We start from the raw sequence: 115343 nt of genomic DNA, 5'->3' as shown, positions 1-115343 counted from the left end.
GACCAGATCGACGAGCACGATCGGTATGCCATCCGGGCGGGGTTCTGGCGGGAGATCGACGCGCGGACCGCGGCGGAGCACGCTCCCGCTGGGGAGTAGGAGGGGGTTTGCTGTTGCCTGCGGGCCGGCGGGGGCCGGCCGCGCCCACGCGGCGGAGCCGCACATCGGCACAGCCCCGCGTCCCTGAGGGCACAGCCCCGCGCCCCTGACAGGGCTCTTACGGGGTCGATATCGGGTGTATGCCCGCCCCGGGGGGCGTTCGTGGGGTGGGACCCCGTAGTCTCGGGTCTCGTGAGTAAGCGCACCGCACAGGCAGTCCGGGACGGACACGGCGGGGATGTCGTGTGCGCCGTGCGGGATCTCACGAAGACGTATCCGGCGGTGCGTGGACGGCGCGGAGCACCCGGCACACCCGAGGTGCGGGCCACCGACGGGGTGCGGATCGACATCAGGCGGGGCGAGATCTACGGCCTGCTCGGCCCGAACGGCGCCGGCAAGACCACTCTCGTACGCCAGCTGACCGGGCTGATGCGCCCCGACCGCGGCAGTGTCGAGATCCTCGGGCACGACATCGTGCGCCATCCCGAGCGGGCGGCGCGGCTCCTCGCGTACCTCGGGCAGGAGTCCACCGCCCTCGACGAGCTGACCGTGTCGCTCGCCGCGGAGACCACCGGACGGCTGCGCGGGCTCGACGTGCGCACCGCACGGGCCGAGCGGGACGCGGTCCTGGAGGAACTGGGACTCACCGCTCTCGCCTCGCGGCCCCTCAAGAAGCTCTCCGGCGGGCAGCGGCGACTCGCCTGCTTCGCCACCGCACTCGTCGGCGAGCGGCCGTTCCTCGTCCTCGACGAGCCGACCACCGGCATGGACCCCGTCGCCCGCCGTGCCGTCTGGGGCGCCGTCGACCGGCGCAGGGCCGAGCACGCCACGACGGTCCTCCTGGTCACCCACAACGTCATCGAGGCGGAGACCGTCCTCGACCGGGTCGCCGTGCTCGACAAGGGCCGTGTCATCGCCTGCGACACCCCCTCCGGGCTGAAGGAGCAGGTCGCCGGCGAGGTGCGTCTCGAACTGGTCTGGCGCGAGCGCGCTCCGCTCGACGTGCCCGAGGTCGCGGCCCTGCACGACCGCGCCGTAGAGTCGGGCCGTCGCTGGTCGCTGCGGCTCTCCCCCGAGGAGGCCCGTGCGGCCGTCGCGGCGGTCACCGGCGGCGCCGCCTTCGCGGCCCTGGACGACTTCACGCTCGCCACGCCGAGCCTGGAGGACGTGTACTTGGCGCTGGGCGGCAGCGCCGGAAGCGTACGGGGGTTGGTCAAGGCATGAGCATGCGGGCCTCCGCAGCCGTACGGAACAGGAACAGGGACAGGTACACAGACAGCCGAAGCGAACAGGAGCCGCTCGACGTGAGTGTCGTACCCGCCGAGGTCCTGCCCGGCGCAGCCCGTGTGAACGGGAGCCGGACCGGTCACGGCACGGACACCGAGGACGGTACCCGTGCCGTGGCCGGGCTCGGGCCGCGCGCGCGGCTGTGGCCGGCCCTGGCCGCCGTCTACCGGGCGCAGCTCTCCCGGGCCAGGGTGGCGCGGATCCCGCTGCTGTTCGTGGCGACCTTCCAGTCGATCGGGATCATGGTCCTGATGCGCGGGGTCGTGGACGGCGGCAGCGAGGCGCGGGCCGTGGTCGCCGGTTCGTCGGTCCTCGTGGTCGCGTTCGTCGCGCTCAACCTGCTCGCCCAGTACTTCGGCCAGCTGCGCGCGAGCGGCGGCCTCGACCACTATGCGACGCTGCCCGTGCCGCCGGCCGCCGTCGTGCTCGGCGCGGCCGCCGCGTACGCCTCCTTCACCGTGCCCGGGACGTTCGTGACCGCCGTGGTGGGCAGCGTGCTCTTCCAGCTGCCGCTGACGCACCTGTGGATCCTCGTCGCCGTCGTCCCGCTCGTGGGCGCGGCGCTCGCCGGACTCGGAGCGGCGCTCGGGCTCCTCGCCCCCCGCCCCGAACTGGCCACGCTGCTCGGCCAGTTGGGCATGTCCGCCGCGCTGCTGCTCGGCGTGCTGCCGCCGGACCGGCTGCCCACGTATCTGCAGTGGGCACGCGATCTGATGCCCTCCACGTACGGGGTCGACGCTCTGAGCCTGACCTTCGGGGAGCACCCGGACTGGGGTGTCGTCCTGCTCGACCTCGCCGTGTGCGCGGGCGTGGGTGTCGCCTCACTGGCGGTCGCGACCTGGGCCTACCGCCGGGCGGCCGTCCGGTGACGCGGCCGACAGGCGGGCCTGGCACGATGTCAGTGTGACCGCACCGTTGACTCCGCCTCCGCAGCCGAACGACCAGCCGCCGCACGACGCCTGGCAGGCGCCGCCCGCCGGGTATGCGCTCGGTCATGAGGAGGACGGCCCCGGGATGAGGACAGAGCTGCGCGAGGCCGCGATCATCACCGTCGCGATGGCCCTCGGCGGGGTGCTGCTCGGTGTCCTGTGGTGGTGGCTGGCACCGCAGGTGCCGCTCGTCTCGGACAGCTCCGCCGTCTACATCAAGGACACGGAGGGGGAGCAGGCCATCGCGGTGGACGGCACGTTCACCCTGTTGGCACTCGCCTTGGGCCTGGTCACCGCGCTGGCGGTGTTCCTCGTGCGGCGCCGGGGCGGCATCGCGCTCGTCGTCGCGCTGACCGTCGGCGGCATCCTCGGCTCCCTGCTCGCCTGGCGGCTCGGCATATGGCTCGGACCCACCCAGGACGTGGCCGGGCACGCCGAGGAGGTGGGCAAGGGCGTCACGTTCGACGCCCCCCTGGAGCTCGGTGCCAAGGGCGCCATGCTCGCCTGGTCCTTCTCGGCCCTTCTGACCTATCTGGGTCTGACGGCTCTTTTCGCCCCGAGGGACCCGGATCCCTTCGAGTCCCCGTACCCGCCGGCTCCTCAAGCCTGACGGCCCGGACGGACCTGACGGCCTGACGCCCCGGGCGCGGGCCCTGAGGGCCATGGCGGCCCTGACGGCCAGGGCGGGGCCGCCCACTGACTCAGGTGACTCAGGCGGGCCTGCGGCCGTGGTTCGCCCGGCCTTTTCTGACCCGCCACTTCCGCTTGCGCGTCTTCTTCGACATGTCCTCGGTACTTAACCGAGAACCCCGCTCACGTCGAGGGGTCACGCACGCCCGACGGCGGCCGCCACCGCGTCCGTGAGCTTCGTGAGGTCGCCCGGAGCCAGCTCGACCTCCAGCCCCCGCCGGCCCGCCGACACACAGATGGTGGCGTGCCCGCTCGCGGACGCGTCCAGCACCGTACGGAGCTTCTTGCGCTGCCCGAGGGGCGAGATGCCCCCGCGGACGTATCCCGTGGTGCGCTCCGCGGCGGCCGGATCGGCCATCGTGGCCCGTTTTCCGCCCACCGCCGCCGCCAGTGCCTTCAGGTCGAGGGAGCCCGCCACGGGCACGACGGCGACCGTCAGCTCCCCGTCGACATCCGCGACCAGCGTCTTGAAGACCCGGTCCGGCGAAACACCCATCGCCTCGGCCGCCTCCTCCCCGTACGAGGGATGCGCCGGATCGTGTTCGTAGGCGTGGACCGTGAACTCGACGCCCGCCGCGGCGAGCGCCACGGTCGCCGGCGTCCCGCCCGGCTGCGGCTGCTGCTTCTTCGCGTTCTTCGCGTTCTTCGACTTCTTCGCCAAGAGATCCTTCTTCGCCGGGGGACCCGTGGTGCGGGCGCGGGTCAGTTGAGGTTCGTCGGCCCGCGGGTCAGCTCCGACGCGGGCAGCGACGGCAGATTGCGGATGATCGCGGTCTCCGCCCGCAGCAGCGTCAGCTCCTCCCGCAGCCGGGAGGCCGTGTCCGGAGCCTGCAGCAGCCGCTGCTTGGCCGGAACGTCGAGCATCGCCGCGGCCGCGACCAGGTAGGAGACGACGGCCGGCTCGTCCGGCAGATCGGCCCCGGTCGCCAGGGACCGCTCCCGCGCCCCCGCCAGCCGCTTCTGGTACTGCCGGAAGGCCCGCAGCACCCCCTCTGCCAGCGCCCCCGCCTCGTCGCCGGGCTCCTCGGTCAGTTCCTCCAGCTCGGCCGTCAGATAGGGCCCGGAGGCGTCCACGGAGAGCAGCCGTACCCGGGTCGTCCCGGTGGCCAGCGCCTCGAAGCTGCCGTCGGCCCGCTCCCGGACGGTCGCCGCGTCGGCGATGCACCCCACCGCGTGGAAGGCCTTCACCGGGTCGTTGCCGAAGCCTGCCGAGGGCCCGCGCCGCGGCACGGCCGTCTGGTCCGGCATGCCGGGCGAGGTCGCCGCGACCTCGTGGCCGTCGCGGATGGCGACGACGGCGAACCGGCGCGGTTCGTCCTCGGGGGTCTTCAGCAGATCGCGCATCATCGCGCGGTAACGCTCCTCGAAGATGTTCAGCGGCAGGACGAGCCCGGGAAACAGCACCGAGTTCAGGGGGAAGAGTGGGAGCCGGACGGTGGTCACGACGCAAAAGCCTAATGGTCAACGGAGGACGCACGTCCGCCGTGCTCACTCCGTGGATACGGAAGATCCCTTTTCCGTGCTCTCAGGGGTCTGTCCGAGGCCACCTGGAGCCGGATTCCGTCGCGCAGTTCGAGGAACTGGCCGAGCGGATCGTCCGAGACGCGGTCCCAGGGGAACGAGGTGGCGTACGGGCCGATCCCACGCAGCTGTTCCAGCGCCTCCTCCCAGCGGTCGAGCCGGATCAGCACATAGGTGAGCACATTGCGGACCTCCGCGGGCCACGGGTCGGCGTCCGGATACTCCCCGGAGAGGGCGATCGCCAGGTCGGCCGCCGAGTCGAGACGCTCGCGGTGCACGGCGGCCCCGCCGCCCTCGGTCAGATAGGCGAAGGCCGCGCGCACGGGCAGCGCCTGGACCAGGGAGCCGGGCAGCGCGTCCTGCGCGGCCCGCTCGGCGAAGTCGAAGCACTCGCGGTGCGAGCCGTACCAGGCGGCGGACAGGTACTGCAGAGCCGCCACATGGCAGCCGTAGTGGTGCGGGGAGCGGCGTACGGCCTGTGCCCACAGCTGCTCGAACTCGGTGTGCGACGCGTTCGTGCCCCTGGCGTGGTCCAGCGCGATCCGCCACGGCACCGGGTCACGCGGGTCGGCCTCGGCGGCGGCGGAGATCAGGGGCGCGACCTGGCGCAACAGCTCGGCGCGGGCCGGTGACCGCCAGCCCCGGCACACCGCGAGCTCGGCCTTGACCAGCAGCGCGTCAGGGTCGTGCGGGGCGGCGGAGCGCCAGTCGTCGAACCACTCGCCGCGGGAGAGGGCGAAGGTGGCGAGGCGGGTCGTGTACCGGTCCCGGTTCTCCCACTCGGCGGCCTCACGGGTGGTGGCCAGCAGTTTGCCGGCGGTGCCGTAGTCGCCCCGGCCCGCCGCGACCAGGGCCGGACCGAGCCGTTCGTCCGGGGCGTCGAGAAGTACCTCGTCGTCGTCGGGCAGGCCGGCGGCGAGACTCGAAGTGTTCTGTGCCATCCGGACCGTACGGAGGAGCGCGCGCAGCAGTGCCATGGTGTCGTCCATTGAAATCCGCAGGTCGGACGCTTACCAGGGGGTACGCGGTGACGCTTTTGTAACCGTGGTTTGGTTGCATCGAGAACGGTCAAGGACGGGTAAAAGGTGACTGTTCCTCAGGTGTTGGTCGGCTGCGCGACACCCATGCCGTGCGGCACCCAAGCTGAGCGGCACCCAAGCTGAGCGGCACCCAAGCTGAGCGGCACCCACGCGGCCGGGGAGGCCCAGAGGTCGTGCCGCAGCCTCTGCGGCTCAGCCCCTGCGACTCAGCCCCTGCTGAGCAGTCGGGTCGCGCCCGCCGCCACCGTCGTCGCCAGGATCCACCCCAGCAGGATCACCACCGCGGCCAGCCACTGCCAGCCGCCGCGCAGCTGCCAGTAGCCCGCCTGGCCGAGGTCGATGACCGGCAGCAGCAGGTCCAGAGCGAACAGCGACGGGTTCCACGGTGGATGCTCACCGGTCTTGAGCGGCGGATGGTCGGCGTGGGCGAAGGCGAAGGAGGTCGCCGCCCACAGCACGGCCATCCACACGGCCGCACGCCCCGGCCGGTATCCGTAGGCGACCGTCCAGTCCTGTACGTAACCCCACAGCCTGGCCGCGATCGGCAGGTTCTCGCGTCGGTGGCGCTGCTTGGCGAGCAGTACCGCGCGCGCGTCCTCGTCCTCGCCGCCGTTGCGCATCACCGTGGCCAGCCGCTCGTACGGCTCCGGGCTGTACTCCGGAGTGGCGGCGGCCACCCACTGCAGGCGCTTGGCCAGCGGGAACGGGCCGCGCGGCACCAAGTACTCGTACTGGAAGCCGCCCATCTGCAGCTGGCCCGCGCCCGGCCAGCTGGCCGCCTGGTCGATGAGGGTGACCACCCGCGCTCCGTTCAGCACGATCCGGCCGCGCTGCGGTCGCCGGCCGAGGAAGCGCAGCTCGGGCACCTGGACGCGGCGCAGCGAGATCTCCTGGTCGTCGCGCAGGGTGAGACGCGCCTGCTCGAAGTCCACCGCGTCCCCGAACCGGCCGTCGTCGAGCCGGATCCCGCCCTCGCACTCGAACCGCTGCACCCGGGTGCCCCGCGCGGGGGTCCGGCCGCTGGTCTGCACGGGGTCGAGGAGGCCCGCGGGGGTCAGATACATGGTGCGCTCGACGGTCAGCTGCGGTGCGTTCAGGGCCCGGCGCCCGTACGGATTGGCCAGCCGGCTGCCGCGCAGGCTGAGCGAGACACCCACCTTCGCGCCGCGCAGGCTCAGTTCGCCGTGCGACTCCATCATCTCCGCCTGAAGGTCCTGTCCGACGGTCAGCCCGTCGCCGATGAGGGAGTTGCCGCGCCGGTCCTGGTGGATCACCGTCTGGTTGAGCAGCAGGTCCGTGCCGATCTGCGCGTCGGTGAGGCGTATGCCGTTGTGGAAGCGGCAGCGCGGCAGGTGCAGATCGCCCTCGGTGTGCAGCCGGGCCGCCTCAAGACGCGGTATCGCGCAGTCCACCAGCCGCACGGTGGTGAACCGCGACTCCGGCAGCAGGATCTCCTTCTCGAAGCGGCAGCCCTTCATTTCGAGATAGGGCTCGACGGCGCCGCCCGCGAGGTCGAGCACGTCGACGATCTGCACCCCGGTCAGTTTGAGGGAGGCCACGCGGCCGTCGAGGGCGGGCGGCCCGTTCAGCAGCAGCCAGCACACGATCCGGGCCCGCACGGTGCGCTCCGGGCCCCACGGGTGGCCGCCGTGCGGATCGTCGACGACGGTGTCGCCGGCCCGCAGGTCGTACACGCTGCCGTTGCGGAACGCCTGCCACATGCCGGCCTCGGCGCTGTTCAGGTCGTCGGGCAGCTCTCCGGCGCGGAGGCCGGCCCCGTCTGTCACGGTTCTCTCTTTCTCCTCTGCTCGCGGGTTCCGTACCCCCGTCCCTGTGATGCCCGCTGGGTGACGGCCTGAACGCCAGGAGTGAAGGTGATCATCCGGTGTTCCGGCCAGGCATGAATTCGGGCCACACGCCGGCCGGTGCACCACGGCTCGTATCAGCGCTCGTATCAGCGATTGATACAGGCGTCCGACGCCGGAGCGCCGTCTGAGAGAATTGGCCATGTGATCTCTCGAATCGATCTGCGCGGCGACGCCCTCCCTGAGGGCTCCGCCCTGCGCGACCTGCTGCCCCGAGCCGACTTCGACGTCTCGGCCGCCCTGGAGAAGGTGCGTCCGATCTGCGAGGCCGTGCATCATCGGGGCGACGCGGCGCTGATCGACTACGCGGAGCGGTTCGACGGCGTACGCCTGGAGTCCGTACGGGTTCCCGCGCGGGCCCTCACCGACGCGCTCGACCAGCTCGACCCGGCCGTCCGCGCGGCCCTGGAGGAGTCGATCCGCCGCGCCCGCACCGTCCACCGCGAGCAGCGCCGCACCACGCACACCACCCAGGTGGCCCCCGGCGGCTCGGTCACCGAGAAGTGGGTGCCCGTCGACCGCGTCGGCCTGTACGCGCCCGGCGGCCGGTCCGTCTACCCCTCGTCCGTGATCATGAACGTGGTCCCGGCTCAGGAGGCCGGCGTCGAGTCGATCGCGCTCGCCTCGCCCGCCCAGTCCGACTTCGGAGGGCTGCCGCACCCGACGATCCTGGCCGCCTGCGCGCTGCTCGGGATCGACGAGGTCTACGCGGCCGGCGGCGCGACCGCCGTGGCGATGTTCGCGTACGGCACCGAGTCCTGCGCGTCCGCCGACATGGTCACCGGACCCGGCAACATCTGGGTCGCCGCCGCCAAGCGCTACTTCGCGGGCCGGATCGGCATCGACGCCGAGGCCGGTCCGACCGAGATCGCGATCCTCGCCGACGACACCGCCGACCCGGTGCACGTCGCCTCCGACCTGATCAGCCAGGCCGAGCACGACCCGCTCGCCGCCGCCGTCCTCGTCACCGACTCGGTCGCGCTGGCCGACGCGGTCGCCAAGGAGCTGGAGCCGCAGGTCGCCGCCACCAAGCACGTCGAGGACCGGATCGTCCCGGCGCTGAAGGGCAGGCAGTCCGCGATCGTGCTCGTCGACGGCGTCGAGGAGGGCCTGCGGGTCGTCAACGCGTACGGCGCCGAGCACCTGGAGATCCAGACCGCCGACGCGCTCGCGGTCGCCGACCGGGTCAGGAACGCCGGCGCGGTCTTCGTCGGCCCCTGGGCGCCCGTCTCGCTCGGCGACTACGCGGCCGGCTCCAACCACGTCCTGCCGACCGGCGGCTGCGCCTGCCACTCCTCGGGCCTGTCGGTCCAGTCCTTCCTGCGCGGCATCCACATCGTCGACTACACGCGCGAGGCGCTGGCCGAGGTCGCCCACCACGTGGTGACGCTGGCGGAGGCGGAGGACCTGCCGGCCCACGGCGCCGCGGTCAAGGCCCGGTTCGGCTGGAAGGTGCCCGGCAAGTGAGTACTTTCCGCAACCCCTCGGAGTCCCCCTGGGAGGCTCTCCCCATCCGCGACGAGCTGCGCGGCAAGTCCCCGTACGGCGCGCCCCAACTGGACGTCCCCGTACGGCTGAACACCAACGAGAACCCGTACCCGCTGCCCGAGCCGCTCGTCGAGCGGATCACCGAGCGGGTGCGCGAGGCCGCCCGCGGCCTCAACCGCTACCCCGACCGGGACGCGGTGGAGCTGCGCACCGAACTGGCCGCGTATCTGACGAAGACCGGCAAGCACGTGGTCGGCGTCGACAACATCTGGGCGGCCAACGGCTCGAACGAGGTCATCCAGCAGCTTCTGCAGACCTTCGGCGGGCCCGGTCGCACGGCGATCGGCTTCGAACCGTCGTACTCGATGCACGCCCTGATCTCCCGCGGCACCGGGACGGGATGGATCTCCGGCCCCCGCAACGAGGACTTCACGATCGACCTCACGGCGTCCGTCGAGGCGATCGCCGAGAACAGGCCCGACGTCGTGTTCATCACGACCCCCAACAACCCCACGGGCAACGCGGTTCCGCCCGAGACCGTCCTCGCGCTGTACGAGGCTGCGCAGGCGGCCAGGGCCGCGACCGGCGGGGCGATGGTCGTCGTCGACGAGGCGTACGTCGAGTTCAGTCACGGCGACTCGTTGCTGCCACTGCTCGAAGGACGGCCGAATCTCGTCGTCTCGCGCACCATGTCGAAGGCGTTCGGCGCGGCCGGGCTGCGCCTCGGCTACCTCGCCGCCCACCCGGCGGTCGTGGGCGCCGTCCAGCTCGTACGGCTGCCGTACCACCTGTCGGCCGTCACCCAGGCGACCGCGCTGGCCGCCCTGGAGCACACCGACACACTGCTGGGCTACGTCGAGCAGCTGAAGATCGAACGGGACCGGCTGGTCGCCGAACTGCGCAGGCTCGGCTTCGACGTGACCGAGTCCGACGCCAACTTCGTCCAGTTCGGGCGGTTCGACGGCGAGAACGGCTCGCACGAAGCCTGGCAGCAGATCCTCGACCGGGGCGTCCTGGTCCGGGACAACGGCGTACCGGGCTGGCTGCGGGTCTCCGCCGGCACCCCGGCCGAGAACGACGCGTTCCTCGACGCGGTCCGTGAGTTGCCGAAATCCGCGGGGGCCACCCCCGCACCCCCGAAGGAGCAGAGCGCATGAGCCGCGTAGGCCGTGTCGAACGGATCACCAAGGAGACCTCCGTCGTCGTCGAGATCGATCTCGACGGCAGCGGAAAGGTCGATGTGTCGACAGGCGTCGGCTTCTACGACCACATGCTCGACCAGCTCGGCCGGCACGGTCTGTTCGACCTGACCGTGAAGACCGAGGGCGACCTGCACATCGACTCGCACCACACCATCGAGGACACCGCCCTCGCGCTGGGCGGCGCCTTCAAGCAGGCACTCGGCGACAAGGTGGGCATCTACCGCTTCGGCAACTGCACCGTCCCGCTGGACGAGTCGCTCGCCCAGGTGACCGTCGACCTGTCCGGCCGCCCCTACCTCGTGCACACCGAGCCCGAGAAGATGGCGCCGATGATCGGCGAGTACGACACGACGATGACCCGGCACATCCTGGAGTCCTTCGTCGCACAGGCGCAGATCGCCCTGCACGTGCACGTGCCCTACGGACGCAACGCGCACCACATCGTGGAGTGCCAGTTCAAGGCGCTCGCCAGGGCCCTGCGGTACGCCTCCGAACGCGACCCGCGCGCGGCGGGCATCCTTCCCTCCACGAAGGGCGCGCTGTAAGCCATGAGCGGTCTCTCCACCATCCTGATCGTCGTCGGGCTCTTCCTGCTCGGCGGCATCTACTCCTTCGTCAAGCAGCAGATGCCCAAGAACCTCATCGTGCTGCTGTCCATCGCCGCGGGGATGTGTCTCGTGGCCGGTGTCGTCCGGCTGGAGGTGTGGAATTGAGTACCTCTTCGAAGCGAACCCCTTCGAAGCGAGTGGTCGTCTTCGACTACGGCTTCGGGAACGTCAGGTCCGCCGAACGCGCACTCGCGCGCGCGGGAGCCGAGGTCGAGATAACGCGGGACTTCGACAAAGCCATGAACGCGGACGGGCTGCTGGTGCCGGGCGTCGGCGCCTTCGCCGCCTGTATGCGGGGGCTGAAGGAGGCGCGCGGCGACTGGATCGTCGGCCGCCGTCTCGCCGGCGGCCGCCCGGTCATGGGCATCTGCGTCGGTATGCAGATCCTCTTCGAGCGCGGCATCGAGCACGGCGTCGAGACCGAGGGCCTCGACGAGTGGCCGGGATCGGTCGAGCCGCTCCAGGCTGACATCGTGCCCCACATGGGCTGGAACACCGTCGAGACACCGGCCGGCACCCAGCTCTTCGCCGGCCTCGACGCGGACGCGCGCTTCTACTTCGTCCACTCGTACGCCGTCCACGACTGGTCCCTGGAGACCGTGAACCCGGCGATGCGCTCACCGCTCGTCACCTGGTCCACGCACGGCAAGCCCTTCGTGGCGGCCGTCGAGAACGGCGCTCTGTGGGCCACCCAGTTCCACCCCGAGAAGTCCGGCGACGCCGGAGCGCAGCTGCTCACCAACTGGATCGGAACCCTGTAGACCATGGCCAAGCTCGAACTCCTCCCAGCCGTCGACGTCCGTGACGGCCAGGCCGTCCGGCTCGTGCACGGTGAGTCCGGTACGGAGACCTCGTACGGTTCTCCCCTGGACGCGGCCCTTGCCTGGCAGCGGTCGGGCGCCGAGTGGCTGCACCTGGTGGACTTGGACGCCGCGTTCGGCACGGGCGACAACCGCGCGCTGATCGCCGAGGTCGCCGGCGCCATGGACATCAAGGTGGAGCTGTCCGGCGGCATCCGCGACGACGACACGCTCGACGCGGCCCTCGCCACCGGCTGCACCCGGGTGAACCTCGGCACCGCCGCCCTGGAGACCCCCGAATGGGTCGCCAAGGTCATCGCCGAGCACGGCGACAAGATCGCGGTCGGCCTCGACGTACGCGGCACCACCCTGCGCGGCCGCGGCTGGACCCGTGACGGCGGCGACCTCTACGAGACGCTGGAGCGCCTCGACAAGGAGGGCTGCGCGCGGTACGTCGTCACGGACATCGCCAAGGACGGCACACTCCAGGGCCCGAACCTGGAGCTCCTGAAGAACGTCTGCGCGGCCACCGACCGACCCGTGATCGCCTCCGGAGGCGTGTCCTCGCTGGACGACCTCCGTGCCATCGCCGCGCTCGTGCCCCTCGGCGTCGAGGGCTCGATCGTCGGAAAGGCTCTGTACGCCAAGGCGTTCACCTTGGAAGAGGCGCTGGCGGCGGTGGCCGAATGAGCGCCGTACGACGCGTCACGACCGGCGCGCCCTGGGAGGAGGCCTTCGGCTGCTCCCGCGCGGTGGAGCTGCCGAACGGCCTGGTGCTGGTCTCCGGCTGCACCTCCGTGGTGGACGGCCAGATCGCCGGGGGCGACCCGTACGAGCAGGCGGTCAACTCGTTCAACGTCGCGCTGGCGGCCCTGAAGCAGCTGGGCCTCGGCCGCGAGCACGTCGTCCGTACGCGCATGTACGTCACGCACTCCAGGGACGTGGAGGACATCGGGCGCGCCCACAAGGAACTGTTCGAGTCGGTCCGCCCCGCGGCATCGATGATCATCGTCTCCGGTTTCGTGGACCCCGGTCTGGTGGTCGAGGTCGAGGTGGAGGCGTACCGAGAGGCGCCCGAGTCATGACGCTGGCCGTACGAGTCATCCCCTGCCTGGACGTCGACAACGGCCGGGTCGTCAAGGGCGTCAACTTCCAGAACCTGCGCGATGCGGGCGACCCCGTCGAGATGGCCAAGGTGTACGACGCCGAGGGCGCCGACGAGCTGACGTTCCTGGACATCACCGCGTCCTCCGGTAACCGCGAGACCACCTACGACGTGGTGCGCCGCACCGCCGAGCAGGTGTTCATCCCGCTCACGGTGGGCGGGGGCGTGCGCACCGCGGAGGACGTCGACAAGCTGCTGCGGGCCGGCGCGGACAAGGTCGGCGTGAACACCGCCGCCATCGCCCGCCCCGTCCTCATCCGGGAGATCGCGGAGCGGTTCGGACGGCAGGTACTGGTCCTGTCGGTGGACGCGCGCCGTACCTCCGACGGCTCCTTCGAGGTGACCACCCACGGCGGCCGCAAGGGCACCGGCATCGACGCCGTCGAGTGGGCGCACCGGGCCGCGGAACTGGGCGCGGGCGAGATCCTGCTCAACTCGATGGACGCCGACGGCACCAAGGACGGCTACGACCTGGAGATGATCCGGGCCGTACGGAAGCACGTCACGGTGCCGGTCATCGCCTCCGGCGGCGCGGGCCGGCTGGCCGACTTCGCACCGGCCGTCACCGCAGGCGCGGACGCCGTGCTCGCCGCCTCCGTCTTCCACTTCGGCGACCTGCGGATCGGCCAGGTGAAGCAGTCACTGCGCGAGGCGGGACACCCTGTGCGGTGACGTCCCGATGACGCCGTCCCGCTGAGACGCTGTACCGCCGAGGAGAACAAGTTGTGCAGTTTTTATTGCGCAACTTTTCCTTCGTATCTACGGTGTTGTCATGAGCGGCACGGAGAACCTCCCGATCACGGACCTGGGCACCCTCAAAGCCCTGGCCCACCCGCTGCGGATGCAGCTGTACCGGGGCCTGTGCGTGGCCCGCACCGCCACCGCTTCCCACCTCGCCGAGCAGGTCGACGAAGCGGTCTCACTGGTCAGCTACCACCTGCGCAAGCTCGCCGAGCACGGGCTGATCGAGGCGGCCGAGCCGCAGAGCGGGGACGCCCGTGAGCGCTGGTGGCAACCCTCCTCGCAGGGGGTGAGCATCAGGGACAAGGACTTCCGGGACGCACCGGAGAGGGCGGCCGCGCACCTGGCCGCCACCAGGCTCTTCCACCAGCAGCGGACCGACATGTACCGCCGCCACCTCGACGAGCGCCTCACCTGGGGCGCCGAGTGGAACTCCGCCGCGCCCGACAACGAGTCGCTGCTGCGGCTGACCGCCGGAGAACTGGCCGAGCTCAGCGCGGAGCTGCTCGCCCTCGCCAAGAAGTACGACGAGAAGGGGCGTGCCGCGGAGGCGGCCGGCGCCACCGAGGGGCGCGAGAACGTGGCGCTGCACGTGTACGGATTCCCGTTCCGCCCTTGAGATTCCGCCTTTGAGGGTTCGCGGGCCCGTGTCCGCGTGACCGAGTCCAGGTGCCCTGCCCCGCGCTCCGGAGAGGCCATCGACGTGACCGTCACCCCCGCGATCTCCGAACCCGCACCGCCGGCCGGGGAACGCCCCGCCCACCGTGACCCGAACGTCCTGCGCTGGCTCGGCGCGTACGCCTCCTCGGCGATGGGCGACAACGTCTACTACGTGGCGCTGTCCTGGGCCGCCGTGCAGTCCGGTACCCCCTCGCAGGCCGGCCTGGTGATGGCCCTGAGCGCGGCGCCGCGTGCCCTGCTCATGCTGGGAGGGGGAGTGATCGCCGACCGTTTCGGTCCGCGTCGCGTCCTGATCGCCAGCAACGGTGTGCGGTGCGCGGCGGTGGTCGCCGTCGCCCTCCTGCTGCTGGTGAGCAGCCCCGGCCTGTGGCTGCTCGGGCTGCTCGCCCTGGTCTTCGGTGTGGTCGACGCCGTGCTCATGCCGGCGCTGGGGGCGTTGCCGGCCCGGCTCACCGCCCGCGGTCAGCTCGCCCGTGTGCAGGGCATGCGCGGAATGGCGGGCCGTCTCGCCAACGTCGTGGGCGCCCCGCTCGGAGGCCTCGGCGTGGCCCTCGGCGGTGCGGCGGCCGCCTTCGGCGCGGCGGCACTGCTGTTCACGATCTCGCTGCCGCTGCTGACGGCCGTACGGATGGGACCGCGGCCGTCGCCGCAAGAGTGGCCCGCCGCCGGGGGAGAGGCCACGGGGCACGGGCCGCCCGCCGGACCGGAACTGCCCGCCGGACAGGAGCTGCCGGGTCGGCCGACGGCGGCGCGGGAACTGCGGGACGGGTTGCACCACATCCGGCGAAACCCTGTCCTCGCCCGTCTCATCGTGGTCATCGCGCTGACCGACCTGGGCTTCGTGGGACCGCTGAACGTCGGACTGACCCTGCTCGCGGACGAGCGCGGCTGGGGTGCCCCGGGGATGGGCTGGGTGCTGGCCGGCTTCGGGGCCGGCGCGGGGACGATGTCCCTGCTGCTGACCGTGCGGGGGCGGGTGCCACGGGCGGGGCTGGCGCTGTCCGTGGCGATCGCGGTCGGGGCCGGTGCGATCGGGGCGCTCGCGTACGTGCCGACGGTCGCCGCCGCCGTCGGCGTGGCGCTGGCCGTCGGGCTGCTCGCCGGGCTGAGCGGGGCGTTGTGCGGGGCGCTGCTGCAGACCGAGTCGGATCCCGCCTACATCGGCCGGGTCACCTCCGTGTCGAGCCTCTTCAGCCTCGGGCTCGCCCCCCTCACCTTCCCGGTGACCGGGGCGGCGATCGCGCTGTGGGGGACCGGGCCCGTCTTCGCCGCCAGTGCGGGTGTGTGCGCTCTCGGCGGGATACTCGGCCTGTGCTCCCGGCCGTTGCGGCGCGCGGAACTTCCCCGGTAGGGGACCGGGAGGCCACCCGCGCACTCAAGGGCTCAGGGGCGCGGGTTCTCGTGGCCGGTCTACAGCCCGAGCTGCTTCGCCTCCTGGAGCCTGGCGATCGCGTCCTTGTCGCCGTCCATCTCCACATCGGCCGCGTTCTGGCGGCCATGGGCGAAGAGGACCAGCTCGGCGGGCTCGCCGGTGACCGTCACCACGGGGGTGCCCCGGTGCGCGACGGCCGTCTGGCCGTCCGGGCGGCGCAGGACCAGGCCGGTCGGCGCGCCGCGGCCCATCAGACGGGCCGACCGTTCGAGACGGGACCACAGGGCGTCCTGGAAGACCGAGTCGAGTACGCGCGGAACCCAGTCGGGCCGGGCACGGCGGACGTCCTCGGTGTGGACGTAGAACTCGGTCGCGTTCGCCGCCTCGTCGATCTGCTTGAGGGAGAACGGCGAGAAGCGCGGCGGTCCCGTACGGATCAGCTGGATCAGCTCCTCGTACGGCTTCGCGGCGAACTCCGCGATCACCCGCTCCAGACGCGGCGCGAGCTGCTTGATCAGGAGACCGCCGGCGGCGTCCGGGCGGCGCTCGCGCACCACGACGTGGGCGGCGAGTTCACGGGTGTTCCAGCCCTCGCACAGAGTGGGGGCGTCCGGTCCCTCGGCCTCCAACAGATCGGCGAGGAGAAGTCGTTCACGCTTGGCATGGGTCGACATGTCTGCCAGCCTACGACCGTCTCCGCGGTCCGCCCACTTCTGCGGGCCACGGATCTCGCGTCAAGACGTTCCGGAGCCGAAAAGAACTACGTACGGCAAAGAACTACGTACGGCCGTGGACGACGCTCTCATCCAGTGGACGCCGTCCGGGTACGGGCGACCGGCGCGGCACAATGGTCGGCATGACCAGCACGCCCACGCCCAGCAGGCCCAGCGGCCTGGATCCCGAGATCGCCGCACGCCTCAGGCGCAGCGCCGACGGGCTCGTACCCGCCATCGCCCAGCAGTACGACACCGGTGAGGTGCTGATGCTGGGCTGGATGGACGACGAGGCGCTGCACCGCACCCTGACGACCGGCCGGTGCACCTACTGGTCGCGCAGCCGCCAGGAGTACTGGGTCAAGGGCGACACCTCCGGCCACTTCCAGTGGGTCAGGTCCGTCGCCCTCGACTGCGACGCCGACACCGTGCTGGTCAAGGTCGACCAGGTCGGTGCCGCCTGCCACACCGGCGACCGCACCTGCTTCGACGCCGACGTGCTGGTCACGGAAAAGGCCGGGGACGCCGATTCCGGCGTACCGGCCGTGGATCAGTAAGGTCAGCCGCCATGGACCTCGAGACCTTCCGCAAGCTGGCCACCGACCGGCGTGTCATCCCCGTCAGCCGCAAGCTCCTCGCGGACGGCGACACGCCCGTCGCGCTCTACCGCAAGCTCGCCGCCGAGCGCCCCGGCACCTTCCTCCTGGAGTCCGCGGAGAACGGCCGTACCTCCATCACCTGGTCCCGCTACTCCTTCGTGGGCGTCCGCTCGGCCGCCACCCTCACCGAGCGCGACGGCCAGGCGCACTGGCTGGGCACCCCGCCCGTCGGAGTCCCCGCCGACGGCGACCCCCTCGCGGCCCTGCGCGCCACCATCGAGACCCTCCACACCCCGCACGACCTCGCCCATGACCAGGCACTTCCCCCGTTCACGGGCGGCATGGTCGGCTACCTCGGCTACGACGTCGTGCGCCGCCTGGAGAAGATCGGCCCCGGCGAGCGCGACGACCTGAAACTGCCCGAACTGACCATGCTGCTCACCAGCGACCTCGCGGTCATGGACCACTGGGACGGCTCGGTCCTCCTGATCGCCAACGCGATCAACCACAACGACCTCGACACGGGCGTCGACGAGGCCTACAACGACGCCGTGGCCCGCCTCGACGCCATGGAGGCGGACCTCTCGCGGCCCGTCTCGCAGCCACCGGCGGCGCTCCCTCCGTCCGAACTCCCGGAGTACACCGCGCTGTGGGGCGGCCCCGACTACCAGGTCGCCGTCGAGGACATCAAGGAGCGCATCCGGGCCGGCGAGGCCTTCCAGGTCGTCCCCTCCCAGCGCTTCGAGACGCCCTGCACGGCGAGCGCCCTGGACGTGTACAGGGTCCTGCGGGCGACCAACCCCTCCCCGTACATGTACCTCTTCCGCTTCGACGACTTCGACGTCGTGGGATCCTCCCCGGAGGCCCTGGTCAAGGTCGAGGACGGGCAGGCGATGGTCCACCCCATCGCGGGCACCCGGCCGCGTGGCGCCACCGTCCAGGAGGACCAGGCCCTCGCCGACGAGCTGCTCGCCGACCCCAAGGAGCGCGCCGAGCACCTGATGCTCGTCGACCTGGGGCGCAACGACCTGGGGCGGGTCTGCGCACCCGGCTCCGTGGAGGTCGTCGACTTCATGTCCATCGAGCGCTACTCGCACGTCATGCACATCGTGTCGACGGTCACCGGCAACGTCGCCGAGGGGCGTACGGCCTTCGACGTACTGACCGCCTGTTTCCCCGCGGGCACCCTCTCCGGCGCCCCCAAGCCCCGCGCGATGCAGATCATCGACGAACTGGAGCCCTCACGGCGCGGCCTGTACGGCGGCTGCGTCGGCTACCTCGACTTCGCGGGCGACTCGGACACCGCCATCGCGATCCGGACGGCCCTGCTCCGGGACGGCACGGCGTACGTGCAGGCCGGCGCCGGAGTCGTCGCCGACTCGGACCCCGTCGCCGAGGACACCGAGTGCCGCAACAAGGCGGCGGCGGTCCTGCGCGCGGTCCACACGGCCAACCGGCTGGGATAGTGCCAACCGGCCGGGACCGGCCGGGACAGCGGGGCGCGCGCCGATTCGGAGGCTGCGAACCGGACATACGGGCCCAGTGCGACGCGGCTCACGTGTACCCGGGTGACGGTTCGCCCGGAGTTCAGGCGATAGTGGGGTACGTGACTGCTGTACCGCACCCCCGATCCGAAGCCCCCGGACCCGCCCGGTCCGGCCGCCGAAGCCTCGCCGTCGCCCTGCTGTCCGGCGCGCTCGGCGCGGCCGTCGTGCTGCTCGCCACCCGGCGTGGCTGGTCGGACGGCACCGCGACCGTCGCCGGTGGCGACTTCCCGCTGAGCGCCGTGGGCAACGACGTCACGGGCGTCCCCGCCTCCCTGGCGATAGTGGGACTCGCCTCACTCGTCGCCGTGTTCGCCGTCCGCCGCGCCGGCCGCTTCCTGGTCGCCGGGCTCCTCGCGCTCTCCGGCGCGGGCACCATCGCCTCGGCGCTCCTCGGTCTCTCCGACAGCTCCGCGCTCGACGAGAAGGCCGCCCAGGCCACCGGTGACACGTCCGCGACCGTAGACACCATGACCCACACCGCCTGGCCGTACGTGGCCGCCGTGGGCGGTCTGCTGCTCCTCGTCGCGGGCCTCCTCGCCCTGCGCTACGGCCGGCTCTGGCCGACCATGTCGGGGCGGTACGAGCGTGACGGCACGCCACGCCCGCGCAGGACCCGGGCCCCGGTGGACCCGGACCGCCCGGAGGAGATCTGGAAGGCTCTGGACCGGGGCGAGGACCCCACCGGCGCGTAGGCGTTCCGCGCGCCCCTGATGGGGCCACCCCCGGCTCTCGGCAGGTCCGCGGGTGCGGGACAATGGGCGGCGAGCGTCCGACTCAGCCACACACAGCACGTACTTACACACAGCAACGAGGAGCAAGTCATGGCGGGCAGCAGCCACGGTCACACCCCGGCCGCCTGGACCGGTGTCATCATCGCCGTCATCGGTTTCTGCGTCTCCGGTGCCTTCATGGTCATGGCCAGCCCGCTGGGCTTCTGGGCCGGCCTGGTCATCGTCGCCCTCGGTGGCGTGGTCGGTATGGTCATGAGCGCGGCGGGCCTCGGCCAGGCGAAGCGCACGAACCCGGCCCACCAGGCGGCGTCGGCCGAGAGCTGACCCGAACGGCACCACGGCACCACGGCTTCACCGGAGGCGGGTCCGGCTCTTCGCGCGCCGGGCGCGCCTCCAGCCGTGTGCGGCATTCACCGCGGCACGGCAGAATGCGACGGGTGAACGCCGAATCTCAGAGGGTGACGCCCGCTCCCGGGTCCCTGTCACGACGGCTCGTCGTACCCGGCGGGATCCTCGCGGCCGTCGTCGGCGCCTTCGCGTACGTGGGAAGCGTCGACCCCAATGAACCAGGGCACTACCCCGCCTGCCCGCTGCTCCGGTACACAGGCGTGTACTGCCCGGGCTGCGGCGGGCTGCGCAGCGCGTACGCCGTCGTGCACGGTGACCTGGGAACGGCCCTCGGGGCCAACGCGGTCGCCGTGCTCGGCTATCTGGTCTTCGCCGTGGTGTGGACCGTCTGGGTGGTCCGCTCGGTCCGGGGGCGGCCGGTGCGCGTCGATCCCGGGCCGCCCCTGCTGTGGACGACGGGCGCGCTGCTGCTGGTCTTCACCGTTGTCCGGAACCTGCCGTTCGGTGGCTGGCTCCACCCTTGATCAACAGGGGAAAGTCCAGGTAGTGGGACCGGCGTCAACCGGATGTGAGGCCTGAGCCTTCCTCCGGATATCATCGCAGTGACCACCGGTTTCATCCGATGCGACGGATCCCGGTCAACCGCAGAACTGCTTCAGCCGTTCACCGTCAGGAAGGGGGCCGCTCGCGTGAGTGTGCTCGACGAGATCATCGACGGAGTCCGTGCCGACCTCGCGGAGCGGCAGGCGCGCGTCAGCCTCGACGAGCTCAAGGAGCGCGCCGCGAAGGCCCGGCCTGCCAAGGACGGCGTCGCGGCCCTGCGCGGCGACGGCGTCAAGGTCATCTGCGAGGTCAAGCGCTCCAGCCCGTCCAAGGGCGCCCTCGCCGCGATCGCCGACCCCGCCGCCCTCGCCGCGGACTACGAGGCGGGCGGTGCGGCCGTCATCTCCGTACTCACCGAGCAGCGCCGCTTCGGCGGATCGCTGGCCGACCTGGAGACCGTGCGGGCCCGGGTCGACATCCCGGTGCTGCGCAAGGACTTCATCGTCACGTCGTACCAGCTGTGGGAGGCCCGGGCGTACGGCGCCGACCTCGCGCTGCTCATCGTGGCCGCCCTCGACCAGCCCGCCCTGGAGTCCCTCATCGAGCGGGCCGAGTCCATCGGACTCACGCCGATCGTCGAGGTGCACGACGAGGACGAGGTCGACCGGGCGGTGGAAGCCGGGGCGAAGGTCATCGGCGTCAACGCGCGCAACCTCAAGGACCTCAAGGTCGACCGCGGCACCTTCGAGCGCATCGCACCCGAGATTCCCGCCCACATCGTGAAGATCGCGGAGTCCGGTGTCCGTGGCCCGCACGACCTCATCGCGTACGCCAACGCGGGCGCCGACGCCGTACTGGTCGGTGAGTCCCTGGTGACCGGCCGGGACCCGAAGACCGCCGTCTCGGACCTGGTCGCGGCCGGCGCGCACCCCGCGCTGCGGCACGGACGGGGCTGACACCCCGGATGCACGCCGACCGTTCCCCAGTGCCGCGACAGGCCGCGGCACCGGCCGAGACCATCCGTCCGGGCTCCCGCCCCGACGGTGGTCCGGCGGGTGTGCGGTCCGCCGCCGCGCTGCCTTCGGTGGCCCGCGGCCCTTACGCCCGCCTCGCCCGTGGCTGCCGTCCGCGAGGCTGCCGCGCGCCCGCCCGGCGCGTACACGGGCGCAGGGTGCGGTACGTCATCGGGGACGAGCCCGGCCAGGTGAACGGCATGCGATGGCGCCGGCGCGAGTCACCCGCGGTGAACTGAGCCGCTTCTCGTGAACGCCGCTTCTCGTGAACACCGAGTGGGTTGTCGTCGCCCGGCCATGAGTGGGTCCGGGCCGGTTCGGCACCGCCGGTCCGCGCCGTTCGGCGTGTTCGCCGTCGCGACAGCGATGCTGTGCGGGCGGCGGGACGAGACCGACCGCCCGTCGAAGGTGACACGCAACCGTGACCCCATTCCGACCATCCCCGGGGCCGACGCCCCTGCGAGGTAGCCGTATGTCCAGCGAGTTCTTCATTCCTGACCCGGAGGGTCACGTTCCGAATGCCGAGGGGTACTTCGGCGCGTTCGGCGGCAAGTTCATCCCGGAGGCGCTGGTCGCCGCCGTGGACGAGGTCGCCGTCGAGTACGACAAGGCCAAGTCCGACCCCGGGTTCGCCCGGGAACTGGACGACCTGCTCGTCCACTACACCGGCCGGCCCAGCTCCCTCACCGAGGTCCCGCGCTTCGCCGAACACGCCGGTGGCGCCCGGGTGTTCCTGAAGAGGGAGGACCTCAACCACACCGGGTCCCACAAGATCAACAACGTGCTCGGTCAGGCCCTGCTCACCAGGCGCATGGGCAAGACCCGCGTCATCGCCGAGACCGGCGCGGGCCAGCACGGCGTCGCCACCGCCACCGCCTGCGCGCTGTTCGGCCTCGAATGCACCATCTACATGGGCGAGATCGACACCCAGCGCCAGGCTCTGAACGTGGCCCGGATGCGCATGCTCGGCGCCGAGGTCATCGCCGTGAAGTCCGGCAGCCGCACCCTGAAGGACGCCATCAACGAGGCGTTCCGCGACTGGGTCGCCAACGTCGACCGCACCCACTACCTGTTCGGCACGGTCGCGGGCCCGCACCCCTTCCCGGCGATGGTCCGCGACTTCCACCGCGTCATCGGCGTCGAGGCCCGGCGGCAGATCCTGGAGCGCGCCGGCCGCCTCCCCGACGCCGCCGTCGCCTGCGTGGGCGGCGGCTCCAACGCCATCGGCCTCTTCCACGCCTTCATCCCGGACGCGGACGTCCGCCTCATCGGCTGCGAGCCCGCCGGGCACGGCATCGAGACCGGCGAGCACGCGGCCACGCTGACGGCCGGCGAGCCCGGCATCCTGCACGGCTCCAGGTCGTACGTCCTCCAGGACGACGAGGGCCAGATCACCGAGCCGTACTCGATCTCGGCCGGCCTGGACTACCCGGGCATCGGCCCCGAGCACGCCTACCTCAAGGACAGCGGCCGCGGCGAGTACCGGGCCGTCACCGACGACGCGGCCATGCAGGCCCTGCTCCTGCTCTCCCGCACCGAGGGCATCATCCCGGCGATCGAGAGCGCCCACGCGCTCGCCGGAGCCCTGGAGGTCGGCAAGGAGCTCGGCCCGGACGGGCTGATCGTCGTCAACCTCTCCGGCCGCGGGGACAAGGACATGGACACGGCCGCCCGCTACTTCGGTCTGTACGACACCGAGGCGGACGCCGTCGTCGAGGCGGACGCCGACAGCGACCACGCCGAGATCGAAGGGGACGCCAAGTGAGCGGCAACGTCGGACTGCTGAACGACACTCTCGCCGGGGCGAAGGCGCAGGGGCGGTCCGCCCTCATCGCGTACCTCCCGGCCGGCTTCCCGACCGTCGACGGCGGGATCGCGGCCGTCAAGGCCGTCTTCGAGGGCGGCGCGGACGTCGTCGAGGTGGGGCTGCCGCACAGCGACCCCGTCCTCGACGGGCCGGTCATCCAGACCGCCGACGACATCGCCCTGCGCGGCGGCGTCAGGATCGCGGACGTGATGCGGACGGTCCGCGAGGCGTACGAGGCGACCGGCAAGCCCGTGCTCGTGATGACGTACTGGAACCCGATCGACCGCTACGGCGTCGAGCGCTTCACCGCGGAGCTGGCCGAGGCGGGCGGGGCCGGGTGCATCCTGCCCGACCTCCCAGTCCAGGAGTCGGCGCTGTGGAGGGAACACGCCGGGAAGCACGGCCTCGCGACCGTCTTCGTCGTCGCGCCCAGCAGCAAGGACGCCCGGCTCGCCGACATCACCGCGGCGGGTTCCGGTTTCGTGTACGCGGCCTCGCTGATGGGTGTCACCGGCACCCGCGAGTCCGTGGGCAACCAGGCGCAGGACCTCGTCCGGCGCACCAAGGCCACCACCGACCTCCCGGTCTGTGTCGGCCTCGGCGTCTCGAACGCCGTGCAGGCACGCGAGGTCGCCGGCTTCGCCGACGGCGTCATCGTCGGCTCGGCCTTCGTGAAGCTGATGCTGGACGCCCCCGACGAGGCCGCGGGCCTCGACGCGGTGCGCGCTCTCGCCGCGGACCTCGCGATCGGCGTGCGCACCACGGCGTAGTGGCCGGTTCGCTGATGCAGTGACCGGTTCGCTCACTCGAACGGGTGGACCTGGGGCCGGGGAGGCGCGGTGCGCCTCCCCGGTTCGTTCTGCGGGATGTGAGCGAGAAGAACCGTGACGGAAAGCGCACCGCCCGCGAGCGGCTGGCGGAAGAGCGAGACAAGCAGAGGACGGCGGAGAAGCGCCGCCGGGTGCTGGTCGTGGGCGGAGCAGTCGTCTGCGTGCTGGCCCTGGCCGGAGTGATCGGCGTGCTGGCCGCCAACTCCGGCAACGACGAAAAGGACAAAGCGGATACCGCGGGTCCGCTGACGACCCCCTCGGGGGCCAAGGGCGACGACAGCCTCGCCCTCCCGGTCGGCAAGGAGAGCACCGGATCGACCCTCACCGTATGGGAAGACTTCCGCTGCCCGGCCTGCAAGAGCTTCGAGGACGGCTACCGCTCGACGATCCATGAGCTGACGGACGCCGGACAGCTGAAGGTCGAGTACCACCTCGCGACCCTGATCGACGGGAACATGGGAGGCAGCGGCTCCCTGCACGCCGCCAACGCCGCGGCATGCGCCCAGGACGCCGGGAAGTTCCCCGCGTACCACGACGTCCTGTTCGAGAACCAGCCCGCCGAGACGGACGACTCGTACGCGAAGAACAGCAAGCTGATCGAGCTGGCCGGCAGGGTCGACGGGCTCACCACCGACACCTTCAGGAAGTGCGTCGACGACGGCACGCACAACAGCTGGGTCGCGAAGTCCCAGAAGGCCTTCCAGAGCGGCGGCTTCACCGGCACGCCGACGGTCCTGCTGAACGGGAAGAACATCTACCAGGACCGGACGATGACCCCGGCCAAGCTGAAGCAGATGGTGCGGCAGGCCGACAAGGCGTGAACCCGGTCTTGTTATGGACCCGTAGCCAGGGCGGGTTGCCGTACGTGCCGTCCGGCAGGGTAGCGTCGACTCCGCCATGGAAATTGCCTACATCCCCAGCCCGTCGCGCGGAGTATACGAACTATTCGGCGTCATTCCGCTGCGCGGCTACGCGTTCTGCATCATCATCGGCGTCTTCGTAGCCGTCTGGCTCGGCAACAAGCGGTGGATCGCGCGCGGGGGCCGACCAGGCACCGTGGCGGACATCGCCGTGTGGGCCGTGCCGTTCGGCCTCGTCGGCGGGCGGCTGTACCACGTCATCACCGACTACCAGCTGTACTTCAGCGAGGGTCAGGACTGGGTCGACGCCTTCAAGATCTGGGAGGGCGGCCTCGGTATCTGGGGGGCCATCGCGCTCGGCGGGGTGGGCGCCTGGATCGGCTGCCGCCGACGTGGCATCCCGCTCCCGGCGTGGGCCGACGCCCTCGCCCCCGGCATCGCCCTCGCGCAGGCCTGCGGCCGCTGGGGCAACTGGTTCAACCAGGAGCTGTACGGCCGCGAGACGGACCTGCCCTGGGCGCTGCACATCACGTCCGTGACGGACGGCCGCGAGCCCGGCTACTACCACCCGACGTTCCTGTACGAGTCGCTGTGGTGCATCGGTGTCGCGGCCCTCGTGATCTGGGCCGACCGCCGCTTCAAGCTCGGGCACGGGCGCGCCTTCGCGCTGTATGTCGCGGCGTACTGCGTAGGCCGCTTCTGGATCGAGTACATGCGTGTCGACGAGGCCCACCACTTCCTGGGCCTGCGTCTGAACGGCTGGACCTCGATCGTGGTCTTCGTCTTCGCCGTGCTCTACATCGTGCTGTCGGTCCGCCGCAGGCCGGGCCGCGAAGAGGTCGTCGAGCCGGGCGCCCCTGACGAGGACACCGACGGGAACGCCGACGGGGATATCGATGAGGACGGCGCCGCGGTGGCGCTGGACAAGAAGCCCGAGGACAAGAAGTCCGGAGACGAGAAGGCTGAGAAGTCCGGGGACAAGAAGTCCGGGGACAAGAAGTCCGAGGACAAGAAGCCCGTGAGCAGGAAGTCCGGGGACAAGAAGTCAGAGGACGAGAAGTCAGAGGCCGAGTCGGCCAAGAAGTCCTGATCTTCGCGGGTACGTGGAAGGGGGCGCCCCAAGCTCTTGGGGCGCCCCCTTCCACGTACCCGCCCCCCTAACCGCGGCGGGCCAGCGCCAGTGTGCGGTGGGCCCCTGCCACCACCGCCGTGTCGATGAAGCGGCCGTCGGGGAGGGCCTGAGCGCCGGAGTGGGCGGCTGCCGCCTCGATGACCGACTCGGCCGTTTCGATCTCCTCCGGGGTCGGGAGGTAGGCGGCCTCGATCACGGGAAGCTGACGGGGGTGGATGGCCGCGCGGCCGAAGAAGCCCAGGGCACGGCCGTGGGCGCAGGACGCGGCCAGTCCGGCGAGGTCGCGTACATCGGGGTGGACGGACTGGGGCGGTGGGGCGAGGCCCGCCGCCCGGGCGGCCAGGACCACTCGGGAGCGCGGCCAGTCGAGGCCCGCGTCGTCGCGTACTCCGAGGTCGGCGCGGAGGTCGGCCTCGCCGAGCGCGATGCCGAGCAGGGCGGGATGGGCCGTGGCGATGGCGTAGGCGTGCTCGACGGCCAGGGCCGATTCCAGCAGGGCGTACAGGGGGAGGTGCGGAGCGCTTTCCGCCGTGCGGCGAACCTGGGCGGGGGACGAGACCTTCGGCAGCCGCAGGCCCGCGAGGGCCGGGAGCGCGGCGAGGATGTGCAGATCGGCCGTGGACTCCGGGCTGTCGAGGGCGTTGACGCGGACGTGGACCGGGACCGGGGGCGGCTCGGAGAGGAGGTCCGCGGTGGCGGCGCGGGCGTACTCCTTGCGGTCGGGGGCGACCGCGTCCTCCAGGTCGACGACGACCACGTCGGCGCGGGCAGCCAGGGCCTTCGCCATCACCTCGGGGCGATCGCCGGGAACATACAGCCAGGTGAGCGGGACGGCTCTGGTGGCCGCGGTGGTCGCGGTGGCTGCCGTAACTCCCGTGGCTCCCGTGGTCACAGGGCGCCCTCCGCCCGGAGTTTGGCGATCTCGTCGTCCGTCAGGCCGAGTTCGCCCAGGACCGCGTCCGTGTCGGCGCCGTGCGGGCGGCCGGCCCAGCGGATCCCGCCGGGGGTGTCGGTGAGGCGGAACAGGACGTTCTGCATACGCAGCGGGCCCAGTTCGGGATCGTCGACGGTGGTGATCGAGTCGAGGGCCGCGTACTGCGGATCCTCCATGACATCGCGTACGTCCTGGACGGGAGCCACCGCGGCCTCCGCCTTCTCGAAGGCGTCGATGACGTCGGCGCGGCTGTGACGGGCGATCCAGGTGCCGACCGCCTCGTCGAGGACATCGGTGTGGCGGGCCCGGTCCGCGCCCGTGGCGAACCACGGTTCGGTGATCAGCTCGGGTCGGCCGACCAACCGCATCACGCGTTCGGCGACCGACTGGGCCGACGTCGAGACGGCGACCCAGGTGCCGTCGGCGGTGCGGTAGGTGTTGCGCGGCGCGTTGTTCTGGGAGCGGTTCCCGGTGCGGGGCTGGACATGGCCCAACTGGTCGTACCAGAGCGGCTGCGGGCCGAGGACCGTGAGGATCGGCTCGATGATCGCCATGTCCACGACCTGCCCGCGGCCCGTGCGGTCGCGGGCCGCCAGAGCCGTCATCACCGCGTACGCCGTGGCCAGGCCCGCGATGGAGTCGGCGAGGCCGAAGGGCGGCAGGGTCGGTGGGGCGTCCCGTTCACCGGTGATGGCGGCGAACCCGCTCATCGCCTCGGCGAGTGTGCCGAAGCCGGGGCGGCGCGAGTACGGCCCGAACTGGCCGAAGCCGGTGACCCGGGCGAGCACCAGGCGGGGGTTCGCGGCCGAGAGCTCCTCCCAGCCGAGGTCCCACTTCTCCAGGGTGCCCGGCCGGAAGTTCTCGATGATCACGTCGGCGGAGGCGGCGAGGCGCAGCAGGGTGCCGCGTCCGCCGAACGTGGAGAGGTCCAGGGTCATGGTGCGTTTGTTGCGGCCGAGGAGTTTCCACCAGAGGCCGATGCCGTCCTTCGACGGGCCGTGGCCGCGGGACGGGTCCGGTCTGCGGGGGTGCTCGACCTTGACGACCTCCGCGCCGAAGTCGCCGAGCATCGTCGCGGCGAGAGGGCCGGCGAAGAGGGTCGCGAGGTCGAGGACGCGGAGGCCGTCGAGGGGGGCCGGGGCGGTCGCGGCAGCGGTGGTGGGGGTCATGGGTGCGGGGCCTCCGAGTGGCTGGGGCGGGCCGCCCGCGCGGTGTCCGGCCAGATGTCCGGTCGGTCAGCCGGTCGGACGGTAAGCCGGACGGTCGGTCGGGCGTTCAGTTGGACGGTCGGTCGGGCGTTCAGCTGGGCTGTCAGGTGGGCGAGGGTGTCGAAGCCGGTTCCGTCGAAGTCGCCGACCGAGGTGGCCAGGCGGTTCTTCAGGGGGGTCGTCCAGCGGGACGGGAGCGCCTCCGGGCGGCCCGCGAGCAGGCCCGCGATCGAGCCGGCCGTCGCGCCGTTCGAGTCGGTGTCCCAGCCGCCCGACACGGCACGGCAGATGGAGGCCGTGAAGTCGCCGTCCGCGTGGGTGAGGGCGGCGGCGAGCAGGGCGGTGTTGGGGATGGCGTGCACCCAGTGGTACGAGGAGTGGGTGGCGTGCAGTTCGTCCACGACCCGGTCGAAGTCACGCTCTTCGGCGGCCAGTTGAACGGCATGGCGGACGGCCCCGGCGAGGCGGGAGCCGGGGGGTACGACGGCGAGACCCGTACGGAGACAGGTGTGGATGTCGCCGGTGCCGGTGGCCGCCTCGGCGATGACGGCCGCCGTGAACATCGCCGCGTAGACGCCGTTGGCGGTGTGGGTGAGGGTGGCGTCCCGGTGTACCTGTTCCGCGGCGGTCGCGGGGCAGCCGGGGTTGGTCCAGCCGTGGACGTCCGCGCGGATCAGCGCGCCGATCCATTCGCGGAACGGGTTGCGGTGACGGGCCGTGTGCGGGGGTTCGACTCCGTCGAGCAGGTTGCGGTACGCGACGCGTTCCGCGGTGAACGTACGGCCTGCGGGGAGTTCGTCCAGCCAGAGACGGGCCACGTCCGTGGTGGTGAAGTGCCGGCCGTGGCGCTGCATCAGCAGAAGGTTCAGCAGGGGGTAGTTGAGGTCGTCGTCCTCCGGCATGCCGTCGATGTTCTCGGCGAGGGAGGTGAGGGCGGAGCGGCGGTTCCAGGGGAACTCGGCCTTGAGTCCGGGCGGCAGGCCCTGCTCCGTGAACCAGGTGGTGAGGGGCCAGTTGCCGGTGGCCCGGGCGAGTCGGCGGATGCCGTCGAGGGGGAGTTTCTCCACCGGCTTGCCCAGGAGACAGCCCGCTGCCCTGCCCAGCCAGGCGGCCTCCAGGCGGCGGCGGAGGACGGCGGCCGGTGTCGTGGGTCGGCCGCCGGGGCCGCCCCGCGCGGGCCAGTCGGGACACAGAGCCCGGATCCCGGACAGGTCCGTCGGTTCCTTGTCCGCCAACCCGCTCGGCAGATCCGCCAGTTCGTCCAGGAGGTCCTGGGCCAGGGCGCGCAGATAGGGGGAGGCCGGGGTCTGCGACGCGCCCGCTCGAAGCGGGGCGTCCGGGCCGCCGGCCGTCCGCCAGCGGGTCGCGACGGCCGACGGCTCGCGGCCGTCCTGCCTCGCCTGGCGCAGTTCGTGGCCGAGCAGGTCCTCCGGCTGGACCCAGGTCAGACGCAGAGGGGTCATGACAGCTCCGCGTACGCCGTCTCGTGGGCGCGGCGGCGGGTGACGTCGCGCGCGAAGATCTCACGGGTCACCTCCGTGAGCGTCCTCGCGGGAGCCCGCAGGTCCAGGCGGCTGGACTCGGCGACCGTCTTGGCCCAGCCCGCCGGGACCGGCGAACCCAGGGCGCCCGCGAGGGCGCCGGACATCGTGGCGATGGAGTCGCAGTCACGGCCGTAGTTCACCGACCCGAGCACCGTGTGCCGGTAGTCGCCGCGGGCGACCAGCAACATGGCGAGGGCCACCGGCAGTTCCTCGATGGAGTGGATGCGCGAGGGGCGCCGGGCGCCCAGGGACGGGCTCCGGTAGTCGGGGCCGACCGTGTCGTACGGGGCGACCGCCTCGCGCAGGGGGCGCAGCGCCGACTCGAAGTCCGAGTACCGCGTGGCCGTGTCGCAGACCGTCTCGATGGCGGCCCGCGTGCCGTCCTTCGCCACGGCGAGGCAGGCCCCGACCACCGAGTCCGGGGTGGCGCCCGGGGCGCAGGCCGCCGCCACGGCCGCCGCGAAGACACCCGCCGCCTCGCGCCCGTACGACGACTGGTGGGCGCCCGCGATGTCGAGGGCCTCGGCGTACGCGCCCGCCGGGTTCGCCACGTTGACCAGGCCGACCGGGGTCATGTACATCGCGGCACCGCAGTTGACGATGTTGCCGGTGCCGGCCTCGCGGGGGTCCACGTGACCGTAGTGGATGCGGGCCACCAGCCACTTCTCGGCGAGGAAGATCCGTTGGAGGGGGAGGGCTTCCGCCTCCAGTTCCGGGATCCAGCGGGGCGTCGTCATCAGGTCGGGCACCAGGTGCCCGGCGACGGCGTACGCGTCGAGATGGTCGCGGACCGTCGCGTACACCCGTACCAGCGCGTGGGTCATCAGGGTGTCGTCGGTGACGTGTCCGTCGCCTTTGTGGAAGGGGGCGAGGGGGCGTGCGGTGCGCCAGTCGTCGCCGTGCCAGGGGCCGACGACGCCATGAACGCGTCCGCCGTGACGTTCGATGATCTGGTCGGGGGAGTAGCCCTCCACGGGGCCGCCGAGTGCGTCGCCGACGGCGGCTCCGACGAGGGCTCCGGTGATCCGTTCGTCGAGGGTTCCCGTTTCTTCGTTTTTGGGCGTCATGCCCGGATCATCCCTCCGGGAGGGCCAGTTCTGTCGCTTCCAGCAACTCGGCGAGTCCGATGAGGTCCGTGCCGGTCAGCCGCGGCAGTGCGCAGCCCGAGAGGGTGCGGCAGGCGTCGCGCCAGGCGGCGGGGATCGCCGCGCCCCCGCCGAGTGCGCCGGTCAGCGCGCCGGCGAGGGCCGGGGCCGAGTCCGCGACCCGGGACAGACACGCGGCAGCGGGCACCGCCTCCGCGATCCGGCCGTGCGCCGCGACGGCGAGTGCGAGGGCGACCGGAACGGTCTCGGCGGCGGCGATGCCGTAGCTGTAGACGTGGTCGACGATCTGGTGTTCCAGGAGGGGGACGAGGCCGAAGGCGCCGCCCCCCTCCGCCAGGGAGCCGCGGGCGAGCGCGAGGGCGTGGCGCGCGTTGCGGCCGATCTCCGTGGCCGCCGGGAGTTCGGCGAGGGCCGCCGCCGCGCAGGAGTCCACGTCGGCGCCGCTCAGCGCGAGTGCGACGGCCGCGGCCATCGCGCGGGCGCCGTGCACGCCGTCGCCGTCCTGTGTGTAGCGGGCGTCGAACTCGGCCAGTTCCGCGGCGGACCGGGGGTCTCCCGCGTGCGCGACGGCCAGTACGCAGGCCCGTACGCAGGCCGCGTCGTCGAAGTAGTGGGGGTTGTCGTGGCCGGAGGCGGGCGGGCGCAGACCGGTGGCGAGGTTGCCGAGGCCTGCCCGTACGGAGATGCGGGCGCGCAGGGGGAGTACGGCCGACTCGACCTCGGGTGCGCGGTCCGCCGCGGCGGCGACCTCACTGGCGATCGCGTTCCAGGACAGGTCGATCGCGGCGCGCATCCGGCGTTCTCGGCTCAGGTCGCCGAGGGCGCCGGCGTCGGCGGCCCGCAGGACCGCCTCCGCTGCGAACGCCGCCCACTCGGCGTCGTCCGAGGGGCCGAGCCTGAGGGGTTCCGGGGGTTGGTTCAGGGCGATGGGGACGGGGAGGGTGGTGGTCGCGTTCTGTTCCGCGAAGGTGTCCAGTTCGCGGGTCAGGCGTCTTGTCCATTCGGGCATGCGGGCGGCTCGGTGCCTTGCCGCGGGCCAGCCGGCGGCGTCGCCTGCGGCTAGGCCCAGCAGGAGTGCCTCGATGCGCCGTTCCTTCCTGGGGCCGGGTGAGGGCTGCGGGTGCGCTGTGGCTTGTCGCGCAGTTCCCCGCGCCCCTGTCAGGGCCCCTGACGGGGCCGCTGACGGGGCGCCTGATGGTGGCTCGTCGCGTACGGGGTCGATCAGTTCGGTTGTCACTGGGAGTCCTCGTCCGGAGTCAGTAGGTCTGCTACGTCCTGGATGTGGTGGCCCTTTATCGAGGGGAGGCAGGATCCTCTGGCGGGGCCGATGGCCGCCGACCAGGCGGGTGGGATCGATGCGGCGCCCCTGGTCGCGCCGGCCAGGGCGCCGGCCACCGCGGCCGTGGTGTCGGCGTCGCGGCCCATGTTGACCGCTGTGAGGACCGCCTCCTCGAAGTCGCCGTCGGCGGCCGCGTACGCGCCGAAGGCCAGGGCCACGGCCTCGGGAGCCAGGTCCGTCCAGGGGTAGCCGCCGATGACGACCGCCGAGCGGACCGCGCGTTCGCCGCGGTGCGCGCAGGCCACGGCCCGGCGCAGGGAGCGGGCCGTCCAGGAGTCGTCGGGGATGACCGCCAGGGCGGAGGCGACGACCACGATCGTGGGGGCGCCGGCCATCGCCGCGGCGACGCCCGCCGCGACGGCCTGGCCGCCGTAGATGCCCTCGCCGTCGTGGCTCACCGAGCCGTCGATCGCCACCAGCCGGGCCGCTTCCGCGGGTCGGCCCGCCGCGAATACCCCGAAGGGGGCCGCGCGCATGGCGAGGCCGTCGCTCCAGGCGTGCCGGTGCTGGGCGGAGATCGGAGCCGCGAGCCCCCGGCGCAGGTTCTCCAGCGTGCCGCGCTCGCTGAAGCCCGCGCCCCGGAACGGTCCCTCGTCCCGGTCCGCGATCCACTGGTGCCAGGCCGCCTCCACATGCCGGGCCGTGAGCGCCGAACCGTGCCGGGCCAGCAGCAGCCCCGAGAAGATCGCGTACTCCGTGTCGTCCGTGCCGGCCGGTTCCTCGGCCACGTATCCCGTGATGCGTCCCCAGCGTGCGCGGATCTCGGACGGCTTCATGTTCTCGGCCGGCGCCCCCAGAGCGTCTCCCACGGCGAGCCCCAGCAACGCGCCGCGCGCGCGGTCGCGGAGAGCGGTGGTGTCCCCGGGCGCCGGTACCGGCGGGACGCAGGCGATCGAAGCCATGGTGGTGCCTCTCCCTCGCGGGGTCCCAGACGATCGGAAGCCCCTTTGCGCATGTGTCCCCACGGAGCGGTGCACCGGAGCCTCGCGCACCTCAGCGTCACCCGGTCGACATCTGTGCGCTGGTCACCACGGATGAGCGGAGGGGAGGCGTAAGCGCAGGTAAGTACGGCCTTCCTTGCTGGATGGCACGGAATTCGAGGCGTAACTTGGATGTTGTCCAAAAGTAGAAATACTTCAATCGAGTACTTCAATCGATGCTTCGCTCGAACATCCTTGAACACCCTGGGGGATCCCGGCATGGCCATCATCGAGACCGAGGCGACGCTGCACGAGGCGCACCGCGACAACCACACCCACCGGGACGTGAACGGGGGGTGGCTGCGCCCGGCCGTCTTCGGCGCGATGGACGGCCTCGTCTCCAACCTGGCGCTGATGACCGGCGTGGCGGGCGGAGACGTCTCGCACCGGACCGTCGTCATCACCGGACTCGCGGGCCTGGCCGCCGGCGCCTTCTCCATGGCCGCCGGTGAGTACACTTCCGTCGCCTCGCAGCGTGAACTCGTCGAAGCCGAACTCGACGTCGAGCGACGGGAGTTGAGAAAGCACCCGCAGGACGAGGAGCGCGAGCTCGCCGAGCTGTACGAGGCTCGCGGCGTCGAGAGCGCCCTCGCCGGTGAAGTCGCCCGGCAGCTGTCGAGGGATCCGGAGCAGGCGCTCGAAATACACGCGCGGGAAGAGCTGGGCATCGACCCCGGTGACCTGCCCTCGCCGGCCGTGGCCGCCGTGTCGAGCTTCGGCGCGTTCGCCCTGGGCGCCCTGCTCCCCGTCCTCCCGTACCTGCTGGGCGCGACCACCCTCTGGCCCGCCCTGCTGCTCGCGCTGGTCGGGCTGTTCGCCTGCGGCGCGATCGTGGCCAAGGTGACCGCCAGGTCCTGGTGGTTCAGCGGGGTCCGGCAGCTCGCGCTGGGCGGGGCCGCCGCCGGTGTGACATACGCCCTGGGCGGTTTGTTCGGAACGGCCGTAGGATGACGCGCACCGCCTGATCGAGCGCCTATGCAAGGGACTGCATAAGTAGCCGTTACTCGGCGGTTTCGAACGCTTAACCATTGGGCATGAGCCGTAAGCGCCGTAGGCAATGACGCCCGCGCCGCACACCACGAGCAGCAGGTGACGTTGCCTGCCGCGATCGGGCCGCCGGTCATCGATCTGACCGAAAAGGCCCCTTTTTTCAGCCGCCACGAGCGGCACCCCGCCGAGACCCACGGCGTCCGCATGGTGGAACGCGGTGTCCGGTTCACGAGAACCGCTCCATCATGTAACCTGCACGAAATTTTGCACTCCAGCTAAGGGCCAACGTCGTCCCTCGGCACTTGCTCCCCCAGAGCCCCGCAGCCTGGGAGGTGCCCCCAGCCACGACGACGACGGGAGAGCCGATGCGTACGCCGCGCCAGCCGTCCCAGCACTCCACACATGGCCAGAACTGGTCCTTCATGGATGCTCGCCCTGCCGCGCAGGGAATGTACGACCCGCGCAACGAGCACGACGCCTGCGGCGTCGGCTTCGTGGCGACCCTCACCGGTGAGGCGAGCCACGCGCTGGTCGAACAGGCGCTGACCGTGCTCCGCAACCTTGAGCACCGCGGCGCGACCGGCTCCGAACCCGACTCCGGTGACGGTGCGGGCATCCTGTCCCAGGTCCCCGACGCCTTCTTCCGCGAGGTGGCCGAATTCGAGCTGCCCGAGGCCGGCTCGTACGCGGTCGGTATCGCCTTCATGCCGGAGGACACCGCCGCCGACGCCGTCTCACGGATCGAGACGATCGCCGCCGAAGAGAACCTCACGGTCCTCGGCTGGCGCGAGGTCCCGGTCGCCCCCGGACTCCTCGGCGCCACCGCCCGCTCCACGATGCCCCACTTCCGCCAGGTGTTCGTGTCGGACGGGTCGAGCCAGGGCATCGACCTCGACCGCAAGGCGTTCGTGCTGCGCAAGCGCGCCGAGCGCGAGGCCGGCGTGTACTTCCCGTCGCTCTCCGCCCGCACCATCGTCTACAAGGGCATGCTGACCACCGGCCAGCTGGAGCCCTTCTTCCCGGACCTGTCCGACCGCCGCTTCGCCTCCGCGATCGCGCTCGTGCACTCCCGGTTCTCGACGAACACCTTCCCGAGCTGGCCGCTCGCCCACCCGTACCGCTTCGTCGCGCACAACGGCGAGATCAACACGGTCAAGGGCAACCGCAACTGGATGGTCGCCCGCGAGTCCCAGCTCGTCTCGAACCTCTTCGGCGCCGACAAGGACCTCGACCGGATCTTCCCGGTCTGTACGCCCGACGCGTCCGACTCCGCCTCCTTCGACGAGGTCCTGGAGCTGCTGCACCTCGGCGGCCGGTCCCTCCCGCACTCCGTGCTGATGATGATCCCGGAGGCGTGGGAGAACCACGCCTCCATGGAGCCGGCCCGCCGCGCCTTCTACCAGTTCCACTCCACGATGATGGAGCCCTGGGACGGCCCGGCCTGTGTCACCTTCACCGACGGCACCCAGGTCGGCGCGGTCCTCGACCGCAACGGCCTGCGCCCCGGCCGCTACTGGGTCACCGACGAGGGCCTCGTCGTCCTCGGCTCCGAGGTCGGCGTCCTCGACATCGACCCCGCGAAGGTCGTCCGCAAGGGCCGCCTGCAGCCCGGCCGGATGTTCCTCGTCGACACCGCCGAGCACCGGATCATCGAGGACGACGAGATCAAGGCCGGCCTCGCCGCCGAGAACCCGTACGCGGAGTGGCTGGAAGCCGGCGAGATCGAACTCTCCGACCTGCCCGAGCGCGAGCACATCGTGCACACGCACGCCTCGGTCACCCGCCGCCAGCAGACCTTCGGCTACACCGAGGAAGAGCTGCGCATCATCCTCGCCCCGATGGCCAAGACCGCCGGTGAACCGCTCGGCTCCATGGGCACGGACTCGCCGATCGCGGCCCTGTCCGAGCGCCCGCGGCTGCTCTTCGACTACTTCACCCAGCTGTTCGCGCAGGTCACCAACCCGCCGCTGGACGCCATCCGCGAGGAGCTCGTCACCTCGCTGCGCTCCTCGCTGGGCCCCGCGGGCAACCTCCTGGAGCCGACCGCCGCGTCCTGTCGCAGCGTCCTCCTGCCCTTCCCGGTGATCGACAACGACGAGCTGGCCAAGCTCATCCACATCAACGCCGACGGCGACATGCCGGGCATGAAGGCCGCGACCCTGTCCGGCCTGTACCGCGTCTCCGGCGGCGGCGACTCCCTCGCCGCCCGCATCGAGGAGATCTGCGCCGAGGCCGACGCCGCCATCGAGAACGGCGCACGGCTGATCGTCCTCTCCGACCGGCACTCCGACGCCGAGCACGCGCCGATCCCCTCGCTGCTCCTCACCGCGGCCGTCCACCACCACCTCATCGGCACCAAGCAGCGCACCCAGGTGGGCCTGCTGGTCGAGGCGGGCGACGTCCGCGAGGTCCACCACGTGGCCCTCCTCATCGGTTTCGGCGCCGCCGCCGTCAACCCGTACCTGGCGATGGAGTCCGTCGAGGACCTGGTCAGGGCGGGGACGTTCCTCCCGGGCATCGAGTCCGAGCAGGCCATCCGCAACCTGATCTACGCCCTCGGCAAGGGCGTCCTCAAGGTCATGTCCAAGATGGGCATCTCGACCGTCGCCTCCTACCGCGGCGCCCAGGTCTTCGAGGCCGTCGGCCTCGACACGGCCTTCGTCCAGAAGTACTTCAAGGGCACCGCCACCAAGATCGGTGGCGTCGGCATCGACGTCGTCGCCAAGGAGGTCGCCGCCCGCCACGCGAAGGCGTACCCGGCCAGCGGCATCGCGCCCGCGCACCGTGCCCTCGACATAGGCGGCGAGTACCAGTGGCGCCGCGAGGGCGAGCCGCACCTGTTCGACCCGGAGACGGTCTTCCGCCTCCAGCACTCGGCGCGCAGCAACCGCTACGACATCTTCAAGAAGTACACGGACCGCGTGAACGAGCAGTCCGAGCGCCTCATGACCCTGCGCGGCCTCTTCGGCTTCGAGTCGGGGCGTGAGCCGATCTCCATCGACGAGGTCGAGCCGGTCAGCGAGATCGTCAAACGCTTCTCCACCGGCGCCATGTCGTACGGCTCCATCTCGAAGGAAGCCCACGAGACGCTCGCCATCGCCATGAACCAGCTGGGCGCCAAGTCCAACACCGGTGAGGGTGGCGAGGACGCGGACCGCCTCTACGACCCGGCGCGCCGCTCGTCGATCAAGCAGGTCGCCTCCGGCCGCTTCGGCGTCACCTCCGAGTACCTGGTCAACGCGGACGACATCCAGATCAAGATGGCCCAGGGCGCCAAGCCCGGCGAGGGCGGCCAGCTGCCCGGCCACAAGGTGTACCCGTGGGTCGCCAAGACGCGGCACAGCACCCCCGGCGTGGGCCTCATCTCCCCGCCCCCGCACCACGACATCTACTCCATCGAAGACCTCGCCCAGCTGATCCACGACCTGAAGAACGCGAACCCGCAGGCGCGGATCCACGTGAAGCTGGTCTCCGAGGTCGGCGTCGGCACGGTCGCCGCAGGTGTCTCCAAGGCGCACGCGGACGTCGTTCTGATCTCCGGCCACGACGGCGGCACGGGCGCCTCCCCGCTCACCTCGCTCAAGCACGCCGGCGGCCCCTGGGAGCTCGGCCTCGCCGAGACCCAGCAGACGCTGCTCCTGAACGGCCTGCGCGACCGCATCGTCGTACAGACCGACGGGCAGCTGAAGACCGGCCGTGACGTCGTCATCGCCGCGCTGCTCGGCGCCGAGGAGTTCGGTTTCGCGACCGCGCCGCTCGTCGTCTCCGGCTGCGTCATGATGCGCGTCTGCCACCTGGACACCTGCCCGGTCGGCATCGCCACCCAGAACCCGGTCCTGCGGGACCGGTTCACCGGCAAGGCCGAGTACATCGTGAACTTCTTCAAGTTCATCGCCGAGGAGGTCCGCGAGATCCTCGCCGAGCTGGGCTTCCGCACCATCGAGGAGGCCGTCGGCCACGCCGAGGCGCTCGACGTCACCCGTGCCGTCGACCACTGGAAGGCGCAGGGCCTGGACCTGACCCCGCTCTTCTACGTGCCCGAGCTGCCCGAGGGCACCCCGCTCCACCAGGTCATCGAGCAGGACCACGGCCTGGAGAAGGCGCTCGACAACGAGCTGATCAAGCTCGCCGCCGACGCCCTCAACGCGACCGGCGCCACCGACGCCCAGCCGGTCCGCGCCCAGGTCGCGATCCGCAACATCAACCGCACGGTCGGCACCATGCTCGGCCACGAGGTGACGAAGAAGTTCGGCGGCGCGGGACTGCCCGACGACACGATCGACATCACCTTCACCGGTTCCGCGGGCCAGTCCTTCGGCGCTTTCCTGCCGCGCGGCGTGACGCTGCGCCTGGAGGGCGATGCCAACGACTACGTCGGCAAGGGCCTCTCCGGCGGCCGCGTGGTCGTCCGTCCCGACCGGGGCGCCGACCACCTCGCCGAGTTCTCCACGATCGCGGGCAACACCATCGCGTACGGCGCGACGGGCGGCGAGCTCTTCCTGCGCGGCCGCTCCGGCGAGCGCTTCTGCGTCCGCAACTCCGGTGCGACCGTGGTCTCCGAGGGCGTGGGCGACCACGGGTGCGAGTACATGACCGGCGGTCACGCCGTCGTGCTCGGCGAGACGGGCCGCAACTTCGCGGCCGGTATGTCGGGCGGCATCGCGTACGTCATCGACCTGAACCGCGACAACGTCAACGCAGGCAACCTCGGCGCGGTCGAGCCCCTCGACGACACCGACAAGCAGTGGCTGCACGACGTCGTGCGCCGCCACCAGGAGGAGACGGCCTCCACCGTCGCCGGGAAGCTCCTGGCCGAGTGGGACACAGCCGTGGACCGCTTCAGCAAGATCATCCCCAGTACGTACAAGGCAGTGCTCGCCGCCAAGGACGCCGCCGAGCGAGCCGGACTCGACGAGTCCGGGATCACCGAGAAGATGATGGAGGCGGCGACCAATGGCTGATCCCAAGGGCTTTCTGAACCACGGACGCGAGGTCGCCAGGACCCGCCCCGTCGAGGAGCGCGTCAAGGACTGGAACGAGGTCTACGTCCCGGGTTCTCTCCTCCCCATCATCCCCACGCAGGCCTCACGCTGCATGGACTGCGGCATCCCCTTCTGCCACCAGGGCTGTCCGCTCGGCAACCTCATCCCCGAGTGGAACGACTTCGCGTACCGCGAGGACTGGTCCGCCGCCTCCGAGCGGCTGCACGCCACGAACAACTTCCCGGAGTTCACCGGCCGGCTGTGCCCCGCCCCCTGCGAGTCGGCGTGCGTGCTGGGCATCAACCAGCCCGCCGTGACCATCAAGAACGTCGAGGTCTCGATCATCGACAAGGCGTGGGACAGCGGCGACGTCGCTCCCCGGGCCCCCGAGCGCCTCTCCGGCAAGACGGTAGCCGTCATCGGCTCAGGCCCCGCCGGTCTGGCCGCCGCACAGCAGCTCACCCGCGCGGGCCACACGGTCGCCGTCTACGAGCGCGCCGACCGAGTCGGCGGCCTCCTGCGCTACGGCATCCCCGAGTTCAAGATGGAGAAGCGGCACATCAACCGCCGCATCGAGCAGATGCGCGCGGAGGGCACCCGCTTCCGTACGGGCATCGAGATCGGCCGCGACCTCAAGGCCACCGACCTGCGCAAGCGGTACGACGCCGTGGTCATCGCGGCAGGCGCGACCGTCTCCCGCGACCTGCCGGTCCCCGGGCGCGAGCTGAACGGCATCCACTTCGCGATGGAGTACCTGCCGCTCGCCAACAAGGTGCAGGAGGGCGACTTCGTGGCGCCCCCCATCTCCGCCGAGGGCAAACATGTCGTCGTCATCGGTGGCGGCGACACCGGCGCCGACTGCGTGGGCACCGCCCACCGCCAGGGCGCGGCCAGCGTCACCCAGCTGGAGATCATGCCCCAGCCGGGCGCGGACCGTGCTCCGCACCAGCCCTGGCCGACGTTCCCCATGCTCTACAAGGTGACCTCCGCGCACGAGGAGGGCGGCGAGCGGGTCTACGCCGTCTCCACCACCCACTTCGAGGGCGACGAGGACGGCAACGTGCAGTGGCTGCACCTCGGCGAGGTCGAGTTCATCGACGGCAAGCTGACGCCCAAGCCGGGCACGGAGCGCAAGATCCCCGCCCAGCTGGTCACCCTCGCCATGGGCTTCACCGGCACCGACCAGGAGAACGGGCTGGTCTCCCAGTTCGCTCTCGAACTCGACGCGCGCGGCAACATCGCACGCGACGACGACTACGCGACCAACGTTCCCGGCGTGTACGTCGCCGGTGACGCCGGGCGCGGCCAGTCCCTCATCGTCTGGGCCATCGCGGAGGGCCGTTCGGCCGCCCGCGGGGTCGACCGCTTCCTGACCGGGGTCAGCGAACTGCCGGCTCCGGTCCGCCCCACGGACCGTTCCCTCATGGTCTGACGCCCCACCCCCAAGACGTCCCGTACAACGGCGTACGGAACTGAGCACGGCGCCTGCCCTCGTCCCCGACCGGACCTGGTGGGCGCCGTGGTGCGTCCGGAGGCCTCCGGTGACCGGGGGCTGTGAAGGCGGAGCTACTTCACCTCGTACGGCTGGCCGTAGACCTGCCACTTCAGCGGGGTCTCAAGGTCCAGGTTCCCGTTGTAGAGGAACCTCCGCTGGGCCGTGTCCAGCCGCGAGGTGTCACGCCCCTCGGCCTTCATCGTCTTGCGCCGGGCATCCAGGAAGATGTCGAGGTAGGCCTCCTCGTCCCCGCCCTCCGCCGGGGTGTCCGCCTGCTTCATGGCCTGCTCCCGGATGCCGTAGAAGCCGGGATCCTTACCGGGCCCGTGCATGACGATGGCGTCGTAGTAGATGAACTGGCCGAGCGCTCCCAGGCCGTCGCGTTTCGCGAGGCGGACCGCCGGGTTGTAGTAGTTGCGGTCCCGTGCGGAGTCCTGGGCACGCTTGAACGCCGGCTTCCGCGCTTCCGTCTTCCAGGCCGTGACGAACTCTGGGCCCAGCCCCTCGTGCGAGTCGGAGCCGTTGACCTCCCTCAGCGCGGGGAGGTAGCGGGCCAGGGCGTTGTCCGGGTCGGACTCCGTGTACCGCTCGACCAGGGCGAGCAGGTCGTGCGTACCGGAGGTGAAGCCGATGATGCCGGCGGTGTACCCGCGGCCGTCGCCTATGTCCTCGATGTAGTCGTACTGCCGGCGCCAGTCGAGGCTGGAGTTCTCGGCGCTGGACACGATCCGCTGGGCCAACTCCTTCTTCTCCGGCGAATCAAGGCCTGCCGACGCGGCAGGAGCGGCGACCCCGCCATCCGACCCCGAACCGTCACCGCTCTGCTCGGCCACGACGAAACACGCCGCCACCGCGACGAGAGGGACGGTGACGAACAGCAGACGGCCAGCGCGTTTCATGCGCAAAGAGTACGATCGGCGCAGGGTGCCGCGCCGCATCGGGTGGAAGTTCTGTGAGCATCGGGGGAGGACTGTGAGCGCGGAAGAACTGGCATTACTGCGAGCAGCGTTGGGCGTGCCACTGCCGGCGGGCTTCACCTCGCTGGACAGCACACAAACCCTGCTGCTCTCCCAGGCACTGCGCCGGGCACGGGAACGCCGGGCCTCCGGACTGAACGAGGCGGTCGAGGACGCCCTCACCGTCGTACCGGCCCTGACCAGGAAACCCGTCCGCCGGATGCTCTTCCGTCAGGGGTGATCCGCATGGACACATTGCGCGGCAGAGCCGAGACCCTGAAGCTCGCGAGGCTGCTGGACGTCGAACCACAGCAACTGGCGTTCCTCGGAAAGCTGCCCGCCGACGACATACGCCTGTTCCGTGAACGGGCCGTCGCCGCCCTCTTCGACAACGACCCCGCACTGCTCGACCGCATCGCCGCCATGACGAGACTGCTGCCCGCCGGGGTCGCCGCGATCATCGCGCAGAAGGCACTGGGCCCGCGCCTGGCCGCCGCGCTCGCCGGGCGCCTCGAACCGGCCCGCGCGGCCGACATCATCGACCGGCTCCCGGTCGACTTCACGGCCCGCTGCTGCCACCACGTCGACCCGCGCCGGATCGCCGGGATCATGGGCAGGCTGGATGACGACATCGTCGTACGCATCGCCCTCGTCCTCGCCGAACGCGGCGACCACCTCACGATGGGCCGCTTCGTCGGCCACCTGCGGGACTCGGCGCTGAAGGGCATCCTGCCGCAGCTCGACGAAACGACTCTGCTGCGCACGGGCTTCGTCATCGACCACCCCGAACGGCTCGGACACATCGTCGGCCTGCTGGACGACGAACGAATCCGTTCGGTCATCGCGGCCGCCGGCGACCACGGCCTGTGGCCGGAGGCCATGGCCGTCGCGGGCATGGCCTCCGGCGAGCAGGGAGCGCGGATCGCCTCGCTGACCGCCGCCCAGCCGGAGCCCCGGCTCGACTCCCTCATACGCGCCACCGCCGAGCAGGACCTGTGGGAGTCGCTGCTGCCGATCGTGTCCCTGCTGAGCGAGGACGAGCTGCGGGCCGTCGCCGCACTGCCCGCGCTGCGCGACCCCGCGATACTCCACGGGCTCGTCCGAGGGGCGGTGGCGACCGGCCTCTGGGCGGATTTCCTGCCCATGGTGAGGGCGCTGCCGCCGACCGCCCGGCGAACCGTGGCGAAGATCGCCGGGACGCTCGACGACACCGACCTCGACACCCTGGCCCGCGGCCTCGACAAGGAGGGCCTCATCGAGCTGATGGACGACACAACCAAACGACGCCTCTCCGAACTCCCGTCGTTCCAGGAACGAGCGGCCGGCTAAGCACCCCCGGAACGCACGCCCCCCGGCGCCCGCCACCACACACCCAGGGGCGCGGGGAACTGCGCGAACAACCCCCGCCGGCAGTCAGCCAAAATCAGGGACCTGAACAACCCCTTTGGCTTCGCAGCACCCCGTGACACTCTGAACTGAGCCTATGGGGAGGGCCACCTATGGACGCACGGAGCAACGGACGCCCGGCGCAGACAGGCAACGGCGAAAAGCTGGCGGACTGGGCCGACGGACGCCTCGGCGTCTACACACTGGCCAAGACCCAGATGCGCAAGGTGTTCCCGGACCACTGGTCCTTCATGCTGGGCGAGATCTGCCTCTACAGCTTCCTCATCCTGATCCTCACCGGCGTCTACCTCACCCTCTTCTTCGAGCCGAGCGGCGTGGAAGTCGTCTACAACGGCTCGTACGAGCCCCTCAACGGCATCGTCATGACCAGGGCGTACGAGTCCACCATCGACATCAGCTTCGACGTACGGGGCGGACTCCTCATCCGCCAGATCCACCACTGGGCGGCACTGGTCTTCGTCGCCGGAATGCTCGTGCACATGATGCGCGTGTTCTTCACCGGCGCGTTCCGCAAGCCGCGCGAGCTGAACTGGGCGTTCGGCTGGACCCTGTTGTTCCTCGGCATCATCACCGGCCTGACCGGCTACTCGCTCCCCGACGACCTGCTCTCCGGTACCGGTATCCGCTTCTCGCAGGGCGCGATCCTGTCCGTGCCGATCGTGGGCACGTACCTCTCCTTCTTCCTCTTCGGCGGAGAGTTCCCAGGACACGACATCATCTCAAGGCTCTTCCCGGTCCACGTCCTCCTCCTCCCCGGCATCATGCTCGGCCTGGTCGTCGCCCACCTGATCCTGGTCTTCTACCACAAGCACACGCAGTACCCAGGCCCCGGCCGAGACCAGAAGTCAGTCGTCGGCATGCCGTTCATGCCGGTCTACATGGCCAAGGCGGGCGGCTTCTTCTTCCTGGTCTTCGGCGTGCTGTCGATGATGGGCGCGATCGCCACCATCAACCCCGTGTGGGCGTTCGGCCCCTACCGGGCGGACCTGGTCACCACCGGCGCCCAGCCCGACTGGTATCTGGGCTTCTCCGAGGGGCTGATCCGGGTGATGCCGGGATGGGAGATCAACGCCTGGGGCCACACCCTGCAACTGGGTGTCTTCATCCCCTTCACCCTCTTCCCGCTGATCCTGCTGGCGATCGGCGTCTACCCGTTCATAGAAGCGTGGCTCACCGGCGACAAACGCGAGCACCACATCCTCGACCGCCCCCGCAACGTCCCCACCCGCACCGCACTCGGCGTCTCCTGGCTGAGCCTGTACGCCGTACTCCTCATCGGCGGCGGCAACGACATCGTCGCCACCCACCTCCACCTGTCGATCAACTCGATCACCTGGTTCGTACGGATCGCCTTCTTCGTCGTACCGGTGATCGCCTTCATCGTCACGAAGCGCGTCTGCCTCGGCCTCCAGCGCCTCGACCGGGACAAGGTGCTGCACGGCAGGGAGTCCGGCACCATCAGGCGGCTGCCGCACGGCGAGTACGTCGAGGTGCACGAACCCCTCACCCAGGCCCAGCGGTTCACTCTCACCCAGCACGAACAGGATCCGCCCTACGACGTGGGCCCGCTCGTGGACGAGAACGGAGTCGAACGCAAGGCCGGGCCCTCCCAACGGCTGCGGGCGCGCCTGGCCCACGCCATGTACGGGCAGAACGCGCACATCCCCAAGCCGACCGCCGAGGAGTACCGCGAACTCACGAACAGCGACGAGCATCACTGAGACCGTCCGTGTCGAGCACCAGCGCCCGGCACTCGCCCGGGCTGCCCCAGGCGGAACGCAGCGCCCGCGCCTTGGTCAGCCACAGGGACAGGTCGTACTCCGCGGTGTAGCCGATCGCGCCGTGCAGTTGCAGGGCCGTACGGGCGGTGGCGTACGCCGCCTCGCAGGCCGCGACCTTGGCGGCGGCGAGGTCGGCCGGGTCCATCGACAGCGCGGCGCCGAAGAGCAGCGGGCGTGCGAACTCCAGGGCGATCTTCGCGTCGGCCAGCCGGTGCCTGACCGCCTGGAACGAGCCGACGGGTACGCCGAACTGGCTGCGCTGCTTGACGTACGCCACGGTCCTGTCGAGCAGGGCGAGACCCACCCCGAGGGCCTGTGCGGCGGTCGCGAGACGCGCCCAGCGGAGGGCGGCGGCGGCGCCCGCGGCTGTCTCGGGGCCGACAGCCAGGAGTTCACCCCCGGGGCGGGGGAGACAGAGCCGCCGGGCGGGATCGAGGGAACGACACGGAACAACTCCCCGGGACACACCAACCCGCGCCGCCCAAAGCTCCCCAGCCCCAGCCCCAGCTCCTGCCCGAGCCCTAGTTCCTACCCCAGCGCCGGCCGCCGTCCCAGCCCCCGTCCCAGCCCCAGCTTCAGCCCCACCCCCCAGCTCAACCCCGCTCCCGCCCCCGGACACCTCCCGCACCGCGAATTCCACATCCGCCACGTCCCCGTCCAGGACGTACGGCCCCCCGCCCGGCAGGGTCACCGTCGCGACCGTCTCCCCGGAGGCCATCCCCGGCAGGAACCTCTTCGCGAGGTTCGCGAGCCCCGGCTCGGTGAGCAGCGCGGCCGCCGCCACCGTCTCCACCAGCGGCCCCGGCACCGCATGCCTCCCCAACTCCACGAAGGCGACAGCCAGTTCGACGGAGCGCGGCCCGAGCCCGTCGTACGCCTCGGGCACCGCCAGCGCGAACACCCCCGCGTCGGCGACACGCGACCACAGCGCACGCCCGGCCGCAGGGTCCCCCGCACTCCAGGCCCGTACGGCCGCGGGCGTGTCCGCCGCCGTCAGCATGGCGTCCAGCGAACGGGCGAAGGCGGTCTGTTCGCCGTCGAGGAGGAAACGCATCAGCGGCGTCCCTTCGGCAGGCCGAGAAGCCGCTCGGCGATGATGTCGCGCTGGATCTCGTTCGTACCCGCGTAGATGGGCCCCGCGAGTGAGAAGACGTACCCCTCGGCCCAGCCGCCCTCGCCCTCGCCCGCGTCCGCCAACTCCCCGTCGGCGCCGAGGAGATCGAGCGCGGTCTCGTGCAGGGCGATGTCGTACTCGGACCAGAAGACCTTGTTCAGGCTGGACTCCGCTCCGAGCGGCTCGCCGTCGAGGAAGCGGGACGCCGCCGCGTACGTGAACAACTGGTACGCGCGGGCGCCGATCACCGCGTCGGCCACCCGGTCACGGGTGTACGGGTCCCGGCCGCGCTCGTGCCAGAGCGCGGCCAGCCGCCCCGCCGACGCCAGGAAGCGGCCGGGGGAGCGGAGCGTCAGACCGCGCTCGTTGCCCGCCGTCGACATCGCCACCCGCCAGCCCCGGCCGGGCTCGCCGATCACGTCCTCGTCCGGCACGAACACCTCGTCCAGGAAGAGTTCGGCGAAGGCTGGCTTCCCGTCCAGCCGGCCTATCGGGCGGACGGTCACGCCCGGCGCCCGCAGGTCGAACATCAGGTAGGTGAGACCCTGATGGGGTTTCGGGGTGTCCGGCTCACTGCGGAACAGGCCGAACGCACGGTCGGCGAACGCGGCCCGCGACGACCACGTCTTCTGCCCGCTCACGAGCCAGCCGCCGTCCGTACGCACCGCCCGGGACCTGAGCGAGGCGAGGTCGGAACCGGCCTCCGGCTCGGACCAGGCCTGCGCCCAGACGACCTCGCCGCAGGACATCGGTGGCAGGATCCGCGCGCGCTGCTCCTCGGTGCCGTGGTCGAAGAGGGTCGGCGCGAGGAGGCTGACGCCGTTCTGGCCGACCCGGCCCGGGGCGCCCGCCGCGTAGTACTCCTCCTCGAAGACCAGCCACCGGACGAGCCCGGAGTCCCGCCCGCCGTACGCGGCGGGCCAGGACACCACCGACCAGCGGTCCGCGGCGAGTTCGGCCTCCCAGACGCGGTGCGCCGCGAAGCCCTCCTCGGTCTCCAGGGAGGGCAGCGGCTCGGCCGGTACGTGCGCGTCGAGCCACGCACGGGCCTCGGCGCGGAACGCCGCGTCGGCGGGGGAGTGCGTGAGGTCCACGGGCACCTTCCTGGAAGTGAACGGATCTGATCTCGGGCCAGTGCCGCGGCACTGGCTGCCTTCCCTGGCACATACTTCCCTAACAAGTGTTTGGTAGGTTAGCGTGGGGCCATGACAGACGTCGAGGGTCCGGTGTACGTGCCCGGGCACGGGCTGCTGAAGGGACGTACCGCCGTCATCACGGCCGCCGCGGGCGCGGGCATCGGCGGCGCGACGGCCCGCCGCTTCCTGGAGGAGGGCGCGCGCGTGCTGATCAGCGACGCGCACGAGCGGCGGCTGAAGGAGTACGAGGCGGAGCTGGCCGGGGAGTTCGAGGGGGTCGCGGCGCTCGCCTGCGACGTCACCGACGAAACTCAGGTGCAGGCACTCTTCGGCGCGGCCCTGCGGCTGCACGGCCGGCTCGACATCATGGTCAACAACGCGGGCCTCGGCGGGACGTCGGACCTTGTCGACATGACCGACGAGCAGTGGACGAGAGTCCTCGACGTGACACTGAACGGCACCTTCCGGTGCACCCGCGCGGCGCTGCGGGCATTTCGCGAGGGCGGCCACGGCGGAGTGATCGTCAACAACGCGTCCGTCGTCGGCTGGCGCGCCCAGGCCGGGCAGGCGCACTACGCGGCGGCGAAAGCGGGCGTGATGGCGCTGACCCGGTGCGCGGCGATGGAGGCGGCCGGATTCGGAGTGCGGGTCAACGCCGTCGCACCGAGCCTCGCCATGCATCCGCACCTGGTGAAGGTGACGACCCCCGAACTGCTGGAGCAGCTGACGGCCCGCGAGGCCTTCGGGCGGTACGCCGAGCCGTGGGAGGTGGCCAACGTGATCGTGTTCCTGGCGTCCGGCTACTCCTCGTACCTGACCGGCGAGGTCGTCTCCGTCAGCAGCCAGCATGCGTGAGCGCTCCGCCGGGCCGGGTGGGGTGTCGGTGTGGTGATGAGGACCACAATGGTGCCGTGCCTACCAAGAAGAAGCCCCAGGTGACCGCCTCGCCCGAGCGCCGCCGTGAACTCCTCGGCACCGCCGCCGAGGTCTTCGCCGAGCAGGGCTACAACGCCACCACCGTGCGCAAGATCGCGGACCACGCGGGCATGCTCGCGGGCAGCCTCTACTACCACTTCGACTCCAAGGAATCGATGCTGGAGGAGATCCTGCGGACGTTCCTCGACGAGCTCTGGGACGGCTACGACACCGTCCTGGACGCCGAACTCGGCCCGCGCGAGACGCTGGAGGCTCTGGTCACCGAGTCGTTCCGGGAGATCGACCGGCACCGCGCGGCCGTCGCGATCTACCAGAAGGAGTCCAAGCAGCTCGTCGCACAGGAGCGCTTCACGTTCCTCGCCGAGTCGCAGCGCAAGTTCGAGAAGACGTGGCTGACCACGCTGGAGCGGGGCGTGGCCGGCGAGGTCTTCCGGGACGACCTCGACATCCGGCTCACCTACCGGTTCGTGCGCGACACCGTGTGGGTCGCCGCGTCCTGGTACCGGCCCGGCGGACAGCACAGCCCGGACGAGATCGCCCGGCAGTACCTGTCGATGGTGCTGGACGGAATCGCCGTACGAGAACAGCGGACAGAGCAGCGAGCAGGACAGCGAGCAGAGCAGCGGACACCGGGCAAACAGCCGTAGAGCGCAGTTGATCCAGGGGAGTTGGCATGGCCGAGGCCTACATCGTCGAAGCGGTCCGTACACCCGTGGGGCGTCGCAAGGGCGGCCTGAGCGGGGCCCATCCGGCCGACCTGGGCGCACATGTCCTCAAAGCCCTGGTCGCGCGCTCCGGAGTCGACCCGGCCGCCGTCGAGGACGTCGTCTTCGGATGCCTGGACACCGTGGGACCGCAGGCCGGTGACATCGCACGGACGTCCTGGCTGGCGGCCGGGCTGCCCGAGGAGGTGCCGGGGGTCACGATCGACCGGCAGTGCGGCTCCTCGCAGCAGGCCGTGCACTTCGCCGCACAGGGCGTGCTCTCGGGCACCCAGGACCTCGTGGTCGCGGGCGGCGTCCAGAACATGACACAGATCCCCATCGCCTTCGCCTCCCGGCAGGCGGCCGAGCCGCTGGGGCTCACCCAGGGGCCGTTCGCGGGCAGTGAGGGATGGCGGGCACGGTACGGCGACCGGCCCGTCAACCAGTTCCACGGCGCCGAGCTGATCGCGGCCAAGTGGGGGATCAGCCGGCGGGACCAGGAGGAGTTCGCCCTGCGGTCCCATCAGCGGGCGCTGCGCGCGATCGACGAGGGACGCTTCGAGCGGGAGACCGTGCCGTTCGGGGACGTCACGGTCGACGAGGGCCCCCGGCGGGACACCTCGCTGGAGAAGATGGCGGGTCTGCGACCGGTGGTCGAGGGCGGCACCATCACCGCCGCCTGTTCCTCGCAGGTGTCCGACGGGGCGGCCGCGATGCTGCTCGCCTCGGAGCGGGCCGTCCGCGAGCACGGGCTCACCCCCCGGGCACGCGTGCACCAGCTCTCCGTCCGCGGGGAGGATCCGATACGGATGCTGTCGGCTCCCATACCGGCCACCGCGTACGCCCTGAAGAAGGCCGGGATGTCCATCGAGGAGATCGACCTCGTGGAGATCAACGAGGCGTTCGCGCCCGTCGTCCTCGCCTGGCTGAAGGAGACCGGCGCGGATCCTGAGCGGGTCAACGTCAACGGCGGTGCGATCGCGCTGGGACATCCGCTGGGGGCGACCGGAGTGAAGTTGATGACCACACTTCTGCACGAACTGGAGCGGACCGGGGGGCGGTTCGGGCTGCAGACGATGTGCGAGGGCGGGGGACAGGCCAACGTGACCATTGTCGAGCGGCTTTAGAGCCTGTGTCACGTCCCCGGATCGGGAAGGGTGCGCAGTGTTTCCCAGGCCTGCGTCATTATTCGGTCCACCAGGTCCGCGCACGACGGCAGGTCGTCGATCACACCCGCCACCTGACCCGACGCCATCACCCCCAGATCCGCGCGCCCCTCCACCATCGACGCGCGCAGCAGCATCGGGGTGTTCGCGGCCAGGAGTACCTGGCTCCAGGTCAGGTCCTTGCCGTGCTTCATCGTCATACCGTCGCGGATCATCCGGGACCAGGTGAGGCCCGAGAGCTTCCTGAACCCGGCGGCCCGGCGCACCGCCCGGGTCAGGGTCCTCGTACGGCCCGCTCCCTCAAGGGAGTCGACCAGAGCCGTACGGAGCATGCGGTGCGGCAGTCCGTCCACGGCCGTCGTCACCGTGACGTCCTTCACCGTGGCCGCGAGATACCGGGCCTTCACCGCGTCAGGCACCGTCGAGTCCGAGGTGAGCAGGAACCGGGTGCCCATGGCGACTCCCGCGGCGCCGTACGCGAGCGCCGCGACCAGGCCCCGGCCGTCGAAGAAGCCACCCGCCGCGACGACGGGTATGCCGACGGCGTCCACGACCTGGGGGAGGAGCACGCTGGTCGCCACCTCTCCGGTGTGGCCGCCGCCCTCGCCGCCCTGCACGATCACCGCGTCCGCTCCCCAGGCCGCGACCTTCTCGGCATGGCGGCGGGCCCCGATCGAGGGCACGACGACCACGCCCGCGTCCTTCAGCTCGGCGATCAGCTCGCGGGAGGGCGCGAGCGCGAAGGAGGCCACCCGCACGCCCTCCTCCACGATGATCCGTACGCGGTCGCGGGCATCCCCCGCGTCTGCGCGCAGGTTCACCCCGAACGGCGCCTCCGTACGGGACGCGACCTCGCGAACCGCCGCCCGCAGCTGGTCGGGGGTCATCGTCGCGGAGGCCAGGATGCCCAGCGCGCCCGCGTTCGCCGCGGCGGAGACCAGACGCGGGCCCGCCACCCAGCCCATCCCGGTCTGCACGATCGGGTGCCGGACGCCGACGAGCCTGGTGAACGCGGTCTCCATCAGCCCTTGACCTCACGATCGCGCAGGCCCCGCGGATCGATGATCTCGCGGACCGACTCCAGCTCCGCCGTAGACGGTTCACGGGTGTACGGGACGTCGTCCGGGACGGTCAGCTCGAAGGCCGTCGCCGCGGCGACCTCCTCGACCGTCACCCCCGGATGCAGCGAGGCCAGCCGCATCGAGTGGTCCGGGGTCGCGAAGTCGAACACCCCGAGGTTCGAGACCACCCGCGGGATGCGGTGGAAACGTGTCGCCGTGGGACCGGCCGCCGCGGCACTGTCGTACCCCACCCCGCCGATCATGTCGACCTTCTCGACGAAGACCCGCGCCGAGTGCCTGGGCACCCAGTAACTGACCGGGTTGTTCACCGTGTTGACGGGGCCGCCCCGCACTCCGAGCAGCTGCCGGGTGGGACGCTCCCAGTCGCCCACGCACGAGATGTTCTGGTTGCCGAAACGGTCGATCTGGCTCGCGCCCATCATCACGTGCCGACGCCCGCCGGTCACCAGGGCCAGATGCTGCCGGTACGGCAGCCAGCCCTCCGGGGTGCCGTCGAGCCCCACCAGCATCGCCTCGCCGTCGGTCAGCAGCAGGTCGGGCGAGAAGGTGCGCCTGGCGAGGCGGGCGCCGATCGACGGGATCAGGCCCATCGGGCTGGCCAGCACCTCGCCGTCGCCCCGCCACGCCTCGGCGCAGGCGATCACGCAGTACTCGGCGCGGGTGACGCCGGTCAGCGATGTGCTCCGTGATGCGCTCGGGGACGTGTCCGGTGATGTGTCCGGTGATGCGTTCGACGCCGTGCTCATCGCTGCTCCTCGTGCCATGCTTCGACGGCGGTCCGGTAGGTCTGCTCGTCACCCGCGAGGAACCTCTCGGCGAACTCGGGCCAGGGCATGGACGCGTACAGCCGCTGGAAGGCCTCGTCCCGGTCGTGGTCCGGCGCGCACGACGTGAAGTGCGCCCCGCTCGGCGCCTCCACCACACCACTCACGTGGAGCCGCTTGATCAGCAGCGTCTGCGGGGGCGCCGCCTTGGTCAGCTCCGCCGTGTCGACGATCCGCTCACAGGACACGTACGCCGCCCCGGCCGCCTCGCAGAACAGGTCGTCGAAGTACGGGTCGGGGCCCAGATACTGCCCGTTGCCCGCCCGGTCGGCGCGGTTCACATGGACCAGCGCCGCGTCCAGCCGCAGGGCCGGCATGGCGACGAAGGTCTCGCACACGCCCGTCGACTCGTCCGCGTACGGCGAAGTGACCGTACGCAGGCCCGGATTGACCCGCATGACGTCCGAGCCGATGCCGGCCCGCACCGGCAGGAACGGGAGGCGGTTGGCGGCTGCCCGCAGCCCCCACATGAACATCGACTCGTCGATCTCCATCAGTTCGAGGGCGCCGCTCTCGCGGGCCGCCCGGTAGTGCGGTTCGAGCGGGATCGAGTCCAGCGTCGCGAACGGGGCGACCAGTTTCCGTATCCGCCCGGCGGCCGCGAGCATGCCGACGTCCGGGCCGCCGTACGAGACGACCGTGAGATCGGTGATCGCTGAGCGGAGCAGCGCCCGCACGAGGGCCATCGGTTTACGGCGCGAGCCCCAGCCCCCGATACCGAGGGTCATCCCGCTCTCCAGCCGGGCGACGGCCTCGTCGGCGGTCATCGTCTTGTCACCCATCTACCCGCCCTCCTTTCCGGCCTCTCGGGCCTCTCGGACCTCTCCGGCATCTCCGGCCTCTCGGACCTCTCCGGCCTTTCCGAAGGTGTCGCGGACCCGGTCGCCCGTGCCACCGAGGCCCGCCTCGAACGTGAAGCCCTGCTCGAAGCGGTAGCTGCGGCGCACGTCGACAGGGTCGATGCCGTTGATCGCGGCCTTGGCGAGCCGGATCAGCTGTCCGTCCTTGCCCGCGATCTCGCGCGCCAGCTCCAGCACGGCCGCGCGCAGCCGGTCGCGCGCCACGACCCGCCACACCGACCCGTGCCCGTGCAGTTCGGCCGCGGTCGCCGTGCGTGATGTGTAGTAGAGCGCGCGCATCAGATGCTGGGGCACCAGACGGGACAGGTGTGTGGCCGCGCCCAGCGCACCCCGGTCCAGCTCGGGCAGACCGAAGGTGGCGTCGTCGCTCGCCACGATCACGTCCGCGTTGCCCACCAGGCCTATCCCGCCGCCCAGACAGAAGCCGTGCACCTCCGCCACCACCGGCACCTCGCACTCGTACACCGCGGCGAAAGCCTCGGCGCAACCGCGGTTGGCGCCGAGCAGGGCTCTGTCGCTCTTCGCCCTGTCGCCCTTCGCCTGTATCTCCTTGATGTCCACGCCCGCGTTGAACCCCCGCCCCTCGGCGGCCAGCACCACACAGCGGATCCCGCTGTCGCGGCCTGCCGCGCGCACGGTGTCGGCCAGCTCGAACCAGCCCTGCACCGGCAGCGCGTTCACCGGCGGGAAGTCGACCGTGACAACGGAAATCCCCTTTTCCGGGGACGAGGTGGAGACACCCATGGACGCATCAGCTACCTTTCCACCAAACGTTTGTTAGGTTCGGTCCGATGTGAAGGTAACAGCGAATACCGACGAGCGGGAGGCCCTGTGGACAAGCGGCTCGTTGTGGTCACGGGCGGGACCAGGGGGGTCGGCGCCGGGATCGCCCGAGCATTCGCCGAAACGGGTGACGAGGTCGTGGTCTGCGCACGCAGACCACCACAAGTACCGCTCGACGGCGCCGAGTTCGTTCCCCTCGATGTACGCGACCCACCGGCTGTCCGCGCCTTCTTCGGACGGCTGCCCCGGCTCGACGTCCTGGTCAACAACGCGGGCGGCGCCCCCTACCGGCTGCTCACCGAGACGGAGGCCGAGCGGCACGCACGCGTGATCGACCTCAACCTCACCGCGCCCCTGACGGCCTCCCTGGCGGCGTACGACCGGCTGAAACGAACCCGGGGCTCCATCGTGATGATCGGCAGCGTCAGCGGGACCCGGCCCTCGCCCGGCACAGCCGCCTACGGGGCGGCGAAAGCGGGACTGGAGAACCTGGCGCGCTCGATGGCCGTGGAGTGGGCGCCGGACGTACGGGTCAACACGCTCGTGGTCGGGATGGTCCGCACCGAGCTGTCCCACCTCCACTACGGGGGCGAGGACGGCATCGAAGCAGTCTCCCGCACCGTCCCGCTGGGGCGGCTCGCCGCGCCCACGGACATCGGCAGGGCGGCCGTCTTCCTCGCGTCGGACGCCGCCGCGTACATCACCGGGGCCGGCCTCCTCGTCCATGGCGGCGGCGAGCGGCCCGCCTTCCTGGACGCGGCGACCGCCAACAAGTCCGCGCAGAACAGCGCGAAAAACTCCGCGCAAAACACCGTCGACCAAGGAGGAGTGACGTGACCTCAGGCACCGGCGCAGGGAGAGGAGCACGGAAAGGAGCAGGGCAAGTCGCAGGCACAGGGAGAGGGACAGGCGTCGGCATCTGTGACGGGCGGGTGGTGATCGTCACGGGGGCGGGACGCGGGCTCGGACGGGCCCACGCGCTCGCCTTCGCGGCCGAGGGGGCGCGGGTCGTCGTGAACGACCTGGGCGTCGGACTCGACGGTTCGCCCGGGGCCGACAGCCCGGCCCGACAGGTCGTCGACGAGATCGCGGCGGCCGGCGGCGAGGCCGTCGCACACGCCGGGGACATCGCGACGACCGAGGGCGCCGCCTCCCTCGTACACACGGCGGTGGACACCTTCGGACGGCTCGACACGCTGGTGAACAACGCGGGCTTCCTGCGCGACCGCATGCTGGTGAACCTCGACGAGGACGACTGGGACGCCGTCATGCGCGTCCACCTGAAGGGCCACTTCCTGCCACTGAAGCACGCCGCCGCGCACTGGCGGGCCCAGGCGAAGGCGGGGCACATGCCGCAGGCCCGGATAGTCAACACCAGCTCCGGAGCAGGCCTTTCGGGGTCTGTCGGGCAGGGCAACTACAGCGCCGCCAAAGCCGGCATCATCGGGCTCACCCTGGTGGCCGCCGCCGAGATGGGACGCTACGGAGTGCAGGTCAACGCCATCGCGCCGGCCGCGCGGACCCGGATGACCGAGGACGCCTTCGCCCAGGCCATGGCGGCGCCGGACAGCGACTTCGACGCGATGGCCCCCGAGAACGTGTCACCGCTCGTCGTCTGGCTCGGCTCCGACGCGAGCGCCGGGACAACCGGCCGGGTCTTCGAGACCGAGGGCGGCCGGATCACCGTCATGGACGGCTGGCGGCCCGGCCCCAGCGCCGACAAGGGGGCCCGATGGACCCCCTCCGAGGCGGGCGACACGGCCCTGCGACTCCTCGCCGAGGCACAACCACCGGCCGCGGTCCACGGGGCGGACCCGCGCCCCTAGGGCCCCCTTACGTGTCGCACTCCAACACCGAGCGACAAAGCCCGCAACGCGCCCGTACACGCCCCCGAACCGGCACCCGGATCCGCTGATGGCAGGTCGGACAGGGAAACGAGACCCGCAGCGGGCCGCGTCCGTCCGGCGTGAAGGTGTACGGGGCGACGGCGGCCGGAGCCGCAGCGGCCGGGCTCGGGGCGGGATGCTCCTGAGCGTGACGGCGGTCCTTCGCATAGCGGCGGCGGCCCGCCCAGCCGGCCGCGGTCAGCGGCGGCTGTCGCTCGTCCCGGCGGGCCTGCGCCGCGCCCCGCGTGTACGCGGAGTACGCCTGCGCACTGGTGAACCAGGTGGCCGGATCCTCACCGAAGACCAGCGAACGCTTGGCCAGCACGTACCCGAACTCCTCCGGCGTCAGATAGCCGAGCTTCTGCGAGGACGACGCGTCTTCCCGGTACGCGTCGAGCAGCAGCCAGCCCGCACCGAGATACGTCGTCGCCGTGTCCGTGAGGATCTCGTTGGCGCGGGTGCCGGGGAAGGACAGGTCGAGGCGGTGCAGATAGACGTGCATCACCTCGTGTGCCAGCGCGGCGCCGATGTCCTTCCGGTGCGTACGGAAGCGGTCGTTCAGCTCGATGAAGTACTCCGGACCCGCGGCGAGTTCGACATTCGCCGCGTGCCGCATCTCGCGGAAACTCACGATCATGCGGGCGTCCGGCAGCCGGAAGTGACGCACCAGCTCGCGGGCCACCCGCTGGGCCCCCAGATACAGATCGTCCGTGTCGCAGAACGCCACGTCGGCGGGGGCCACACTGGTGGCGAACGCGTGGATGGTGTCGTAGGAGAGCCGCTTGTACAGCGCGGTGACGGCCGCCCGCACCGTCTCCAGGTGCGGGTAGCCGTGCTCGACCGGACCGCCGTTCGCCACGCCCGTACCCCCCGAGAGGCCCAGAACCTCATTCCACCCTAAGGGGACGCGAGCGGATTCTCCCGGGTTGGGTTCCCTGAGGGGCGCGTGACATCCACCCTTGCCTTCTGCTCCACATGATCTTCATACTTCTGTGCACTCTTCTGCGCACTTTTCTGTGCGCTCCGCTGCGGGCTGACGTGGGCTCTGCTGTGCGTTTTCCCGCGCCCGACTCCCACGCTCATCCCCTCACGAAAGGGAACCTGTTGACCAACAGAACGCTCGGCCTCCTCAAGAGATCCGCCTTCGGGCGGGCCGCGGCCATCGGCGCCGTCACCCTCGCGGCCGTCAGCCTCCAGCCCGTCGCCGCGCACGCCGCGCCCGTCCCGATCGTCGGCGGCACGCCCGCCGGGCAGGGCGAGTTCCCGTTCATGGTCAGCCTGTCCATGGGCTGCGGCGGCTCGCTCTACAAGAAGGACGTGGTCCTGACCGCCGCGCACTGCGTGAACGGCTCGGGCAACACCACCGGCATCACCGCGACCGCCGGGGTCGCCGATCTCGGTGCCGCCGGCGCGATCAAGGTCAAGTCCACCAAGGTCATCCAGGCCCCGGGCTACAACGGCGCCGGCAAGGACTGGGCGCTCATCAAGCTCGCCCGGCCCATCGACCTGCCCACGCTGAAGATCGCGACGAACACCCGCTACAACCGGGGCACGTTCACCATCGCCGGGTGGGGCGACACCGCGGAGGACGCGGGCACCGGCACCACGAAGCTGCTCAAGGCCAAGGTGCCGTTCGTCGCCGACGCGAAGTGCAAGCGGGCCTACGGCAGCGACCTGATCGCCGGGCAGGAGATCTGCGCCGGCCTTCCGCGCGGCGGGGTCGACACCTGCCAGGGCGACTCCGGCGGGCCCATGTTCCGCAAGGACGACAGCGCCAAGTGGATCCAGGTCGGGATCGTCAGCTGGGGCGCCGGGTGCGCGCGGCCGATGACGCCCGGTGTGTACACCGAGGTGTCCACGTTCGCGAGCGCGATATCCCGAGCGGCGGCGACGCTCTAGGACAGGTCCTGGCCGTCCGGCGGCGACTCTTCAGCCGTCCGGCGGGACAGGGGGACAGGGGCGGGTGTTCGCGGTGTGTTTGTGCCGCGGGCGCCCGCCTTCTCGCTCTCCCTCACCCCCACCAGCACCGGAGGCGCCGCGGACCACTCGAATTCCAGCACCCACACGTCGTTGGCCCCCTCCCGCAGTACCGGACCGGGCACGTACAGGGACGACTGCGGGCCCACGGACCAGTAACGGCCCAGGTTGAAGCCGTTCACCCAGACGAAGCCCCTGGTCCAGCCGGGCAGTTCGATACGGGCGTCCCCGACGCCGCGCACCATGACCGTGCCGCGGTACAGGCCGGGGGCACCCACCGCGGGCAGCGCCCCGAACGGCACCGCCTCCACACCGGCGTCGAACGCGTCCAGCCGCAGCGCCCGCGCCCGCACCCCGTGCAGATACTGCCGTTCGTGCAGCACACCCCCCGTGACACCCTTCGGCTCCCCGGTCCGTGGCCCGTAGTTGACCCGCCCCAGCGACTCCACCCACAGCTCCACGCGCGCGGGACCGGCCACCGGCTCCTTGAGTTCCGGCTCCTGCTCGGTGACCACTCCGGCCGGCACCCCGTCCACGTACACGACCGCCAGATCCCGCAGCCCGCGCACGGTCAGCGGATACGGCTGCCGCGGCCCCGGCACACCGACGCTGTAGCGCACGAGCCCACGGTCCACGTCCAGTTCCTCGAACGTGGGCGGCACAGGGGTCTCGGTCTCGGGCCCGCCGAGCGCGTCGAGCACCGCGGACAGGGCCGCCCAGCCCGTGAGATCCACGGTGGCGGGGGAACGCAAAGCGGGCGGCGTGGGCGGCAACTCGGGCAGCGGCCCGTCCGCGCAGGCCGCCAGAAGGGACCGGAACCGCCAGAACTTCTCGGTCGGGCACCCGAGTTCGTCGATCGGCGCGTCATAGTCGTACGACGTCACGTCCGGCTCCAGAACACCGTCGTGCAGCGCCCCACCGCCCCGGTTGGCGCCCGCCCAGCCGGCGAAGTTCGTGCCACCGTGCGCCATATAGAGGTTGACCGACGCCCCGCACTCCAGGATCTCCCGCAGCGCGTCCGCCGCGTCCTTCGGGTCACGCACGGCATGCTCGCCACCCCAGTGGTCGAACCACCCGCACCAGAACTCCATACACATCAGCGGCCCCGAAGGCCGGTGCCGGCGCAGCACCTCGAAGGCCTCACGCGCCTGCGAGCCGAAGTTCACCGTGGCCAGCACACCCTCCACGGAACCAGCGGTGAGCATATGGTCCTCGGGCCCGTCCGAGGTGAAGAGCGGCACACCCACGCCCCCCGCGCGCACCACCTCGGTGAGACGACGCAGATACACCTGATCCGAACCGTAACTGCCGTACTCGTTCTCCACCTGCACCATGACCACCGGACCCCCACGGTCCACCTGCCGGGCCACGACCTGCGGCAACAGGTGTGCGAACCACCGCTCCACAGGACCCAGGAACCCCTCGTCCCGGGTACGGACCCGCGCACCCAGCCCGCCGGTCAGCCAGTGCGGCAGCCCGCCGTTCTCCCACTCGGCGCAGATGTACGGACCCGGCCGCACGATCGCCCACAACCCGGCCGCGCGCACCGCGTCCAGGAACCGGCCGACAGCCCCCACATCCCGGAACACGCCCGGCCGGGGCTCGTGCAGATTCCACGGAACGTACGTCTCCACACAGTTGAGCCCCATCGCCCGCAGCATCGCCAGCCGGTGCCCCCACTGCCCCTCGTGCACCCGGAAGTAGTGCAACGCCCCCGACAACAGCCGCACCGGCCGCCCGTCCACCAGAAAATCGGTGTCCCCCACCGTGAACTCGCTCATACCCGCCACCCTGACCCCTGGCGGCGACCCGGTCCATGGACAAAGATCGGCATCGATTGGACGCAGCTGCCGGCCCCGGCCGACAGGAGGAAGCCGACCCCGGCCGACGGGAGGAAACGGATGTACCACACCTGGATGCGGTTCTTCACCCCCGGACCCGCCCATCACAGGCTCGGCCTCGTCTGCCTCGGCGTCGGCCTCCAGCACGGCACACTGCCCACCGTCGGACCCCGCACCCTCGACCACCACGTCGCCGTCGTCGTCAGCACCGGCCGCGGCTGGTTCCGTACCCCCGACGGACACCGCACCACGGTCACCGCACCCGCACTGCTGTGGCTCACCCCCGGAATACCCCACCACTACGCACCCGACCCCGACACCGGCTGGGACGAGGCCTTCGTCGACTTCACCGGACCCACCGCCGACACCTACACCGAACTCGGCTACATCGAACCGGACCGGCCCGTCGTCGCCCTCTCCGACGCCGCCGCCCCCCGCGCCACCGTGGGCCGCATCGTCCGCGCCGCCCGCCGCGGCAACCCCCTCCTCGAAGTCGAGACCAGCGCCGCCGTCCACGAACTCCTCGTCACCCTGCGCCGCGCCCGCGCCGACACCGCCCCCGACGGCGAACAGCTCCTCCAGGCCCTCGCCCGCGACGCCTGCAAAGCCCTGACCGTCGCTGACCACGCCGCCCGGCACGGCATGACCCCCGCCGAACTGCGCACCGCCGTCCGCCGCGGCGCCGGCTGCAGCCCCAAGGACTACCTCCTCGGCATCCGCCTCGGCCGCGCCAAGGAACTCCTCGCCACCACCGAACTCCCCGTCGCCGCAGTCGCCAGACGCGTCGGCTACGACGACCCGGCCTACTTCTCCCGCCTGTTCACCCGACGCGCCGGCCTGGCACCCGTGCGCTTTCGGGAACAACAGGGCCGTACCGTCCCCGGCGGCTGGAGCAACCAGGTCCCCGACCCCGACCACCCACCGACGATCGAGCGGTTGCACACCACCTGAGAAGCGCGCGTGCCAGGCGTCGCGCGCCCGGCCGGGGAGGTGACACAGACTCTCAGGCACGCCCCGTAGGGTTGGCCTCCATGACCACCAGCAACACGGGCGACGTCGCCCCGGCAGTCCGCACCGAACTCGCCCGACTGCGCGAGAGCATCGACAACATCGACGCCGCCGTCGTCCACATGCTCGCCGAGCGCTTCAAATGCACCCAGCAGGTCGGCCACCTCAAAGCCGCCCACCAACTGCCGCCCGCCGACCCGTCCCGCGAGGCCCAGCAGATCGCCAGGCTCCGCCGACTGGCCGAGAACGCCAACCTCGACCCGGCGTTCGCGGAAAAGCTGCTGACATTCATCATCGCCGAGGTCATCCGCCATCACGAGCGCATCGCGGAGGACACCAACCCCCGGGAATGACCACCCCCGGCCCCCCGGCGCGCCCCGGCCCCCAGCCTTACATCAGCCCCACCCCCTCGGCGCGCAGGCCGAAATGAGGCATCCTGCGCTGAGCACCCCCTGTCAGTCGGTTCGGACATAAGCTGTTGGTCCAAGCGAGGGGACTCGCACCATGTCGCCGGATGCCAAGATCCTCATAGTCGACGACCATGAGGACACCGTGTACGCCCTGGAAAGCGCCCTGGCCCCGCTCGGCTACCAGCTGTCGCGGGCGACCAGCGGCGACGAAGCGCTGAAGGAAGTCCTGCGCGGCCAGATCGGTCTGCTCCTGCTCGACGTACGCATGCCCGGCGTCGGCGGCCTCGACGTCGTCCGCTACATGCGGGGCGTGGAACAGACCCACCTCATCCCGATCATCCTCGTCACCGGGTTCGGCACGGACACCGAACTCACCTCCGCGGCCTTCCAGCTCGGCGCCTCCGACCTCGTCACGAAACCCATCGACCCCTGGATACTGCGCACCAAAGTCCGCTACCTGTACGACTCCCACCAGCGATACGAGTCCCTGGAACGAGAAGTCCGCGAACTACGGGCCCTGGTCAAGGGCCAGGAACCCCCCGATCGCTACACCCCTCCGATCACCACCCAACGGCCCGCCCCCCGCAAACAGGAACAGGGCCGCACCGCATAGACGCAGGCACAGGCGCAGGCGCACAACCGCGAAGAACCAGACGGCACAGACACACAACCGCGAAGAACCAGGCGCACGGGACCGCCCACAGGGCACGAAGCCGGCAGACCAGGCCGCCCCTGTGCCACGCCCCGCCCATCAGGCAGCATGGCACCCATGTCCGTACTGACGCGCGACGAAGCGCAGACCCGTGCCGCACTCCTCGACGTCCACCGCTACCGGATCGAACTCGACCTGACGCGCGGCGACGACACCTTCGACTCCCTCACCACCATCACCTTCACGGTACGCGGGGACCTCGACGGCGACGGAGACACCTTCGTCGAGCTCAAGCCCGCCGAACTGCGCTCCGCCACCCTCGACGGACACCACCTCGACCTGGACACCCTCCACGAGAACCGGCTGCCCCTCACCGGCCTCACCCCGGGCCCCCACGAACTGCGCGTCGACACCGTCATGCGCTACTCCCGCACCGGCGAAGGCATGCACCGCTTCACCGACCCCACCGACGGCGAGACCTACCTCTACACCCAGCTGTGCATGAACGACGCCCAACGCGTCTACGCGGCCTTCGACCAGCCCGACCTCAAGGCGGTCTTCGAACTCTCCGTCACGGCCCCCGACAACTGGACCGTCCTCACCAACAGCGTCACCACCCCCACCGGCGACGGCGTCTGGCAGGCGGCACCCACCCCACCCGTCTCCACCTACCTCGTCGCCGTCGCCGCCGGCCCCTGGCACTCCGTACACACCGAACACCGTGGCCTGCCCTTCGGCCTCCACTGCCGCCGCTCCCTGGCCCCCCACCTCGACACCGACGCCGACGAACTCCTCGACATCACCCGCGCCTGCTTCGACCGCTACCACGAGAAGTTCGAGGAGCCGTACCCCTTCGACTCCTACGACCAGGCGTTCGTACCCGAATTCAACGCCGGCGCCATGGAGAACCCCGGACTCGTCACCTTCCGCGACGAGTTCGTCTACCGCTCCGCCGTCACCGACACCGAACGCCAGACCCGCGCCATGGTCATCGCCCACGAGATGGCCCACATGTGGTTCGGCGACCTCGTCACCCTGCGCTGGTGGGACGACATCTGGCTGAACGAGTCCTTCGCCGAGTACATGGGCTACCAGACCCTCACCGAAGCCACCCGCTTCACCGACACCTGGACCGACTTCGGCATCGTCCGCAAGGCCTGGGGCTACGACGCCGACCAGCGACCCTCCACCCACCCCGTCGCCCCCGACCCCGAAGCAGTCCCAGACACCGCCTCCGCACTCCTCAACTTCGACGGCATCTCCTACGCCAAGGGCGCCTCCGCACTGCGCCAACTCGTCGCCTGGCTCGGCGAGAAGGACTTCCTCACCGGCATCAACACCCACTTCGCCCGCCACAAGTTCGCCAACGCCACCCTCGCCGACTTCATCGAATCCCTCGCCGCGGCCACCGAACGCGACGTCCACGCCTGGGCCGACTCCTGGCTGCGCACCACCGGCGTCGACACCCTCACCGCGACCGTCACCACCCAGCCGGGGGAGTGGACCCTCACCGTCGACCGCGAAGGCAGCCGCCCCCACCGCGTCAACATCGGCGTCTACGACCGTGACCTCGCCGGCGACCGCACACTCGTCCTGCGCGAGCGCTACGAGACGGACATCCCGCAGAGCCGGCCCACCGCTCCCCGCCCCGGCCCCCGCCCCGCCCTCGTCGTCCCCAACGACCTCGACCTCACCTACACCAAGATCCGCCTCGACGACGCATCCGAGAAAACCGCCCTGCACGGCATCTCCGGCATCCCCGACGCCCTCACCCGCGCCGTCCTGTGGAACACCCTGCGCGACATGGTCCGCGACGGCGACCTCGACCCCGCCACCTACCTGGAGACCGCCCGCGCCCACCTCCCCGAGGAGACCGACCTCGCCGTCGTCCAGGGCGTCCTGACCTTCGCCGCCGCCCAGGTCGCCAACCGGTACCTCCCCGCCCACGACCGGCCCACCGCCCTCGCGACCCTCACCTCCCTGTGCCGCGACCTGATCCGCCGCACCGAGGACGGCGACAACCCCGGGCTGCGCCTCGTCGCCGTCCGCCACCTCATCGACGTCGCCGCCCAGCCCGACACCATCAGCGCCTGGATCTCCGAAGGCACCGTCCCCGGCGGACCCGAACTCGACCCCGAACTGCGCTGGCGCATCCTCGGCCGCCTCTCCGTCCTCGGCGCCGTCGACGACGCCGTCATCGACGCCGAACTCATCCAGGACCCCAGCGCCACCGGCCAGGAAGGCGCCGCCCGCTGCCGCGCCGCCCTGCCCGACCCGGTCGCCAAACGCGCCGCCTGGGAGTCGATGTTCACCACCGACGACCTGTCCAACTACCTCTTCACCGCCACCGCCCGCGGCTTCTGGCAGCCGGAACAGGCCGACCTGGTACGGGAGTTCGTCCCCCGCTACTTCGAGGACGCCGTCACCCTCGCCGCCCGCCGCGGCCCCGCCATCGCCGACGCCGCCGGCCACTGGGCGTTCCCCGCGTACGCCATCACCCCCGAAACCCTCGCCCTCGGCGAACAGTGCCTCAACGAGGCCGACCCCACCCCGGCCCTCCGCCGCAAACTGACCGACCAACTGGACGACCTGGCCAGGGCACTGCGCGTACGAGAGTCATAGCCCCGCCCCACCCCGCCCCAGGGGAGTCATAACCCCGCCCCAGAGCCCGAGCCCCGCGTTCCCCTTAGGGGCGCGGGGCTGTTCAACGTCCGGCTCCGCAGTGCGAGCGTGACGCCCAGGGCAACGCTCATCCAAACAGGGGCGCGGAGACCTGCGCGCCCAGCGCCCAACGACCCGCACGCCGCCCTCCGCCCGAAGACCCCCGACCCTCCGGCGAAGGCCCCGCCCTGCGGCCGAAAACCCCGTACCCCCTTTCGGGTGCCGATCGTTGAACCCTCGGGCACGTCGGCCCAAACGCGACAAAACTGAAAGCCCCGTCGCACGCCCCGGAGGACGATCATGAGCACGCTCGCATCAGGCCCCCAAGGCCCGGACGCCCTGCGGCCGTTGCTCAACACGGTGCTCGACGCACTGCACGCGGGCGCCGCCACCCGACGCGGCCCCCTCCCCGCCGGCGGCCCCACCGAGGTAGCCGCACGCCTGCGCGCAGCCCTCGGCAACCCCCTCCCGGACCAGGGCGACGAACACGCACTGCACACCCTCGTCCACGCCCTCGCGGCCGGCGCCGCAGACCCCGCCGACCCCCTCTGCACAGCCCACCTCCACTGCCCGCCCCTCGCCGTCGCCACCGCCGCGGACCTCGCCGCTTCCGCCCTCAACCCCTCCCTCGACTCCTGGGACCAAGCCCCCGCCGCATCAGTACTGGAAGCCCTCGTCACCAAAGCCCTCGCCAACGAGGTCTATCCCCCCACCAGCCGAACCACCACGACCCCCGACACCACCACGACCCCCGACACCGCCGGTGCCCCCGACGCCCTCGTCACCACAGGCGGCACCGAATCCAACCAACTCGCCCTCCTACTGGCCCGCGAAACCCACGGCCACGTACAACTCATCCAGGCCGCCAACGCCCACCACTCCCTCCACCGCGCCACCTGGCTTCTCGGCCTCCCCGAACCAGTCACCGTGCCCGCCCCCGCCGGCACCATGGACCCCGCCGCACTGGACCAGGCCCTGACCGCCCTCTCCGGCCCACCCGGCACCCTCCTCGTCGCAGCCACCGCAGGCACCACCGACGCCGGACTCATCGACCCACTCCCCGAGATCGCCACCCTCTGCGAAACCCACGGCGCCCGCCTCCACATCGACGCCGCCTACGGCGGAGGCCTCCTCCTCAGCGACCACCACCGCCCCAAACTCGACGGCCTCACCCGCGCCCACACCGTCACCCTCGACCTCCACAAACTCGGCTGGCAACCCGTCGCCGCAGGCCTCCTCGCCGTACGAAACCCCCACGACCTCACCGCACTGAACCACCACACCCACTACCTCAACGCCGAAGACGACACCGAAGCCGGCCTGCCCGACCTCCTCGGACGCTCCCTGCGCACCAGCCGACGCCCCGACATCCTCAAAATCGCCGTCACCCTCAAAACCCTCGGCCGACGAGGACTCGCCGCACTCGTCGACCAGGTCTGCGCCCACGCGGACGAACTCGCCGAACTCATCCACCGACACCCGCACTTCGAGCTCTACGACCGGCCCACCATCAGCACCGTCCTGTTCCGGCCAACCGACGCCACCGACGCCACGGTCGCCGCCGTACGCCGCACCCTCCTCACCGAAGGCCGAGCCGTCCTGGGCCGCGCCCGACTGGACAACCGCCTCTGGCTCAAAGCCACCCTGCTCAACCCGCACACCGGACCCGGCGACCTCGCCGCGCTCCTGGAACTCGTGGAAGGACACACCGCCCGATGAGGCCGACGCCACCCCCCACGCCCACCACACCCCCCACCCGCCACGAACCCGAAGCCCCCCGCGACGTCGTCGGCATCGGCATCGGCCCCAGCAACCTCTCCCTCGCCGCCCTCGCCCACCCCCTGGCCGAACTCGACACCGTCTTCTACGAACAGCGCCCCACCTTCGACTGGCACCCCGGCCTCCTCCTCGAAGGCGCCACCCTCCAAGTCCCCTTCCTCGCCGACCTGGTGACCCTCGCCGACCCCGCCAGCCCCTGGACCTTCCTCAACTACCTCAAAACCCGCGAACGCCTCTTCCCCTTCTACTTCGCCGAACGCTTCCACATCCACCGCGCCGAATACGCCGCCTACTGCCGCTGGGTCAGCGACAGCCTCCCCGGACTCCACTTCGGCCACCAGGTCGACGCCGTCCGCTGGAACCCCGAACGCGACCTGTTCGAAGTCGACTTCACCCAACTCGACACCGACGGCGAAGCAGAAGCCCTCGGACGCACCTACACCAAGAACATCGCCCTCGGCATCGGCACCGCCCCCCACATCCCCGAACCACTGCGACCCCTCGTCGAAGCACCCGGCGTACCCGTCATCCACGCCGCCGACTACCTCCACCACCGCGAACGCTTCCTCACCGCCGGCCACATCACCGTCATCGGATCAGGACAGTCCGGCGCCGAAGTCTTCCTCGACCTCCTCAGAAACCGCCCCACAGGCCACGAAAAAATCCACTGGCTCGCCCGCACCGAAGCCTTCGCCCCCATGGAGTACTCAAAACTCGGGCTCGAACACTTCACACCCGACTACACGCGCTACTTCCACGCCCTGCCCGAACCCGTACGCGACCGACTCGTCCCCGCCCAATGGCAACTCCACAAAGGCATCGACGCCGACACCATCGCCGCCATCCACGACGAGCTCTACCGCCGCACCCTCGACGGCGGCTGGCCCGACACCGTCCTCACCCCCGGCGTCCACGTCCGCACCGCCGGCCGCATCGCCACCACCAGAATCGAACTCCACCTGGAACACGACCAACAAGCCGACCGATCCCGCATCACCACCGACGCCGTCATCCTCGCCACCGGCTACCGCGAACGCCCCCTCGACCGAATCCTCGCCGGCCTCGACCCCTACATGCGCCGCGACGCCTCCGAACGCCCCAGAATCGACGACCGGCACCGCCTCGTCCTCGACCCCTCCGTCACCGGCGACGTCTACGTCCAGAACGCCGAACGCCACACCCACGGCATCGGCGCCCCCGACCTCGGCCTCACCGCCTGGCGCAGCGCCAGCATCCTCAACTCCCTGACAGACAAAAACCCCTACCCACTGCCGACCCGAACAGCCTTCACCACCTTCGGACTCACCCAGCACCCCCAGATCCCACCCGCCAGGCAGCCGAAGACCCTCACACCACTGGTGGCCGACTGAAAGACAGCCGGCCACCAGGAGAAACCCACCATGAGAACTCTTCCCGAACCACATCACGAGAAGACGGACATCACGAGAAGACGGACATCCGAGAAGAAGACATCAGGAGAAGACAGGCGTGCCCTCACGCGTCAGCTTCCAGTCCACCGAAGCGAACTCCGCCGGATCCAGCGAACCCTTCGCCGTCACCCACTCCGCGATCCGCGTACGAATCTCCGTCGACTCCGCCCACAACTCCTTCGCCGACGCCACATGCGGGAACGCACCACCACCGTTCGCCCGATAGTTGTTCACCGCGAACACGAACTGCTGCGCGTCGTCCAGCACCGCACCGTTGTAGGAGAGATTCTTGATCCGCGACCCCGCCGCCTGCGCGATGTCGATGTCGTACGTCAGGCCCGACACATAGTCGTAGTTGTAGTCCGGCCGGTTGCCCGCATTCGTCAGCTTCTCCACGTCGACCGGCGCACCGACCGCCGTCCGCACGTAGTACTCCGCCGAGAACTCCAGGTACGCCCGCACCTGAGCGCCCGTCAGCAACTTCGCGACCAGCGTGTTGTCGTACACGTACAGACTCGACAGATCCCGGATCGTCACATTCCCGGCCGGGATCTCCGACGTACGCGAGAACGGCGACGCCTGCGACAACACCGGCAGCGACGCATACTCCGTACCCGCCAGCGCAGCCTTGACCACGTCCTCCTGAACCTTCGTGATCAGGTCGATGATCGGCGCGTCCTTGTACCGCGCCTCCACCGTCGTCAACGTCTCCGTCGCCGTCCCCACCACCTGGTTCACATACGCCACGACCACGTCGTGCTCGTCCTTCAGCAGCTTCGTGATCCTCGGGTCGTCCGCCACCGAGTTCGAGTTACGGACCGACGCCGCCACCGACTCGACCGTCCACCGACCCCGCTCGAAGACCAGCTCAAAGTCGAACAGCGACAAACGCTCCGCATACGCCAGCGGCTCCGACAGGACGACCGTCTTCCCCGACTTCTCGTTGGTGACCTTCAGCTCAGGAATCTCCACATGCGCGTGCCCGACCAGAATCGCGTCGATCCCCGGCACCTGCTGCGCCACCAGGGCCGCCGAATTCTCCACATACGGCAACTGGTCACCGTACGACGACGTGCCCGACGAACCGGAGTGCGCCGACACGACCACCACGTCCGCGCCCATCGACCGCAGCTTCGGCACCCACTTCGCCGCCTGCTCCTCAAGACCCGGGAAAACCAGCTTGCCCTGCACATACGCCTTGTCCCAGATCGCGATACCCGGGTTCGTCAGACCGAGAACCGCCACCTTGACCGGCGGAGCACCCTTCACACGGAACTTCTTGATGAAATACGGCGGAAAAGCCGGCTTCAACGACTTCGCATCCAGCACGTTCGCACCCAGAAGCGGAAAACGACACTGCTCCTCGAACTTCCGCAGCGTCTCGATGCCGTAATTGAACTCATGATTGCCCAGCGCCACCGCGTCGTACCCGATCGCGTTCATCGCCTGCGCCATGGGATGAACCGGCCCACCCTTGGCGGTGATCGGATCGACCTTCGCGTAGTAGTACGTCAGCGGCGTGCCCTGGATCGTGTCACCCGCGTCCAGCAACAGCGTGTTACCACGGCCCTTCTCCTTGCGCACCGCGTTCACCAGCGTCGAGATACGCGACAGACCCTGCGCATTACCCGCCGCGTCCTTGTACTCCGCGTCCTTGAAATAATCCCAGTTGAAAACATGTCCATGCAGATCCGTCGTGCCCATCACCGTCAGCGAATACCGCCTCGGCTTCGGCTTCCCCCGACCCGCCGCCTCCGCACCCGCCACCGCTGCCTCCGCACCCGGCGCCACCGCCGCACCCGCCAGCGCAACCCCCGCCCCGGCCACAGCGGACTTCTTCAAAAACTTCCGACGATTCAACGACATGACGGGCCACTCCTCGGAGAAACGGTCAACAACGCGCGTAGATTCTGACCCGACCGCACCACACAACAACACCCCCCACAGGTTTCGATCTGATGACCGGCAAGAACCCCAAACGGGCCGCCAGTGACAGAGTGGGACGTATGGCCTCACCACCCGAACACCCCCCGACCCCCACCCCCTACGGCACACCCGAAGCCCCCCGCATCGCCGTCCGCGGCGAAGCCCACCTCGAAGTCGACCCCGAAATAGCCCGCATCGGCATCACCGTCAGCGCCCGCGGCACCGACCGCAAAGACGCCCTCAACCACCTCACCCGCCGCAACACCACCGCCCTCGACCTCATGAACACCTACGGCGACGCCATCGAAAAACTCGAAACCGGCTCCTTCTCCATCACCCCCGAACTCACCAAACACGGCCGCGGCGAACGCATCCGCGCCTACCACGGCACCGTCCACATCACCGCCGAACTCACCGACTTCACCGCCCTCGGCGAACTCACCACCCGCCTCGCCGACCTCGACCTCACCCGCGTCGACGGCCCCTGGTGGGCCCTGCGCCCCGACTCACCCGCCCACCGCCGAGCCAGGCAACAAGCAGTACACGAAGCAGTCCAACGAGCCCGCGAATACGCCGAAGCCCTCGGCACCACCCTCGCCGCCCTCGTCGAACTCGCCGACATCGGAGCCGAAAACGCCCAGCCCTACAGCATGGAAGCCCAGTCCCGCTCCATGCGCACCACGAGCTTCGACGCCGCCGCCCTCGACCAGCCCCCGGCCCTCGACCTCGAACCAGAACGCCAACACGTCCACGCACAGGTCAACGCCCGCTTCACCATGTCACCACCAGCGCTCTGACAACCGCCAACCCGCACCCCGAAATGCTCATCGGAGCACCCCCGCGCACAATGCAACCCTTGTCAATAGCCCGTCACACAAAGGTCGTTGAGCAGCCACGCAGGACCAAACCCCTACCCACTGGTAAGGCCTAGGCTCACACCATGCGCCGAGCAAAGATCGTCTGCACCTTGGGCCCCGCCACCGACTCGTACGGCCAGATCAAAGCACTGGTCGAAGCCGGAATGGACGTAGCCCGCTTCAACCTCAGCCACGGCAGCTACGCCGACCACGAGGAGCGCTACCAGCGCGTACGCAAGGCCTCCGACGAGACCGGCCGCAGCGTCGGAATCCTCGCCGACCTCCAAGGCCCGAAGATCCGACTCGGCCGCTTCACCGAAGGCCCCGTACTCCTCGAACGCGGAGACACCTTCACCATCACCGTCGAAGAAGACGCCCAAGGCGACCGCCACACCTGCGGAACCACCTACAGCGGCCTCGCCACCGACGTCACCACCGGCGAACGCATCCTCGTCGACGACGGCAAAGTCTGCCTCGAAGTCACCTCCGTCGACGGACCCCGCGTCCACACCACCGTCATCGAAGGCGGCATGGTCTCCGACAACAAAGGCCTCAACCTCCCCGGCGTCGCCGTCTCCGTCCCCGCCCTCTCCGACAAGGACGAGAACGACCTCCGCTGGGCCCTGCGCACCGGATGCGACATCATCGCCCTCTCCTTCGTCCGCAGCGGACACGACATCGACGACGTCCACCGCATCATGAAAGAAGAAGGCCGCCGCCTCCCGGTGATCGCCAAGGTCGAGAAACCCCAAGCCGTCGACAACATCGACGACATCGTCGCCGCCTTCGACGGCATCATGGTCGCCCGCGGCGACCTCGGCGTCGAAATGCCCCTCGAACAGGTCCCGATCGTCCAAAAACGCACGATCAAACTGGCCAAACGCAACGCCAAGCCGGTCATCGTCGCCACCCAGATGCTCGACTCCATGATTGAAAACTCCCGCCCGACGCGCGCTGAGGCCTCCGACGTCGCCAACGCGATCATCGACGGCACGGACGCCGTGATGCTCTCCGGCGAAACCAGCGTCGGCAAATACCCCGTCGAAACGGTCCGCACGATGGCTCGCATCGTCGAGGCGGCGGAAGAGGACATCCTCGCGAAAGGCCTCCCGCCCCTCACCGAACGGAACAAGCCCCGCACCCAGGCCGGCGCGGTCGCCCGGGCCGCCGCCGACATGGGCGACTTCCTCGGCGCGAAGTTCCTGGTCGCCTTCACCCAGAGCGGCGACACGGTCCGCCGCCTGTCGCGCTACAGGTCGCCCATCCCGCTCCTCGCCTTCACCCCTGACCCGGCGACCCGCTCCCAGCTGAACCTGACCTGGGGCGTCGAGACGTTCCTGGGCCCGCACGTCGACTCCACGGACGCGATGGTCGACCAGGTCGACGAACTCCTCCTGAAGTACGGCCGCTGCCAGAAGGGCGACACCGTCGTCATCACGGCCGGCTCCCCACCCGGAGTCTCCGGCTCGACGAACCTGGTCCGAGTGCACCACATCGGCGAGGACGACAGCCCGAAGTAGGGGGCTGGGGGTCAGTATTTGGGCCCTACGTGGATGTCCATGAGGGCGACGGAGGCTTTGCGGGCGACTGAGATGTTGCGTGAGTTGGCCTGTTTCCAGCCGACGCCGACCTTGTCGAGGGCGTCGGTGTAGAGCCCGGTGATGTCCGTGGACAGATTCGTGAAGAAATACCGGGGGTAGTCGTAGCGCTTCTTCTCGCCTGCGACCACCCGGGTGGTCCAGTTGGTGATGCGGCAGCCGTCGGAGTGGATGAGGCCGCGGATGAGTTCCCACGGGTGGATGTCCACGATTCTCTGCTGCCATGGGTCCAGGGCGATAGAGCGCTCGTGTTTTTTGCCGGAGCCATGTTGAGGAAAGAAGCACGGCCAGTGCTTGCTGAAGCAGGTGACGTACTGGCATCCCGGGCGCTGGACGCGGCACACCTTGTTGTCAGGGCGTGCGGTCTGCACGGCGTCGGCGCAGGCGTCGATGAGCCCGGGCCACGCGTCGGCACATGCGATGCGTAGGAAATAGACGCCTCTACGGGCCGCGCTGATACATCCGTCACCCAGATAGAGGCCCAAGAGATAGGCGTACGCCGCTTGATCGCGCGGCGGCCCGGGTGGGTCCTCGCACCGGGGGCACGGGAGTCCGGCGCGGTTGAGCGGAGCGATCCGTTCTAGCCAGGAGCTGATCGCTGCCCGTGAGATACCCGTTTCCTTGCTGACGGAGTTCAGGCTGCGTCCTTGGCCGACCAGGGCGATGGCTCGCTGGCGTGTGCTCATGTCGTACATACGGCCACTCTGTGTTACTGATCGCGACCGTGTGCAGCAAAAAGCGGATGTTCACGAGAACGTGGACATCCGCTTTCTTTTGTGCACCTTCGAATCGAAGGAAAAGTGCCCCGGGTGGGACTCGAACCCACACTGAATACCTTTTGAGGGTATCGTCTCTACCGATTGGACTACCGGAGCTCCTGCGAATCGAAGGAACCCTTCGACCCGCTGAAGTCCCACCATACCGCAGCTAGGTACGCTCTTGGGAGCAGTACTTGCCTGCCCTGGAACGAGGAGCCCCGTGACCACCCCCGAGTCGCCCCAGCCCGTAGACGCGCCTGACGACGACAAGTCGCACGTGCCTCCGCTGACGACCCGTGTCGTCATCGCCGAGGACGAGGCGCTGATCCGTCTCGACCTCAAGGAGATGCTCGAAGAAGAGGGGTACTCGGTCGTGGGTGAGGCCGGTGACGGTGAGGAAGCCGTCGAGCTTGCTCGGGAGCACCGTCCTGACCTGGTCATCCTTGATGTGAAGATGCCGAAGATGGATGGGATCTCCGCCGCGGAGAAGATCGCGGAGGAGTCCATCGCGCCGGTGCTGATGCTGACCGCGTTCTCGCAGCGTGACCTCGTCGAGCGGGCGAGGGACGCGGGTGCGATGGCGTATCTGGTGAAGCCGTTCAGTAAGAGTGATGTGGTTCCGGCGATCGAGATGGCGGTTTCGCGGTTCACGGAGTTGAAGGCGCTGGAGAAGGAGATCGAGGATCTCACTCAGCGGTTGGAGACGCGGAAGCTGGTGGACCGTGCGAAGTCTGTTCTGCAGACGGAGTACGGGCTGAGCGAGCCGGCGGCGTTCCGTTGGATTCAGAAGACGTCGATGGATCGTCGTATGTCGATGCAGCAGGTCGCGGAGGCGGTCATTCTGGACGCCGATGAGAAGAAGGCGTCCAAGGGCTGACCGGCGTCGGCGCTGTTCTTGCACGGCTGAGGCCCGCACCCGGAGTAGGGGGTGCGGGCCTCAGCCGTATGCGGGGTGCGGGGCTGTGCCCTGGAGGGGGTCAGTCCTCGCCGAGGTATGCCTTGCGTACGGATTCGTCGGTCAGGAGGTCTCGGCCGGTGCCGGAGAGCACGATGTTGCCGACTTCCATGACGTGTCCGTGGTCGGCGAGGGAGAGTGCCGCCTGGGCGTTCTGCTCGACGAGGAGGATCGTGGTGCCCTGGGACTTGAGTTCCACGATGGTGGCCATGATCTTCTGCATCATGATCGGTGAGAGGCCCATGGAGGGTTCGTCGAGCATGAGCAGTTTGGGCTGGGACATGAGGGCGCGGCCCATGGCGAGCATTTGCTGTTCGCCGCCGGAGAGGGTGCCGGCGGCTTGTTTGCGGCGTTCTCCGAGGATGGCGAAGAGGTCGTAGGCCCGCTTGATGTCTTTTTCGATGCCTGCTTTGTCGTCGCGGAGGAAGGCGCCGAGGCGGAGGTTGTCCTCGATGGTCATGCGGGGGAAGATGTGCCGGCCCTCGGGGGAGTGTGCGAGTCCGAGGGAGACGATCTGGTGGGCGGGGATCTTCTTCAGTGACTTGCCCTGGAACTTGATCTGGCCGCCGACTGGTTTGAGGAGGCCGGAGAGGGTGCGCAGGGTGGTGGTCTTGCCGGCGCCGTTGGTGCCGATGAGGGTGACGACCTGGCCGGCGTCGACCTTGAAGGAGATGCCCTTGACGGCTTCGATCTTGCCGTAGGCGACCCGGAGGTCCTCGACTTCGAGTAGTGCGGTCATCGGTCGGTCTCCTTGCGGGGCGCGGCGTCGGTGGCGGCGTCGGCGTGTGCTTCGGCGGCTTCGACTTCCGCGACCTCCTCCTGGCCGGGTGCGCCTTCGAAGGGTTCGCCGAGGTAGGCGGCTACGACTCGTTCGTCGCCCTGGACGGTGGCGCTGTCGCCTTCGACGAGTTTTTCGCCTTGGACGAGTACGGCGACGCGGTCGCAGAGGTTGAAGATGAATCGCATGTCGTGCTCGATGACGAGTACGGCGATGCCCATGTCGCGGATGGCGAAGACGAGTTCTTCGGTGGCGCGGGTTTCCTGTGGGTTCATGCCGGCGGTGGGCTCGTCGAGGAGGAGGAGGCCGGGTTCGCTGGCGAGGGCTCGGGCGATTTCGAGCTTGCGCTGTTCGCCGTAGGGGAGGTTTCTGGCGAGGTGGTCGCGTTTGGCTTCGAGGCCGATGAACTCGAGGAGTTCCATGGCGCGTTCTTCGGAGGCTTTTTCGGCCTTTTTGAAGCCGGGGCCGCGTACGAGTGCGGACCAGAGTCCTTCTTTGGTGCGGGTGTGGCGGCCGACGAGCACGTTTTCCAGGACGGTCATGTTGCCGAAGAGGCGGATGTTCTGGAAGGTGCGGGCGACGCCTGCGGCCGTGACCTTGAAGGACTGGGAGGGGAGGATTTTGCCTTTGTAGCGGACTTCGCCCTCGGTGGGGAGGTAGAGGCCGGTGAGGCAGTTGAAGAAGGTCGTCTTGCCGGCGCCGTTGGGGCCGATGAGTCCGACGATTTCTCCGCTGTTGACGGTGAGGTCGACGTTTTTCACGGCGGTGAGGCCGCCGAAGCGCATGGTGACGCCGCGTGCGTCGAGGACGGCTTCGCCGGGGGTGTTGGCGCCCGGGGCGGTGTCCTTGGTGGTGGTGTCGGTTGTCATCGTGGTCAGGCCCCTGCCTTGCTGAGGACTGTGGGCGCTTCTGCTTCCTGGTGGAATTCGAGCTGGCGGCGCCGGTTCGGGATGAGGCCTTCCGGGCGGAAGCGCATCAGCAGGACGAGCGCGAGGCCGAAGGCGAGGAGTTGGTAGTCGCCGAGGAACTGGAGCTTGGCGGGGATCAGGTAGAGCAGTGCGGCGCCGACGAGGGGGCCGCTGATGGTGCCCATGCCGCCGAGGACGACCGCTGCGAGCAGGAAGGCCGAGTTGGGTGGGACGACGTGGGCGAACTGGTACTGCTCGGGGGTCACGGTGTAGGTGACGTGTGCCTGGACGGATCCGGCGAGTCCGGCGAGGGCGGCGCCGAGGGCGAAGGCGATGAGTTTGACGCGGAAGCCGTTGATGCCCATGGCGAGTGCGGCTGTCTCGTCCTCGCGGATGGCGACCCAGGCGCGGCCGATGCGGGAGTCGCCGCTGCGGCGGAACACGATGACGACGACCAGGGTGATGACGAGCATCATCAGGAAGTAGTTGGCGAACCGCGCGATGGTGAATCCGGCGATGGTGTGTTCTTGGCCGAAGTCGAAGCCGAGGATGTTGAGGTTCGGGATCGAGGAGATGCCGTTGGAGCCGTTGGTGATGTCGGGGCCGCTGGTGCCGTCCATGTTGAGGACGCCGATGCGGAAGATCTCTCCGAAGCCGAGGGTGACGATGGCGAGGTAGTCGCCGCGCAGTCGCAGGGTGGGGGCGCCGATGAGGACGCCGAAGACCATGGCGACGGCTGCGCCGAGGAGGGCTGAGGCCCAGAACGGCAGCTGGATGTCGAAGGGGGAGGAGGGGGAGCCGGAGACCATGGCTGCGGTGTAGGCGCCGACGCCGAGGAAGGCGACGTATCCGAGGTCGAGGAGTCCGGCGAGGCCGACGACGATGTTGAGGCCGAGGGCGACGGTGGCGAAGATCAGGATGTAGACGCCGATGGTCGCGTACTGGTCGTCGGACTGGGTGAAGGGGAATGCGGCGGCGGCGATGAACGCGCCGAGCATGGTGACGGTGGCGTGTTTGCCGGTGAGTGCGGAGAGCCTGTTGACGAGTCCGGCTTTGGCGGCGGCTGCGAAGCCGAGGCCCGCGGTGATGAGGAAGCCGATGAACTGCTGGTCGTACTCGGTGCCGATGCCGTAGGTGAAGACGATCAGGCCGAGGGTCAGCGAGGCGACGATGACGAGGATCTCGGCGAACGCGGGGAGTTTGCGGGCCGGGGCGGGGGTGGTGGTGCTGGTGGCGAAGGCGGCCTTGATGACGGTGAGGGTGTGTCGCGCCTTGTGGCGGGACTGCTCCCAGCTGGTGTCGTCCGGGTCGAAGGGCTCGGGTGCCGGTCGTTGGAACGGAAGGGAGAGCGCGCCGAGGAGGGCGATGAGGGTGGCGATGGCCGCGACCCAGCCGCCGGGTTCGAGGTTGGCGAGGCCGCCGAGTTTGGTGCTGATCGCGAGGATCGTGTACCAGGCGGTGGCGAACGCGGCGAGTGCGGCGAGTTTGATGGCGCTGTCGGCGCCCGCGGGTGTCAGCCAGCGCAGGCCCTTGACGCCGTAGGAGGCGAGGCCGAAGAGCGTGGTGAGGGCGCCGCCGATGAGGACGAGGACCTGCAGGCCGCCGGGGTAGCCGTAGACGGTGAGGTCGCCGGGGAAGGCGTCCGTCCAGGTCCAGGCGAGGAAGGTGGAGATGATGGTGAGGACGCCGCCGCCGGTGGCGAGGGCGCGTCCGATGTGGGGTGGGATGCCGATGAGTCCGGCGGTGGAACCGGTGGGCTCCTTGGCGGGCGTCTGGGGGGCGTTGGTCTGTGTGGTCATTGGTGTCACGCCCTGTCCGCGACGCGCTCGCCGAGCAGGCCTTGTGGCCTGAAGAGGAGCACGAGGATGAGGAGTACGAAGGCCCAGACGTTGGCCCAGGACTGGCCGCCGAGTTGTTCCATGCCGGGGACGTCGGCGATGTAGGCGGTGGCCATGGTTTCGGCGAGGCCGAGGACGAGGCCGCCGATCATGGCTCCGTAGATGTTGCCGATGCCGCCGAGGACGGCGGCGGTGAAGGCTTTGAGGCCGAGGATGAAGCCCATGCGGAAGTTGATCTCGCCGTATTTGAGGCCGTAGGCGAGTCCTCCGACGGCGGCGAACGCGGCGCCGAGGGCGAACGCGACCACGATGATGCGGTCGGTGTCGATGCCCATGAGCTTGGCCGTGTCCGGGTCCTGCGCGGTGGCCTGCATGCCGCGGCCGGTGCGGGTCTTCGTCACGAAGTAGGCGAGGATCGCCATGCTGATGGGCGCGGCGACGAGGAGGAAGACGTCGCCGGTCTGGATCGTGACGTCACCGATCTTGAAGGGGCCGCCTTCGATCTCGGGGAAGTTGATGGACTGCTTCGCGTCGGGGTACCACGCCCAGACGGCCTGCTGGAGGGCGAGGGAGAGGCCGATGGCGGTGATGAGGGGGGCGAGGCGTGGCGCGGTGCGCAGCGGGCGGTAGGCGAACCGTTCCGCTCCCACGGCGACGGTGGTCGCTGTGATGACGGCTCCGAGGAGCATCAGGGGCAGTGCGATCCACATGGTGGTGTCGTCGGGCAGTACGTACAGGTAGACCGTGAGTGCACCGAAGCCTCCGATCATGAAGATCTCGCCGTGGGCGAAGTTGATGAGCTGGACGATGCCATAGACCATCGTGTAGCCGATGGCGACCAGCCCGTACATGGATCCCAGTAGCAGGCCGTTGACCAGCTGCTGCGGCAGTTCGTTCACCGCATGTCCTCCGAGACGTTCGGATAGTCGAGGGATGTGACCGGATGTGAGTCCGCGCGGGGCGCCTGTGGTGCGGCGCCCCGCGCGGCTCAGGTGGTGCGGGTGTGGGTCAGCCGGTGAAGGTGCCGGACTTCACGGGCTTCCAGGCACCGCCCTCGATCGAGTAGACGGTGAGCTGCTTGTTGACGGCGTCACCGTACTTGTCGAAGGCGACCTTGCCGGTCACGCCGTCGAAGGAGACGTTCTGCATGGTCTCGGTGATCTTGGCGCGGGCGTCGTCCGGGAGCTTGCCGTCGTTGTCCTCGACGACCTTCTTCACGGCTTCGATGATCGCCCAGGCGGAGTCGTAGGAGTAGCCGCCGTATGCGGCGAACGCGTCCTTGTAGCCCGCTGCCTTGTAGTTGGCGACGAACTCCTTGGCGGAGGGCAGTTCTTCGACCGGCGCGCCGACTGAGGTGGACAGGTCGCCGGTGCTGTTGGCGCCGGCCAGCTTGATGAAGGCGTCGTCCTTGATGCCATCGCCGCCGACCAGCGGGATCTTGGAGCCGGCGGCCTTGATCTGCTTGCTCAGCGGGCCGGCCTGCGGGTATTCGCCGCCGTAGTAGACGACGTCGGCGCCGGAGCTCTTCACCTGGGTGGCGACGGCGGAGAAGTCCTTGGAGTCGGGGTCGATGTGCTGGGTTCCGACCACCTTGCCGCCGAGCTTCTTGAACTCGGTGGTGAAGGTGCCGGCCAGGCCGGCACCGTAGGTCTTCTTGTCGTCGATGACGAAGACCTTCTTCTTCTTGGCGTCGTTGTAGACGTACTGCGCGGCGAACGGGCCCTGGATGGCGTCCGTGGTCGCGGTGCGGAAGTACGACTTGTACGTGCGGACCTTCTTGCCGGTCTGCCACTCCGTGCCCTGGGTCAGGGTCGGGCCCGTGTTGGCGGGGGAGACCTGGACGAGCTTGGCGTCGTCGAAGACCTTCTGCATGGATTCGGCGACGGAGGAGTTCAGCGGGCCGACGGCGCCGAGGACGTCCTTGTCGGCGACGAACTTGGTGGCGTTCTGCTGGCCCGCGGAGGGCTGTGCCTGGTCGTCGAGGGCTTCGACCTTGAAGGTGACGCCGTCGACGGTCTTTTCCTTGTTGGCCGTCTTGGCGGCGAGGTCCACGGAGTTCTTGATGCCGAGGCCCAGCGCGGAGAGGTCGCCGGTCAGCGGGGCGTCGACGCCGATGACGACAGTGGTGCCGTCGCCGGAGTCCGAGCCGCTGTCGTCGTCGCGTGAGCCACAGGCGGTGAGTGTGAGTGCTCCCGCCGCCAGTGCGGCGGTGATGGCGATGAGCGAACGTTGACGCACGATCAGCAGTCCTTTCCCTGGCACGGCCGTTCCTCGTGGAACGGGCCGAGTCGAGCGCTGGGTCGAAATTTCTTCGAATCCGGTGGCGCGGTGACTGGCCGTGACTCTAAGCGGGTAAGGGGAACGTGGAGGAGAGTCTGACCCAGGCTGTGACGCTCTTGTTATGACACGACGTAATGCAGAGCGGTACTCGGTGGGTGGATAGGTGGAATTACAGCCGATTCGTCCGGTCCACATAGTGAGAACCCGCAGATGGTGCGACGGCGATTCCAGGAGTGTTCCGGGGTTTTGCTAGTGACGTGGGGTCGTTGCCGCAGGCGACTTGAAGGGCATCTGCGAAGTCGTGGGCATAGCGCTCACCCAGGATGTAACTGTGGTCTTCTATTGCGCGCGTATTACGCAGAGTTACGTCCAGGAAAGGGAGTCCGGCATTCTTCGGCGTATTCGCGCATTCTGTGACATTCATGGTGACAATGATCTTGTGGCCGAAACCCGTCCTTGTTCGGAACGGTGCCTGCGGAGTTGAGGTAAGGGAGATGCCGGCGTAGGGCTGGGAGATGTCGACGACGGTGATCGTGGGACCGGACAGTGCGGTGATTCGTACGGCGAAGGTGAAGTTGCCGCTCGGCGCGTTCGCGGGGGAGCCCTCTGTGCCCAGGTAGTGCATGTCGAGCACCTGGGACGGGTACGGCGCGGGGGTGGGTGGCGGTGCGTGCGGCCGGGTCGCGAACAGGTAGCCGCCGCCCGCGAGGAGGGTGGCGGCCGCCGCGGAAGCGAGCAGGGCGCGGCGGTGCCGGGTGTAGAGAGCCGCCAGGCGTTCGTGCGGTTGTTTGCGACTCGACGGCGTGGACGGTTCGACGGCGTCCGACGGTGTGGACGGTTCGACGGCGTCCCACGCGCGCGTGCCCTCACCCGGCTCGACCGGCCCGACGCCGCTCAACTCCACGGCCCTGCGCTCGGGCCGCCGTCGCGGTAGCGCTTCTCGCAGCGCTCGCGTGCGGTGCGGTCGATCAGCCGGACCGCCGCCTGTTCGCCCTCGCGCTTCTTCTCGGTGCGGGCGGCGTCCACGACGTCCCTCAGGATGTCGTACTGCCCGTTGGACAGGCCCATGGATTGATAGTCCCCGTAGGTGTCGTTGTCCAGGACTTTTCGCGACCAGTGCGCGACGATCCGAGCGCACAGGTCCTCCGCCCCGGTGTCCCCGTTCGCTCCCCGGGTCGCTCCGCCGTTCGCTTCGCCGGACTCACCGCACCCGGTGACCCCGGTGATGCCGGTGGCCAGAGCGCCGGTCAGGAGTGCCAGCCCGCATACCGGCCCCCGCCAGGGGGCTCCACCCGTTCGCATCCCTTGAAGTTAGGCCGCCGGGTGCCCGGGATCAACGCCGGTGCGGACACTGTCTGTCCGGAGCGGTGCGGCGCGTCTGTCCGGGGGGTTCAGCCGGCCGCGCCGACTCGCTTCGCGTCGCTCGGGTTCACGTCGCGCAGCAGGCACGTCAGCCGCGCGCTGCACACCCGCTTGCCGTCCTCGTCGCTGATCACGATCTCGTACGTGGCTGTCGAGCGGCCCCGGTGCAGGGGTGTGGCCACCCCGGTGACCAGGCCGGAGCGGGCGCCCCGGTGGTGGGTGCAGTTGAGGTCGACGCCGACGGCGATCTTGGAGGCGCCGCCGTGCATCATGGCGCCGACCGAGCCGAGGGTCTCGGCGAGGACGGCGGAGGCGCCGCCGTGCAGGAGGCCGAGCGGCTGGGTGTTGCCCTCGACCGGCATGGTGCCCACGACGCGGTCCGCGGAGGCCTCGGTGATCCGGACGCCCATGCGCGTGCCGAGGGTTCCGCCGGAGAACAGGGCGACCAGGTCCACGCCGAGCGCCGCGTACTCGTCGATGACCTCTTGCGAAAACGTCACGTCGTACTGCTCGCCCATGGGGTTCTTTTCCTTACGTCGTCGGGTGCGCGTTCCGAGCGTGCCCTGGGAGCGGCGTCCGGAGCGTGTGGCCGGAGCCCGCACCCGGAGCCGTTCCTAAGCGAACGCTCAGTTGGTGGCCGATTGTTCCAGACGGATGACGACGGACTTGCTGGCGGGCGTGTTGCTGGTGTCGGCGGTGGCGTCCAGCGGCACCAGGACGTTCGTCTCCGGGTAGTACGCGGCGGCGCAGCCGCGGGCCGTCGGGTAGTGCACGACGCGGAAGCCGGCGGCGCGGCGTTCCACCCCGTCCTTCCACTCGCCGACCAGATCGGTGTACGAGCCGTCGGCGAGGCCCAGCTCGCGGGCGTCCTCCGGGTTCACCAGGACGACCCGGCGGCCGTTCTTGATGCCCCGGTAGCGGTCGTCGAGGCCGTAGATCGTGGTGTTGTACTGGTCGTGCGAGCGCAGGGTCTGCAGGAGCAGGCGGCCCTCGGGGAGCTTCGGGTACTCGACGGGCGCGGCGGTGAAGTTGGCCTTGCCGGTGGCGGTCGGGAAGCGACGCTCGTCGCGCGGGGCGTGCGGGAGGGCGAAGCCCGCCGGGTCGGCCACGCGGGTGTTGAAGTCGTCGAAGCCCGGGACGACGCGCGAGATGCGGTCACGGACGGTCGCGTAGTCCTTCTCGAACTCCTCCCAGGGTGTGCGGGAGTCCTCGCCGAGGACCCGGCGGGCGAGGCGGCACACGATGGCGGTCTCGGACAGCAGGTGCTTGCTGGCGGGCTCCAGACGGCCGCGTGAGGCGTGCACCATGCCCATGGAGTCCTCGACGGTCACGAACTGCTCACCCCCGCCCTGGAGGTCGCGCTCGGTGCGGCCGAGGGTGGGCAGGATCAGGGCGCGCGCGCCCGTGACGGCGTGCGAGCGGTTGAGCTTCGTCGACACGTGCACGGTGAGGCGGGCGCGGCGCATGGCCGCCTCGGTGACCTCGGTGTCGGGGGAGGCCGACACGAAGTTGCCGCCCATCGCGAAGAAGACCTTGGCCTTGTCGTCGCGCATCGCGCGGATGGCCCGTACGACGTCGTAGCCGTGCCCGCGCGGCGGGGCGAAGCCGAACTCCTTCTCCAGGGCGTCCAGGAAGGCGGGCGCGGGGCGCTCGAAGATGCCCATCGTGCGGTCGCCCTGCACGTTCGAATGGCCGCGCACCGGGCACACGCCCGCGCCCGGCCGGCCGATGTTGCCGCGCAGCAGAAGGAAGTTGACGACCTCGCGGATGGTCGGCACGGAGTGCTTGTGCTGCGTCAGGCCCATCGCCCAGCACACGATGGTGCGCTTCGAGGCGAGGACCACGCTGAGCGCTTCGTCGATCTGCGCGCGCGTGAGGCCCGTCGCCGTGAGCGTCTCGTCCCAGTCGGCGGCGCGGGCGGCCTCGGCGAACTCCTCGTAGCCGTGGGTGTGTTCGCCGACGAAGGCCTCGTCCACGGCGCCCTCCGTGTCGAGGATCAGCTTGTTCAGGAGACGGAAGAGGGCCTGGTCGCCACCGATGCGGATCTGCAGGAACAGGTCGGTGAGTGCGGCGCCCTTGAACATGCCCTGGGGGGTCTGCGGGTTCTTGAAGCGCTCCATGCCCGCTTCGGGCAGCGGGTTCACCGTGATGATCCGCGCGCCGTTCGACTTCGCTTTCTCCAGGGCGGAGAGCATGCGCGGATGGTTGGTGCCCGGGTTCTGCCCGGCCACGATGATCAGGTCCGCCTGGTAGAGGTCGTCCAGGAGGACGCTGCCCTTGCCGATGCCGATGGTCTCGTTCAGTGCGGAGCCGGACGACTCGTGGCACATGTTCGAGCAGTCGGGGAGGTTGTTCGTGCCGAACTCGCGGGCGAACAGCTGGTACAGGAACGCCGCCTCGTTGCTCGTACGGCCCGAGGTGTAGAACAGCGCCTCGTCCGGGGAGGTGAGGCCGGTGAGCTCCTCGGCGATGATGTCGAAGGCGCGCTCCCACGGCACCGCCTCGTAGCGGTCGGCGCCCTCCGCGAGATACATCGGCTGCGTGAGGCGGCCCTGCTGTCCCAGCCAGTAGCCGCTGCGGGTCGCGAGGTCGGCGACCGGGTGCTCGGCGAAGAAGTCCGGGGTCACCCGGCGCAGGGTGGCCTCCTCGGCGACGGCCTTGGCGCCGTTCTCGCAGAACTCCGCGGTGTGCCGGTGCTCCGGCTCGGGCCAGGCGCAGCCCGGGCAGTCGAAGCCGTCCTTCTGGTTGACCCGCAGCAGCGTCAGCGCCGTGCGCTTCACACCCATCTGCTGCTGGGCCATGCGCAGGGAGTGCCCGACGGCGGGCAGTCCGGCCGCGGTGTGCTTCGGTTCGGCGACCTGCGGTGCGTCCTGAACCGGATCACTCTGGGGCGGCTTGCCGGCCATGTCGGCCTCCTCTTCGAGCACATGTGTGAGGTACGTCTCCGATACTCCCACGTGGTAGTGACACGGATCGTGCCGCGGTCCGGAGAACGATCGCGCGCGCTCCGTGCGACGGCGGTGCGAGGAGGAGCGAGAGGGAGCGAGGGGGCCGACAGGGGTGTGACGGGGGAGACGGGGGAGGAGGCGACGTGAGCAACCGGGTCGAGGGCGGCGGGGCGGGGCCGACTGTCAGTGGGGCGTGACAGGATCGGGGGTGTGGCAGAGACAGCATCGAAGAAGACCGAGAAGACCTCCGGCCGAGGACGCCCGCGGCTGATGCTCATGGATGGGCACTCGCTGGCGTACCGCGCGTTCTTCGCGCTGCCCGCGGAGAACTTCACGACGGCGACGGGCCAGCCGACCAACGCGATCTACGGCTTCGCGTCGATGCTCGCCAACACGCTGCGCGACGAGGCGCCCACGCACTTCGCGGTGGCGTTCGACGTGTCCCGCAAGACGTGGCGCTCCGGGGAGTTCCCGGAGTACAAGGCGAACAGGTCGAAGACGCCGGACGAGTTCAAGGGCCAGGTCGAGCTGATCGGCGAGCTCCTCGACGCGATGAACGCCGAGCGGTTCGCCGTCGACGGCTTCGAGGCGGACGACATCATCGCCACGCTCGCCACGCAGGCCGAGGCCGAGGGCTTCGACGTGCTGATCGTCACCGGCGACCGGGACTCCTTCCAGCTGGTCTCCGAGCACACCACCGTGCTCTACCCGACCAAGGGCGTCTCCGAGCTGACCCGGTTCACCCCGGAGAAGGTCTTCGAGAAGTACGGCCTGACGCCCGCCCAGTACCCCGACTTCGCGGCCCTGCGCGGCGACCCGTCCGACAACCTGCCCGGCATCCCAGGCGTCGGCGAGAAGACCGCCGCGAAGTGGATCAACCAGTTCGGGTCGTTCGCGGACCTGGTCGAGCGCGCCGAGGAGGTCAAGGGCAAAGCGGGACAGAACTTCCGCGACCACCTGGAGGCGGTCAAGCTCAACCGCCGCCTCACCGAGATGGTGCGCGACGTCGAGCTGCCGAAGACGGTCCCGGCCCTGGAGCGCGCTCCGTACGACCGCACGGCCCTCGCGATGGTCCTGGACACCCTGGAGATCCGTAACCCCTCGCTGCGCGAGCGGCTGCTGGCCGTCGACCCCGGGGCGGAGGAGACCGAGGACGCGGCTCCGGCCGCCGCGGGCGTGGCCGTGGACGGCACGGTCCTCGACGCCGGCGAGCTGGGCCCCTGGCTCACCGAGCACGGCACGGCGATTCTCGGTGTCGCCACGGTCGACACCTGGGCGCTCGGCACGGGATCGGTCGCCGAGGTCGCGCTCGCCGCCGCCGGCGGAGCGGCCGCGTGGTTCGACCCGTCGACGCTCGACGAGAGTGACGAGAACGCGTTCGCGCGCTGGCTCGCCGACGCGGACAAACCCAAGGTGCTGCACAACGCCAAGGCGGTCATGCGGGTCTTCGCCGAGCACGGCTGGAGCATCCAGGGCATCTCCATGGACACCGCTCTCGCCGCCTACCTCGTCAAGCCCGGCCGCCGTTCCTTCGACCTGGACGCGCTGTCCTTGGAGTACCTCGGCCGGGAGCTGGAGCCCGCCGCGACCGCCGACGGACAGCTCGCCTTCGGCGCGGACGACGGAGCCGAGGCCGACGCGCTGATGGTGCAGGCCCGCGTCGTCCTCGACCTCGGTGAGGCCTTCGGGGAGCGGTTGAAGGAGGTCGGCGCGGCCGACCTGCTCCAGGACATGGAGCTGCCCACCTCCGAGCTGCTCGCCCGCCTGGAGCGGCACGGCATCGCGGCGGACAGGGCCCACCTGGAGGCTATGGAGCAGATGTTCGCGGGCGCGGTGCAGCAGGCCGTGAAGGAGGCGCACGCGTCGGTCGGGCACGAGTTCAACCTCGGCTCGCCCAAGCAGCTCCAGGAAGTCCTCTTCGGTGAGCTGGGTCTGCCGAAGACGAAGAAGACGAAGACCGGCTACACGACGGACGCCGACGCGCTGGCCTGGCTGGCCGCCCAGACCGACCACGAACTGCCGGTCACCATGCTGCGCCACCGCGAGCAGGCGAAGCTGCGGGTGACCGTCGAGGGCCTGATCAAGACGATCGCCGCGGACGGCCGCATCCACACCACCTTCCACCAGACGGTGGCCGCGACGGGCCGCCTCTCGTCGCAGGACCCGAACCTGCAGAACATTCCGGTCCGTACCGAGGAGGGCCGCGCGATCCGCCGCGGCTTCGTGGTCGGCGAGGGCTTCGAGTCCCTCATGACCGCCGACTACAGTCAGATCGAGCTGCGTGTGATGGCCCACCTCTCGGAGGACGAGGGCCTCCTGGCGGCCTTCACATCGGGCGAGGACCTCCACACCACGGTCGCCTCACAGGTGTTCTCCGTGGAGCGTTCCGGCGTCGACGCTGAGATGCGCCGCAAGATCAAGGCCATGTCGTACGGGCTCGCCTACGGCCTGTCGGCCTTCGGCCTCTCGCAGCAGCTCAACATCGACGCGGGCGAGGCCCGTGGCCTGATGGACACGTACTTCGAGCGCTTCGGAGGGGTACGGGACTATCTCCGCCGGGCGGTCGACGAGGCACGGGCCACGGGCTACACGGCGACGCTCTTCGGGCGCCGCCGCTACCTCCCCGACCTCAACAGCGACAACCGTCAGCGCCGGGAGGCGGCCGAGCGCATGGCGCTGAACGCGCCGATCCAGGGCACGGCGGCCGACATCGTCAAGATCGCCATGCTGAACGTGGACCGGGCCCTGCGCGAGGCCGGTCTCAAGTCCCGCATGCTCCTTCAGGTCCACGACGAAATCGTCCTGGAGATCGCCCCGGGCGAGCGCGCGAAGGCCGAGGAACTGGTCCGACGGGAGATGGCCGGCGCGGTGCAGCTCAGGGCACCCCTGGACGTCTCGGTCGGCTCCGGCGCGGACTGGGAGTCGGCGGCGCACTGACGTTTCACGGAGCGCTCCGTGAAGTTCCCCGCACCCCGGGCCCGGGTTCTTAAGGGGCGCGGGGAACTGCGCGACCAGCCACGGACGGCCCGCACCCGCCCGACCACCCCACCCGCCGGCTCACCCCATACTCCCGACCACCCCGTACCCCCGACCACCCCAGATCTCCGACCCCGTCCAACCCCCGTAGGGGCCCGTCACCCGCGTGGACCCCGACCGGAAGCCCCCGGCAGGACCCGCCGTGAGGATGCGGGCATGGGTTCCCACATACGGAACATACGGAACACGCGGCGCACGCGGTACGTACCGTACGTACGACACTGCCGCACGGTGCTCGTCGCAGCCCTCGCCTCGGTACTTCTCGCGCCGGTCTCCGCCGTCTCGTCAGCCGCCGCCAGCCCCAGGATCCCGGCCGGCGCCACGACCAGGCGCGTCCCGCCGGGCACCTTCGACGGGTCCCGGCCGGCGGACGCTACCAGCCACCGTTTCCTCCCCGACGACCCCACCGACTCCGTCACCTGCCATGCCCCCCACGAGCCCGGCCTCGCGGTCCGTCTGTCGCACGACATCCAGATGGCGCTGTCGTCGAGGGCGGGCACGGTCTCCGTGGCCGTGCACGACGATCTGGGCCTGACCTGCGAGCTGGCCGGGGAGCGCCAGTACGACTCCGCGAGCGTCGCGAAGGTGCTGATCATGGAGGGGCTGCTGCTGCGTGCCGAGGAGCTGGGCCGCAGGCTGACCCGCTGGGAGACGACGAACACCCGCCCCATGATCGTCAGCTCGGACAACGCCGCCGCCCGGCGCCTGTGGACCTCCCTGGGCCACAGCTACCTCAACGGCTTCCTCACCCGCGTCCGTACCCACGCCACCGTCCTGGGCCCCGGCCGCTACTGGGGCCTCACCCGGACCACGGCCGCCGACCAGATGCGTCTGTTGGACGTCCTGACGAACTCCCGCTCCTTCCTCCGCTCCCGCGCGTACGGCCTGAAACTGCTCGCAGAGGTCCGCGCCGACCAGCGCTGGGGCGTTTCCGCGGGTATGCCGCGCGGTGTGCAGGCGCATGTCAAGAACGGCTGGCTGCCCCGCTCCACCCATGGTTGGCGCGTCCACAGTGTCGGCGCCTTCATCGGCGAGGGCCGCACGTACCGGATCGTCGTCCTGTCCCACGACAACCCGACGAAGGCGTACGGCGTCCGCACCATCGAGCGGATAGCCCAGGTCGTGCACCGGGGCCTGGGCCAGGGCCAGGACCGCGGTCTCGATCCCGGTCGCGATCCCACTCCGGAGACAGCGGTCAGCGAGGAACCGGACGGCTCGGCTCCGTACGGGCCGCAGTACGGGCCTCCGCCGGGCCGGGAGGCGCCGGAGCCGGACGCCACACCCTGACCGCCACGGCGTACGCGGCGAACCCGACGGCCAGCCCGGCCCCCGCCCCGAAACACACGGTGGGGATCAGTTCCCACAGCTCGGCCCGCGACCCCCAGTAGTCCCACCAGCGGGTAGCGCGCTGTACGGCCGCCACCGCCGCGCAGCCGCCGATCAAAGCTGCCGCGAGCCAGCGGTCGCGCACCGAAAGCACAGGCACCCCCACAGGCACCCCCACGGGCACCCCCATCGCCTCCGTGTCGTGCTGCCGCCGCAGGGCCACCACCAGGAACGCCACGATCACCACGGCCGAGATCGCCGAACCGCCGTACTGCAGGTACCAGTACAGAGGAGAGCCCGCGATGTCCCGCCCCAGGACGGGGAAGATCCGCATGCCCCACCGGTCGAGATGCGTGAACGCGTCCCACACGACATGGGTCAGCGAGCCGAGCACCGCGGACACGTACCACCACAGGGCGAGCGACGGCCGGAGGCGGGCGCGCGGCGCACCACAGCGCAGGAAGGCCCCGATCCGCCCCTGCCGGTCCCGCGGCAGCAGCGCCACCAGTGGTTCGCGCAGCACCAGCCAGGCGCCGACGAGCGCGCAGGCGACCAGGACGTCGAACGTGAACACCCCGGTGAACGAGTGCGTGAAGTCGCCGAACTCCATTGCCTCCGGCAGTGCGCTCGCGGCGTAGTAGGTCATGTCGGGCGCGAACGAACCGGCCACCAGCACAGCCGGAATCAGTCGGCCGCGTCCGGACCCGTCGGCGCGCACCGCAGGCAGGACGGCCGCGGCATGGCTGAGAGTGAACGGCAACTGGGCTCCCCGCGAGATACGTTGACCGGAGTCGATGGAACCGACTGAGCCGGCGGAACCGGCGGTTCTCCGGACGGATCCGCCGGTCTTCTGGACGGTCCTGGCCGTTGGGACGGCTTGGACATCCCTTGATCGGTGACGTCCAGTATGCGGGAACGGTTCCCGGCGGTCCGGCATGTTCGGGTGTCACGGGGGCAGGACGAACGGGATGTGGCCAACCGGTGAAAACCGGGCACGAACAGGTGTCTGCGCGGCAGAAGTTGTCGTAGTGTCGCCTGGGCCGCCGTACTGGGGAGTGCGGCCGCACAGCAGCGATCAGCACAGCACCGAACAGCAGAAGAACGCGCGGAGCACGGGCGATCGTCCACGGGAGGGGTTCACGCAATGGCGGCGCAATTCGGCAGGCGGGTCGTCAAGGGGGCGGCAACCACCGCCGTGGCCGCGCTCGCGGTCGCGGCACTGTCCGCATCCCAGGCTCCGGGCGTCACGGACACCTCCCAGGGCGGACAGAGCGGCAACTCGCAGCCCTCGCCCGACGCGAACGCCGACGACAGCGCGACCGGCAACTCGCCCTATTACACGGACCTCCCGCCGCTCAAGAGCCCGACGCCGTCGCCCAGCGCGAGCAGCGGCGCCGCGGGCGACGCCGAAGCCGGCATACCCGCGACGGTCCTCGACGCCTACAAGAAGGCCGAGGTGTCGCTGGGCGAGTCCAAGCCCGGGTGCAAGCTCCCCTGGCAACTCCTCGCGGCCATCGGCAAGGTCGAGTCCGGACAGGCCCGCGGCGGTCGCGTCGACGCCAACGGCACCACGACCACCCCGATCCTCGGCCCGGTCCTCAACGGCATCGGCTTCGCGCGGATCACCGACACCGACGGCGGCGCGTACGACGGGGACACCACCCACGACCGTGCCGTCGGCCCCATGCAGTTCATCCCCTCCACCTGGGAGTGGGCGGGCCGCGACGGCAACGACGACGGCAAGAAGGACCCCAACAACGTCTACGACGCGGCCCTCGCGGCCGGCCACTACCTGTGCCGGTTCGACTGGGACCTGTCCGACCGTGCCGACCTCAGGCGCGCCATCCTCAGCTACAACAACTCGACGGACTACCTGAACACGGTCCTGTCGTGGCTGGAGTACTACCGCAAGGGCACCCACGAGGTTCCGGACGGCACGGGCACGCTGCCCTCCGGTCGCAGCGACGGCAACAGCGGCAGTGGCGGCAGCAGGGGCGGCCCGAGCACCACTCCGACGCCGACCACTCCACGTACGACGCCGCCCAGCGGCCAGGCCCCGGACGGCGGCTCTCCGGACCCGAAGCCGCCCACCACCCCGAGGCCGCCCACCACTCCGACCCCGCCCACCAGCACGCCTCCGGCGTCGCCGAGTCCCACGCCCACCGAAACCGTGGACCACCTGGAGGACGCGGGCACCGGGAAGCTCACCGCGACCGCGGGTGGCACCTTCGCCGAGAAGATCACCGCCCGTACCGAGACCAAGGCCGGCAAGCCCGTCGGCAAGGTCCGGGTCCGGTTCACGATCTCCGGCGACACCGAGGCGACCTTCAGCGGCGGTGAGAGTGTCGCGACCATCGTCACCGACAACCGCGGCGTGGCGACCGCCCCCGCGCTCAAGGCGGGCGAGAAGACCGGCGGCTTCAAGGTCCGCGCCACCGTCGTCGGCCGGACCGTCTCCGGCCTCGACTACGCGGCGACGGTCACCGCCCGCCAGGCCGACGGCCTCGCCCGCACCGCCGACACCGCGCTGACCTGTGTCCCGGGCGGCGAGTTCGCGGACCGGGTCGAGGTGAAGGCCACCTACAAGGGCGCCGCGGCGGCCGGTGTCGCCGCGACCGCCACGCTCATCAAGTCGGCGGACGACGCGACCGAGAACGGCAAGGGCCCGTACTTCAAGGACGCGAACGGCAAGACCGTACGCACCCTCGCGGGCCTCAAGACGGGGGCGAACGGTCTGTTGAAGCTGCCGAAGCTGTTCGCGGACGACACGGCCGGCACGTACCTGCTGCGGATCACCACGACCGGCGGCGCGACGCTGACCGTCGAGCTGAAGGTGGTGGCGGCCTCCTAGACCCCAAGGCCCACAAGCCCCAAGGTCCACAAGCCCCCAGCACCAGAGACCCCAAGGCCCGAAGACCCGAAGACCCGAAGGCCCGAAGACGGACCAGCGGCGCCCCCTCGCCCGACAGGCGAGGGGGCGCCGCTGTGTGTGCGCAACGTGTTCTCATCTCGCCCGCCCGTTGCTACGGTGCCCGACCTGACGATGTATCAGTTCCATGACCGCTCCGCCTGTGCCGGGAGGCCCGCATGCGTGCCCTGATCGCCGCCGCGACCGGTCTCGCCCTCGCGTTCGCGCTGGTCCTCGCGATCACGGCCATGGGGTCACCGGCGGGCAAGACCTCGCCCGAGCCGCTGCTCACCACCGTCCCCAGTCACCCGTAGCCACCCATAGCCATCCATGACGCCCGTAATGCACAGGGAGGGCCGCGAGATGCGCCGCAAGGCCAGCCTGATCCTGCTCGCCCTCGCCGTGTTCTTCGCGGCCCTGTCCCCGCTGCTGCGCTGGTACGCCTTCCCGCGCGTGGCCAAGGTCCCCGCCGACCAGTACCAGGACATGGTCCTGGAGGCGAAGGACGCGACCCTCCTCGACTACGGCACGATGACCGCCAAGAAGGTCGACAAAGTCACCATCGTGCAGACCCTCAAGGGCAACGTCGAGGCCTCCGAGAGGATCGAGAGGACCGCGAACCGCGACGTCGTCGTCTGGGACGGCCTCTCCTACGTCCAGGGCCCCGACGGCAAGATGGTCTCCAGGATCCCCGAGCGGTACATCTTCGACGCGCACACCCAGGAACCCGTCCACGCCACCGGCGAGATGGTCGACGGCGACCCCGTCAAACGCGAGGGCATCGAGTTCAAATGGCCCTTCATGACGGAGAAGAGGGACTACGAGTACTTCGACGCGCAGGCCCGGATCACCGCACCCATCCACTACGAGGGCACCCGGAACTTCCGGGGCGTCGACGTCTACTACTTCGAGCAGACCATCCCCTGGACCAAAGTGCCCTTCCCCAGGACCATGCCCGTCGAAGGCATCACTCCGGAGTCGGTCGCCAAGACGGGCACGACCCGCTGGTACACCACGGTCCGCAAGTTCTGGGTCGAACCCGTCACCGGCGCACCCGTCTACGGAGAGGAGATCCACCGGGAGGAGCTCCGGGGCGGCACCCTCCTCGGTGACCGCGACAAGGTGACCGCCTTCGCCGGACACGTGAAGATGCGCGAGGACTACATCCGCTCGACCGTCGACCTGGTCAAGTCCCAGCGGCTCCTCGTCGCGCTGATGTCCTCGTACCTGCCCTGGGGCTTCCTCGTCCTGGGCCTCGGACTCCTGGCGCTGTCCCTGTACCTGGAGGCCCGCAGCCGCCGCCCCGGCGACCCCGCGCCCACGGAGAGCCGGGAACCGGAGCCGCTCAGCGCCTGAGGCGGGCGTTCGTGTGCCGGGTCGGCCGCGCAGTCGCCGGGTCCTCGGGCCAGGGGTGCTTCGGATACCGCCCGCGCAGCTCCGCCCGTACGCCCCGGTAGCCGTCCTTCCAGAAGGACGTGAGGTCCGAGGTGACGGCGGCCGGGTGCCCCGCGGGCGACAGCAGATGCACCAGCACGGGCACCCCCGCGACCGTCGGCGACTCCTGCGCCCCGAACATCTCCTGCAGCTTCACCGCGAGCACCGGCCGCTCGGGATCCGCGTAGTCGATCCGGATCCTGGACCCGCTCGGCACCTCGATCCGCTCCGGCGCCAGCTCTTCGAACCGGGCCGCCTCCCCGGACGCCCACGGCATCAGCCGGCCCAGCGCCTGTCCGGCGTGGATGCGCTCCAGATCGGCCCGCCGTCGCGCCCGGCCCAGCTCGGGCTCAAGCCACTCGTCCACGCGCGCGTGGAGCGCGTCGTCCGACACGTCGGGCCAGGGGGCCCCGACCCGGTGGTACAGAAACCCGAGCCGCTGCCGCAGCACCTCGGCGTCCCGCGACCACCGCAGCAACCCGAACCCGTCCTCCTTCAGTCCCTCGACCAGCGCCGCCCGTACGAGCCCGGGGTCGGCGTTCCGCAACGGCCGCACCGTCAACTCCACGGCCCCCAACCGCTCGACCCGCCGCGCCACGACGTCCCCGGCGTCCCAGCGCACCTCGTCCCCCTCGCCGTACAGGGCTCCGGCCGCCTGGCGCGCGGTCCCCTCGTCGACCACGGCCCCGAGCCGCACGCGCGCGTGCCCCGCGCCCAGCGGCCGGTCGGCGACCGCGACGGCGACCCAGGAGGCGTCCCGCAGCCCACTGCCCTCACCGGCCTCGGCCCGGGTCCCGGACACCATGAGAAAGGAGCCTCCCTGCTTGCGGGCGACACGCTCGGGAAAGGCGAGAGCGGCGACAAGCCCGACGGCACCGTCGTCGGTGGCGTCCCCCGCCAGGGGTGCCCCGCCAGGGGCGGGGGGCTGTGACATGCGAGGCTCGGGCTGTGACATGCGAGGCTCCGCCGGGGCGCGCCCGGCCCCGACGGACCCGCGGCCGTCGAACGGCCGATGCGAAGCGGGCGAGCCGTCGGGCCGAGCCGCGGGCGCCGCCGCGGCCCGCAGCCGCCGAACCTCCGTACGCCAGCGCCCGGCGTACGCGTCGCCCCCACGGCGCGCGGCCCGCAGGGCGGCGGCGAGGTCGTCCCCGTACTCCCGCGGCGGCTCCTCGCTCAACAGGGCCACCACTTCCGCCGCCCGGCCGGCGCCCACGGCGGCCGCCGCGTCCAGCAGCGCACGCCCGAGCCGCGGATGCAGCCCGAGCCGCGCCATCCGTACGCCCCGGTCGGTCGGGCGCCCGGCGGAGCCGACCGCGCCGATGGCCTCCAGAACGCCCCGAGCGGCCGCCATGGCGCCTCCCGGCGGCGGATCCAGCAGCGCAAGACCCGAGGCGTCGGGATCGCCCCAGCAGGCCGCCTGCAGGGCGAACGCCGTCAGATCGGCCACCTTGATCTCCGGCGCCGGGAAACGCGCCAGCCGCCCGTCCTCCGCCTCCGCCCAGCACCGGTACACCGTCCCCGGAGCCTCGCGCCCGGCCCGCCCGGCCCGCTGCCTCCCGGCGGCCTGCGAGGCCCGTACGGTCGTCAACGCGCTCAGGCCCCGGGCGTGGTCCACCCTCGGCTCGCGCGCCAGACCGGAGTCCACGATCACCCGCACTCCCGGAATCGTCAGCGACGACTCGGCCACCGACGTCGCGAGGACCACCCGGCGCCGCGTACCGCCGGACAGCACCGCGTCCTGCACGGCCGTCGGCGCCCGCCCGTGCACCTGAAGCACCTCGACATCACCGAGCCCGCCGAGCTGCCCGGCGACCCGCGTGATCTCGCCGACCCCCGGGAGGAAGCACAGGACATCCCCTTCGCGCTCGGACAGTGCCCGGCGCACCACCGACGCCACATGTGTCAGCAGCACCGGATCCACCCGCATCCCATGGGGCGGCCGTACAGGGCGCACGGACGGCGCCCACACCACCTCGACGGGATGGGAGACGCCCGCCGCCTCGACCACCGGCGCGTCGCCCAGCAGCCGTGCCCAGCCCTCGGCGTCGGTCGTCGCCGAAGCGGCCACCAGCCGCAGCTCGGGACGCAGGGCGGCCCGGACGTCCAACAGGAACGCCGCCGCCGTGTCCGCGTCCAGATGACGCTCGTGGCACTCGTCGAGCACGACCGCGTCGACGCCCGTCAGCTCCTGGTCCCGTTGCAGCCGCTGCAGCAGCACCCCGGTCGTGACGACCTCGACGCGTACGCGTGGCCCGACCACCCGCTCCCCGCGCACGGTGAAGCCGATGCTCTGCCCGACCTTCTCGCCGAGCAGCCACGCCATCCGCCGGGCGGCCGCCCGCGCCGCGATCCGCCGCGGTTCGGCCACCACGACCCGGCGTACGGGCCCCTCGCCGACCAGCCCGGCGAGCACCAGCGGCACGAGGGTCGTCTTGCCCGTGCCGGGCGGCGCGACGAGCACCGCGGCGCCGTGCGCCTCCAAGGCATCCCTCAGGCCGGGCAGCGCGCCGCGTACGGGCAGGAGGTCCAGGGCGTCATGACGGATCACAGGGTCACATGCTCAGTACGGATCACACGCTCAGTCTCTCCCCCAGCCTCCGGCCGGGGGTGCCCCCATCTCGCTTCGCTCGCACACGAAGATCGCCGTGCCCGGGATCAGGTTTCCCCTCAGAGGGGACCAGCCGCCCCACTCCTGGGTGTTCCAGGCGGGCCACTCGGGCTCGACCAGGTCGACCAGCCGGAAACCGCCCGCCACCACGTCCCGGACGCGGTCGCCGACCGTCCTGTGGTGCTCGACGTACACCGCGTTTCCCTCTTCGTCCTGCTCGACGTACGGCGTGCGGTCGAAGTAGGAGGCGGCCACGCTCAGCCCCTCGGGCCCCGGCTCGTCGGGGAAGGCCCAGCGGACCGGGTGCGTCACGGAGAAGACGAACCGGCCGCCAGGACGCAGGACCCGGCGCACCTCCTTGAGGACCTTCACGGGTTCGGCGACGAACGGCAGCGCTCCGTACGCCGAGCACGCCAGGTCGAAGGAGCCGTCCGCGAAGGGCAGCGCCGCGGCGTCCGCCTCCACGAGCCGGACGCTGTCGGCGCCGATCCGCAGGGCGTGCTGGAGCTGCCGGTGCGAGAGGTCCAGGGCGACCGGACGGGCTCCCTGGGCGGCCAGCCAGCGCGAGCACTGGGCGGCGCCCGCGCCGATCTCCAGTACGTCCTTCCCCTTCAGCTCCTCCATCGGGCCGAGCAGCTCCGCCTCGATCTCGTCGAGGCCCTCCGGGCTCCACACGAAACGGTCGTCGCCGAGAAACGTGCCGTGCTCGACCTGGTAGTCGTCCGCGTTCCGGTCCCACCAGCCACGGTTGGCCCGGGAACTCTCGGAGCCCCCCGCCGCCCGCCGGGTCGCCTCGGACTCGTACGGCTCGGGCTCGTGCCGCTCGTGCCGCCCGGACTCGGTCTGCTCGGGCTCGGTCTGCTCGGGCTCTTGGATGATCGGCTCCCTCGTATTGATCTGCGGGTTCTTCCGTGCGATCCGCTCCGGCGGCGGTCACGAAAGAGGCGCCACAAAAGCCGCGTGGCCTCGTGGCGTTGCCCGTTGTGCGGCTGCTGCCGCGTGGGTCCTGTGCCGGGTATGCGGGGATCCGCCCCGGGTGTGCGTCTTCGCGCATTGACCCTGTCCGGCTGCCCCCGTATGCTACAAGTTGCGCTGCGGGCCTGCGCTCCTCAGACGTAGCAGGCAACGCTCGCATCTGTATGTATGACCCCTCGGTTGTCGAGGCGCCACCGGCGGTGTTTGTCACAGAACACCATCCGGATCTGGCGCTTCCTTGGCTGTCCGGCCTTGTACAGAGCGAAACGGGCTCCCGGCGTAAGCAGTACCTACGACTCACTGTCCGTACCGGAGCCCTTTCCCACATGACGAGCAGCACCGAGACCACCTCTACCACGCCGCAGGTAGCGGTCAACGACATCGGCAACGAGGAAGCTTTCCTCGCCGCGATCGACGAGACGATCAAGTACTTCAACGACGGCGACATCGTCGACGGCGTCATCGTGAAGGTCGACAGGGACGAGGTCCTGCTCGACATCGGTTACAAGACCGAAGGTGTCATCCCGAGCCGCGAGCTCTCGATCAAGCACGACGTCGACCCGAACGAGGTCGTCAAGGTCGGCGACGAGATCGAAGCCCTTGTTCTCCAGAAGGAGGACAAGGAAGGCCGCCTGATCCTCTCGAAGAAGCGCGCCCAGTACGAGCGCGCCTGGGGCACCATCGAGAAGATCAAGGAAGAGGACGGCATCGTCACCGGCACCGTCATCGAGGTCGTCAAGGGTGGACTCATCCTCGACATCGGCCTCCGTGGCTTCCTGCCGGCTTCTCTCGTCGAGATGCGCCGTGTTCGCGACCTCCAGCCCTACGTGGGCAAGGAGCTCGAAGCCAAGATCATCGAGCTGGACAAGAACCGCAACAACGTGGTCCTGTCCCGCCGTGCCTGGCTGGAGCAGACCCAGTCCGAGGTCCGCCAGACGTTCCTCACCACCCTGCAGAAGGGTCAGGTCCGCTCCGGCGTCGTTTCCTCGATCGTCAACTTCGGTGCGTTCGTGGACCTGGGTGGCGTCGACGGCCTGGTGCACGTCTCGGAGCTCTCCTGGAAGCACATCGACCACCCCTCCGAGGTTGTCGAGGTCGGCCAGGAAGTCACCGTCGAGGTCCTCGACGTCGACATGGACCGCGAGCGTGTCTCCCTGTCGCTGAAGGCGACGCAGGAAGACCCGTGGCAGCAGTTCGCCCGCACGCACCAGATCGGCCAGGTCGTGCCCGGCAAGGTCACGAAGCTGGTGCCGTTCGGTGCGTTCGTCCGCGTGGACGAGGGCATCGAGGGTCTGGTCCACATCTCCGAGCTGGCCGAGCGCCACGTGGAGATCCCGGAGCAGGTCGTCCAGGTCAACGACGAGATCTTCGTCAAGGTCATCGACATCGACCTCGAGCGCCGTCGCATCAGCCTCTCGCTGAAGCAGGCCAACGAGGCCTTCGGTGCCGACCCGGCCACGGTCGACTTCGACCCGACGCTGTACGGCATGGCCGCGTCGTACGACGACCAGGGCAACTACATCTACCCCGAGGGCTTCGACCCCGAGACCAACGACTGGCTCGAGGGCTTCGAATCCCAGCGTGAGGTGTGGGAGACCCAGTACGCCGAGGCGCAGACGCGCTTCGAGCAGCACCAGGCTCAGGTCATCAAGTCCCGCGAGGCGGACGCCCAGGCCGAGGCCGAGGGTGTCACCACCCCGGGTGCGGCTCCGGCCGCCTCCGGTGGCAGCGGTGGCAGCAGCAGCGCCGGTGGCGGCGGTGGCGGTTCGTACTCCTCGGAGTCGGACGACAACTCCGGCGCCCTGGCGTCGGACGAGGCCCTGGCGGCTCTGCGCGAGAAGCTCGCCGGCGGCCAGAGCTGAAAGCTCACCGCCAGCGATAGCTAGCTGGTAACCGCGGGCCCGCACCCACTTGGGTGCGGGCCCGCGGTGCGTTGCCCGACGGCCGGCATGAGAAGCCAAGCCGGTAAGAGGCGGCGGCGAAGCGGTGTGAACCGGGAATGCTCGTGTCCTGACCCGTGTTGTCGATTAGGAACACGAGGAGGAGCGGTCACAGTGCTTGATCCGCAGGGTTTGTACGCATGGGAGCCGAAGGGCCTGGCCGTCGTAGACGTGGCGCTGGCCCAGGAGTCGGCCGGTCTTGTCATGCTCTACCACTTCGACGGATACATCGACGCGGGCGAGACCGGCGACCAGATCGTCGACCGGCTGCTCGACTCGTTGCCCCACCAGGTCGTGGCCCGTTTCGACCACGACCGGCTCGTGGACTACCGCGCCCGCCGCCCGCTGCTGACGTTCAAGCGCGATCGCTGGGTCGACTACGAGGAGCCCACCCTGGACGTGCGGCTCGTACAGGACGCCACCGGCGCGCCCTTCCTGCTGCTCTCCGGGCCCGAACCGGACGTGGAGTGGGAGCGCTTCGCCGCGGCCGTCCAGCAGATCGTGGAGCGCCTCGGAGTGCGGTTGTCCGTGAACTTCCACGGCATCCCCATGGGCGTCCCGCACACCCGCCCCGTGGGCCTCACCCCGCACGGCAACCGGACGGACCTCGCCCCCGGCCACCGCAGCCCCTTCGACGAGGCCCAGGTTCCGGGCAGCGCCGAGTCGCTGGTCGAGTACCGCCTCATAGAGGCCGGACACGACGTCCTGGGTGTCGCGGCGCACGTGCCGCACTACATCGCCCGCTCCCCGTATCCGGACGCCGCGCTGACGGTCATGGAGTCGATCACGGCCGCGACCGGACTGGTCCTGCCGGCGATCACCCACGGGCTGCGCACCGAGGCACACCGCACGCAGACCGAGATCGACCGGCAGATCCAGGAGGGCGACGAGGAGCTCGTCGCGCTGGTCCAGGGACTTGAGCACCAGTACGACGCCGCCGCGGGCGCCGAGACGCGGGGCAACATGCTCGCGGAGCCGATGGACATCCCTTCGGCGGACGAGATCGGCCTCGAGTTCGAGCGGTTCCTCGCGGAGCGGGAGGGAGATGCGTAGCCGCCACTCCGTGGAGCGGCTACGCGGGTAGTGCTGTGGGCCGATGTCGTCCGCGGGTGCGTTGTGGCTGGTCGCGCAGTTCCCCGCGCCCCTGCAAGGGCGTTTTTGCGGCAGCCCCCTAAGCTGCTGGGCATGCTTAAAGTGGGACTGACCGGCGGGATCGGCGCAGGCAAGAGCGAGGTGTCGCGGCTGCTCGTGGAGCACGGTGCCGTACTGATCGACGCCGACAGGATCGCGCGGGAGGTCGTCGCACCGGGAACTCCCGGGCTGACGGCGGTCGTCGAGGCCTTCGGCGAGGACGTGCTCGCCGCGGACGGCACCCTCGACCGGCCGAAGCTCGGCAGACTCGTCTTCGCGGACGCGGACCGGCTCGCCGTGCTGAACTCGATCGTGCACCCCTTGGTGGGCGCCCGCTCGCGCGAGCTGGAAGAGGCCGCCTCGACGGACTCCGTGGTGGTGCACGATGTGCCCCTGCTCGCGGAGAACGGCCTGGCGAGACTGTACGACCTCGTGATCGTGGTCGACGTGAGCCCGGAGACCCAGCTCGACCGGCTCGTGAGGCTGCGCGGCATGACCGAGGTGGACGCGCGCGCCCGTATGGCGGCGCAGGCGACCCGGGAGAAGCGCCGGGAGATCGCGGACGTCGTCATCGACAACGACGTGCCACTGGAAGCGCTGCGGCAGTGTGTACGGGAGGTGTGGGCGGACCTGGTGCGGCGGGCTCGGGCGACCCCGGAATAGTGGGCGCCTCGGAGGCGTTGACGCCGGCCAGTGAGGGAAGGATTCTGCCGTGCCCGAGACCAGCGGATTCGCCGGACGTACTCCGGAGACGCATGTCATCGACTTCCGAGCCGCCGAGCAGTTGCTCGCCGCGCGGGATCCCCGGGGCGCGGTGAAACTGCTCGACAACGTCATCGCCGCGTATCCGGAGAACACGGCGGCACGACTGCTGCGGGCGCGGGCCTTCTTCGCCGCGGCGCAGCTGCGGCCCGCCGAGCTGGAGTTCACCATCGTGCTGGAGCGCGAGCCGGACAACGCCTTCGCGCACTTCGCGCTCGCCCGCACCTATGAGCGCTCCGGACAGCCCGGCCAGGCCATGCGCCACTTCCGGCTGGCCGCGGCGCTGGACCCGCAGCCGGAGTACCTGGCTGCAGCGCGGTTCGACTCCTGAGCCCAGCTCCGCTTCGGGTACGTACTCTTCGTGGTGCGGGTTCACCTGGGGGCGGACGAATGGGGAGCGGCTGTGCTGGTGGAGGAGCTGCGGGCGGACGTGAAGCTCGCCGGATGGCTGAGGGACCTGGAGAGCGAGGGCGAACCCTGCACGGAAGCGGCTCTTCCTGACGCGATCGCGCTGCCGGACGTACTGCTCGACCTGGCCGTGCCGCACGAGTGCGTCAACGAACTGGTCGCCCTGCGCGCCCGGCTGACGGCGGACCCGGAGGCGATGACGCTGCTCGGGCGGTGCGTCGACCGGTTTGTACGTGACCTGGGGGAGATCGGCAAGGGCTGGGAGCCGCCGGTGTTCCCGGCGGCCACCGGGGCGCTGGGCCGCACCTTCCATGTGTTCGTCTTCATCGCCGCGCTGCCGTATGTGCGCGCCTACCACCGGCAGCGGGACATCCCGGCGGACGTGTCCCGGCGCACCCTCGCCGACCTGGGCCGGCATCTGGCCGTGCAGCGGCGGCGGACCGGCACGACCGGGCTGCTCGTGCCGTGGTGGATCGCCCTGCCCTTCCACGGGGAGCTTTACCAGCTGGGGCGGTTGCAGTTCCAGCGCGCGCGGCTGGGCGGGCACACCGGGCGGGCGGCCGCGGACGCGGGACTCGGCACAGGCCCCGGTGAACTCTGTCTGAGCCTGCACATCGCCGACTTCCGGGGGCCCCTGTCACCCGAGGCCTGTGACCGGTCGCTGGACCTGGCACGGGAGTTCTTCGCACGCCACTACCCGGACGAGCACTACGAAGCGGCGGTCTGCCACTCCTGGCTGCTCGACCCGCAGTTGAAGCGCTATCTGCCCGCCGAGTCCAACATCGTGCGCTTCCAGGAGCGGTTTCAGGTCGCCCACGAGGAGACGAAGGCGGACGACAAGGCCCCCGTCGGATTCGTCTTCGGCGACCCCGAGCTGCCCGTGGCGGACCTCCCCCGGCGGACCAGGGCCGAGCGGGCGGTGGGGGACCATCTGCGGGCGGGCGGTCACTGGTACGGCGGGCAGGGATGGTTCGCACTGTAGTCGGCCGTCAGTTCCCTGGCCGGATCACGCTCACTCGAACGGGTGAGGTTCGAGGGGCGGGAACGAGGCGGCGGACACGGGCCGTTCGGCTGGTATGACGATCGAGATGCGCGAGGGATACGAAGGCTCCGGACCCGGTGCCATCACGCCGGACGGTTGCGCGGTGGAGCTCTACTCGCGGCTGCCCGTCTACGACGAGCCGGACATCATCGCCTCGGCCGTACAGGCGGGGGCGACCATTCTCGAACTGGGCTGCGGCGTGGGCCGTATCACCCATTCGCTCCTGGACCGGGCCTTCACGGTGACGGCCGTGGACGAGTCCGCCGAGATGCTGGAGCGGGTGCGCGGGGCGCGCACGATACGCAGCTCCATCGAGACGCTGGACCTGAAGGAGAGGTTCGACGTGGTGATGCTCGCGTCGTTCCTCGTGCACGCCGGCGACGTCGAGGTTCGGCGCGGCATGCTGAACGTGTGCCGGAGCCATGTCGCGGACGGCGGCTGTGTGCTGATCCAGCGCGAGGGCGAGAACTACCACAGCGAACTGCCGCGCGAGCGGGTCGATCCGAGCGGGTTCACGATTCGGATGCTGTCCGCGGAGCCGGCCGGGGAAGGAGTCAACTCGGTACGGGCGGAGTACGAGTTCCCGGACGCCGTATGGACGCAGACGTTCCTCGCCCGGCCGCTCAGCAAGGAGCAGTTCGAGGAGGCGCTGGGGGAGGCGGGATTGAGGGTCGACACGTATCTGACGGAGGACCGGGTCTGGGTGCGGGCGGTGCCTGTGGAGGCGTGACGTCTGCGGCCGGCCGGGCGTGGGGACGAGTCGGAGTGCGGCGGGTGCGGCAGCTGCGACGGCTGCGGTGGGCGCGATGGTTTTCGGTGTCGTGACCATCGTGGTCGTCGTGACCATCGTGGTTGTCATTCTGGTCCTCGTGGAGCGATGAGTTTTGGATGAAGGGCCGGTCTCCCTCTGTGACAGCAACGCGAGCCGCTTCACACAGGATCCGCAGGAGGACCCCATGTCCGAGACCACCGTTCCCGCCGCCTCCGCCCCGTCCGGCACCGTCGTCGCCGAGTCCGCGACCGCTCGTGGCCGCCGCGCCCGCCTCGCCCTGAAGGGGCTGCAGGTGCTGCTCGCGCTCTTCTACGTGATCGCGAGTGCGGTGCCCAAGCTCATCGCGCACTCATCGGCGGTCGAGTCGTTCGACAAGATCGGCTGGGGCAGCGCGGGGATGTACACCATCGGACTCCTCGAACTGGCCGGCGGTATAGCGCTGGTGATCCCCGTACTGGCCTCGGTGGCAGCAGTGTCGCTGAGCGCGCTGATGGTGGGTGCGTTCATCACACAGGTCACCGTGTTCGACGGGGAGTACGCGGCGACCCCGCTCATCCTGATCGTGCCGCTCGCACTGATCGCCTGGGCACGACGGGGGCAGACAGCCGAGCTGCTCAGGCTTGTTCGCCGCCGCTGAGGACGCGCCGAGCACGCGGTGAGCAGGGAGTGGTACGCAGCGTGCAGCTCGCACGGCGTCCGGCGGGGCGGTCCAGGCCCCGGCCGGACGCCGTTCCGTGCGTCGTCCCTACGGAGCTTTCGGGCCGCCGCCGGGTGAGCCGAGACTCCGCAGGCGCTCCAGGTCGCGACGGTCGCGCTTGGTGGGGCGGCCCGCGCCTCGGTCGCGGGTACCCGCGGGGGCGACGGCCTCGCGGGGCGGGGGCGGCGGGCTGTTGTCGACATAGCACTCGGCGGCGACCGGGGGCCCGACCCGCTTGCGGATCACGCGCTTCACGACGACGACCCGTTCCCGGTCGGCGTGGCGCAGGCGGACCTCGTCACCGACGCGGACGGCGTACGCGGGCTTGACCCGCTCGCCGTTCACCCGGACGTGGCCGCCGCGGCAGGCGGTGGCGCCCATGGGACGGGTCTTCACGAGGCGGACGGCCCAGAGCCAGCTGTCGACACGCACGGTCTCGCCGCTCGCGGGCGCGGCCGCCTTCGCGACGGCCGCGGCGTGGGCGTCGCTCGGGGCGCCGCCGCCGACGTGGACGTCGGTGGAGCCGTCCGTGAGCGGCCCATCGTCCTCAAGCGCCGTCTCGTTGTCCGCGTTCCTCTGAGTCCCTGAAGCCATGGTCCGACCTTAGTCCTCGGCGGGTGTGGGGCCGGAGTCGTTTTCCGTCGCGAGGGGACGGGCTCGCGGCAGGACTCCCGGCAGTGCTTCCGGCCGGGCATACCGTGGGGGCATGGAGCAGGAGCGCAGCCTGGCAGAGCTGGACCAGCGGATCGCCGGATGCCGGGCCTGCCCGCGGCTGGTCGAGTGGCGGGAGGAGGTGGCCCGGACGAAGCGGGCCGCCTTCGCGGACTGGACGTACTGGGGCCGCCCGGTGCCGGGCTTCGGGCCCCCGGACGCCTCGCTGCTGGTGGTCGGGCTCGCTCCCGCGGCGCACGGCGGCAACCGTACCGGCCGGATGTTCACGGGGGACCGGTCCGGGGACGTGCTGTACGCGGCGCTGCACGACGTGGGCCTCGCCTCGCAGCCCACGTCCGAGAGAGCTGACGACGGGCTGGCCCTGTACGGCGTCCGCGTCACCTCGCCCGTGCACTGTGCTCCGCCCGCCAACAAACCGACGCCCGAGGAACGGAACACCTGCCGCCCCTGGCTGGTGAGCGAACTGCGACTGCTCGGGCCCACCATCCGCGCGGTCGTCGTGCTCGGTGGCTTCGGTTGGCAGGCCGCGCTGCCCGCGTTCGCCGAGGCGGGGTGGAAGCTTCCCCGGCCCCGGCCGGCCTTCGCGCACGGAGCGCGGGTCGCGCTGGAGGGGCCGGACCGGCCGCTGGAGCTGTTCGGGTGCTTCCACGTCAGCCAGCGCAACACCTTCACCGGCCGGCTGACCCCGGAGATGCTGCGGGACGTGCTGAGCACGGCGGCGCGGGCAGCGGGGCTGCCGACCGTTTAAGAGGCGCGGGGAACTGCGCGATCAGTCACGGGCGGCCCGCGGGTGCGAAACCGCCCTCCCGCGGATCGGCTGGTGGCGCCACTGGCGGCAACCCCCTAACGGCGCGCCCGGTCCCGTTCGCCCGCCGACTGTACGAACTGCAGCTCAAGGGTTGCCGGGGGAGCGGCGACACCGGGCCCGCCGGCCTCCGCCCAGCGCAGTATCTCGTCGGTGCAGTCATCGCCCATGGACCAGCCGATCCAGACGGCCCGGCCGCCCCGCTTCCGCCCTTCGCCCGACGGCTGTACGACGATGATGTTGGCCTGGTCGCACGGCCCGAGGCAGTCCGCCGTACGGACCGCGAGGCGGCCGCCGGAGGCGTCGGCGGCGGCGCGCAGCCGCTCCAGTTGCCAGTCGTGGTCGTAGCCGGGGTACTTGCGCGCGTCGCCGCAGCAGCAGCCGCGGCAGACGACGAGCGTGCAGGGCCGGGTCCTCGCGGCACCGATCGCCGTACGGACAGTCACGCTTCTCCTTCGAAATCGGCACCGGTATCGGTGCCCGTGTCGATGCCGGCGCCCGTGTCGCCGAACAGGTGGCGCACGGTCGAGCGGTAGTTGGCCTGGACGTGGGCCAGGGCGTGGGCGCGGGCCCGCTCCCGGTCGCCGGAGGCGATGGCCGTGTACAACTCGCGGTGTTCGGTGAGGAGCTGGGGCCACTCCTCGTTCTGGCGGGTGAGCCAGCGCAGCCGGCCGTCGACCGGCTCCATCACGGAGATCAGCAGGCTGTTCCCGGCCATCACCAGAATCCGGTCGTGGAAGCGGGTGTTGATGTCGGTGATCGCCTCCGCGTCGTCGGTGTCGGTCGCGTCTGCCGCGCGGTCGAGGAGTTCTTCGAGTTCGGCCAGGTCGGCGCGGGTGGCGCGCTGAGCGGCCAGCCCGGTGGCGTACACCTCAAGGGCTTCGCGGAGTTCGAAGAGTTCCGCGACGTCCGCGGGGGTCAGCCGGCGTACGACCGTACGGCGTGGGGTCTCGAAGAGGACGAAGCCCTCGGTGACCAGGGCCCGGATCGCCTCGCGGACCGGCACCCGGGAGACCCCGAACCGCTCGGCCAGCTCGCGCTCGACCAACCGGTCGCCGGGCAGAAGCCGCCCGGCGATGATCTCCTGCCGCAGCGAGCCGAGCACCCGTTCGCGCACCGCCCCCAGCGGTTCCACCGTCTTCATGCGTCCATCCTCGCCGACCCAGGGACTGTTTTACCGAGCTGTAACCGCACGGACATGGCCAGATGTCGCCAAGGGCGGGACTATGACCACGGTTTGGTATACCAAAATACGCGGCTACCCCTGTTCTCGCGTGCTCGCGTGCTCCTGCACTCCAACCGTCCTTCTGCCCTCCAGCCGTCCCTCGCCCAGGCCATGCCCCGCACCTGCCCCCGCATCCGCAACCCGCCCCCCTGCTTCGCCCCCGCCATGCCCCGCTCACGCTCATGGAGGCCCCGTGTCCCTCGCCGATCCCGCCGCGGCCACCGGCGCACCAGCGTTCGTCCCCCATCCCCGGCTCACCAACGAAGACCTCGCGCCCGCGGGCAAGCGCAACTGGAAGGTCTTCGACCTCTTCGCCATGTGGATGTCCGACGTCCACAACCTCGGCAACTACACGTTCGCGGCCGGACTGCTGGTACTCGGCATGAACGTCTGGCAGATCTTCACGTCCCTGCTCGTCGGCTTCGTGCTCATCTACGTCGGCATGAACTGGATGGGAAAGATCGGGCAGAGCCACGGCGTGCCCTTTCCGGTCATCAGCCGCATCAGTTTCGGTGTCTGGGGTGCCAACATCCCGGCCCTGATCAGGGCCGTCATCGCCATCATGTGGTACGGCATACAGACGTATCTGGCCTCCGTCGCCGTCAACATCATGCTGCTCGCGGCCTGGCCCGGCCTGGAGTCCTGGACGCACAGCTCGTTCCTCGGCCTCGACGCGCTCGGCTGGGTGTCCTTCGTCTCGTTGTGGCTGGTCCAAGCGCTGATCATCAGCCAGGGCATGGAATCCGTACGGAAGTTCCAGGACTTCTGCGGCCCGGCGATCTGGCTCGTGATGATCGTCCTCGCCGTCTGGATCCTCGCGAAGGCCGACTGGACCATCTCGCTCACCTCGACCCCGAACCCGGTCTCCGTGGGTGAGCAGTGGCGGCAGTGGTTCGGCGCGATCGGGCTGATCCTCGCCACGTACGGCACGCTGATGCTCAACTTCTGCGACTTCTCGCGCTTCGCGCCCAGCTACCGGACCGTCAAGCGTGGCAACTTCTGGGGCCTGCCGATCAACTCGACCGCCTTCGTGATCGTGTCGGTCATCGTCACGGCCGGTTCCATCGAGGTGTTCGGCAAGGCCATCACCGACCCCGCCCACCTCGTCGCGGAGATCGGCAACAAGTGGGTGCTGATCCTGGGTGCGCTGACCTTCGCCATCGCCACGATGGGTGTCAACATCGTCGCCAACTTCGTCTCGCCCGCGTACGACCTGGCCAACGTCTGGCCGCAGAAGATCACCTTCAGGATCGGCGGGATGATCAGCACGGTCGCCGCGCTGGTCGTGACCCCGTGGAACCTCTTCTCCAACCCCACCGTCGTCAACTACTTCCTCGGTGGTCTCGGCGCCTTCCTCGGCCCGCTCTTCGGCGTGATCATGCTCGACTACTTCTGGGTCAAGCACGGCCGCATCGACGTCGACGCGCTGTTCGACGCCGAGCCCGGATCGCGTTACTACTACCGCAAGGGAGTCAACCCCAAGGCCCTGTGGGCGTTCCTGCCCGCGGCGGCGGTCTCGGCGGTCCTCGCGCTGGTGAAGACCTTCAGTGACGTGGCCCCGTACTCCTGGTTCATCGGGACGGCACTGGCCGCCGGACTGTACGCGCTGCTGTGCCGCTCCGAGCGCGCCGCCACCATGACCGCCGATGCCGATGCCGATGCCGATACCGAACCGTCTCCGGCTTCCGCGTCGCAGGCCCCGTCTCCAGCCCTGTCCCCAGCGCCGGCTTCTGCTCCCCAGGAGGGCTGAGCGTGCGGATCGTCGTCACCAACTGCAACACGACGCAGGGGATGACCGAGGAGATCGTGCGAGGTGCCCGGGCCGCGGCAGGCCCGGGCACCACCGTGCTCGGACTCACCCCCGCGTGGGGTCCCGAGTCCGCGGAGGGCTGGCTCGACAGCTATCTGTCGGCAGCCGCCGTCCTCGACACCCTGCGGACGTACGAGGGCCCGTACGACGCCGTCGTCATGGCCGGTTTCGGGGAGCATGGACGCGAGGGCGTACGGGAACTCGTGGACGTACCCGTCGTCGACATCACCGAGGCGGCCGCCCATCTCGCGTGCCTGCTCGGACGGCGGTACGGGGTCGTCACCACGTTGGAGCGCTCGGCCGGGCAGATCGAGGACAGCTTGTACACGGCGGGGGTCGCCCGGAACTGCGCCGTAGTGGTGGGTACGGGGCTCGGTGTTCTCGACCTCGGCGACCCGGAGCGTACGGAAGCGGCCTTCGTCGCCGCGGCCGAACGGGCCAGGGACGCCGGTGCCGAGGTCCTGGTGCTCGGGTGCGCCGGTATGACCGGTCTGCAGCGGGCCGTGGGGGAGAAACTGGGGCTGCCGGTCGTCGACGGAGTGGGGGCGGCGGTGAAGCTCGCCGAGTCACTCGTGTCGCTGGGGCTCACGACGAGCCGCGCGGGCGGTTACGCGAAGCCGCTGCCGAAGCGGCGAACCTGGGCGCCGCCGTCGGAGTGATTCCGGGGGCCTCGGATGCGGCGGGCACGGCGGGGGATCGCGGGTGAACCAGACTCCGGGAGAGAGTCGCCGGCGCGTGGGCCGGCGCCTCGCGGACGAGTCGCCGCCGTTGCCGCCGGCGGTGGCGGGAACGGAGCCGGTCGTGACCACAACTGTCGGTGTCCGTGTCCGTGTCCGTGCCGGGGTCCGTGCCCGCGCCGGGGTCTGTGCCTGTGTCTGGGTCCGTGCCCGTGTCCGGGCGTTCGCCGTCGTGCTCCTCGCACTGGGCGCGGCCGCCGGCGCCGTCCTCGGCGTCGCCTCCGATGACGCCGGATCGGCAGTTCCTGAGGTCGTCTTCTGGGTCGATCCCGAGTCCAGCGCCGCCCAGCAGGCAGCCGAATGGCGTCGTACGGGACGGTCCGCCGACGCCCTGCTGATGGACCGGATCGCCACCCGTGCCCAGGCCGAGTGGCTGGCCGGCCCCGGGCCGCGAGCCGTCGTGGAGGCCCGCACCACCGCCGCCGCACGGGAAGGACGGACGGCGGTACTCGTCGCCTACTACATTCCGCACCGCGACTGCGGCTCCCACTCGGGCGGCGGAGCCCGGAGCGCGGCGCGATACCGGGAGTGGGTCGACGAGTTCGCGGCGGGGCTCGGGGACCGCAGCGCGTATGTGATCGTCGAACCGGACGCCGTGGCCCAGACGGTGGCGGGCTGCGACCGGGTCGTGCCGGAGGAGCGGTACGAGCTGCTGGCGTACGCCGTGGACCGGTTCAAGCGGCAGGCGAACACACGCGTCTATCTCGACGGGGGCAACTCCGCCTGGCACCTGGACATGTCACGGCTGGTCGAGCCGTTGAAGGAGTCGGGCATCGTCCGCGCCGACGGCTTCGCCCTGAACGTCTCCAACTTCCAGACGGACGCAGTCAGCTCGGCGTACGGCAGCAAACTGTCCGCGACCCTCGGCGACAAGCCCTTCGTGATCGACAGCAGCCGCAACGGCAACGGCCCTTACACCGGTACGGACTCCTGGTGCAACCCCCCGGGCCGGGCCCTGGGCGTGGCGCCGACCACCGTCACGGGTGCGCCGCTCATCGACGCCTACCTGTGGGTCAAGCGCCCGGGCGAGTCGGACGGCACCTGCCGGGGCGGGCCGAGCGCCGGACAGTGGTGGCCGTCGTACGCGCTTGAGCTCGCGAGTAATGCCCGCAATGCCCGCAAGTGAGATGAACCGAGGCACTGAGGGGGTTTCAGCCGGTCGAGGGACCGTGGCCGTCGGTTTCGGTCTGGCCGTCTTCGACGAGGCGGTCGTCGAGGTGGGCGCCGAAGTAGTGGGCCTGCCGGGCCATGATGTCCCGCATGGAGGTGCCGCGGGGGACGCCGTAGACCGTGCCCGGGAAATCCAGTTCTCGCTGTACCTTCCACAGTTCGTCGTGCTGGTCGGGTGAGAAGAGCCGTGCCTGCGGGGTGCCGGCCGCGATCCATCCGATGGGTACGACCGTGCCGGGCGGCAGGACCGAGTTCGCGTGCAGCACGCTGTTGATCCGCAGTTCCGAACCGGCGCCCACGAGGGATCCGGGGAAGGCGGAGGCTCCGGTGGCCACGAAGACCTCGTCCTCGACGCGGGCACCGTTGACGTGCGCGTGCGGGCCGATGAGTACGGCGTTCCCGATGATCGCGGGGTGCCGCAGCCGGCCCCGGACGAGGGCGTTCTCCATGACGACGACGTCCGCTCCGGTCCATACTTCCCCGTCCTCCGCGGTGAGTACGGCGCCGTGCAGGACACGGGCGCGCTCACCGAGGGTGACAGCGCCGCACAGGACGGCCGACGGCGCGACGTAGGCGGAGGCCGGAACGACGGGCCGCTGCCCGCGGTGCTCGATCAACATGGAACGACTCTAGGCCGGGCCGGGCCGGAGCCGGACCCTGAGCCGGCCTTGGCGTTGGTGTCGGTGTCGGCATCGGGTTCAGGGGGCGGCGGGAGAGCGCATCCGAGGGTTTTATCGACGGACGCGAACGGCGCCGGTGCGTCGCAGCCCTGTGGCCCCTCGCGTCTTCAAGCATGGATGCAGCATGCATGCCGTACGCCCCCGCAGCGTCAGGAAACGACCAGAAAGACCGAAGGAACCCCCATGACTGTTCCCCCCACCGACTCCTCCACCTCTGCCACCCCCACCACTTCCTCCCCCTCCTCCACTCCTCCCCTCTCTCATGATGCCCGGTCACATGTCACGCGGCGGGGGCTGATCGGTGCCGCGGGCGCGGTCGCGGCGGGTGCTGTGCTCACTTCCGTCGCGATGGCGAACACCACCTCGGAGGCAGAGGCAGAGGCAGAAGCAGAAACGGAAGCAGAAAGGCAGGCGGCCGGGGCGGACACCACCGACTCCGATCCCGGCACGACCACCGAGACGTTCCCCAGGACCCGCACCAAGGCGGCCACGGGCGAGGGACCCGTCGAGGCGGACTTTCCCATCGGCTATGTGGGCGTGCGCTGGAGCGGCGCGCGTGAGGCCACCGGCGGCGGCATCCGGCTGACCGGGGCCGACGGCGACAAGGGCGCCTGGCAGTCCCTGGGTGACGCCGGCTGTTCGGACAGCAACGGCGGCGCCCTGCTCATCCCCGTGGACCGGGCCTCGGGTTATGAGCTGAAGGCCCCGGACGGCGCCACTGATCTACGGTCGCTGGCCATCGACACCACCGAGGGCCCGGCGCGCGAGGTCACCGTGCCGCAGGACACCACACGGGTGCGCGGCGTCCCCTATCTGACGCGCGCGGCCTGGGGCGCGGACGAGAAACTCCGCTTCAGGTCGGACGGCACGGAGAACTCGCCGCAGACGTACTACCCGTTCCAGACCCTCACGATCCACCACACCGCCACGGCCAACGGCGACGCGGACCCGGCCGCCACGGTGCGCGCGCTGTACCACGTGCACGCGGTCACCAATGACTGGGGCGACATCGGCTACCACTTCCTCATCGACGAGAAGGGAAAGATCTACGAGGGCCGTTACTCGGGGGAGACCGCCACCCCGGCCCACGACGAGAACGGCAAACTCGTGACCGCGTTCCATGTGCTCAGCTACAACGCGGGCAACCTCGGCATCGCGCTCATCGGCAACCTGGCGAAACAGGGCCCGACCGACGCCGCCCGTGAGGCCCTCGTCAGCCTGGCCCGATCCCTGGTCCGCACGCACGGGGTCGACCCGGAGGCCAAGGTCACGTACACCAGCCCGACCAACGGCAAGAAGAAGGAGGTGTACGAGATCAGCGGGCACCGCGACTGGATGGCGACGGAATGCCCGGGTGGAGTGATGCACAAAGAGCTGGCGGCTCTGCGGAAGGCCGTGGCGAGCGGGAGCTGATTCCGGGGCCGCCGAAGCGCTGTCCGCCGACAACCGGGCCCGGGAGGCGTGGTCGTGCGAAACGACGTACGCCGCACTGGGCCCGGTCGGTGGAAAGAGTGCGGCAACCCGCTCCGTACCTCGTACCGCGTTCGGTGGCCCTCGCAGCCCGGGCGGCAGACGTGACGCGTTCTTCGAAAGCGGCGCGGCTCGGAGCGACCGGCACCATGTCTGCGAATAACCCTTCGATAAGCGCCGGTTAACACTGCTACCGTCACCGACGTGGCGAAACTCAATCAGATCATCGCAGTGGAGAAGGGCGTCAAGTCCAAGTCCCATCAGGACCTGACGTCCGCTCATCACGGGCTGCAGAAGCCCGCCCTGCTGGCCGGGATCTCGCGTAGCTATCAGCCCAAGGACGAGGAGGGCGAGCAGTTGCCGCCCGAGTCGACCCGGGTGCAGGTGCAGGCCGAGAACGTGCTGCGGGACACCGCGGCCACGCTGACCCGGCTGTTCGACGTGACCGCCACCAAGGACTGGGCCAACTGCTCGGCCCGCGCGGATGTGAAGGTCGACGGGCGGGTGCTCGTGGCCGACGTGCCCGTGTCCTATCTGCTCTTCCTTGAGAAGCAGCTCACCGACCTCAACACCTTTGTGCGGAAGCTGCCCGTGCTCGACGCCTCCGAGTCGTGGGTCCAGGACCCGTCGACCGACGCGTGGAAGACCGAGCCGGTGCGGACGCTTCGTACGAAGAAGGTCCCCCGGAACCACGTCAAGGCCGAGGCAACCGAGAAGCACCCCGCCCAGGTCGAGGTGTACTACGAGGACATTCCCGTCGGGTACTGGACGACCGTGAAGTTCTCCGGGGCCCTTCCCGCGCGGCGGGTCAACGAGCTGCTCGACCGTGTCGAGAAGCTGCAGCAGGCCGTCAAGTTCGCCCGGGAAGAGGCGAATGGCGCGGAGGTCACCGACGAGCGCGTCGGGGACGCCGTGTTCGGCTACCTGTTCGGGTAGCCTCACTATCTCCCCGGCCATCACTCACTTGGCGGCCGGGGTGCGCGAGGAGCGCAAGCTGAACCTGAAGCTTGTCGTGACTGCGCGGTTCCAGTGGAGGTTCGAGTCCTCCTCGCGGCACCAGCCCGGCACCCGTACGACCTGTGCACCTCGCGCAGGAGCACAGGGTGCCTTCGCGCCGCGGTAGCCCAACTGGCAGAGGCAGACCGTGCTCAATCTCAGACTATTGCTCCAGACTCAGCATTCGCCGCCGATCGCCGGATCGACCGGACCCAGGCTCCGGGCGTCGAAATGCCGGTTCAAGTCCGGCCCGCACAGCTCGATGTGCGGTGGTCCAAAGGCAGGACGCGGCGACATGAAACTGACCTGGGTTCTCAAGCGTGCCGGCGTGCCGCATGGGTGGCATCACAGGGCTCGGGGGCCGGCTACGCCCCCGGGCCCGCTCCCGTTTTCGTTCCGCTCCCGTTTTCGTTCCGGTTCCGGTTCCGGTCCCCGTTCCCGTTCCCGTTCCTGTTCCCGGTTCCAGCGTGCTCCCGCCCCAGCGTGCTTGCGCTTGCGATTGCGTTCATAAAGAACCCGGCTTTCCCTGGAATCGTCACATCGTGGAAACGCCCGTGCCCGGTTTTCCCGCCGACCGCGATCTATCGTAGAAAACCAAGGACCGTACACACCGCCCGGCCGACGTCGCCCGAAGGCATGCCACCCGCAACCGCCCTCGTCCCGACAGGAGCCCCGTGCCCGTGCCGCGACCGTTCCGCACTGTCCTCCCGCTCTGGCTCACGCACGCGCTGCGGGCGCAAAGAGGGCCGGTGCCGTGGAACGCCGTGCTGCGTGGGGTTCTCGCCGCCGGGCCCTTGCTGGCCGTGGCCGTGCTCGTGGGACGGGAGTCCCTCGGTGTCATGGCCGCCCTCGGTGCCATGTTCGCCGGGATCAACGACCGGCCGGGGAGCCGGCGCGTGGCCGTGCACCGGATCGGAGTGCCCGGTCTCGCGGGGGCTGCGGGCCTCGTCGTCGGCACGTATGCCGGGGAGGGGTTCGGGGCGGTTCCGCTGACCCTGGTACTCACCGCGCTGGGGCTGCTCGCCGGGGCCGTCAGCGCGGTGGGGCCCGTGGCGTCCGGGGCCGGAACCCAGCTGCTCGTCGCCGCGGCCATCGGGGCCGGGATGCCGTTGCCCGAGCCCGGGTGGCAGCGGGCCCTGTTCTTCCTCGCCGGCGCCGGCTGGCTGATCGTGCTGCGGCTCGCGCTGCCCACCCCCGGAGCGATGGCCAGCGACTTTCGCTTCGACGGGGAGCGGGCGGGGGTCGCCGGCGTGTACGACGCGATCGCCGAGCTGCTCGCCGCTGTGGGCGGTGAGCAGGCCGGCAGCCGGCGGGCCGCCCTGACCGCCGCACTCGATCACGCCCAGGACACGCTCGCGGGGCCGCGGCTGCGGCGGTACGCCAGTTCCGCGGCCGAGCGGCGGCTGCGGGCGCAGTACGCCGCCGCGCTGCCGCTCGCCGAGGCCGCGACCGCGCTGGCCTGGGCCGGGGAAGCCCTGCCCGCCCGCACGGGGGAGGGGCCGCGGCGTCTCGCCGTCGCCGTGCGGACCGGGGAGCCCTGCGGGCCGCTGCCCGCGCCCGCCCGGACCGTCCCCGGACTGCGGGCCCTCGACGACGCGCTGCTGCACGCCGCCGAAGCCTTCGACCGCGGTGGCCCGGGCCCCCAGAGGGCCGCCGGCAGCCACCCGCTCGGGCGCGGCGCCGAACAGACCGCGCGCAAGGGCCTGCATCTGCGGCCCCTGCGCGTCAGTGCGCTCCTGCGCACCGTCACGGGCACCGGAGGACGCGAATACGGCTTCCGCGTCGCCCTTTGCTACGGCGCGAGCGTCGCCGTCGCGCAGGCACTGCACCACGTGCACTGGTACTGGCTTCCCGCGACCGCCGTGTTCCTCGTGAAGCCCGACCTCGGTCCGCTCGTCTCGCGCGTCCTGAACCGGGCGGCCGGTACCGTCCTCGGCGCCCTCGTCTTCGCGGGGTTCGCGGCCGTGCTGCCCCGACCCGAGGGGCTCATCGCGCTCGTGGCGATCAGCGGAGCTCTCATCCCCGTCGCCACCCGGCACTTCGCCGCGCAGACGGCCACCGTCACCGTCCTCGTGCTCGCCCTCGTCATGGTCGGCGGTGAGCCGGAGGCCTCCTGGGGCCGTATCGGCGAGACGCTGCTGGCCTGCGCGATCGTGCTGGTCGTCGGGCACCTTCCGGCGCCGGGGCAGCGCGGCGGGAACGTACGGGCCCGGCTGGCCGCCGCCACCGACGCCGCGCACGCCTATCTCACGCACGTCCTGAGCGGCGCCGACGGCGGCGGTGCGCACGGTGGCGGCGCCGACCTGGCCGCCCGCTGGGCGCTGCGCCGCGAGGCCTACCGGACGCTGGCCGAGGCCCGCGCCGCGATCGACCGTTCCTCCGCCGAACTGCCCACCCTGGCCCGCCACACGGAAGGCACCGACGACGTCGCGGCCACCCTCGAACGCCTCGTGGACACCACCACCGCCTACGCCGTGCACCTCGACGACACGGGACGGCTCACCCCGCGGCACACCGAGCGACTCGCCACCCTCCTCGACGAACTGGTGGACCGCCGGGAGCGCGCCGGGCTCGCGGCCTCCCCGGCCAGGCCCTCTCCAGCGGGCCCCTCCCAGGCCGGGCCGCGCGGCGCCTGAGGAATGCCGAGAACGCGCGAACGCGCGAACGCCGAGGGAGGGGAAGTGAGCAGTCGCTCGACTTCGCCCTGCGGCACCGCCGAGGGCCGCATCACCACCTCGCTCGCTCCGCACGCGCCGTACACCGTGGGCGACGCCGACCTCGCCGCAACCGCCCGGCTGGCCCGTGAACACGGACTGCTCGTGCACATCCACGCCTCCGCGAACCGCGCTCAGACAGACGCCAACCTCGCCCGCCACGGCCGTACACCGATCGAGATCCTGGCCGGCGCCGGCCTCCTCGACACCGACCTGCTCATCGCGCACGCCACCGGCATCGTGGAGCGCGACCTGCCCGTCCTCGCCCGCGCGACCGGTCGGATCGCCGTGGCCAGCGCGCCCCGCGGCTACCTCAAGTTCGCCTGGCGCCCACCACCACTCCGGTACGGGCCCTGCGCGAACTCGGCATTCCCGTGGGGCTCGCCACGAACGGGGCCGCCTCCAACAACTCCCTGGACGTATGGGAGTCCATGGCGCTCACCACGCTGGTACAGAAGTTCACCGAGGCCGACCCAGGCTGGCTGACGTCCCGTCAGGCACTGCATCACGCGACACTGCAGAGTGCCCGTGCGGTCGGGCTCGGTGAACGGATCGGCAGCCTCGCACCGGGACGCAGGGCCGACATCATCCTGGTCGACCTGACAGGACCGCACACCCAGCCCGTGCACGATCTCGCGGCCACTCTCGTGCACAGCGCCCGCTCCAGTGACGTACGCACGACGATCGTCGACGGACGGATCCTCATGCGCGACCGCGAACTCCTGACCCTCGATGTCCCAGCAGTCGTACGGGAGATCAACGCGCGCATGCCCGCACTGATCGACCGGAGCCACGGCAAGCGGATCCAGGACTACGACACCTGAGACGCTGGACGACACCGTGCCCGAAAAGTAGATTCGCGCCCACCGATGAGTTCCGCTCCTCCCTTCGGTCCACCTCTGAGAAGGCACCGCACCGAAGGAGTAACCATGACGCTTCCGCCGATCGTGTCGCGCGAGGAATGGCGTGCCGTACGCGAGGAACTGCTGGCAAGGGAGAAGGCCGCGACCCGGGCGCGGGACGCGCTCAACGCCGACCGGCGACGGCTGCCCATGGTCGAGATCGACAAGGAGTACGTCTTCGAGGGCGGCGACGGCAAGGCGACGCTGGTGGACCTCTTCGAAGGCCGACAGCAACTGGTTGTCTACCACTTCATGTTCGCGCCCGAGTGGGACGCGGGTTGCCGCAGCTGCTCGGCGTTCGTCGACCAGATCGGACACCTCGCGCATCTGCGC

The 115343-nt window shown here is 70.5% G+C and carries 103 protein-coding genes, 2 tRNA genes and 3 pseudogenes (2 of these 108 cut by a window edge); 68 read left to right on the top strand and 40 right to left on the bottom strand.

What is annotated here, in order from left to right; translation table 11 throughout:
- From AB0D14_RS02845 to AB0D14_RS02830, 4 genes are all read left to right on the top strand, one after another.
- A protein-coding gene (locus AB0D14_RS02845) for an NYN domain-containing protein (RefSeq protein WP_362773692.1) crosses the window boundary here: on the top strand, positions 1–99 show its final stretch. Its footprint begins 1161 nt before the window's first position; 99 of the gene's 1260 nt are visible here — the last part of the coding sequence; its start codon lies off the left edge, out of view; the stop codon is at positions 97–99.
- 243 nt (positions 100–342) lie between these two features.
- Positions 343–1323: an ABC transporter ATP-binding protein gene (locus AB0D14_RS02840; RefSeq protein ID WP_362773931.1), complete on the top strand. Its 981-nt coding sequence runs from the start codon at positions 343–345 to the stop codon at positions 1321–1323.
- An 80-nt stretch (positions 1324–1403) separates the two neighbouring features.
- Entirely contained in the window at positions 1404–2255 is an 852-nt protein-coding gene (locus tag AB0D14_RS02835) for an ABC transporter permease (RefSeq protein WP_362773690.1), read from the top strand.
- A 34-nt stretch (positions 2256–2289) separates the two neighbouring features.
- Positions 2290–2925, top strand: a complete 636-nt coding sequence (locus tag AB0D14_RS02830; RefSeq protein WP_362773687.1) for an AAA family ATPase — start codon at positions 2290–2292, stop codon at positions 2923–2925.
- Positions 2926–3141: 216 nt separating this feature from the next.
- Here AB0D14_RS02830 and ybaK read toward each other — a convergent pair whose 3' ends face one another.
- From ybaK to AB0D14_RS02810, 4 genes are all read right to left on the bottom strand, one after another.
- Positions 3142–3666, bottom strand: coding sequence for a Cys-tRNA(Pro) deacylase (ybaK, locus tag AB0D14_RS02825; protein ID WP_362773685.1), 525 nt, complete (start codon positions 3664–3666; stop codon positions 3142–3144).
- Between the two features lie 41 nt (positions 3667–3707).
- The gene (locus AB0D14_RS02820; protein ID WP_362773682.1) at positions 3708–4448 is read right to left on the bottom strand and encodes an LON peptidase substrate-binding domain-containing protein; all 741 of its coding nucleotides are present in this window, start codon (positions 4446–4448) and stop codon (positions 3708–3710) included.
- Between the two features lie 11 nt (positions 4449–4459).
- Positions 4460–5515, bottom strand: coding sequence for a hypothetical protein (locus AB0D14_RS02815; protein WP_362773679.1), 1056 nt, complete (start codon positions 5513–5515; stop codon positions 4460–4462).
- Positions 5516–5772: 257 nt separating this feature from the next.
- Entirely contained in the window at positions 5773–7353 is a 1581-nt protein-coding gene (locus AB0D14_RS02810; RefSeq protein ID WP_362773677.1) for an oxidoreductase, read from the bottom strand.
- A 222-nt stretch (positions 7354–7575) separates the two neighbouring features.
- Here AB0D14_RS02810 and hisD point away from each other — a divergent pair, with 222 nt between their 5' ends.
- The 10 genes from hisD to AB0D14_RS02760 all read left to right on the top strand — a co-directional run bounded on the left by hisD (position 7576) and on the right by AB0D14_RS02760 (position 15467).
- A complete protein-coding gene (gene hisD / locus AB0D14_RS02805) occupies positions 7576–8898 on the top strand; it encodes a histidinol dehydrogenase (protein WP_362773674.1) in 1323 nt (440 codons plus the stop codon).
- A complete protein-coding gene (locus tag AB0D14_RS02800) occupies positions 8895–10076 on the top strand; it encodes a histidinol-phosphate transaminase (RefSeq protein ID WP_362773671.1) in 1182 nt (393 codons plus the stop codon). Before hisD ends, AB0D14_RS02800 begins: the two co-directional genes overlap by 4 nt.
- Entirely contained in the window at positions 10073–10666 is a 594-nt protein-coding gene (gene hisB / locus AB0D14_RS02795; RefSeq protein ID WP_107017516.1) for an imidazoleglycerol-phosphate dehydratase HisB, read from the top strand. Before AB0D14_RS02800 ends, hisB begins: the two co-directional genes overlap by 4 nt.
- A 3-nt stretch (positions 10667–10669) precedes the next feature.
- On the top strand, positions 10670–10834 hold the full coding sequence (locus AB0D14_RS02790; RefSeq protein WP_362773668.1) for a hypothetical protein: 165 nt from the start codon (positions 10670–10672) through the stop codon (positions 10832–10834).
- Positions 10825–11490, top strand: a complete 666-nt coding sequence (gene hisH / locus AB0D14_RS02785; protein ID WP_362773665.1) for an imidazole glycerol phosphate synthase subunit HisH — start codon at positions 10825–10827, stop codon at positions 11488–11490. Before AB0D14_RS02790 ends, hisH begins: the two co-directional genes overlap by 10 nt.
- 3 nt (positions 11491–11493) lie before the next feature.
- A complete protein-coding gene (gene priA, locus AB0D14_RS02780; RefSeq protein WP_362773662.1) occupies positions 11494–12219 on the top strand; it encodes a bifunctional 1-(5-phosphoribosyl)-5-((5-phosphoribosylamino)methylideneamino)imidazole-4-carboxamide isomerase/phosphoribosylanthranilate isomerase PriA in 726 nt (241 codons plus the stop codon).
- Entirely contained in the window at positions 12216–12614 is a 399-nt protein-coding gene (locus AB0D14_RS02775; RefSeq protein ID WP_362773659.1) for a RidA family protein, read from the top strand. The genes priA and AB0D14_RS02775 overlap by 4 nt, the downstream gene beginning before the upstream one ends.
- Positions 12611–13366: an imidazole glycerol phosphate synthase subunit HisF gene (hisF, locus tag AB0D14_RS02770; RefSeq protein ID WP_362773656.1), complete on the top strand. Its 756-nt coding sequence runs from the start codon at positions 12611–12613 to the stop codon at positions 13364–13366. The genes AB0D14_RS02775 and hisF overlap by 4 nt, the downstream gene beginning before the upstream one ends.
- A gap of 100 nt (positions 13367–13466) precedes the next feature.
- Positions 13467–14054 (top strand): helix-turn-helix domain-containing protein, encoded by a 588-nt coding sequence (locus AB0D14_RS02765; RefSeq protein ID WP_362773653.1) that lies wholly within the window; start codon positions 13467–13469, stop codon positions 14052–14054.
- An 84-nt stretch (positions 14055–14138) separates the two neighbouring features.
- Positions 14139–15467: an MFS transporter gene (locus tag AB0D14_RS02760; RefSeq protein WP_362773928.1), complete on the top strand. Its 1329-nt coding sequence runs from the start codon at positions 14139–14141 to the stop codon at positions 15465–15467.
- 59 nt (positions 15468–15526) lie between these two features.
- On the opposite strand, the gene AB0D14_RS02755 is transcribed toward AB0D14_RS02760, so the two are convergent.
- A complete protein-coding gene (locus AB0D14_RS02755; RefSeq protein WP_362773650.1) occupies positions 15527–16162 on the bottom strand; it encodes a TIGR03085 family metal-binding protein in 636 nt (211 codons plus the stop codon).
- 182 nt (positions 16163–16344) lie between these two features.
- Here AB0D14_RS02755 and hisI point away from each other — a divergent pair, with 182 nt between their 5' ends.
- From hisI to lgt, 11 genes are all read left to right on the top strand, one after another.
- Positions 16345–16758 (top strand): phosphoribosyl-AMP cyclohydrolase, encoded by a 414-nt coding sequence (gene hisI / locus AB0D14_RS02750; protein ID WP_362773647.1) that lies wholly within the window; start codon positions 16345–16347, stop codon positions 16756–16758.
- A gap of 11 nt (positions 16759–16769) precedes the next feature.
- Positions 16770–18266 carry an anthranilate synthase component I gene (locus tag AB0D14_RS02745; protein WP_362773644.1) on the top strand — a complete coding sequence of 499 codons (1497 nt, stop codon included), beginning with the start codon at positions 16770–16772 and terminating at the stop codon, positions 18264–18266.
- Positions 18267–18397: 131 nt separating this feature from the next.
- Positions 18398–19039 (top strand): TIGR02234 family membrane protein, encoded by a 642-nt coding sequence (locus AB0D14_RS02740; RefSeq protein ID WP_362773641.1) that lies wholly within the window; start codon positions 18398–18400, stop codon positions 19037–19039.
- Between the two features lie 129 nt (positions 19040–19168).
- Positions 19169–19402 (top strand): HGxxPAAW family protein, encoded by a 234-nt coding sequence (locus AB0D14_RS02735; protein WP_362773638.1) that lies wholly within the window; start codon positions 19169–19171, stop codon positions 19400–19402.
- 104 nt (positions 19403–19506) lie between these two features.
- The gene (locus AB0D14_RS02730; RefSeq protein WP_362773635.1) at positions 19507–19950 is read left to right on the top strand and encodes a DUF2752 domain-containing protein; all 444 of its coding nucleotides are present in this window, start codon (positions 19507–19509) and stop codon (positions 19948–19950) included.
- A gap of 165 nt (positions 19951–20115) precedes the next feature.
- A complete protein-coding gene (gene trpC / locus AB0D14_RS02725; protein WP_362773633.1) occupies positions 20116–20925 on the top strand; it encodes an indole-3-glycerol phosphate synthase TrpC in 810 nt (269 codons plus the stop codon).
- A 101-nt stretch (positions 20926–21026) separates the two neighbouring features.
- Positions 21027–21221 (top strand): hypothetical protein, encoded by a 195-nt coding sequence (locus AB0D14_RS02720; protein WP_362773925.1) that lies wholly within the window; start codon positions 21027–21029, stop codon positions 21219–21221.
- 233 nt (positions 21222–21454) lie between these two features.
- On the top strand, positions 21455–22747 hold the full coding sequence (gene trpB / locus AB0D14_RS02715) for a tryptophan synthase subunit beta (protein ID WP_362773630.1): 1293 nt from the start codon (positions 21455–21457) through the stop codon (positions 22745–22747).
- The gene (gene trpA / locus AB0D14_RS02710; RefSeq protein WP_362773627.1) at positions 22744–23559 is read left to right on the top strand and encodes a tryptophan synthase subunit alpha; all 816 of its coding nucleotides are present in this window, start codon (positions 22744–22746) and stop codon (positions 23557–23559) included. Before trpB ends, trpA begins: the two co-directional genes overlap by 4 nt.
- Before the next feature lie 98 nt (positions 23560–23657).
- The gene (locus AB0D14_RS02705; protein ID WP_362773624.1) at positions 23658–24440 is read left to right on the top strand and encodes a thioredoxin domain-containing protein; all 783 of its coding nucleotides are present in this window, start codon (positions 23658–23660) and stop codon (positions 24438–24440) included.
- 76 nt (positions 24441–24516) lie between these two features.
- Positions 24517–25569, top strand: a complete 1053-nt coding sequence (gene lgt, locus AB0D14_RS02700; RefSeq protein WP_362773622.1) for a prolipoprotein diacylglyceryl transferase — start codon at positions 24517–24519, stop codon at positions 25567–25569.
- 67 nt (positions 25570–25636) lie between these two features.
- On the opposite strand, the gene AB0D14_RS02695 is transcribed toward lgt, so the two are convergent.
- The 6 genes from AB0D14_RS02695 to AB0D14_RS02670 all read right to left on the bottom strand — a co-directional run bounded on the left by AB0D14_RS02695 (position 25637) and on the right by AB0D14_RS02670 (position 32644).
- The gene (locus AB0D14_RS02695) at positions 25637–26428 is read right to left on the bottom strand and encodes an aldolase/citrate lyase family protein (protein WP_362773922.1); all 792 of its coding nucleotides are present in this window, start codon (positions 26426–26428) and stop codon (positions 25637–25639) included.
- A 71-nt stretch (positions 26429–26499) separates the two neighbouring features.
- Complete coding sequence (locus AB0D14_RS02690; RefSeq protein ID WP_362773619.1) at positions 26500–27714, bottom strand: CoA transferase; 1215 nt, start codon at positions 27712–27714, stop codon at positions 26500–26502.
- Complete coding sequence (locus AB0D14_RS02685) at positions 27711–29216, bottom strand: ADP-ribosylglycohydrolase family protein (protein WP_362773616.1); 1506 nt, start codon at positions 29214–29216, stop codon at positions 27711–27713. Before AB0D14_RS02685 ends, AB0D14_RS02690 begins: the two co-directional genes overlap by 4 nt.
- Positions 29213–30364 carry an ADP-ribosylglycohydrolase family protein gene (locus AB0D14_RS02680; protein ID WP_362773613.1) on the bottom strand — a complete coding sequence of 384 codons (1152 nt, stop codon included), beginning with the start codon at positions 30362–30364 and terminating at the stop codon, positions 29213–29215. Before AB0D14_RS02680 ends, AB0D14_RS02685 begins: the two co-directional genes overlap by 4 nt.
- A gap of 7 nt (positions 30365–30371) precedes the next feature.
- On the bottom strand, positions 30372–31565 hold the full coding sequence (locus AB0D14_RS02675) for an ADP-ribosylglycohydrolase family protein (protein ID WP_362773919.1): 1194 nt from the start codon (positions 31563–31565) through the stop codon (positions 30372–30374).
- Between the two features lie 71 nt (positions 31566–31636).
- Positions 31637–32644 (bottom strand): ADP-ribosylglycohydrolase family protein, encoded by a 1008-nt coding sequence (locus AB0D14_RS02670; RefSeq protein ID WP_362773610.1) that lies wholly within the window; start codon positions 32642–32644, stop codon positions 31637–31639.
- Between the two features lie 297 nt (positions 32645–32941).
- Here AB0D14_RS02670 and AB0D14_RS02665 point away from each other — a divergent pair, with 297 nt between their 5' ends.
- The 3 genes from AB0D14_RS02665 (at position 32942) to AB0D14_RS02655 (ending at position 40126) form a co-directional block, all read left to right on the top strand.
- Positions 32942–33673: a VIT1/CCC1 transporter family protein gene (locus AB0D14_RS02665; RefSeq protein WP_362773607.1), complete on the top strand. Its 732-nt coding sequence runs from the start codon at positions 32942–32944 to the stop codon at positions 33671–33673.
- Positions 33674–34077: 404 nt separating this feature from the next.
- Complete coding sequence (gltB, locus tag AB0D14_RS02660; protein ID WP_362773605.1) at positions 34078–38673, top strand: glutamate synthase large subunit; 4596 nt, start codon at positions 34078–34080, stop codon at positions 38671–38673.
- A complete protein-coding gene (locus AB0D14_RS02655; RefSeq protein ID WP_362773602.1) occupies positions 38666–40126 on the top strand; it encodes a glutamate synthase subunit beta in 1461 nt (486 codons plus the stop codon). The genes gltB and AB0D14_RS02655 overlap by 8 nt, the downstream gene beginning before the upstream one ends.
- Before the next feature lie 134 nt (positions 40127–40260).
- Here AB0D14_RS02655 and AB0D14_RS02650 read toward each other — a convergent pair whose 3' ends face one another.
- Positions 40261–41088, bottom strand: coding sequence for a chitosanase (locus tag AB0D14_RS02650; protein WP_362773599.1), 828 nt, complete (start codon positions 41086–41088; stop codon positions 40261–40263).
- A 115-nt stretch (positions 41089–41203) separates the two neighbouring features.
- On the opposite strand from AB0D14_RS02650, the gene AB0D14_RS02645 reads away from it, so the two are divergent.
- The 3 genes from AB0D14_RS02645 (at position 41204) to AB0D14_RS02635 (ending at position 44273) form a co-directional block, all read left to right on the top strand.
- Complete coding sequence (locus tag AB0D14_RS02645; protein ID WP_362773597.1) at positions 41204–41386, top strand: hypothetical protein; 183 nt, start codon at positions 41204–41206, stop codon at positions 41384–41386.
- Between the two features lie 5 nt (positions 41387–41391).
- On the top strand, positions 41392–42474 hold the full coding sequence (locus AB0D14_RS02640) for a hypothetical protein (RefSeq protein WP_362773594.1): 1083 nt from the start codon (positions 41392–41394) through the stop codon (positions 42472–42474).
- A gap of 170 nt (positions 42475–42644) precedes the next feature.
- On the top strand, positions 42645–44273 hold the full coding sequence (locus AB0D14_RS02635; protein WP_362773591.1) for a cytochrome bc complex cytochrome b subunit: 1629 nt from the start codon (positions 42645–42647) through the stop codon (positions 44271–44273).
- On the opposite strand, the pseudogene AB0D14_RS02630 reads toward AB0D14_RS02635, so the two are convergent.
- The 3 genes and pseudogenes from AB0D14_RS02630 to AB0D14_RS02620 all read right to left on the bottom strand — a co-directional run.
- Positions 44248–44679 (bottom strand): annotated as a pseudogene (locus AB0D14_RS02630) (acyl-CoA dehydrogenase family protein); the annotation flags it as partial. The gene AB0D14_RS02635 and the pseudogene AB0D14_RS02630 overlap by 26 nt on opposite strands.
- Positions 44680–45048: 369 nt before the next feature.
- Positions 45049–45387, bottom strand: a pseudogene (locus AB0D14_RS02625) (acyl-CoA dehydrogenase family protein); the annotation flags it as partial.
- Positions 45387–46541, bottom strand: coding sequence for an acyl-CoA dehydrogenase family protein (locus tag AB0D14_RS02620; RefSeq protein ID WP_362773589.1), 1155 nt, complete (start codon positions 46539–46541; stop codon positions 45387–45389). The gene AB0D14_RS02620 and the pseudogene AB0D14_RS02625, both read right to left, overlap by 1 nt.
- 111 nt (positions 46542–46652) lie before the next feature.
- Here AB0D14_RS02620 and AB0D14_RS02615 point away from each other — a divergent pair, with 111 nt between their 5' ends.
- The 3 genes from AB0D14_RS02615 to AB0D14_RS02605 are packed head-to-tail and all read left to right on the top strand — an operon-like array spanning position 46653 to position 49350.
- Positions 46653–47438 carry an SDR family oxidoreductase gene (locus AB0D14_RS02615; RefSeq protein ID WP_362773586.1) on the top strand — a complete coding sequence of 262 codons (786 nt, stop codon included), beginning with the start codon at positions 46653–46655 and terminating at the stop codon, positions 47436–47438.
- 56 nt (positions 47439–47494) lie between these two features.
- Positions 47495–48166 (top strand): TetR/AcrR family transcriptional regulator, encoded by a 672-nt coding sequence (locus AB0D14_RS02610; protein WP_362773583.1) that lies wholly within the window; start codon positions 47495–47497, stop codon positions 48164–48166.
- A 26-nt stretch (positions 48167–48192) separates the two neighbouring features.
- Positions 48193–49350, top strand: coding sequence for an acetyl-CoA C-acetyltransferase (locus tag AB0D14_RS02605; protein WP_362773581.1), 1158 nt, complete (start codon positions 48193–48195; stop codon positions 49348–49350).
- Positions 49351–49358: 8 nt separating this feature from the next.
- Here AB0D14_RS02605 and AB0D14_RS02600 read toward each other — a convergent pair whose 3' ends face one another.
- Genes AB0D14_RS02600 through AB0D14_RS02585 form a run of 4 tightly spaced genes read right to left on the bottom strand, consistent with a single transcriptional unit; the run spans position 49359 to position 52899 of the window.
- Complete coding sequence (locus AB0D14_RS02600; protein WP_362773578.1) at positions 49359–50411, bottom strand: nitronate monooxygenase; 1053 nt, start codon at positions 50409–50411, stop codon at positions 49359–49361.
- Positions 50411–51217, bottom strand: coding sequence for a CoA-transferase (locus tag AB0D14_RS02595; RefSeq protein WP_362773575.1), 807 nt, complete (start codon positions 51215–51217; stop codon positions 50411–50413). The genes AB0D14_RS02600 and AB0D14_RS02595 overlap by 1 nt, the downstream gene beginning before the upstream one ends.
- Positions 51214–52077 (bottom strand): CoA-transferase, encoded by an 864-nt coding sequence (locus AB0D14_RS02590; RefSeq protein WP_362773573.1) that lies wholly within the window; start codon positions 52075–52077, stop codon positions 51214–51216. Before AB0D14_RS02590 ends, AB0D14_RS02595 begins: the two co-directional genes overlap by 4 nt.
- Positions 52078–52899 (bottom strand): enoyl-CoA hydratase family protein, encoded by an 822-nt coding sequence (locus tag AB0D14_RS02585; protein WP_362773570.1) that lies wholly within the window; start codon positions 52897–52899, stop codon positions 52078–52080.
- A gap of 87 nt (positions 52900–52986) precedes the next feature.
- On the opposite strand from AB0D14_RS02585, the gene AB0D14_RS02580 reads away from it, so the two are divergent.
- Both AB0D14_RS02580 and AB0D14_RS02575 read left to right on the top strand, forming a co-directional pair.
- A complete protein-coding gene (locus AB0D14_RS02580; RefSeq protein WP_362773568.1) occupies positions 52987–53775 on the top strand; it encodes an SDR family oxidoreductase in 789 nt (262 codons plus the stop codon).
- An 80-nt stretch (positions 53776–53855) separates the two neighbouring features.
- Positions 53856–54764, top strand: a complete 909-nt coding sequence (locus AB0D14_RS02575; RefSeq protein ID WP_362773916.1) for an SDR family oxidoreductase — start codon at positions 53856–53858, stop codon at positions 54762–54764.
- Positions 54765–54771: 7 nt separating this feature from the next.
- Here the strand turns inward: AB0D14_RS02575 and AB0D14_RS02570 are convergent, their stop codons facing one another.
- Positions 54772–55683 carry a hypothetical protein gene (locus AB0D14_RS02570; RefSeq protein ID WP_362773565.1) on the bottom strand — a complete coding sequence of 304 codons (912 nt, stop codon included), beginning with the start codon at positions 55681–55683 and terminating at the stop codon, positions 54772–54774.
- Between the two features lie 302 nt (positions 55684–55985).
- Here AB0D14_RS02570 and AB0D14_RS02565 point away from each other — a divergent pair, with 302 nt between their 5' ends.
- Entirely contained in the window at positions 55986–56723 is a 738-nt protein-coding gene (locus AB0D14_RS02565) for a serine protease (protein WP_362773913.1), read from the top strand.
- Here AB0D14_RS02565 and AB0D14_RS02560 read toward each other — a convergent pair.
- Positions 56720–58582: a beta-galactosidase family protein gene (locus tag AB0D14_RS02560; RefSeq protein WP_362773563.1), complete on the bottom strand. Its 1863-nt coding sequence runs from the start codon at positions 58580–58582 to the stop codon at positions 56720–56722. The two genes, AB0D14_RS02565 and AB0D14_RS02560, sit on opposite strands and share 4 nt — an antisense overlap.
- Before the next feature lie 120 nt (positions 58583–58702).
- Between AB0D14_RS02560 and AB0D14_RS02555 the strand changes: the two genes are divergently transcribed.
- The 6 genes from AB0D14_RS02555 to AB0D14_RS02530 all read left to right on the top strand — a co-directional run bounded on the left by AB0D14_RS02555 (position 58703) and on the right by AB0D14_RS02530 (position 66522).
- Positions 58703–59593, top strand: coding sequence for an AraC family transcriptional regulator (locus AB0D14_RS02555; protein WP_362773560.1), 891 nt, complete (start codon positions 58703–58705; stop codon positions 59591–59593).
- A gap of 80 nt (positions 59594–59673) precedes the next feature.
- Positions 59674–60003, top strand: a complete 330-nt coding sequence (locus AB0D14_RS02550; RefSeq protein WP_362773557.1) for a chorismate mutase — start codon at positions 59674–59676, stop codon at positions 60001–60003.
- A 151-nt stretch (positions 60004–60154) separates the two neighbouring features.
- Positions 60155–60673 carry a response regulator gene (locus AB0D14_RS02545; RefSeq protein WP_362773554.1) on the top strand — a complete coding sequence of 173 codons (519 nt, stop codon included), beginning with the start codon at positions 60155–60157 and terminating at the stop codon, positions 60671–60673.
- Between the two features lie 147 nt (positions 60674–60820).
- Positions 60821–63334 carry an aminopeptidase N gene (gene pepN, locus AB0D14_RS02540; protein WP_362773551.1) on the top strand — a complete coding sequence of 838 codons (2514 nt, stop codon included), beginning with the start codon at positions 60821–60823 and terminating at the stop codon, positions 63332–63334.
- Positions 63335–63673: 339 nt separating this feature from the next.
- Positions 63674–65092, top strand: coding sequence for an aminotransferase class V-fold PLP-dependent enzyme (locus AB0D14_RS02535; RefSeq protein WP_362773548.1), 1419 nt, complete (start codon positions 63674–63676; stop codon positions 65090–65092).
- The gene (locus tag AB0D14_RS02530; RefSeq protein WP_362773545.1) at positions 65089–66522 is read left to right on the top strand and encodes a SidA/IucD/PvdA family monooxygenase; all 1434 of its coding nucleotides are present in this window, start codon (positions 65089–65091) and stop codon (positions 66520–66522) included. Before AB0D14_RS02535 ends, AB0D14_RS02530 begins: the two co-directional genes overlap by 4 nt.
- A gap of 102 nt (positions 66523–66624) precedes the next feature.
- Here AB0D14_RS02530 and AB0D14_RS02525 read toward each other — a convergent pair whose 3' ends face one another.
- Entirely contained in the window at positions 66625–68448 is a 1824-nt protein-coding gene (locus AB0D14_RS02525) for a 5'-nucleotidase C-terminal domain-containing protein (protein WP_362773910.1), read from the bottom strand.
- A gap of 140 nt (positions 68449–68588) precedes the next feature.
- Here AB0D14_RS02525 and AB0D14_RS02520 point away from each other — a divergent pair, with 140 nt between their 5' ends.
- Positions 68589–69305, top strand: coding sequence for an SIMPL domain-containing protein (locus tag AB0D14_RS02520; protein WP_362773543.1), 717 nt, complete (start codon positions 68589–68591; stop codon positions 69303–69305).
- Between the two features lie 143 nt (positions 69306–69448).
- Positions 69449–70885 (top strand): pyruvate kinase, encoded by a 1437-nt coding sequence (gene pyk / locus AB0D14_RS02515; RefSeq protein WP_362773541.1) that lies wholly within the window; start codon positions 69449–69451, stop codon positions 70883–70885.
- Between the two features lie 11 nt (positions 70886–70896).
- Here pyk and AB0D14_RS02510 read toward each other — a convergent pair whose 3' ends face one another.
- Positions 70897–71658 carry a transcriptional regulator gene (locus AB0D14_RS02510; RefSeq protein ID WP_362773538.1) on the bottom strand — a complete coding sequence of 254 codons (762 nt, stop codon included), beginning with the start codon at positions 71656–71658 and terminating at the stop codon, positions 70897–70899.
- 106 nt (positions 71659–71764) lie between these two features.
- Positions 71765–71838, bottom strand: a tRNA-Leu gene (locus AB0D14_RS02505).
- Positions 71839–71941: 103 nt separating this feature from the next.
- Between AB0D14_RS02505 and AB0D14_RS02500 the strand changes: the two genes are divergently transcribed.
- Positions 71942–72598, top strand: coding sequence for a response regulator (locus tag AB0D14_RS02500; RefSeq protein WP_362773536.1), 657 nt, complete (start codon positions 71942–71944; stop codon positions 72596–72598).
- A gap of 100 nt (positions 72599–72698) precedes the next feature.
- Here the strand turns inward: AB0D14_RS02500 and AB0D14_RS02495 are convergent, their stop codons facing one another.
- The 9 genes from AB0D14_RS02495 to AB0D14_RS02455 all read right to left on the bottom strand — a co-directional run bounded on the left by AB0D14_RS02495 (position 72699) and on the right by AB0D14_RS02455 (position 82748).
- A complete protein-coding gene (locus tag AB0D14_RS02495) occupies positions 72699–73415 on the bottom strand; it encodes an ABC transporter ATP-binding protein (RefSeq protein WP_362773533.1) in 717 nt (238 codons plus the stop codon).
- Complete coding sequence (locus AB0D14_RS02490) at positions 73412–74323, bottom strand: ABC transporter ATP-binding protein (RefSeq protein ID WP_362773530.1); 912 nt, start codon at positions 74321–74323, stop codon at positions 73412–73414. The genes AB0D14_RS02495 and AB0D14_RS02490 overlap by 4 nt, the downstream gene beginning before the upstream one ends.
- A gap of 5 nt (positions 74324–74328) precedes the next feature.
- On the bottom strand, positions 74329–76161 hold the full coding sequence (locus AB0D14_RS02485) for a branched-chain amino acid ABC transporter permease (protein ID WP_362773527.1): 1833 nt from the start codon (positions 76159–76161) through the stop codon (positions 74329–74331).
- Between the two features lie 5 nt (positions 76162–76166).
- On the bottom strand, positions 76167–77099 hold the full coding sequence (locus tag AB0D14_RS02480; protein WP_362773524.1) for a branched-chain amino acid ABC transporter permease: 933 nt from the start codon (positions 77097–77099) through the stop codon (positions 76167–76169).
- A gap of 109 nt (positions 77100–77208) precedes the next feature.
- Complete coding sequence (locus AB0D14_RS02475) at positions 77209–78438, bottom strand: branched-chain amino acid ABC transporter substrate-binding protein (protein WP_362773522.1); 1230 nt, start codon at positions 78436–78438, stop codon at positions 77209–77211.
- A 211-nt stretch (positions 78439–78649) separates the two neighbouring features.
- Positions 78650–79384 (bottom strand): Tat pathway signal sequence domain protein, encoded by a 735-nt coding sequence (locus AB0D14_RS02470; RefSeq protein ID WP_362773519.1) that lies wholly within the window; start codon positions 79382–79384, stop codon positions 78650–78652.
- Positions 79375–79782: a hypothetical protein gene (locus tag AB0D14_RS02465; RefSeq protein WP_362773516.1), complete on the bottom strand. Its 408-nt coding sequence runs from the start codon at positions 79780–79782 to the stop codon at positions 79375–79377. The genes AB0D14_RS02470 and AB0D14_RS02465 overlap by 10 nt, the downstream gene beginning before the upstream one ends.
- Positions 79783–79871: 89 nt before the next feature.
- Complete coding sequence (locus AB0D14_RS02460) at positions 79872–80360, bottom strand: hotdog fold thioesterase (protein WP_362773513.1); 489 nt, start codon at positions 80358–80360, stop codon at positions 79872–79874.
- Between the two features lie 108 nt (positions 80361–80468).
- Positions 80469–82748: an FdhF/YdeP family oxidoreductase gene (locus AB0D14_RS02455; protein WP_362773511.1), complete on the bottom strand. Its 2280-nt coding sequence runs from the start codon at positions 82746–82748 to the stop codon at positions 80469–80471.
- 252 nt (positions 82749–83000) lie between these two features.
- On the opposite strand from AB0D14_RS02455, the gene polA reads away from it, so the two are divergent.
- A complete protein-coding gene (polA, locus tag AB0D14_RS02450) occupies positions 83001–85727 on the top strand; it encodes a DNA polymerase I (protein ID WP_362773509.1) in 2727 nt (908 codons plus the stop codon).
- Positions 85728–85982: 255 nt separating this feature from the next.
- A complete protein-coding gene (locus AB0D14_RS02445; RefSeq protein WP_362773506.1) occupies positions 85983–87113 on the top strand; it encodes a serine hydrolase in 1131 nt (376 codons plus the stop codon).
- Here AB0D14_RS02445 and AB0D14_RS02440 read toward each other — a convergent pair.
- Positions 87022–87912 carry a DUF4184 family protein gene (locus AB0D14_RS02440; protein WP_362773504.1) on the bottom strand — a complete coding sequence of 297 codons (891 nt, stop codon included), beginning with the start codon at positions 87910–87912 and terminating at the stop codon, positions 87022–87024. The two genes, AB0D14_RS02445 and AB0D14_RS02440, sit on opposite strands and share 92 nt — an antisense overlap.
- A gap of 384 nt (positions 87913–88296) precedes the next feature.
- Here AB0D14_RS02440 and AB0D14_RS02435 point away from each other — a divergent pair, with 384 nt between their 5' ends.
- From AB0D14_RS02435 to AB0D14_RS02425, 3 genes are all read left to right on the top strand, one after another.
- A complete protein-coding gene (locus tag AB0D14_RS02435) occupies positions 88297–90003 on the top strand; it encodes a lytic murein transglycosylase (protein WP_362773503.1) in 1707 nt (568 codons plus the stop codon).
- Between the two features lie 236 nt (positions 90004–90239).
- Complete coding sequence (locus AB0D14_RS02430; protein WP_362773501.1) at positions 90240–90374, top strand: SPW_0924 family protein; 135 nt, start codon at positions 90240–90242, stop codon at positions 90372–90374.
- A gap of 49 nt (positions 90375–90423) precedes the next feature.
- Positions 90424–91416 carry a DUF3068 domain-containing protein gene (locus tag AB0D14_RS02425; protein WP_362773499.1) on the top strand — a complete coding sequence of 331 codons (993 nt, stop codon included), beginning with the start codon at positions 90424–90426 and terminating at the stop codon, positions 91414–91416.
- Here the strand turns inward: AB0D14_RS02425 and AB0D14_RS02420 are convergent.
- Both AB0D14_RS02420 and AB0D14_RS02415 read right to left on the bottom strand, forming a co-directional pair.
- Positions 91406–94042 (bottom strand): ATP-dependent helicase C-terminal domain-containing protein, encoded by a 2637-nt coding sequence (locus tag AB0D14_RS02420; protein ID WP_362773496.1) that lies wholly within the window; start codon positions 94040–94042, stop codon positions 91406–91408. The two genes, AB0D14_RS02425 and AB0D14_RS02420, sit on opposite strands and share 11 nt — an antisense overlap.
- 30 nt (positions 94043–94072) lie before the next feature.
- A complete protein-coding gene (locus tag AB0D14_RS02415) occupies positions 94073–95020 on the bottom strand; it encodes a class I SAM-dependent methyltransferase (protein WP_362773907.1) in 948 nt (315 codons plus the stop codon).
- A 383-nt stretch (positions 95021–95403) separates the two neighbouring features.
- Here AB0D14_RS02415 and rpsA point away from each other — a divergent pair, with 383 nt between their 5' ends.
- The 7 genes from rpsA to AB0D14_RS02380 all read left to right on the top strand — a co-directional run bounded on the left by rpsA (position 95404) and on the right by AB0D14_RS02380 (position 101769).
- Positions 95404–96939, top strand: coding sequence for a 30S ribosomal protein S1 (gene rpsA, locus AB0D14_RS02410; RefSeq protein ID WP_362773493.1), 1536 nt, complete (start codon positions 95404–95406; stop codon positions 96937–96939).
- Positions 96940–97131: 192 nt separating this feature from the next.
- Positions 97132–98070 (top strand): PAC2 family protein, encoded by a 939-nt coding sequence (locus tag AB0D14_RS02405; RefSeq protein WP_362773490.1) that lies wholly within the window; start codon positions 97132–97134, stop codon positions 98068–98070.
- 132 nt (positions 98071–98202) lie between these two features.
- Positions 98203–98811, top strand: coding sequence for a dephospho-CoA kinase (coaE, locus tag AB0D14_RS02400; RefSeq protein ID WP_362773487.1), 609 nt, complete (start codon positions 98203–98205; stop codon positions 98809–98811).
- Between the two features lie 49 nt (positions 98812–98860).
- Positions 98861–99241: a tetratricopeptide repeat protein gene (locus tag AB0D14_RS02395; protein WP_055513466.1), complete on the top strand. Its 381-nt coding sequence runs from the start codon at positions 98861–98863 to the stop codon at positions 99239–99241.
- 117 nt (positions 99242–99358) lie between these two features.
- Positions 99359–100300, top strand: coding sequence for an acyltransferase domain-containing protein (locus tag AB0D14_RS02390; RefSeq protein WP_362773904.1), 942 nt, complete (start codon positions 99359–99361; stop codon positions 100298–100300).
- A 106-nt stretch (positions 100301–100406) separates the two neighbouring features.
- Complete coding sequence (locus tag AB0D14_RS02385) at positions 100407–101090, top strand: class I SAM-dependent methyltransferase (RefSeq protein ID WP_362773484.1); 684 nt, start codon at positions 100407–100409, stop codon at positions 101088–101090.
- Between the two features lie 226 nt (positions 101091–101316).
- Complete coding sequence (locus tag AB0D14_RS02380; RefSeq protein ID WP_362773481.1) at positions 101317–101769, top strand: DoxX family protein; 453 nt, start codon at positions 101317–101319, stop codon at positions 101767–101769.
- A 108-nt stretch (positions 101770–101877) separates the two neighbouring features.
- Here AB0D14_RS02380 and AB0D14_RS02375 read toward each other — a convergent pair whose 3' ends face one another.
- Positions 101878–102423, bottom strand: a complete 546-nt coding sequence (locus tag AB0D14_RS02375) for an RNA-binding S4 domain-containing protein (RefSeq protein ID WP_362773478.1) — start codon at positions 102421–102423, stop codon at positions 101878–101880.
- Between the two features lie 112 nt (positions 102424–102535).
- Here AB0D14_RS02375 and AB0D14_RS02370 point away from each other — a divergent pair, with 112 nt between their 5' ends.
- Positions 102536–103249, top strand: a complete 714-nt coding sequence (locus AB0D14_RS02370; protein ID WP_362773475.1) for a uracil-DNA glycosylase — start codon at positions 102536–102538, stop codon at positions 103247–103249.
- Between the two features lie 95 nt (positions 103250–103344).
- Here AB0D14_RS02370 and AB0D14_RS02365 read toward each other — a convergent pair whose 3' ends face one another.
- Positions 103345–103752 carry a (2Fe-2S) ferredoxin domain-containing protein gene (locus AB0D14_RS02365; protein ID WP_362773473.1) on the bottom strand — a complete coding sequence of 136 codons (408 nt, stop codon included), beginning with the start codon at positions 103750–103752 and terminating at the stop codon, positions 103345–103347.
- On the bottom strand, positions 103749–104450 hold the full coding sequence (locus AB0D14_RS02360; RefSeq protein ID WP_362773470.1) for a GntR family transcriptional regulator: 702 nt from the start codon (positions 104448–104450) through the stop codon (positions 103749–103751). The genes AB0D14_RS02365 and AB0D14_RS02360 overlap by 4 nt, the downstream gene beginning before the upstream one ends.
- Before the next feature lie 274 nt (positions 104451–104724).
- Between AB0D14_RS02360 and AB0D14_RS02355 the strand changes: the two genes are divergently transcribed.
- The 3 genes from AB0D14_RS02355 to AB0D14_RS02345 all read left to right on the top strand — a co-directional run bounded on the left by AB0D14_RS02355 (position 104725) and on the right by AB0D14_RS02345 (position 108204).
- Positions 104725–106281, top strand: a complete 1557-nt coding sequence (locus AB0D14_RS02355; RefSeq protein ID WP_362773467.1) for an NCS1 family nucleobase:cation symporter-1 — start codon at positions 104725–104727, stop codon at positions 106279–106281.
- A 2-nt stretch (positions 106282–106283) separates the two neighbouring features.
- Positions 106284–107000 carry an aspartate/glutamate racemase family protein gene (locus tag AB0D14_RS02350; protein WP_362773464.1) on the top strand — a complete coding sequence of 239 codons (717 nt, stop codon included), beginning with the start codon at positions 106284–106286 and terminating at the stop codon, positions 106998–107000.
- Positions 107001–107142: 142 nt separating this feature from the next.
- Positions 107143–108204, top strand: coding sequence for a glycoside hydrolase family 6 protein (locus tag AB0D14_RS02345; protein ID WP_362773461.1), 1062 nt, complete (start codon positions 107143–107145; stop codon positions 108202–108204).
- A gap of 25 nt (positions 108205–108229) precedes the next feature.
- Here AB0D14_RS02345 and AB0D14_RS02340 read toward each other — a convergent pair whose 3' ends face one another.
- The gene (locus AB0D14_RS02340; RefSeq protein WP_362773458.1) at positions 108230–108868 is read right to left on the bottom strand and encodes a gamma carbonic anhydrase family protein; all 639 of its coding nucleotides are present in this window, start codon (positions 108866–108868) and stop codon (positions 108230–108232) included.
- Between the two features lie 243 nt (positions 108869–109111).
- On the opposite strand from AB0D14_RS02340, the gene AB0D14_RS02335 reads away from it, so the two are divergent.
- The 6 genes and pseudogenes from AB0D14_RS02335 to AB0D14_RS02310 form a co-directional block, all read left to right on the top strand.
- Positions 109112–110341 (top strand): peptidoglycan recognition family protein, encoded by a 1230-nt coding sequence (locus tag AB0D14_RS02335; RefSeq protein ID WP_362773455.1) that lies wholly within the window; start codon positions 109112–109114, stop codon positions 110339–110341.
- A 261-nt stretch (positions 110342–110602) separates the two neighbouring features.
- A complete protein-coding gene (locus tag AB0D14_RS02330; protein WP_362773452.1) occupies positions 110603–111334 on the top strand; it encodes a hypothetical protein in 732 nt (243 codons plus the stop codon).
- 16 nt (positions 111335–111350) lie between these two features.
- Positions 111351–111457: transfer RNA gene (locus AB0D14_RS02325), tRNA-OTHER, on the top strand.
- Between the two features lie 617 nt (positions 111458–112074).
- Positions 112075–114030, top strand: a complete 1956-nt coding sequence (locus AB0D14_RS02320) for an FUSC family protein (RefSeq protein ID WP_362773450.1) — start codon at positions 112075–112077, stop codon at positions 114028–114030.
- A 38-nt stretch (positions 114031–114068) separates the two neighbouring features.
- A pseudogene (locus AB0D14_RS02315) lies at positions 114069–114932 on the top strand (amidohydrolase family protein); the annotation flags it as partial.
- A 105-nt stretch (positions 114933–115037) separates the two neighbouring features.
- Positions 115038–115343 carry the start of a DUF899 domain-containing protein gene (locus tag AB0D14_RS02310; protein WP_362773447.1) on the top strand. Its footprint extends 444 nt past the window's final position, so the window shows 306 of its 750 coding nt (coding positions 1–306); the start codon lies at positions 115038–115040; the stop codon falls past the right edge of the window.

It is taken from the genome of Streptomyces sp. NPDC048484 (genome assembly GCF_040651415.1).
Classification (GTDB): Bacteria; Actinomycetota; Actinomycetes; order Streptomycetales; family Streptomycetaceae; genus Streptomyces.
The sequence above is the reverse complement of the archived record's forward strand: the minus strand, read 5'-3'. Positions and strand labels throughout refer to the sequence as shown.

Excerpts from the sequence above, each read along its gene's own strand:
- AB0D14_RS02375 (WP_362773478.1), bottom strand. The coding sequence starts at position 102,423 with ATGGCTTCAGGGACTCAGAGGAACGCGGACAACGAGACGGCGCTTGAG.
- AB0D14_RS02550 (WP_362773557.1), top strand. The coding sequence starts at position 59,674 with ATGACCACCAGCAACACGGGCGACGTCGCCCCGGCAGTCCGCACCGAA.
- AB0D14_RS02535 (WP_362773548.1), top strand. The coding sequence starts at position 63,674 with ATGAGCACGCTCGCATCAGGCCCCCAAGGCCCGGACGCCCTGCGGCCG.
- AB0D14_RS02385 (WP_362773484.1), top strand. The coding sequence starts at position 100,407 with ATGCGCGAGGGATACGAAGGCTCCGGACCCGGTGCCATCACGCCGGAC.
- AB0D14_RS02370 (WP_362773475.1), top strand. The coding sequence starts at position 102,536 with ATGGAGCAGGAGCGCAGCCTGGCAGAGCTGGACCAGCGGATCGCCGGA.
- gltB (WP_362773605.1), top strand. The coding sequence starts at position 34,078 with ATGCGTACGCCGCGCCAGCCGTCCCAGCACTCCACACATGGCCAGAAC.
- AB0D14_RS02590 (WP_362773573.1), bottom strand. The coding sequence starts at position 52,077 with ATGGGTGACAAGACGATGACCGCCGACGAGGCCGTCGCCCGGCTGGAG.
- pepN (WP_362773551.1), top strand. The coding sequence starts at position 60,821 with ATGGCACCCATGTCCGTACTGACGCGCGACGAAGCGCAGACCCGTGCC.
- AB0D14_RS02445 (WP_362773506.1), top strand. The coding sequence starts at position 85,983 with ATGGGTTCCCACATACGGAACATACGGAACACGCGGCGCACGCGGTAC.
- AB0D14_RS02520 (WP_362773543.1), top strand. The coding sequence starts at position 68,589 with ATGGCCTCACCACCCGAACACCCCCCGACCCCCACCCCCTACGGCACA.
- AB0D14_RS02605 (WP_362773581.1), top strand. The coding sequence starts at position 48,193 with ATGGCCGAGGCCTACATCGTCGAAGCGGTCCGTACACCCGTGGGGCGT.
- AB0D14_RS02525 (WP_362773910.1), bottom strand. The coding sequence starts at position 68,448 with ATGTCGTTGAATCGTCGGAAGTTTTTGAAGAAGTCCGCTGTGGCCGGG.
- AB0D14_RS02585 (WP_362773570.1), bottom strand. The coding sequence starts at position 52,899 with ATGGGTGTCTCCACCTCGTCCCCGGAAAAGGGGATTTCCGTTGTCACG.
- AB0D14_RS02790 (WP_362773668.1), top strand. The coding sequence starts at position 10,670 with ATGAGCGGTCTCTCCACCATCCTGATCGTCGTCGGGCTCTTCCTGCTC.
- pyk (WP_362773541.1), top strand. The coding sequence starts at position 69,449 with ATGCGCCGAGCAAAGATCGTCTGCACCTTGGGCCCCGCCACCGACTCG.
- AB0D14_RS02615 (WP_362773586.1), top strand. The coding sequence starts at position 46,653 with ATGACAGACGTCGAGGGTCCGGTGTACGTGCCCGGGCACGGGCTGCTG.
- AB0D14_RS02510 (WP_362773538.1), bottom strand. The coding sequence starts at position 71,658 with ATGTACGACATGAGCACACGCCAGCGAGCCATCGCCCTGGTCGGCCAA.
- AB0D14_RS02635 (WP_362773591.1), top strand. The coding sequence starts at position 42,645 with ATGGACGCACGGAGCAACGGACGCCCGGCGCAGACAGGCAACGGCGAA.
- AB0D14_RS02595 (WP_362773575.1), bottom strand. The coding sequence starts at position 51,217 with ATGAGCACGGCGTCGAACGCATCACCGGACACATCACCGGACACGTCC.
- AB0D14_RS02730 (WP_362773635.1), top strand. The coding sequence starts at position 19,507 with ATGCGACGGGTGAACGCCGAATCTCAGAGGGTGACGCCCGCTCCCGGG.
- AB0D14_RS02340 (WP_362773458.1), bottom strand. The coding sequence starts at position 108,868 with ATGTTGATCGAGCACCGCGGGCAGCGGCCCGTCGTTCCGGCCTCCGCC.
- AB0D14_RS02380 (WP_362773481.1), top strand. The coding sequence starts at position 101,317 with ATGTCCGAGACCACCGTTCCCGCCGCCTCCGCCCCGTCCGGCACCGTC.
- AB0D14_RS02465 (WP_362773516.1), bottom strand. The coding sequence starts at position 79,782 with ATGCGAACGGGTGGAGCCCCCTGGCGGGGGCCGGTATGCGGGCTGGCA.
- AB0D14_RS02765 (WP_362773653.1), top strand. The coding sequence starts at position 13,467 with ATGAGCGGCACGGAGAACCTCCCGATCACGGACCTGGGCACCCTCAAA.
- AB0D14_RS02360 (WP_362773470.1), bottom strand. The coding sequence starts at position 104,450 with ATGAAGACGGTGGAACCGCTGGGGGCGGTGCGCGAACGGGTGCTCGGC.
- priA (WP_362773662.1), top strand. The coding sequence starts at position 11,494 with ATGGCCAAGCTCGAACTCCTCCCAGCCGTCGACGTCCGTGACGGCCAG.
- AB0D14_RS02685 (WP_362773616.1), bottom strand. The coding sequence starts at position 29,216 with ATGACCCCTCTGCGTCTGACCTGGGTCCAGCCGGAGGACCTGCTCGGC.
- AB0D14_RS02530 (WP_362773545.1), top strand. The coding sequence starts at position 65,089 with ATGAGGCCGACGCCACCCCCCACGCCCACCACACCCCCCACCCGCCAC.
- AB0D14_RS02670 (WP_362773610.1), bottom strand. The coding sequence starts at position 32,644 with ATGGCTTCGATCGCCTGCGTCCCGCCGGTACCGGCGCCCGGGGACACC.
- AB0D14_RS02600 (WP_362773578.1), bottom strand. The coding sequence starts at position 50,411 with ATGGAGACCGCGTTCACCAGGCTCGTCGGCGTCCGGCACCCGATCGTG.
- hisI (WP_362773647.1), top strand. The coding sequence starts at position 16,345 with ATGACCAGCACGCCCACGCCCAGCAGGCCCAGCGGCCTGGATCCCGAG.
- lgt (WP_362773622.1), top strand. The coding sequence starts at position 24,517 with ATGGAAATTGCCTACATCCCCAGCCCGTCGCGCGGAGTATACGAACTA.
- AB0D14_RS02655 (WP_362773602.1), top strand. The coding sequence starts at position 38,666 with ATGGCTGATCCCAAGGGCTTTCTGAACCACGGACGCGAGGTCGCCAGG.
- AB0D14_RS02335 (WP_362773455.1), top strand. The coding sequence starts at position 109,112 with ATGACTGTTCCCCCCACCGACTCCTCCACCTCTGCCACCCCCACCACT.
- AB0D14_RS02680 (WP_362773613.1), bottom strand. The coding sequence starts at position 30,364 with ATGACGCCCAAAAACGAAGAAACGGGAACCCTCGACGAACGGATCACC.
- AB0D14_RS02430 (WP_362773501.1), top strand. The coding sequence starts at position 90,240 with ATGCGTGCCCTGATCGCCGCCGCGACCGGTCTCGCCCTCGCGTTCGCG.
- AB0D14_RS02640 (WP_362773594.1), top strand. The coding sequence starts at position 41,392 with ATGGACACATTGCGCGGCAGAGCCGAGACCCTGAAGCTCGCGAGGCTG.
- AB0D14_RS02560 (WP_362773563.1), bottom strand. The coding sequence starts at position 58,582 with ATGAGCGAGTTCACGGTGGGGGACACCGATTTTCTGGTGGACGGGCGG.
- coaE (WP_362773487.1), top strand. The coding sequence starts at position 98,203 with ATGCTTAAAGTGGGACTGACCGGCGGGATCGGCGCAGGCAAGAGCGAG.
- AB0D14_RS02425 (WP_362773499.1), top strand. The coding sequence starts at position 90,424 with ATGCGCCGCAAGGCCAGCCTGATCCTGCTCGCCCTCGCCGTGTTCTTC.
- hisB (WP_107017516.1), top strand. The coding sequence starts at position 10,073 with ATGAGCCGCGTAGGCCGTGTCGAACGGATCACCAAGGAGACCTCCGTC.
- AB0D14_RS02495 (WP_362773533.1), bottom strand. The coding sequence starts at position 73,415 with ATGACCGCACTACTCGAAGTCGAGGACCTCCGGGTCGCCTACGGCAAG.
- AB0D14_RS02435 (WP_362773503.1), top strand. The coding sequence starts at position 88,297 with ATGGCGGCGCAATTCGGCAGGCGGGTCGTCAAGGGGGCGGCAACCACC.
- hisF (WP_362773656.1), top strand. The coding sequence starts at position 12,611 with ATGACGCTGGCCGTACGAGTCATCCCCTGCCTGGACGTCGACAACGGC.
- AB0D14_RS02455 (WP_362773511.1), bottom strand. The coding sequence starts at position 82,748 with ATGGCCGGCAAGCCGCCCCAGAGTGATCCGGTTCAGGACGCACCGCAG.
- AB0D14_RS02755 (WP_362773650.1), bottom strand. The coding sequence starts at position 16,162 with ATGTCGACCCATGCCAAGCGTGAACGACTTCTCCTCGCCGATCTGTTG.
- AB0D14_RS02545 (WP_362773554.1), top strand. The coding sequence starts at position 60,155 with ATGTCGCCGGATGCCAAGATCCTCATAGTCGACGACCATGAGGACACC.
- AB0D14_RS02555 (WP_362773560.1), top strand. The coding sequence starts at position 58,703 with ATGTACCACACCTGGATGCGGTTCTTCACCCCCGGACCCGCCCATCAC.
- AB0D14_RS02485 (WP_362773527.1), bottom strand. The coding sequence starts at position 76,161 with ATGACCACACAGACCAACGCCCCCCAGACGCCCGCCAAGGAGCCCACC.
- AB0D14_RS02735 (WP_362773638.1), top strand. The coding sequence starts at position 19,169 with ATGGCGGGCAGCAGCCACGGTCACACCCCGGCCGCCTGGACCGGTGTC.
- AB0D14_RS02650 (WP_362773599.1), bottom strand. The coding sequence starts at position 41,088 with ATGAAACGCGCTGGCCGTCTGCTGTTCGTCACCGTCCCTCTCGTCGCG.
- AB0D14_RS02815 (WP_362773679.1), bottom strand. The coding sequence starts at position 5,515 with ATGGACGACACCATGGCACTGCTGCGCGCGCTCCTCCGTACGGTCCGG.
- AB0D14_RS02745 (WP_362773644.1), top strand. The coding sequence starts at position 16,770 with ATGGACCTCGAGACCTTCCGCAAGCTGGCCACCGACCGGCGTGTCATC.
- rpsA (WP_362773493.1), top strand. The coding sequence starts at position 95,404 with ATGACGAGCAGCACCGAGACCACCTCTACCACGCCGCAGGTAGCGGTC.
- AB0D14_RS02665 (WP_362773607.1), top strand. The coding sequence starts at position 32,942 with ATGGCCATCATCGAGACCGAGGCGACGCTGCACGAGGCGCACCGCGAC.
- AB0D14_RS02460 (WP_362773513.1), bottom strand. The coding sequence starts at position 80,360 with ATGGGCGAGCAGTACGACGTGACGTTTTCGCAAGAGGTCATCGACGAG.
- AB0D14_RS02490 (WP_362773530.1), bottom strand. The coding sequence starts at position 74,323 with ATGACAACCGACACCACCACCAAGGACACCGCCCCGGGCGCCAACACC.
- AB0D14_RS02775 (WP_362773659.1), top strand. The coding sequence starts at position 12,216 with ATGAGCGCCGTACGACGCGTCACGACCGGCGCGCCCTGGGAGGAGGCC.
- AB0D14_RS02690 (WP_362773619.1), bottom strand. The coding sequence starts at position 27,714 with ATGACCCCCACCACCGCTGCCGCGACCGCCCCGGCCCCCCTCGACGGC.
- trpB (WP_362773630.1), top strand. The coding sequence starts at position 21,455 with ATGTCCAGCGAGTTCTTCATTCCTGACCCGGAGGGTCACGTTCCGAAT.